We start from the raw sequence: 115,343 nt of genomic DNA on the forward strand, positions 1-115,343 counted from the left end.
AGTTACCTGCCGGCACCTACAGCCTGTATACCATACCGGGAGAAGACGAATGGACCGTGATTTTCAATAAAACAGCCAAGCAGTGGGGTACACAGTACGACGAAGGCCAGGATGCGCTACGCGTAACAACCAAGCCACGCCAGGCTGCTACTATGAATGAGCGCCTGGCTTACGATGTAACGGACCAAGGCCTTGTACTCCGTTGGGAGAACCTGGAGGTGCCTGTTACTATAACAGCTCAGAAGTAGTACACTCATATTGTTTCTTTTAATCCTGCGCTGCATGTTCATAAATTATGTGGCGCAGGATTTTTTTATGCCTGCCAGGCAGTGTCAGGTAAAGAGAGTGTCATTCATGTTATCGCTAAAAAGAGAAAGCCTCTCCGGTTTATGGTCGGAGAGGCTTTTTAGCTGTAGGGGGAGGAATCGAACCTCCACGGAGTAGTTAGGCAAATGTCTTTGTACCAGTAGATAGATCAAAAGTTGCTTTATCCCAGAACCTCCACCCCCGAGATCGGAGGGCTTGTCTGCCAGTTTCAACACCCTACATTGTTGTTGATGATTCAAATATAGAACGCCCTTTTTTAAATTGCAAATTTTTCAATAAAAATAATTTAAAAATATATAATCGTTAAGTAATAACCGCATATTTAATAAGAATGATACGCAGGTGATGTTATTTTGTTAAATCTGTGTTTGTTTCTTTTTATAGGCCTGCAACAGCTTAAGACACTGACTATCAGTTATTAGCTCTTGCTGTTGGGCCAGCGTTACCAGCCCTTGCGCTTTTTTAGCTCTGTTATATGAGCCAGGTGGTGTTCTCCGTGCCATGCGTAGAGCCCAATGTGTTCGCGAATCCGTTGCTCTCCATTTTCTGGATGAATAAACTTTCGCTCCAACTGCTCTGGCTGCAGGCTTTTGAGGAGCAGCACCCACCGTTGGTGCAAAGCAGTTAGCAATGCCAGTGAAATCTCCGGTGCCCCTTGCTGGCTGTCAGTCAGGTTTGCCCATTCTCCCTCGTTGTAGGGCCTGATAGTAGGTGCATTCTCTGTTAAAGCCAGTTTTTGGCGGGTATAGCCATTCAGGTGGCTGTCGGGGAGGTGGTGGATGACCTGCCGCACAGTCCAGCCGCCTTCACGGTATGGAGTGTCTAACTGCTCCTGCGTCATGTTTGCCACCGCTTCCTGCAGCCTGGCAGGGAGTCCGGCAATGGATAGAATATGTTGCTCTATCTGCTCGTCAGTGAGGGGCTGCGAAACATCAAACTTGCCAATAGGATAGCGCAGTTGCTCTGATTCTTCATTCGACATCATTGTTTTTCTGACTTAGATTTTGCTAACCGAGTTACAGGATTTTCTGCCGTTGTGCAACGGTTCCGGCTGGTAATATAGTGGAACGATATAAAGAGTGAAAAGAGGGTAGCAGAATGAGTATAAAAGAGAAGGCAGTATAAACCATGCTGCTGGCTGCACACGTATGCTAGAGGATGAAAAAGATAGTATTTTCTTTGTTCCTTGCTGGCTTCATGCTGTTTGGCTTGCGGGCAGATGCACAAACCAAGTCCTCTGGAAATATCCTGGAGCAGTATAAGTGGAAGAAGCGCCCTCTGCTGATTTTCGCACCTTCCGCAGAAAACCCAGCGTATGTACGCCAGAAAGAACTTATACAAGCCGACAAGGCCGCATTGAATGACCGTGACATGGTGGTGATAGAGCTGATTGGGCAGGATAAAGTATACGTGAACGGCACACGGCAGAAAGGGCAGCATGGGCAAGACTTGCGCAGCCGCTTTCAGGTGCCGCAGGAGGCTTTCTCTGTTATTTTGATTGGTAAAGACGGCACAGAAAAACAGCGGAACAATGGGACTGTTGCGCTGGAAAATATTTTTGGCCTGATAGACCAGATGCCGATGCGCCGGCAGGAAATGCGCGAAAATCGAGACTAATACTTTTCACAAGAACAAACAATGTCCATAACACAATCTAGTTTGAACAGTACTGCCCTGATAACGGGTGCCTCCGCAGGCATCGGCTATGAACTGGCAGAGCTTTTTGCGCAGCACGGCCACAACCTGGTGCTGGTAGCCCGGTCCGAAGACAAGCTTCAAAGCATGGCCTTGAAGTTTGCAATCAAATACAAGGTATACACAAAAGTAATTGCGGCAGACCTGAGCGAGCATGATGCCCCGGAAAAAGTGATGGCGCAACTAAAGCAGGAGGGTACCACTGTCGATGTGCTGGTGAATAATGCCGGATTCGGCTATTATGGCGCTTTCAAAGAATCTGATTTGCAGCGGGAGCTGGATATGATGCAGTTGAACATGGTGTCGCTCACGCATCTCTGCAAATTGTTTCTGGAGCAACTGCCAAAGGAGCGGCAGGGTAGGATTATGAATGTGTCTTCTACAGCGGCGTTTCCACCTGCAGGCCCGTTTATGGCTGTATACTATGCCAGCAAAGCTTATGTGCAGTCTTTTTCGGAGGCATTGGCTGCGGAACTGGAAGACAGCAATGTAACGGTGACAACGCTCTCCCCCGGCCCAACGGAAACAAACTTTAAAGAAGCGGCAAATTTACATGGGTCCGGCCTTTTCTCGAAGCAGTTTATAGCCGATGCACGAAGCGTGGCCAAAGCCGGTTACGAGGGTATGATGGCCGGCGAGGTAGTCGTGATTCCAGGTGTCTATAACAAGCTTACCGTCTTGTCTACCCGGTTTGTGCCGCGGAGCATCCTCCGGAATATGGTGAAAAAAATACAGGAGAAGCGCGGCGCTTAACAGGAGGCTGAGCTTAGGGCAGCGGGACTACGGCCGCTCCTTCACCTCTTTTTGGTGCTTCAGGAACCAGTCGTATATCTCAGGGTTATTGTAGGTTTCGGTCCAGGAGTCGTGCTTCAGGTGAGGATAAATCGTAAGTTTTACGTGTCCGCCTGCTGCTTCTACGGCTTTAGCCATTTTCAACGTTTCCTCTACAGGCACAATATCGTCTTTGGCTCCATGGAAAGCCCATATAGGCATTTTAGCGAGGTGGCGTGCTTTTGAGGGCTCGCCGCCACCGCATACAGGCAGGATAGCGGCAAACTTCTCCGGGCGGGCTGCCGCCCAATGCCAGGTGCCATAGCCACCCATGCTGATGCCGGTGAGGTAGATACGGGTTTTATCTGTCCGCACCTGCTCCAGCACTTCCTTCAGCCACTCACTCAAGAGCGGCATTTGCCAGTAAGACTGGCGTGGGCATTGCGGATAGGCTACCACAAACGGGAAGTCTTCTTTGCCTATCAGGTATTTTGGTAATCCCTGCAGCTTTACTTTCTCCAGGTCACTGCCCCGTTCGCCCGCACCATGCAGGAACAGGATCAGCGGCCATTCTTTCTCCTCCTGTTCATGGTAGGCTGCCGGGTAGTAAATTGTATACTTGTAACTCATAGCTCCTCCATTTCATCTCCCTTTATTTGGTACGACGGATATAGCTGATGGCGTTGAGGAAGTGGGTGAACTTTCCGCTAACAGTGCCTTCCCTGGTTTAAAGCGGAGGTATTTGTTGGTGGCAAGCCGCTACGCTGTTTGTTAAAATTGTGTTAAAGTGGCGGCTAAACGCGGAAACTACAGGCATGCTGCTTATATTGAAATATGCACAAACTGCTTTCCGTCCTTGTCCTACTTCTGCTCCTGTTCTGCTCTTTGCCTGTACTGGGCCAGCATGTGGTGCAGGGGCGAGTGGTAGACGAACGAACGGATGAGCCGCTTGAGTTCGTGTCGGTTTACGTGAACACCACCACCATCGGCACCTCCACCAACGAGGCAGGGGCTTTTACCCTGACACTGCCGGATGGCCATTATGAGCTAATTGTGTCTTACCTGGGCTATGAGCCCATCATATACCCGGTAAACACGGCCGCACTTCCAAAATCAATCCTGTTTAAGGTGCGGGCTAAAGAAAATGCACTGCAGGAGGTGGTGGTAAAAGGTACCCGCGATAGCCAGTGGTACGATAACCTGGAGGTATTTAAGCAGCGGTTTCTGGGGCAAAGTGAGTTTGGGAAGCAATGTAAACTGCTGAATCCGGAAATACTCACCATTACATTCAACGCTGAGACAGCCCTGCTGGAGGTAAAGGCAGACGAGCCGCTTCAAATTCAAAACGATGCGCTGGGATATAAAATAGAGTACCTGCTCACAGGTTTCAGGTTTTACGGGCGCGAAGGCTATGTGGTGTTTCTGGGGTATCCGAAGTATGTGTTGCTGCAGGGCGGCAAAAGAAAGCAGCGCAGGTGGGAGCGAAACAGGCAGCGGGCGTACCATGGCTCCGTGATGCATTTTGTGCGGGCGGTGCAGCAGAAGCGTCTCGAGGAAGAGGGCTTTAACCTGCGCCGCCTGTACCGGACCCCCAACCCTGACCGCCCTACCGAGGAAGAGATAGCCGCCGCACGGGCTGCGCTTAAAGCCAGGAGCGGAGCAGTCCAGGTAGGAGGCACTGATTCTATCTCTGACATATTAGCAAGGGCAAGGCTGCCGAAAACAATAGAGTCCCTGGATATTAACCCGGTGCCTTACAGCGATTACCTGCAGCAGCACGCCACAGGCGCAAAGCTGGCCTTTGATGGTTACTTTCAGGTAGTGTATACAGGCGAGAAGGAAGAGGCGGGCTATGTGTGGCAGCAGAGCATGTTCAAAAAGCGGGAGCCGTCTTACCAGACGTCTGTGCTATACCTGCAAAGTGATGAAGTGCTTTTAGAAAGCAACGGTAATATTGTGGAGCCACTGAATGTGTTCTTTGAGGGTTACTGGGGCTGGGAAAAAGTAGGAGACATGCTGCCCCTGGATTATCAGCCTGCTGAAGAGATGAATTAATCTGGTACTGCACAGGCTTATATGTAACAACTCTGATCCATCAGCCTTAAGTCTTCCACCGGAAAACCTTTCTGCCGGGCCAGCTGTACGAGGCGGTCGTACACTTCCTCATTCAATTGGGGAGTGCGGGATAAAATCCAGAGGCTTTCGCGGTCTGGGGAACCGACGAGGACATATTGATAATCCGGATCCAGTTCCAGTATCCAGTAGTCGCCTTTAAAGGGCCAGAAGAACTGTACTTTCAGTTTGCTGTTGTTGCTGCCCTCCACCGGGAAAGCTTTGCCTGTAGCGGCCTCTCCTTCACCCTCCGGGCCACCTTTTCGGCAGAAGTTGTAGACATCCACATATCCTTCAGGATTCTGCCTGTACTCGGCATACACGCAGTGGCAGCCCTTCTCGAAACGTTGTGGCAAGGCGGCAATCTCATACCAACGCCCCTCGTAGCGGTCAAGATCAACACGGGGTACTGTGGCAAGTGGGGCGTGGCTGCTGCTGCAACTGCTTACAAGAGCGGTGGCAGCCAGCAAGGCGCCAGCGCTAAGCAGCAATTTTGTTTTTTTCTTCATTCAGTCGGTTCTAAAGCTGCTTGGTCATGCGGTAGTGCTGTATGGTGCCAAACAGGATGTATGTTTCTTCCACTACCTCATACCCGTTCCGGCGGTAAAAGTTAACAGCATTCTCACGAGCCTGCAGTGTTAGCGTCATGGCTCCCAAAGCTTTGGCGCGTGCTTCCAGATATTCCATTAGCTGGTTGCCAAGCTGCTGCCCCTGCTTGTCTTTCCGGATGCCCATAAAGCGCAGTTGCCCCTCCTGCGGGGTGTTCATGTGCAGGCGGCAAATGCCCACAGCTTCCCCGTCGTCATCTACCAGCATAGCATGTATGGCTGTGGCATCGTCCTCCACGCGCTCACTGCCCTCCGGCTGGCCCCAGGGCTGGCGCAGCGTTTCGTAGCGCAGGCGGTAGTACTTCTGAAATTCTTCGGGTGTGGCAGGTTCTATAACTTCCATGAATTGATTGTTGAATGGCTGAATTGTAAAATTGTTGTTTGTTGAGTTACCGTTAATGGCTGCATACCTGGCTTGCTGAAAAGCATCCGGTAATGTAAGCCTTTATTTTTGCCGTGTTTTCAAAAGGCGGATAGGAGTGGTGTACTCGAGCAGCAATTTAACCATTTAGTAATTTAACTTTCCGACAGTTAACAATAAATGAGATCCTACGTCTTTTATCTTGCATCTGATACCTGAAAATAAAATAACTTTGTCCGCTTTATAGCGTCTAAAACTAATTTTAGAGATAAACTGAAAACAGAAAACTATGGCATCTTTTGATATCGTGAGCAAGGTAGATCCGCAGACAATGGATAACGCCGTCAATACCGCCCGCAAGGAGATTATGAACCGTTACGATTTTCGTGACACGAAGGGCAGCATCGAGTACGACAAAAAGGCGAACGAGGTACACATCGCCATGGAAAACGACATGCGTGTGCAACATGCGGAGGACGTGCTGCTTAATAAAATGGTGAAGCAGGGCATGGATGCCACCGCACTGGACTTTTCAAAGGAAGCCTACCAATCGGGGGCTATGGTGAAGAAGGACATCAAGGTAAAGGCAGGCATCGACAAAGAAACTTCCAAGAAAATTATGAAGCTGATTAAAGACAGCAAGTTAAAAGTGTCTGCTGCCATGATGGATGAGCAAATTCGCGTAACAGGCAAGAAGATAGACGACCTGCAGGATGTAATCGCCGTGATGCGTGGTAACAGCGAGGAAATAGGCATGCCGCTGCAGTACATCAACATGAAATCCTAACTTAATTGTTGATTGTTAAATGGCTGTATTGTTAACAAGGGAGTGGGGTTAATTTCTCTTATGATGGCCGCACACATTAACCGTAGTTTAGGAGAGTAAAAATCAACAATCAATTATCAACAATTAACAATTACCTATATGGAAATTTTCGCTAATCCGGATACCTGGATAAGCTTGCTGACACTAACCTTCATGGAGGTGGTGCTCGGCATAGATAATATCGTTTTTATTTCGATTATAGTGGGCAGGCTACCGAAGGAGCAACAAGGCAAAGGCCGTACCATCGGCTTGTCGCTGGCTTTGGTTTTCCGGATTATCCTGCTGATGTTCATCTCCTGGATTGTAGGAGCCAGTGCTCCTTTGTTTACCATCAACCTGCCTTTCACCGAGTCAGATTTCCCGGTCTCGTGGCGTGATATCATCCTTTTTGCGGGAGGCTTGTTCCTGCTGGCTAAAAGCACCACCGAAATCCACAACAAACTGGAGGGCGAGGAAGAGGAGGCGCATGGCGGCGCCAAGACATACGCTACTATGTCGCAGGTGCTGATACAGATCATTCTCATAGACATCGTATTCTCCTTCGACTCCATTCTAACAGCCGTAGGCCTGGCACAGGAGGTAATCGTTATGATTATTGCCGTTATCCTGGCCATGATCATTATGCTGATTTTCGCCAAGTACGTGAGCGATTTTGTGAACAAGCACCCAACCGTAAAAATGCTGGCGCTCTCGTTCCTGCTCCTGATTGGCTTTATGCTGATAGTAGAATCGCTGCACCAGCACATCCCGAAAGGCTACATTTACTTTGCCATGTTCTTCTCGCTGATGGTAGAGATGCTAAACATGAAACTTCGCAAGAAAACGGAACCTGTGCAGTTGCGCCAAAGCGAAGTGCAGGACCCGGAGAAGCATGAAGTAGTATAGCAGCAAGGGCTGAAATAAAGCAAAGGGGCACCGTCTACAGCAGGCGGTGCCCCTTTGCTTTACAGGGATACGGATGCTTCTGCCATACTTTATCGGAATTAATTTCTATATTAGGCAGCTATTATATTGTCTCTAAACCACCTTCTCATGCGGTACCGCAATAATGCCGTTGCTACCTTTCTGCTATTGGCGCTCACAGGCTTTGCTCTGCTAAGTATATACCTGCTGATGCCGCCCGAACCAAAACCAGCGGATGCTCCTGCGGAAGAGTTCTCAGCAGAAAGAGCCATGAAGTACGTGCACCAGATAGCACAGGAACCACATGCCATGGGCACGGCGGCACATGCAGACGTCAGAGAATACCTGTTAAGCGAAATGCGCCAGTTGGGCCTGAATCCGCAGGTGCAGGAAGCTACTGCGGTGAACAAAGCCGGAAAAGCTGCTTACGTAGGGCATGCCTACAACCTGATAGGCAGGTTGGAAGGCAGTAGCGCAGGTGACACAGCCATTCTTTTGGTAGCCCATTACGACTCACAGCCCAATGCGCGAGGAGCCGGCGACGATGGCGCCGGCGTGGCCGCTATACTGGAAACAATACGTGCCCTGAAGCAGGAGGGGCCCCTGGAGCATGATGTGATGGTGCTGCTGACAGACGGGGAGGAATATGGCCTATATGGTGCAAAAGCGTTCATGGAACACCCTTGGGCACAGGAAGTGGCGCTGGTGTTAAATCTCGAAGCCCGGGGTAATGCCGGCCCCAGCCTGACCTTTGAAATGAGCCCGGGAAACGGCTGGGTAGTGAAGCAGTTCATAGAGGCGGCACCTCACCCTTATGTGAGTTCGCTGGCATACGAGATTTATAGCCGCCTGCCCAACGACACTGATTTTACTGTCTTTAAGAACGCGGGCTACACCGGGTTGAACTCTGCTTTTATCGCTGGCTTTGTAAATTATCATAAGGCTACCGACTCTCCTGAAAACCTGAGCCAGCGCAGCCTGCAGCACCATGGCAGCAATCTGCTGGCGCTTACCCGGCACTTCGGCCATACTTCTCTTGCTGCTACCAAAGCCCCTGATGCTGTCTTCTTCAACTTTATTAATGGTTGGGTTATCCGGTACAATGCCAACCTGAACCTGCTATGGATTGCGCTTGCTACATTGCTGCTGGTGGTTACGCTCATGATTGGCGTGCAGAAGCGGGCCATTACAGCAGGGCAAGTAGTTGTAGACTTTTTCCTGTCCCTGCTGCTGATAGCTGCGGTGGTGTTGCTGTTCATCCCGATCAACAAGCTGGTGTTGCAGCTGATGCCGCTCTCGCATCCCTTTAACGGCCTCTATGGCGCTGATATGTTTTTTATCGCTTACCTGCTGCTGGCGCTGGGCCTGTTCATGCTGCTGAGCTGGTTGCTTTTGCTCAGGCTGCGGCTTTTTTCGCTGGTGATGGGAATGCTGGTGTTTCAGTTTGTACTAGCGGTAGTGCTTTATCTGCTGATGCCAAATGTGATGTATCTGATTCTCTTTCCGGTGCTGTTCAGCCTGGCTGGGGTGCTGGCCATTTTCCTGACAGGCCTGTATGAGGGGGAGAAAGTCAATTTCAGGTTTGCGCTGATCCTGCTGTTAGCTGCTGTGCCAGCCGTTTTTATCATGATGCCGATTGTGCAGGTGGTGTTCGCTGCGTTCTCTTTGCAACTGCCAATAGGCATGGTGGCGCTTTTCGTTTTGTTGCTGGGGCTGCTCTTGCCGCTGCTCCGTGTAATTGAGCGCAGCTTCAGCTGGCGGGGAACTCCACTTTTGCCACTGCTCCTGTTACTGGCAGGCGGCATAGAGGTGGCACGTGCCATCGATTACGAGAAGCCTGCTCCAGGACGGCCTTTACATAGTCACGTAAGCTATTTTCTGGATGCAGATGCTGAAAGGGCTTATTGGGCTTCGGCTTTCCAGGTGACAGACGAATGGAACCAACAATTTTTCCAGGATACCACCACTACCGGGCCCTTAAGAGAAATATACCCACATGCCGCAATCGAATACCTGAAGAGCAAAGCAGAGCCCTTGACGGTGCCTGCCCCCGTGGCAGAGATACTACAGGATTCGGTTACAGGAGATGAACGCCTGCTGCGCCTGCGCCTGTCCTCGCCACGCGGCGCAGCCCATCTTGAACTGGTACTGCAGCCACAAACACCTAATGCTTTGCTCAGTGCCTTACTGGCAGGAGAAGACCTCCAGCTGCAGCTTATAGATGCGGCACAGGGCCCGGTATACTTTACGCGCCTGCATGGTTTGCCCACCAGCAAAGAAGTGGAGCTGGAGTTGCGCCTAAAATCAGGTATCCCGCTCACGCTGTACCTCTACGACCAGAGCATCGGCCTGCCCCAGGAATTAGTGGCGCAGCCGAAGCCTGCTCACGTTGTGGCAGAGCAAGGCAGGGAGAGTAATCTAACAGTAGTCCGGAAGACTTACACTTTCTAGAAAGGAGCGGAGGTATAGCAGTATGGAGGGGTTTTTTGTATTTTTTAAGGAAGTTTATGCAGCCCTGAACTAAAGATATATGCTGCGTAGTATAGGTAACAGACCCTTATAGAAGATTTTAAAATATGCTTAAAACTAAGCTCTCCACCATCCTTTTTGGTGCTTTGTTTCCACTGATGATGGCCTGCGACAGGCCTTCCTCTAACCCGGAAGCAGACACGATCACCGTTAACCGCAGCATTATGTACGATCCTGCTTTTTGGGATTATGCAGCCAGTAGCAATATGCTACAGGTAGAAATAAGCCGACTGGCCGTAGAGAAAGGCACCACCGAAAAAACAAGGGCTTTAGGCCAGCGCGCAGTCGATTTTCACGGCAATGCTCTTGAACGGATGAAAAAACTAATGGCCGACAAAGAGAAAATTCAATTGCCTGATAGCCTTGGCGGTGCCGACAGGGGGCTGGTGCAGGAGTTTCAGCTGCTGGAGGGAGAGGAGTTTGATACCCGCTACCGCGACTTCATTGCCAGTTCACACCGTACACAAATAGACCGGTACGAAGAGGCGCTTCTCAGAGCCGAAAACCAGAAAATACGCGACTTGCTGATGGATATGCGGGCGCATATGCGGGATGAACTGGACAGGCTGGCAGTTCCTGACTCAGTAGTGCTGTCTGAGGAATAAATATTATATGATATAAAATAAAACAGCGAGGGAAGCCATTAGGCTTCCCTCGCTGTTTGTAATGAATTTAAGTTATTTTACTTCCGCTTGTGCGAGCTTGCAGCCTTATACTGCAGAGCGCCTAATAGTAAGAAACAAACTACTTCGCGGAAGCCTGTGCTTTCTCCTCTGCCTTCTTCTTCACGTCTTCTTTCCGCTCCGGTGCCTGCCAGTCTATACCTAGGGTGTATTTCTGTATCCACTTTATTTCCTCAATGTCACGGATGCGCTGGTGGCGCGGCTCCCTGAAACCGTGCGGCTCACGCGGAAACTGAATATAGCGCACAGTCTTGTCCATGTCCTTCAGTGCCGTAAACAGCATCATGCTTTGTGCCTCGGTGTCTGTCACATCGCTGAGGCCGTGCAGGATAAGTGTCGGGGTCTGGATGTTTTTGGCGTGTGTCAGTACAGATTTTTCACGGTAGCCTTCGGGGTTCTCCCATGGAGTGCCTTGTATATACCACAGGCGCACATCGTGGTTAAACCCAATGCCGTATTCCGAGGCCCAGTCGGATACCATAGCGCCGAGCGAAGCCGCTTTAAAACGGTTTGTTTTCGTGATGGTCATACCTCCCAGTATGCCGCCGTAGCTCCAGCCACGCACAGCCATTTTTTCTTTATCCACCATGCCATCGGCTACAAGTTTATCTACGCCGCTCATCAGGTCTTCGTAGTCGCCGCCGCCAATGTCGCCCATATTGCCACGCAGTAACGCATCAGTATAGCCGCTGCTGCCGCGCACGTTTGGCGCCAGTTGTACATAGCCTAAGTTTGCCCATACATGGTGAGCAGGGCTGAAGGTGTTGGTAAACACGCCTGCCGGGCCGCCGTGTATATGCAGCAGGAAAGGGTATTGCTTGCCTTTCTGGTAATCTGTTGGCAGGTACAATAAGCCCTCCACCTCTAAGCCATCCTTGCTCTTCCACTTCACTACTTCGGCCGTAGCCAACTGCAGCGAATCGGTTATGCGAGGATTCAGGTCAGTTAGTTTAGTAGGGTTGAACTTGTCTACTGCTGATACATACACATCGAGGGGCGTTTTATAGTCGCTAAAGCTGAGTACTGCTTTTTTGCGGTCTGGCGTAGTACTTAAAATGTGCCAGGTGCCGGTGCGGTTGCTCAGGTTCTTCACGTCGCCTTTGGCCACATTGAGGCGGTACAGGTTTGTGTTGGTGCGCTGCAGGCCTGTGAAAAGAATAGATTTGGCGTCCGGCGCCCAGAAATAGTTGCGGATATTGCCTTCGAATTTAGCAGACACCATACGGTGCTGCTTTGTGTTCGGGTCCATTACCCAGATTTTGTCGTTGCGCAGCTCCCACTCTTTGTCATCGGCGGCCGTATAAGCAAAGCTTTTGCCATCAGGTGCCCAGTTCAGGTCTCCTTCCGGGGCTTTGTTGTCTGTGAGTTGCACGGTGGCCGTATCGCCGGAAAGCTGCAGCAGGTAGATCTCAGAGAGGTTGCGTTGGTTGCGGCGGTTTTCGGTGCGGCCTGTGTATACGATGCGCTTCCCGTCAGGGGCCACATCAAAGTCCCCGATCAGCAGTTCGTTCTTTGTCAGCTTCTTTGCCTCCTTTAAGTTGAGATCAAATGCCCACAGGTGCTCCCAGGCACCCTCGGTCTGACCGTTCGGGCCTTCGTCTACAAACAGCGCGTCGTTTCCGTCTTTGTAGAGTTTCTGCTCCTCTTTACTGCGTGGTACAGAAGACACAAAAAAGAGCTTCTTACTATCACTGCTCCATACAAACTTGCCTACGCTGCTCTCGTGCTTTGTCAGTTGCACGGCCTCACCGCCGGCAGTAGGCATCAGGAACAGTTGCTGGTGGTCATCCACCTTGCGCTTCAGGGCAATAAATTTGCCGTTAGGGGAGTAGGTCAGATCCGAGCCGCCGTCTTCTCCCAGATACTGGTAGCTCTCACCTCCCTTGGATGAAACATGGTGGTGTGTTCTTTCGCGTTTGTTCTTTTCCCAGTTGAGCTCAGATTTGCTATAAATAACAGAATTCCCGTCTGGCGAGATAATGGCACCACCCAAGGCAGTGATGTTCAGACCATCGTCAGTGGTCATGGGTTGTTTCTGCGCCATTGTTGTGCCGCTAAGCAAGGCAGCCCACAGCACGAAAAGCAATCGCTTGTTCATAAAATGATGATTATAATTGATTCTGAAAAGATAAAGATAAGAAAGGTATGGCAAAGTTCATTTTGTCTTCAGTTCCTTTCGCTCTCAGCATGATTAAAAAGGAAGCGTACTTCACCTGCCGCACCGCAGAATTGTGGCATGAAGGGAGTGTGACACATGTAGGGAATGTGTCAAATGTATATGTGATAAAGAAGGGGGAATTGAGTCACGCCTTTGAAAACCTGTTCCATCAAAATGCTCTGGGCTGGAAGCTTAAAGCAAGAAATCTTTTGCGCATACTTTAAAAGCGCTTCTAAGAGCGGGAAGAGGGGGTGCTACTATGTCGGGAAAAAATTTACTTCCAGAGGTCGGCGGCTTTGCGGGCCATCCTGAAGAAAAGCTCTTTGTCCAGTCCTGCTACCTGGCGTGCCTCACTTTCGGAGTATCCGTTCTCGGCGGCATTCAGGTAGTCATAGTATAGCTGGGCCAGTTCCAGGGAATCGTCCTCAAAGCAATCCACCAGTTCTTCCGAAACAATTTTCTCAGGCTCAAACACTTTAGAAGGGTACAGCTTGTCGAGTTGGTAGATAAGGTACTTCTGCTGTGTCTTGTTTGGTTTGCCGCCAAACAGATGCTCTATGGGCAGGTCTTCATCCTCCTCATTAAAGTCCTCAAAATCATCCTCTACCGCTAAAGGCTCATATACTACAATGTCGTGGCCTGTGAGTTCGAGGTATTCATCAAACTGTTCTTTTATCGGAATGAGGGTCGGCGCATCGTACGGCTGGTTGAGCACGTTGGCCATGTGCAGGGCAATCTCTTTCCCTTTTTCGCCGGCTGCAATCAGGATCTGGTTAAACTGACAGAAATCGCAACCCAGATACGCAAATTTGTATTCATCATCGAGCACAGTGAAACACCAGAGTGTGATAAACTCTGTTTCGTCTATCACCACTGTATCGATGTACAGTTCATTTATCTGTACGTAGTGCGGCGAGTATTCCTGAGCATCCATGGGCCTTCCGTGTTTAGGGTTGAAATTGTAGGTGCCTTTAGGTTAGGTACAGTATAGGTACTGTTTAAGTTTATACGGTGTTTTATCTCGTATGGTAAACGTTCTATATATTATTTTCTATCAGGAGCTTAAGAAGCAGCCTGTTATAAGATTTAGTGCGCCTGGACAATGCAATAGCACCACATAAATTATTTGGATGCTGCTTAAGTTTGAGTGCTGTGAATTAATGAGTTATAGCAATATCGGTTTTTTATAATCTTGTTGAAATAACGTGATACATGTATAATTCTTGTGTACGCAGGAATTTTGTGAAACGCTCTTTTTTAAGGGTGAAAATGACATAAGCTTACCGGAGAGCTCTTCCTGGTTGTTCTTTATGAGGCTGCAGAAATGGTCCGGGAGGTAAGTCAGGAGCACTAAGACCAGATACGCTCTATAAATTGCTGCGCATTCCGGAAGGCCAATTTTTTGAGTTGCTCCTGCGGCACATCTTCTTTCAGGCGGTTGAGGATGTAGTTGTAGCTGGTGCCTGCCTGCTCGTGCTCTTTGTAGTAGAACGGAATGCGATTCAGGTCAGGATTGTCGGCTGTGTAAAAATAGTCGGCCCCGAAGCAAATGGCATCCTGGGCTCCTTTGCTGAGGCCGTACCGGATGTGGTGCAGGAGTGCCTCTGGTTCTTCTGTGTTCAGGAAAGCCCGCAGAAAGTTTATGCCTATGAGCCCCTTCCGATGTATGATTTCCTGGGTCACTTCGTCAGGCAGGTTGCGGTTGTGTTCCCAGACAGGTCTAAAGTTAGAATGGCTGGCTATGACAGGAATATCGAGCCGCTCCCTGTCGATATGGGTGAGGATGTCGTGGGCGAGGGCATCGCTGGTGTGGGAGAAATCCACGGCGATGCGGCGACCGTGCAGGTAGTCCAAAAGCATTTTGCCATCGCGCGTGATGCCGCTTTGTGTCATGTTGCCGCCGCCGAAGCGGTTTGCCGTGTGGTGCGTTAAACTGATATACAGTATACGGCCGCAGTCGGTGATGATCTTCTCCAGCTTTTTGAATCCGTCCTCCAGGGGCTCCACTTCCTCGCAGAAGCCGGCTGCGTTTTCGATGGCCGCTACCATGCCCACACTGCTTTCGCTCTGTATTGCCTCCTGCAGGCTCTCTACATCCGTTACAGCTTTCAGGCAGTTATTTTCCTCCTCAGCCAGTTGTTTAAACATGTCGCGTTGCAGCCCGGCATAGTGGGTGCTGCCGGGCTCTGCGGCCGAGTATATCGCCATTACCTGCAGTTTTAAGTTGCCTTCAGTTAAGGCAGGCAGCGCGCATCCTATCTCTTCCACCTTATCTGGTGCCGAGCCTGGCACATCTGTCAGGTACACCAGCAGGTCGCAGTGCAAATCTATAATGGGGAGGCGGGAGGGTATATTCATATATGTTTTCTTCTCTATTGCCTGATTACGAAAATGGACAGGGGGAGGTGCGTTTGCTTGCAAAGCAGTAGCTATCCTCGCTCTTGACTTTTGCTCAAGATAATGCCTTTTGAGAAAAACAGCCCGGGTATTTTGCCGATAGGAGCCTGGAAACCCTTAAGGCACCAATAACAACAATAGCTAAGGCGTTAGAGGAGGAAAGCATAAAAAAAGCCAGCCCTGCACATCAGGCAGGACTGGCTTTTTAGTTTTTGATTGTGGTAGCTTACTAGCGTGTAGGGAAAGTGAATCCTAACGTCAGCATAAACACTGAATTACGTGCATTTACTAAGTCACCCTGGAAATAATCGCTCGGCGCATCACTGGCAAAATCGGTGAAGCTGCCAACATAACGCACTCCAACGCTAATCCCGCTTTGCATACCAAAGCCAACACCGGCAGCATAGCCTAATTCAAACCTGGTGAGGCCTTCGGTACTGCTGCGGTTTACGGCAAGTGGTTCTGGCGATCCTGCAACGAACGTGTCAGTGTTGTTGTTCACGCTAAGCAGGTAAGCCGCCATCGGGCCGCCCTCGAAGTATAAAGGTCCCGCATCGATTCTGGCCAGAATGGGCAGCTCCAGGTAGTTGTAGTTTACACTACCTTCTCTGCGGTATGTCAGGTTATCAAAGTCAAATTCCTCCTCTTCGTTTCTGAAACCTTTGTTTGTATAGTACAACTCCGGCTGGATAGAGAAGAAACCTTCTACTATAGGCAAGTTCGCTGTTAGACCGGCGTGCCATCCGAATTTGTTGTTAAAGCGGCTGTCGTCTGTCACATCGCCTGATAAATTAGATAAGTTACCACCGGCTCTCAGGCCAAAAGAGGCCTGGGCCTCTGCCGTATACACCGTAGCCAACGCAAAAAATAATAAAAGTAGCTTCTTCATAGTTAAAAAATTTTCAGTTACACATGCTTCTTGCTGAAGGTATACGCATGTAGGACTGTTTTTTCGAAAAAAAAGAGGATAAATTTTATTTAAATTTTATAATCACTTGTTTGCCAATTATATATATTGATATGAAGAATCGGATATTTGTACCTGATTTAGCATGTCTTGATTGGTATTGCAACCGATGCAGGCTGGTAGCATAGTGCCTGAAAAAGGAGATTATGATTTAAAAGTCATCATCCATTCCGCCTCCGTTGCCTTCCTGTTCATTGCGCTGGCGTTCTTCATTATTGTCGCTGTTGATGCGGTAGGTGAAACCGATAAAGGCAATACGGGTCTGGCGTTTGTTCTGGCTTTCCAATTCAAACCCGGGGCCAAAGCTGGTAAAGTTAAACTGGCGTGTGTTAAAGATGTCTGAAATACGCAGCGATACAGTTCCTCTATTGTTTAATACCTCTTTCTTCAGGCCCAGGTCAGCACCAAACACCTGATCCATGCGCCCCTGTATGTTCACCATCGGCGACCGGTAGTTAGCAGACAGCTGGACAGCCAGGTCCTCCCATACCGTCATAGTAGAATTGAGTTTTGCATTCCAGCTGAGTTGGTTGGTGCTAAGTTCCGTGTCGCCCTGCGTGTCATTCAGTTCTATTCTGAAACCCGACACACTCGCGTTCATGCGCCACCATTTAAAAGGGTTGTGTGTTCCCACGAGCTCCACGCCATAAGAGGAGTTATCCGACAGGTTGATGAAGGTAGTATAGGTAACGCCTTGATCAAAGGTTCGGAAGCGCTGTACCTGGTCGGTGGTGTGGCGATAGAAAACCGAGGTGTTAAAAGAAGAGTTGTCCCAGTACTTCAGGTAGCCCAGTTCCAGCGAATTAATATATTCCGGAAGCAGCTCCGGGTTACCGGAGCGGATGTTGAGCGGGTCGGTATAGTCAATAAACGGGTTCAGGTTCCAGGCTCTTGGCCTGTTGATGCGGCGGCTGTAGCTGAACTGTACTTTGTTGTCGTTATTAAAGTCCTGTGTCAGGAACACACTCGGGAACAGGCTGAAATACTCGTTGTTGAACACCCTGTTCTGCGTGCGCTGGTCTGAGGTGGTATAGGTTTGCTCGGCGCGCAGCCCCAACTGGAAGCTGAAGTTGTTGAGTTTGCTGCTGAAGTTGCTGTATGCAGCGTGTATCTGCTCATCATACACAAAATGGTTGGAGGCATTGGTGTTGAGCAGCAGCTGCCCTGTTTCCTGGTCCACATCATAGAACATGTTGTTGTTGTTCATCCGCTGAAAACTGCTTCGGAAGCCTGCCTCTATGCGGCTGTTTTCATCGATGGGGTGTACGTAATCCGATTGCGCCAGCAGGCGGCTTCTTACGTTGTCGGCAGTAGTATACTGCAGGGTGGGGGCAGTGTTCGCCACGCTGCCATCCGGGTTGTAATTCTGCTGGGTAAAGTCGCTGTAATCGTCTCCGGAGCGTGTGAAGTAGGTTAAGTCGGCGGTGAGTTCCTGGCCTTCCCTGTCGAAGGTGCGGCGGTAGCCCAAGTTCAGGTTTACGATATGGTCTTTCTCAATCTCTTCGGTGGTGCGGCGGAACTGGTTTTCCAGTGTTTGGTTTATGTCCAGGTTTCGGTAGGTGATCTCGTTAAAGTTGTCTTCGTCGCTGGTGCGGTAAAAAACGGAGGCGGAGAGGGTGTTGTAGTCATTCACCGCATAATCGGCCCCCAGGCGTAAGTTATGGGAAATATCCACACCGCGCCTGTACGACGACTGATCCAAGAAAGAGGTGCTGTCGGTGCCAGGGTAATTGGTTCTGAAGGAGTTGCTCCAGCGCGGGCGGTAACTTCTCCTGAAATCATAGCCTGTGTTAAAGTCCCACTTATTGTAATGGTAGTTCAGGTTGATGGAGCTGTTGTAGTTATCGTAGGTTCCTGCGTTTACAGAGGCCACGCCACTAAAACCGGGTGCTCTGTCTTTTTTCAGGATGATGTTAATAATACCAGCCGTGCCTTCCGGGTCATATTTGGCAGATGGGTTGGTGATGAGTTCTACACTCTCGATCATGCTGGCCGGAATCTGGTCCAAGCCTACATCGGCCAATGCCGTGCGTTTGCCATCTACCAGAATGGTAACATTGGCACTTCCGCGCATGCTCACGTTTCCGTCCGTGTCTATTGTTACTGAGGGCACATTCTGCATCACATCGGCTACTGTTCCGCTTTGGGCTGCAATGTCCTGCTCTACGTTCACCACCTTCTTGTCCAGTTCATACTCTACCAGCTGGCGCTCTGCGGTTATCTCCACCTCGCTCAGCCTGGTGCTGGATTCCTCCATGGGCACATTATTCAACGCTACAGCAGGGTTGTCTGCGTCAACGGTTACATCCTGCACAAATTTAGTAGGGTACCCCACCAGCGATATCCGGAGCACATAGCGGCCATAGGGCACCCGGTCCAGCACAAATTCACCGTTGCTATCTGTTGTGGCGCCGGTCACAAGGCTGGAGTCGCGGGGAGTCAGCAGCACCACATTGGCAAAACCCACAGGGGTTTTCTGCGGTCCTTCCACCACGGTGCCGGTTACGGTGCCTTGTGCTGCTTCAGGCTGGTTCTGGGCCTGCAGCGCCAGAGGAAATAATAGAAGGAGGAATGATAGATAGAAATTAACGTGTTCGGTTTTCATAGTTTATTTGGGTCGTATGTCGTGAGACGGTAATCGTTAGCGGATAAATTTAAGCCAGGGTGCAGCATAAGCGCTGCACGTGGTGCTGAGGCTTGTGTTGTCGTACCGCTTTCTTTACCAGATAGATAAAGAAAGCGCCTCCTGTACTAAGTGTGACAATTCGGAAGGGTGAAAGTTTAAAGAGGAGGCTGCTTTTTTTACGGAGAGAATTCCGCAAAGGTAGTGCACATCATCTTTGCAGGCTGATTGAGCTGCTGTTAGAGCACCTGAAAAAGCAAAAGCACGGACCTGCACCCGTGCTTTCGCATGTACTATCTTATAAGTCTCTGGCTAAGCTTCCTGCCCCAGTGTTTTGCTCAGGAAATCCCACACCACCACGCCTGTGGCTACAGATATGTTAAGCGAGTGCTTGGTGCCAAACTGTGGTATTTCCAGCACCACATCAGAAAGGCTAACTACGTCCTGCTCTACCCCAAACACCTCGTTGCCCAGCACAAAAGCATACTTCTGCCCCGGATCCGGCTGAAAGTCATTCAGCATGGTGCTGTTCTCGGCCTGCTCCACAGCACAAATCTTATAGCCATCGGCCTGTAGCTTTTTCACCAGCTCCAGTGTATCGGGCACGTGCTCCCATTCCACAGATTCAGTGGCACCCAGCGCTGTCTTTTCTATGTCGCGGTGGGGAGGAGTGCCGGTGATGCCGCAGAGGTATACTTTCTGCGCCATAAAGGCATCGGCGGTGCGAAAAACGGAACCTACATTATTCAGGCTGCGCACATTGTCGAGCACCAAGACTAACGGTATTTTTTTCTTATTTTTGAAGTCCTCAACCGATTCGCGGTTGAGTTCGTCCATGGAGAGCTTTCGCATTTTTCAGGATGTAAGACGCAGGGTGTTTTAGATTTACTGTTATTGAAAATGTCTGTGTCAGTACAAAGGTCCGGCAGATAAGGCAGAAATCAAACTGATTGCTGTTTGTTGATTGTTTGGTGAGACAGCCAAATAGTCGCATGGCAGGTGGCTGTTTGCATTACGCTTAGCTCTTTCTAACTTTTAGCTGTTCTGGATTTCTTAATCCAGAACTAAACCTGAAGCGGATTTCCTAATCCGCATTGTGGGGAGCATGAACACGGGGATTAGGAAATTCCCATCAGCCAGCTTTCGGACTAAGAAGTCCGAAAGAACGAAATTGATTAGCTGCAAGAACGCAAAGCGACTCAGGCAGCTACTATACTTAGAAAAGTCCCCTCCTCGGAGGGGTAGGGGTGGGTTCGTTTACATGACCCCATTCCTAATTCATAATTCAGCATTCATAATTAGCTAAGTAAGGTATGAAAGGAGAAGGCAAAGGCACGGTAACCCCGCTCATGAAGCAGTACAATGCTATCAAGGTGAAGCACCCGGGGGCGCTGCTGCTGTTTAGGGTAGGGGACTTTTATGAAACCTTTGGCGAAGACGCCATCAAGGCCAGTAAGATTCTGGACATCGTGCTGACAAAGCGCGGCAACGGCTCAGCCTCCGAGACCGCGCTGGCCGGTTTCCCACACCATTCCCTGGACACGTACCTGCCAAAGCTGGTGCGGGCAGGGGAGCGCGTAGCCATCTGCGACCAGCTGGAAGACCCGAAATCGGTGAAAGGCATTGTGAAGCGGGGTGTGACGGAGCTGGTAACGCCGGGCGTTTCCTTCAACGACCAGGTGCTGGAAAGGCGCAGCAACAACTACCTGGCTGCCATCCATTTCGGAAAAACAGAAACAGGCGCCTCTTTCCTGGATGTATCCACCGGCGAATTTATCACCGCACAGGGCGACAAGAACTATATTGGCAAGCTGTTGCAAAGCCTGGCCCCGGCGGAAGTGCTGTTTTGCAAGCGCGAGAAAGACACCTTTATTGACCGCTATGGCCCCGACTTCCGGTACTATGCACTAGAGCCTTGGGTGTTTAACTATGATACGGCTTATGAGTCGCTGACCCGCCATTTCAAAACCGCTACCCTCAAAGGATTTGGTATTGAAGGGATGGCGGAGGGCATTATCTCAGCGGGAGTCATTCTGCATTATCTTTCAGAGACACAGCACAACGAAATCAGCCACATTGCCACCATCTCGCGCCTGGAAGAGGACAAGTATGTATGGCTGGACCGGTTTACGGTGCGCAACCTGGAGCTGCTGTTTACGCAGCACCAGGAAGGTGTGCCCCTGATACAGGTGCTGGACCAGACCGTAACTCCGATGGGTGCGCGCCTGCTGAAAAAGTGGGTGGTGTTGCCGCTGAAAGATGTGGCCCAGATTCGCCGCCGCCTGGATACGGTGGAGGCCCTGACAAAGCACCGCGAGCTGCTGAATGAGCTCACACAGCACCTGAAGCAAATAAATGACCTCGAGCGCCTGATTTCGAAGGTGGCCGTGCGGCGCGTAAACCCGCGCGAACTGGTGCAGCTGGCGAAGGCACTGGAAGCCATTCTGCCTATTCAGAAAGCTTTAGCCTTGAGTGATATTCCTGCCTTGCAGCGGCTGGCAGCGCAGTTGGTTCCTTGCGACGGGCTGCGGGAAGAGATCCGGAATGTGCTGAAGCCGGAGCCGCCGATGCTTACCAACCAGGGCAACATGATCAACGATGGCGTGAATGCAGAGCTGGATGAGCTGCGGCAAATTGCATTTTCGGGCAAAGACTACCTGGCGCAGTTGCAGCAGCGTGAAATTAAAAACACAGGCATCAGCTCACTCAAGATAGCCTACAATAAGGTATTCGGTTATTATTTAGAAGTAACGCACGCACATAAAGACAAAGTACCCGCCTCCTGGATACGCAAGCAGACACTGGTAAATGCTGAGCGCTATATCACGGAAGAGCTGAAGACGTACGAGGAGAAGATTCTAAACGCAGAAGACCGCATTTACACCATCGAGTTTGGGCTGTTTAATGACCTGGTGCTGCATGCTTTGGATTTTGTGGCGCAGGTACAGCAAAACGCGAAAGTCATCGGCATTATCGACTGCCTCAGCTCCTTTGCCAGCATTGCCCTGAACAGCAATTACGTGAAGCCGGACGTAAGCGACAGCCATGTGCTGGACATAAAGAAAGGCCGTCATCCGGTTATTGAGAAACAACTGCCTTTAGGAGAGGCTTACGTACCCAACGACATCTTCCTGGATAATGAGGAGCAGCAGATCATCATCATCACAGGACCAAACATGGCCGGTAAAAGTGCTTTGCTGCGCCAGACGGCCCTCATCGTGCTGATGGCGCAAATCGGATCTTTTGTGCCGGCAGAAGCAGCTACGCTAGGCATAATCGATAAGATTTTTACCCGTGTGGGCGCCTCGGATAATTTGTCCAAGGGTGAGTCTACGTTTATGGTGGAGATGACGGAGACGGCCAGTATTCTGAACAACCTCTCGGACCGCAGCCTGGTGCTGATGGATGAGATTGGCCGCGGTACCAGCACCTACGATGGTATTTCCATAGCCTGGGCCATTGTGGAGCACCTGCACAACCACCCGAAGTTTAAAGCCAAAACCCTTTTCGCTACGCACTATCACGAGCTGAACCAGCTGGCCGAGGACCTGCCGCGTGTAAAGAACTATAATGTGTCGGTAAAAGAGGCAGGAGGCAAAATCCTGTTTATGCGCAAGCTGGTAGAGGGCGGCAGCGAGCACAGCTTTGGAATACATGTGGCCCAGATGGCGGGTATGCCGAACAATGTCGTGTTGCGTGCCGATGAGATCATGCACCACCTCGAAAAGGAGAAAGTGTCGGAGCATTCTCCACAGCAGAAAATGAAGACGGCTCCTAAAAACAACTTCCAGCTCAGTATGTTCGAGCTCAACGACCCGCAGCTGGCCCGGGCAAGGGAGCTGATGGATGCCTTAGATATTAACACTATCACACCGGTAGAGGCACTCTTGAAGCTAAACGAACTGAAAGGGCTCCTGCAGGACAAAGCAGTGAAACAGTAGCAGGATGTTTCGTCCTGCTGCTGGACTTGAGGATTGGTTAAAAAGGTTAAGCTATGAAAGGAGTATATATGGCTTAAGATGCCTTGCAGGTTCTGTGTATCTTGTTTAAGGTAGGTACAGGAGTTGAAATAAACTGAAATTTTTCTCCCTGAAAATCAGCTGAAAGGGCAAAAAGAGCAGAAAATTTTTGCGGGAGCTATTGACAAGTCAGATTTTGTCTATATCTTTGCATCACTAAATCACTACGGCGGTTTAGAAATAACAAAAGCGGGAGTAGCTCAGTTGGTAGAGCGCGACCTTGCCAAGGTCGAGGCCGCGGGTTCGAATCCCGTCTCCCGCTCAGGCAAAATAAAAAGCAAAGACGTTGTAATCGAACAACGTCTTTGCTTTTTAAAGTCTACACTTCAGGAACCGCTCCTGAAGGTTGCCGGGATGGTGGAATTGGTAGACACGCAAGACTTAAAATCTTGTGGCCGCAAGGCCGTGCGGGTTCGATTCCCGCTCCTGGTACGATGGCTAATTATCTGGTTATCAGATGGTTAGCCATTTTTGTTAGTGTCGCGAGTATTTCCTTTCTATATTTCAATAATCACGCCTCTTTTCCCTCTGTTTTAACCTTTATACCACAAAAAGGCTAGCCATTGAGTACAAAAGCACAGTTTTCATCAAAAAATCGTGTGTTCTTTTTTGGTTAGCGGCTGACTGAAAATCACTATATTAGTAGTGAATGTTTGTTTGTGAGGATATTAGGGTACAATGAAACGCAGTGGAAGAATTTCTTTACAATTGGTAGTAAAAGCAATTAACCCAAAGTGAAGTTAAATCACCTATGCACATAATGCAGATAGCAGGAGTAGATACATCCTGTTAGCTAATAGTTGGCGTCAATAGATAATTATGAATAAGGCCTTACATATAGTTTTGCTTCTTCTTGTGTTTTCCTGTAATCAAACAGAAGAAAGAGCACATGTAATGGAGAAAGAGCATCTAATAAAGTCCTTTGACATTTTTACCTTCTCTATAGAGCCAGGTTTGAGCAGAGAAGCTAGCAGGGATGTAGAAATTAGTAAAGATGGCACCGTTTATCTTCGCTTGAGAGACAATAGAGAAATCAAAGAGAACTATAAAGTGGAGCTGGACTCTCAGAGCTTAAGGAAAGTATTTCTACTTGTTGACTCTATGAATATTGAAGCTTTAGATACTGTCTACCAAGACTATTTTGATGGAGCAACTTATTCATTGCTCTTGAGAAATGAAAATGATGAAATAAGGACGAAGGGAATGGATTTCCCTAGGGAAGTACAAAGAATGCTTTTTGACTTGGTTGAAATCGTGGAAAGGCAAAAAATGATTAAGACTTCAAACAGACACTTCTCAACAACTAAAGATGTCTTGCAGCCACTCCCTCCTGGTTATGTGGAGTCAAAAGCAGTCTTAGATAGCTTATAGTATAGAAGGGGTAAAACTAATAACGCCAACAAGGTATACAAGTCATACTTCGGCTTCGCCTCGTTCGCCTTTTATACGAAACGTTAATATCTAAATTCTTGAAGAATTCTGCGACAGAATCCGCGACACTAGCAACAGCAAAAGCTCGCGACACTTCGCGACACTAACAAAATATTGTCTAATTGGGCGCATTCAGCGTATTTTGGGGTATGCAGCCGATGGTTCGATTCCCGCTCCTGGTACAGCACTTCCTATATAGAGGAAACACAATCAAAAGCAAAACCCGCTCTAAACACCGTTTAAGCGGGTTTTGCTTTTATAGCTCTTTGTTGTTTTCTCTTGTCCAGCTTATATTTTCTTTCTTTGTTCAAAACAGAAATTGCCTTTTTGCGCATTTTGAACGCACGCGTAATTGACTCAAGCACATATTAGTCTGGCTAATATGTGCTTGAGTCAATTACCTTTAGCTAGAAATCAGCTTGACTCTGTTGTTAACAAATACGTGAAATACAGCAGCGAGCCTGCCAGCATGATAGAGAGCATTGTTTTTGGTGTCATAGCTTTAATGAGTTTAAGTTAGATGCAAAATATTATATAGGATATAGCAGGGAGGGCCAAATACACCTTCCGTTTCAATAACATCGTGCACGGGATAATGTTTTCAAGTGCATTGTGCGTCATCAGAAACATAACAGGTGGGGCTGCTTTTTAGTTGAACCTGCTGCAAAAACAATAAAGGATTTGCTGATATGATTGGTACTGTAGACATACCCTTATAAACAATTTGAAATGTGTAGGGTGTGGAGGAGGGACCAAGTCCGGGGTAAGATACCTTAAACTGGTTTAACACAGCAGTAGCTTTTAAGCACTGCCAAATTAGAGGCTGGAAGCGCTAAAGCAAATTTGAGCATGCAGCAGGCTGATATGGAGCAGGGCTGAAGTAGATGCTAAAAAAGGAGAATTGATATTTTAGGAAGAGGACACGCAAGCAATGTTATACCTCACGATGGGCAAGGCACAGCATTGTTAAAAGAGCGATAAGCTACTTTATCAACTCGTCTTTGTGTCGATAGGCATAACTGAAAATGAACACCACTACAGCCAGGCCCCAGGCCGAGCACACAAAGTATATCTGCTTTAAGTAGAGCTGTTCCTCACGTATACCCAAAACAAGTGAACCTATCATCAGGATAGTCATGAAGAGAACGCTGAGTAAGTGCTCCTTGTACTGGAGAAGGGTTTTAGAGAAGAGAAGAAAGTCTTTCATAATCCGTTCTTATTAAATGAAGGGTAATAAACTCAGTAAAATCCGCAAGTACCGCTTTTTCTACTTATGTAAGTATAAGAAAAACACAATAGAAACGCAAGCTATGAGCGGTAAAATACTAAACTTTTTATAAAGTTACTCGTATGGCTTTATTCAAGCTAATGCTGTGCCAATTTCAGAGGGAAAGACGACATATGTTATATGTTACTTGAATATTTTTCTGTTTTTGGCAGAAGTTAAGCTTCATTCACGCTTCAATAGAATAAGGTCTCTTCCTCAGTATGTTTTATAACAGATATCTCTGATAGGAGCTATTATCCAACCTTTATCATAATAAAGTACCTGTTAGATATATGCAGGAGACATAGTGCTCTAACGCGCCAAGTCCTGGCTGCGGTTAGCATCAATGGCGATGAGGATGAACAGCAGAATGGTGAAAGACCATAAAGAGGAGCCTCCATAGCTGAAGAAGGGCAGCGGGATGCCTACCACGGGCGCCAGTCCTATTGTCATGCCCACATTCACCAGGAAGTGAAAGAAGATGATAGAGGCCACGCAGTACCCGTAGGTGCGCCCGAACACGGACTTCTGCCGTTCGGCAATCATGACGATGCGGGTAAGCAGGAACATGAACAGGCCAATCAACACGGTGCTCCCCACCCAGCCCTGTTCTTCTCCAATCGTACAGAAGATAAAGTCGGTGCTTTGCTCCGGTACAAAGTCGAACTTAGTCTGGGTGCCTTCCAGAAAGCCCTTACCCCAGAAACCGCCGGAACCAATAGCAATTTTAGACTGAGTCACATTCCATCCGTAGCCAAGCGGGTCTGCCTCCGGGTTAATCAGGGCCTTTATGCGGTTTTGCTGGTGGGGCTGTAGGACATTGTTCACGAAGAAATCCACACTAAAAATCATGCTTACGACAACAGCCCACAAGGCGATAATAGTCTTGTAGCGTTTCAGCAGGCGGTAGTCCAGCCAGGTAGCCAGTGCTAGCAGCACGGTTACACCCATAATCAGGTATATCTTCGGGATAAGTAGCGTGAGAATGAAAATAGTGGCTGCGGAGCCCCCGATGATCAGTATCAGCGGTGAAATGCCTTCACGGAAATAAGCGAGTATAAAAGCGGCAAACACCAGTGCCGAACCCGTCTCGTTCTGCATGATAATAATAGCAGGAGGAACCAAGGTGATGGCTGCCAGTTTCATCTGGTCTTTGAAGTTTTGCTGGCGCAGGTTAATCGTACTCAGGAACTTGGATGCAGCCAGTGCTGTGGCAAATTTTGCCAACTCAGCAGGCTGCAGGCGTATGCCACCTCCTAAATCGAGCCAGGACCTGGAGCCTGCAATAGGCTTGGCTACCACCAGCGTAACCAGCAGGAGCAGAATTATACCGCCGTAGATGGGGTAAGCGAGGTGTTCATATACTTTATAATCTACCACCAGCAGCACGATAATGAGCAGTAAAGAAGCCCCAATCCACACCAGCTGCTTCCCGGAGTTGATATCAAAGCTCATAATGTTCACCACATTATCGGGGCTGTAGACAGCTGCATAGATGTTCATCCAGCCCAGACCTACTAGCAGGAAGTATATCAGGACAGTCAGCCAGTCCAAGTTCTGGAGCATACGATTCCCGGAGGTACGTCTGCCAGGGGCAGGCGACATCACCCTGCTACTTCCGAGTACTTTCTGATCTACACCCATTGCTTTACTTCACATTTAAGTACTCCCTGCTCAGCACCCATTTTTCCATGCTTTTCCTGGTAACAGAGTCTGTTAAATACTGTTCTATCATCAGGCCGGCAATAGGAGCTGCTGATTGTGCACCAAAGCCTGCGTTCTCTACATAAACCGCGATGGCTATTTTCGGATTGTCTTTAGGGGCAAACGCCACAAATACTGCGTGGTCTTTGCCCTGTGGGTTCTCCGCTGTACCTGTTTTGCCACAAACGGCAATGCCCAGCTTCGACAGGTTTGCGTTTCTTCCTGTGCCAGATTCCACCACCGCCGCCATGCCATCCACAACAGGCGTGAAATGCTTCGCGTCTACTGCAGTATAATTCTTTTTCTGGTACTCTGGTAGCGGTTTGCCTTTTTCTCCGACAGAGCGGATAATATGCGGGTTAATGTAATAGCCTCTGTTGGCAATGGTCGCCATGAAGTTGGCCATCTGCAGCGGCGTAACCCCCAATTCTCCTTGTCCGATGCTCAGCGAGTAGATGGTGGAGAATTTCCAGCGATTCTCACCATACACCCCGTCATACATATCCGTAGACGCTATGATGCCTTTTTTCTCGTTTGGCAAATCAATGCCAAGTTCGGTTCCGAAACCAAAGGTCAGGATTTGCTCCCGCCAGTCAGCCAAGCCAATGGCGGTGTCTTTATAGGTGTTTTTTGATTTTCCCTGGTTGATAAGCGCTCTGAAAACCTGGTAAAAATACGGGTTGCAGGATGTTTGAATGGCAATACTCAGGTTGCTGGGAGCCGCATGCGCGTGGGAGCACTTCACTAAACTCTGGTTACAGGGGTAGCCTGTATTGGGTGTGATGACTCCTTCCTGTAAAGCCACCAGTGCCTGCGCCAGCTTAAAGATAGAGCCAGGAGGGTTGCTGCTTGCCATTATCGGGCGATTGAACATGGTCTTGTTCGAATCGGTTAGCAAAGTCATGTAGTTCTTGCCGTAGTCCTTTCCTGTAAACAGGTTGGGGTCATAGAAAGGGGCTGACACATATGCCAGTATTTCCCCCGTACTCGGCTCAATGGCTACAATACTGCCTTTTGCACCGTTCATCAGGAACTCGCCGTAAGCTTGTAGGTCCAGGTCAATGGTGCTGATGAGGTTCTCTCCGGCTACAGAGAGGGTGTCGTAGGCGCCGTCCTTGAATGAGCCTTTCTCCACACCCCGCACGTTCACCATCTTATACTTCACGCCACGCTTGCCCATCAGGTACTGCTCGTACTCCAACTCAATGCCACTCTTGCCAATGTAGTCGCCGGGGCGGTAGCCTCTGTAGGTGGAATCATCCAGCTGTTTCGGGCTGATTTCAGCAATATAGCCCAGGGCGTGTGCCAGGCTTTGGTGTGGATAACCACGCGCTGTCCGGGCATTGATGTAAAAGCCAGGGAAGTCGATGAGGTTATCCTGTATGCGGGCAAATTCTTCTGTGCTTAGCTTCTGGTAAAAAGCAGAGGGCTGCACATAGGAGAAGGAGCGGGCCTTTTTCAGGCGCTCCCGTACATCCTCCAGGGGGAGATTTACCAATTCCACGAGGCGCAGCGTGTCCAGCGCTTTTACCTCTTTCGGTATCACCATCAGGTCATACACCGGCGTGTTCTGCACCAGCAGTTCGCCGTTGCGGTCATATATCAGGCCCCGGAAAGGATACTGGATAACAGATTTGATGGCGTTGGTTTCGGCAGCCTGCTTATAGCTGCTGTCCACCACCTGTATATAAAATAACCGGAGGGCAAAAAGGGCGCCTACCAACAGGAAGATGCCTTGAATAATATACTTGCGGGTCTCTAAGTAGTTCATCTATAATCTATCCGCTCTCGTTTAGGCGAAAAAAACAGGAGTTGGAGGATTATCATCACAATTGTAGTGAAAAGAGTGCTGGCCAGTATCTTGCCTAATGTGTACAAAGCCGTCTGAAAGTTAATTGTTTCCAGAAAGAACACTGCGGCATGATGGAACAATGTTAATGTGAAACAATAAGCCAGAAACCAGCGCCAACCCATTACGTGGATGTTAACTGAATCACTCGCATCATAACCATCGCGCGGCGTCAGAAGGTTCAATACATGCGGCCTTAAAAATGCCAGTAGCACGCTGGCTGCTGCGTGTATCCCCATGGTATCATAAAACATATCCACCGTAAAGCCTGTCAGGAAACCGAGGAAGAGCAGCCATACCCTGTTCATGTCGATGGGCAGGAACAGCAGAAAAGCAATATAGATGAAGCAGAAGCCGGTACTGAAGAGCACCAGGTTATCCATCAGCAGAATCTGTAATGCCACAAACAGTATAAACTGCAGGATATGTCTTATGCCAAAGCTACTGTTCATCGATGATAATGCCTGCCTCCAGTTCTAAGTTTTCGCGTTCTTCTTTTCTTGTATTCTCCACCACGTACACATATGAGAGCTGCGCAAAATCAACCGCCAACTGTACCTCTATCGTGTAAAAGCTCTTGTCCTGCTCTTTCTCCACAGAAGTGATGGTGCCAACCAGGACGCCCTCCGGAAAAACAGTGTTGAAGCCACTTGTCACCACTGTGTCGCCTTCAGCAGGATTCACATGCAGCGGAATGTAGTCAAGCATTGCGGTGCGGTAGTCGCCGCCTGTCCACTTAATGGTGCCAAAGGTGTCGCTGCTCTTTATTTTGGCGGAGATCAGCATCTGCGAGTGCAGCACAGAAGTAACCGTTGCATAGTCTCTTGATACTGTCTTGACGCGGCCTACCACCCCATCCGGAGATATAACGCCCATGCCTGGCCGTACGCCATCCGCAGCGCCAACAGAAAGCGTGAGATAATTGTTCATGCGGCGCACAGAATTGTTGATGACCCTGCCGGCGTGCAGGATGTAAGGTGCGGTTCGGCTTGTGTCAGTGGCGGCGTAGAAAGTGGAGTCCAGCAGGTTAGTGCTGTCAGAAACCTGTTGCGTGCGATAGCGCATCAACTCCTTCCGCAGTTCCGCATTCTCGTGCGCCAGCGAGTTGTTGACGGATGTTAACCGGAAATAGTCAGTTACTCCGCTCTGGTACTCCAGCACCTGCCCCACGTAATTGTTTGCGGAGTTGAAGAAGGCGGCACCCTGGTACGTATTATAACGCACAATCAGGTACACGCACAGTATCTCCAGCAACACAAAGATGAGGAAAGCACGGAACCGGTAAATAAAAGCAAAAAGATTCCGCATGGGAGCCCTGTTAGGTTAGCAGGACGTTCTTAAATCCTTCTATGTTCTTAATAGCAGCGCCTGTGCCACGTACCACAGCCCTTAGCGGGTCCTCGGCAATGTGAATAGGCAGCTTTGTTTTGGCAGCAAGACGCTTGTCCAGGCCACGCAGCAAGGCACCGCCACCTGTCAGGTGAATGCCGTTGTCGTAGATATCGGCTGACAGCTCTGGCGGCGCAATCTCCAGCGCCTTCAGCACAGCCTCCTCTATTTTAGAAACAGACTTGTCCAGGGCGATGGCAATTTCCTGGTACGTTACCTTGATTACCTTCGGGATACCCGTCATCAGGTCACGGCCACGGATTTCGTAGTCGGCAGGCGGATTCTCTATCTCTGTAAGAGCGGCACCTACCTCAATTTTGATTTTCTCAGCAGAACGCTCGCCAATCAGCAGGTTGTGCTGGCGGCGCATATAATCCAGGATATCCTTTGTAAACACGTCCCCGGCAATGCGGATAGACTGGTCACACACAATACCGGAAAGGGCCACTACGGCAATCTCAGTAGTACCACCCCCGATATCCACAATCATAGAACCAATCGGTTGCTCCACATCAATACCGATACCAATAGCAGCGGCCATCGGTTCCTGTATCATCCATACTTCTTTGGCGCCGGCATGCTGTGCAGAGTCACGAACAGCGCGTTTCTCTACTTCCGTAATACCGGACGGAATACAGATAACCATGCGGTGCGACGGCTGGAACAGACGGCGGCCCGTGTCAATCATCTTGATCATGCCGCGTATCATTTCCTCGGCCGCGTGAAAGTCAGCAATCACACCGTCTTTCAGGGGGCGGATGGTTTTAATGTTCTCGTGGGTCTTCTCGTGCATCTGCATCGCCTGGCGTCCGATGGCCAGTACTTTGCCGGTGGTGCGGTCTACGGCGATGATGGAAGGCTCGTCTACTACAATTTTATCGTTATGGATGATCAGCGTATTGGCAGTACCAAGGTCAATTGCTATATCACTGGTCAAAAAGTTGAATAGTCCCATTATTAAGAGTCAGGCCTGCTTGCCTAATTATATTTTGAATATAGAATATTTCTAATCAGAAACATGCCGCAAAATTAGTGAATTTCGCCGGAATTAATAATGCAGCAGCCAAAGCCGGAAGAAATATAAAAGTATTTTTATAAGATACGCCTTGTACTTTGCTACAGGAGAACTTCTATAACGACGGCAACTGCAAATAATTGAACGCTCTTTTGTTGTATAGCGTGTGCAGGGGAGGTAAGCCAGTTGGCAAAGCATAAAAAAATCCCTGCCCTTTAAGCAAAGGCAGGGATTTTTACCAGGGGTAAGTACTAATCTTAATGTTTGAAATGGCGCACGCCTGTCATAACCATCGCCATATCATGTGCATCGCAGTAGTCAATGGAATCCTGGTCTTTTATAGAACCACCTGGCTGCACAACCGCTTTGATGCCAGCCTGGTTTGCCACTTCCACGCTATCTGCGAATGGGAAGAAAGCGTCGGAGGCCATCACCGCTTTGCTTACGTCGAAGTTGAAGCTGCGGGCTTTCTCAATTGCCTGGCGCATGGCATCGATGCGGGAGGTCTGGCCAACTCCGCTGGCGTACATCATTTTGTCTGTTGCCAGCACAATGGTATTCGATTTGGTGTGCTTGCAAACTTTGGCGGCAAACACAAATGCCTTCTTCTCTTCCGCTGTCGGCTCACGTTTGGTAACGGTTTTGAAGTCAGCCTCTGTTTCGGTTGCTAAGTCTTTGTCCTGCTCAATTACGCCATTCAATAAAGTTTTGAACAGTTTTATTGGCAGCTCTACCGGCTTCTGCTTTAGCAGGATGCGGTTTTTCTTGGAACGAAGCAGTTCCAGTGCGTCGGCATCGTATTCCGGGGCAATCAGCACTTCAAAGAACAGCTTGTTCAGTTCTTCCGCAGTTCCCAGGTCTATGGTTCTGTTGGCAATGATGACGCCACCAAAGGCAGACACCGGATCAGAAGAAAGCGCAAGCAGGTATGCTTCTTTTATGGTATCGGCAGTAGCGCAGCCGCAGGCGTTCGTGTGCTTCAGGATGGCCACAGTAGGCTCCTCAAATTCAGCGCCCAGTGCCACGGCAGCATCCACATCCACCAGGTTGTTATAGGAAAGTTGTTTGCCGTTCAGCTGCTCGAAAAGGTCTTCCAATTTACCATAGAAAGTGCCTTTCTGGTGCGGGTTTTCGCCATAACGAAGTGGTGTGCTTTCACGCTGACTTTGCTTGAATACCTGCTCTTCGCCATTGGCGTTCAGGTAGTTGAAGATGTGTGTGTCGTAGTGCGAGGAAACATCGAAGGCCTTGCCAGCGAAGCGCTTGCGGTCTTCCAGGTCTGTGGCACCGTCTTTGGCTTGCAGCAGTTCTACCACGTCACCATACTGGTCTCTGGACGATACAATCAGCACATCTTTGAAGTTTTTAGCTGCTGCGCGAATCAGGGAAATGCCACCGATGTCAATCTTCTCAATCACGTCTGCCTCCGAAGCACCAGAAGCCACAGTTTCTTCAAATGGGTACAGGTCTACCACCACCAGGTCAATCGGCGGTATCTCGAATTTTTCTCTTTCAGAAAGATCGCTTTCGTTGTCGCGGCGGTGTAGGATGCCACCGAACACTTTCGGGTGAAGCGTCTTTACACGGCCCCCGAAGATAGAAGGGTAAGCGGTCAGGTCTTCTACGGCTACTACTTTAGCGCCTTGCTCCTCTAAGAACGTTTGTGTGCCGCCAGTGGAGTAAATGGTCACGTTGTGCTGCTTCAGAAGCTCTACAAGTGGCTCCAGGCGGTCTTTATAGTAAACAGAGATGAGTGCGGATTTGATTTTAACGGATTGCATGGGAATGATTGTTTGTAAGGTTAGTCTTCTTTATCAGGTTGATCTTGTTCTTTTATCAGCTGTTCTACCACCAGGGGCAGGTACTGGTGCTCCAACTGCAGTACGCGGGCAGCCAGGTCCTCGGGTGTATCGGTGGGCAGCACCGGGCAGCGCTCCTGCCGTATAAAGGCGCCTTTGTCGTACTCTTCGTTAATGTAGTGGATGGTGATGCCGGACTCCTTTTCACCGGCCTCCACAACAGCGGTGTGCACGTGCATGCCATGCATGCCTTTGCCGCCATATTGCGGTAGCAGGGCCGGATGTATGTTGATGATGCGGTTCGGGAATGCCTGGAGCAGGTTCTTTGGAACGAGCCACAGGAAGCCAGCCAGTACAATCAGGTCCGGGTTAAACTGCTGTATTTGCTGCAGTACCTTGTCGGTGTGGAGGAACTCCTCGCGTGAAAACAAAAGAGCCGGGACATGATATGTCTCGGCTCTTTTTAGGGCATACGCTTTCGGGTTGTTGGAGAACAGGGCGGCCACACGAATCTCTGGGTGGTGCTCGAAGTACTCCAGCAGGCGCTGGGCATTGCTCCCCGAACCCGAAGCAAAAATGACTATATTCTTTTTATCTGGTCGTTTCAAAAGTACAGCTTGTAATGAAGCCGCAAATATAGCGGGTTTGCCTGTAGAAGCCAGCACGTACAGCTAATATTATGTAGGGGAGTAGCGCAAGAAGGTTTTTCCTGGATGTAAGAACCCACCCCTACCCCTCCGAGGAGGGGAATATTTTGCTCTTGCAGAAATTCCCCTCTAGGGAAGCGCAGGGGTGGGTAAAAAGTGCTTTAAACAAAGAACTCTTTGCTATCACGCCTCTTCATCGAAACCTCTATAAGATGGTTGCTCTACGGAATCCACTTAATATCCTTGAAATTCGGCTTCCGCTTCTCTAAGAACGCATTGCGGCCTTCTTTGGCTTCCTCGGTCATATATGTCAGGCGGGTAGCTTCACCGGCGAATATCTGCTGGCCTACCATGCCGTCGTCGGTGGCGTTGAAGGCGAACTTGAGCATTTTGATGGAGGTAGGGGATTTCTCCAGTATTTCCTGCGCCCAGTCGTATGCAGTATCTTCCAGTTCTTCATGCGGAATCACGGCGTTCACCATGCCCATGTCGTAGGCATCCTGTGCGGAGTAGTTTCTGCCCAGGAAGAAGATTTCGCGGGCGCGCTTCTGGCCAACCATCTTCGCCAGGTAAGCAGAACCGTAGCCGCCATCAAAGCTGGTTACGTCGGCATCTGTTTGCTTGAAAATGGCATGCTCTTTACTTGCTAGCGTCAGGTCGCATACCACATGCAAACTGTGGCCGCCGCCCACAGCCCAGCCAGGTACTACGGCAATCACCACCTTGGGCATAAAGCGAATCAGGCGCTGCACTTCCAGAATGTTCAGGCGTGGCATTCCTTCTTCATCTACATAACCCTGGTGGCCGCGGGCATTCTGGTCGCCCCCACTACAGAAGGAGTAAACCCCATCTTTGGTGGAAGGGCCTTCGGCCGAAAGCAACACAACGCCAATAGAGGTGTCTTCGCGGGCATCCAGGAATGCCTCAAAAAGCTCTGCCACGGTTTTGGGACGAAAGGCATTGCGCACGTTTGGCCGGTTAAAGGCAATGCGGGCAACGCCGTCTGACTTCTGATAGGTGATATCCTGATATTCTTTTACGGTTTTCCAATTTGCTTTACTCATATTTCTTCTTTTGAGGTAAAATCACGTGAGGTAAAATTACGGCTTTTGCCCTTCACCGCATAAGGCAGCAAAGGCTCTTTTCCTTTAGAAATCGCTTTAATACTTAGCTTGTGAGCGGAAAGGTGTCTACTTCCTTTACTGCTCCTGTCGGTAAACCGTTGAGCAGAATGGCGCCAATACGCACCCTGACCAGGCGCAGGGTCGGAAAGCCAACGGCTGCAGTCATCTTTCTTACCTGCCTGTACTTGCCCTCTGTCAGTGTGATGGATACCCAACTGGTTGGGCCGTGCCTGTCGTCTCTTACTCTCCGGCTTCGCTCCGGAAAGCCTGGGTCCTGTTTCAGTATACTTGCCACACAAGGTTTGGTGACATAGTGCACTCCCTCTATACTGACTTCCACACCTTGCTGTAGCTTTGCAATGGCTTCGTCGATTATTACCCCGTCAACCTGCGCATAATACTCCTTCTCTATTTTGCTGCTGCGGACATACTCGCTCACTTTTCCGTCGGTGGTGAGCAGGAGCAGCCCTTCGCTGTCTTCATCTAAACGGCCAATCGCCATGGTGCCATCCGGGAAATCATATAACTCCGTCAGCACTCTTTTCTTTTTCTGCTTTTTAGGGTCGCTCACAAACTGGCTGAGGTAGCCATAGGGTTTATGTATGATGAAGTGCCGGTGTGTCATGAAGGGCGCGGTGCAGGGTATAAACTCGAAGGACTTTGGAGCTTTTTACTTTCGCTTTGCCTTCAGTGACCAGGTATAGCGGAATTCGGCTACCTGGTCTCCGTTTTCGTCTGTGCCTGTGCTGGTGGCTATCACTGTTACACCCTCTCCGGTGGCTTTGGTTTGCTCAATGGCTGCGTATATCTGTTCCCCATCCTGGCAGGTAAAGAAAATTTTACCCACGGATTTCTTTGTGAAATCAGCCTCCATGTGCACCACCAACATCGAAACAGCCGGGGTAGACTTATGTACATGCATCATGCACAGCACTCCTGTGGAAAGTTCGGCAGCCATGCTGAGGCAGGCGAAGTAAATAGAGTTAAAAGGGTTCTTGTTTAGGTATTTGTACGGTATGCTAACGGTGGCTGCCTCGTGGGTGAGGGAGGTAACGCGCAGGTCAGCCATATAGGCCATGGGTAGCCGGGCCAGCATAAACAAACGAAATTTAACCGGCGAAGAAACCAGTTCTCTGAAAGCGGCAGCATTGTCTGTCTGGCGGGCCATGGCAAAGTATCTTTTTCGTTAACGTATAATCAAATTACGTGTACAGGCGCTGAGTTAGCTACTGACCTCCTCACAGGTGCTGCAGATTCCCTGAGCCGAAAAGTGCAGGCTGTCCACCCGGTAACCTGAAGGTAAAGATAAGGACGGAATATTGACTTCGTTCAGGCAGAACGTCTGGCCGCAGGCAGTGCAGTTAAAATGCATATGGTTATCATGGTGCTGCTGCTGGTTACAGGCCTCCTGGCAGAGGGCGTATTTCACAGCCCCGCTTACATCATTTATACTATGCACCAGCCCTTTCTCCTCAAAAGAGTGAAGGGTTCGGTAGAGGGTAACGCGGTCATACTTATCCCCCAGTTGTTTCTCTATGTCTGAGTGCGCCAATGCGCTCTTGTTATGCAGCAGCAGGGCCAGTACCTCTAGCCGGCAACCGGTTTTGCGGAGCGCGTACTGCTGCAGCAATTCCTTTGTCTTCTCTGTTGTTTCGGTGTGGGGCTTTACCATAGACTTGCAAATATACGTTATAACACGGAATCTGTAGAGTTTGGATTCAAAACGGTGACTGCTAAGAACCTCTGCTACTGCAGTACGTATATATAGCCATAGTGATATTCTTTTTGCAGCATTCTTATGGTTGCACTGTTCGCATACACCATACGGCAGTAGCAGGAGTGGAGATGCCTTTGGGTAGAAACCGGAGAAATTGAAAAGTTAAAGCAGCAATAGAAACAGCCAGAGATGGCTGCCGCAGATGTCTTTGTTATCGTTCAGGCTTAGCCTTGATGTAGCGAATAGAACCACCTGATGATGAGATGCCGCCCTTACCCTAATCTTATACCCTATTAGTCATGCTAAGCCTGAAGCCTTCGGTTTCAGGCTTTTTTATACCCACAGCATCGATAGGATGCCCATCAGCATGATAAGTTTGTTGAGGTTGCTCAGGTAGCTGAAGTCAGCTTTACGATCTGCCCGGACGAGCTTTACCACCATCCAGATGCTGGGAGCCAGCACCAGCAGCAGCATATAAATGTCAAAAATGAGCGGCGTGGAGGGGTGCAGGATAGCAGCTATCAAAACAGCCTGAAAGATGGCGATCAGAGGGTATAATACATACTTCGCTCCCCGCATGCCCGCCACGATGGGCAGGGTGCGGCAATCGAAAGTAGCGTCTCCTTTCATATCCTCTATGTCTTTGATTATCTCCCGGATGAGCGAAATCAGGAAGGCGAACAACGCGTAACCCAGCGTGGTTTTGTTCAGCATGTCGTTGTACACGGCGACCACTAAAAGCATAGAGGCTGATAGCAGCGCAATGGCAATGTTGCCGATGAGGAGCAGCTTCTTTAGCCTGGCAGAATACCCCCACAGCAGCAATACCGCCCCGAGATTTATCAACCCGACCCGCACCATTAATAGCGTTCCGACAGCTACACCCACAAAAGACAGTATCAGGTGTGCAAACATAGCCCGTCGCCTTCGGATAATGCGGCCTACCAGCAGCCGCTCCGGCTTATTAATGGCATCTATTTTTACATCATAGTAATCGTTGATGATATAACCGGCCGCTGCAATGCATACGGTAGAGAAGGTGAGGGCGAGGAAGCCCGGCTCCAGCACTTTGGCCCAGTTTACCCCCGCTGCCAAAAGACAGGCCTGCACCAACGCCTGGCTCAGCACAACCAGCACCAGGTTCCGGGCGCGTATCAGGGTTAAAAAAGGCTTCATGTATGGGTGAGGAATAGCTGGGGTAAAGGTACGGCGGCAAGTGCAAAAGGCAATAAAAAAGCCCCTTGTGCAAGGGGCTTTTCCTGTTACGGCTGAAGTAAACAGTGTTAGATTCTTTTCACGTTTACAGCGTTAATTCCTTTTTTACCTTCCTGAGTGTCGAACTCTACAAGGTCATGCTGCTGAATGTCAACGCCATTCAGGCCGCTTGCATGCACGAAGAAATCTTCATTTGTCTCGTCTTCAGTTATAAACCCATAACCTTTTGACTCAATAAAAAACTTTACTTTACCTGTCTTCATAAAAATTAATAATTATTTGGGTAATTAAACTGCACGTAAACTAAAAAATAATTTCAATATATACAATAGACTATTAAAAGAAATCTGCTATTTAATTGAAAAAAAAGTATATATACGTACTTCTTACTACCCGATCAGCGGTATTACTTACCAGGTATCCTGCGCTTTCATGATCTTCTCGATCAGTTCCCGCACAGCACCACGGCCTCCTTTTCTAGTAGAAATAAACGTGCTGATCTCTTTGATATCGTCAGCGGCATCGGCCGGGCAGGCGCGCAGGCCACAGCGTTGCATCACCTCAAAGTCCGGCATGTCGTCGCCCATATAGGCTACGGTGGCCGGATGGATGCCCTGCATGTAAACGTAGTTCTCGTAGGTTTCTACCTTTTCCTCTACGCCCATAAAAATATCCTCAATGCTTAACTGTTCAAGTCGCTTGCGTACGCCCGGTTCGTTTTTACCTGTTATGATAGCCACGCGATATCCCTGCTGTATCGCGTGTTTAATGGCAAAGCCATCTTTAATGTTGAAGGCGCGCACCTGCTCCCCGTCTGCAAAGCAGTACAGCAGGCCGTCTGTCAGGACACCATCCACATCAAAAATAAAGGTGTTGATGCGGGTAAGATCTGTTTGAGTAATGGACATGGTTAGATAAAAGACAAAGGTTTAATAGATATTAGCATTAGCCACGGCACTACCAAAACTGTTAAAGTGGATCGTGGATGCTTTTAAAAAAGAAAAAAGGTCCTTCTATTCAGAAGAACCTTTAAAAGTATCAAAATATAATGTGTTTAGCCTATCTGGCTGTTGAAAAAGCTTAGTCCTGGTTGTCGCGCCACTCGTATACCCAGGCGGCCTGTATCTGCTCCAGGTGGCCTTCGTTAGCCTGCTCGCGCGTGCCTTCAAAGTTTGGCAAAGACAGTACCCAGTCCAGTAACTCTGTGAAGCGGATGCGGTAGATTTTTGATTCTGTGAAATCATCACCGAATTTCTCGTACAACGCCATGGCAATGTCTTCGTAATCGTTCCAGTGTATTGGTGGCTCGTAGCTCTTATTCATATCTTTTCATTTATCAATTATCAATTAACATTTATCAGCTTACTATATATGAAGAGACCTGATAAATGACCAATGTTAAACGTTTTAGTGTCCCAGGAAATCCTGTTCCGGAATGGTGATTACAACGTCTTCGTTGCCTTGTACCACGCATTGGCAGCCCAAACGGGAATTAATGCGCGGGTCCACAGCACGATCAATATAGTCTTCCTCCTTATCAGAAATCTCCGGCAGATCATCCATGCCAGCCTCTACGTACACATGGCAGGTACTGCAGCCGCACACACCGCCGCAGTTGTGTTGTAGTTTTATATCATTGTTCAAGGCTACATCCAGTACCGATTCTCCCTCCACAGCAGGATGGGTTGCATCTGGCGAACCGTCAGCAAACTTAAAGGTTATATTTACAACTTTCATTTCTTCTATCTCTGTTTTGAAGGTGCAATTTACAAAGGCCATCAGCCGAATCAAAACAGGCGGCTGATGTTGACCATGTTACTTAAACCAGAGAAAGCCCATTTTGGTTAGCCCTGATTTGCCTTGGCGTCTCCGTTAGGTGCCTGCGTCTGTATACTTCGTGAAAGCTGTTGGTACAGCAATGCATATCCTGGGTGCTGCTGCAGCAGTTGCAGGTGTGCCTGCAATACGTTTTCGTCGCCTCGTATGGCAGGGCCTGTCTGCACCGCGAAAGGGTTCTGCTGAGCAGCTTTTGCCACAGTTTCCTCTATGAGGGGCTGAAGCAACTGCTCTGGCAGGTTTGCCTCTTGCAGTATTTGTTGGCTGATGCCCAGCAGGTGATTGGTGAAGTTGCAGGCGAAGACTGCCGCCAGATGCAGCTGCTTTCTGGCCTCAGATGATACCGTATGCACCTGGCTGCTGATACTTCTTGCCAAAGCCTCTATTTGCTGCAGTGTGTCCTCATCCCAGGCCTCTACCAGCAGCGGCACCTGTGCCAAGTCAAGGGATTTGCTTTTAGAGAATGTCTGCAAGGGGTAAAACACACCTGTACGCGCTCCTTCTATGGACTGCAACAGCGTGAGCGGCTGTGAGCCGGAGGTATGCACTACCAGGGTGCCGGGAGCTACTTTTAAAGCGGCGGCTACCTCAGCAAGGGCAGCATCCGGAACAGAGATAAAGACTACATCCAGTGTGAGGTCCTTAAAATCAGGCGTGGCGATGGGCTGCGCCTGTGGCAGTTTGCTGGCTAAGGCCTCGCGGGAAGTGCGGCTGCGGCTGTAAACTGCCTTTATTTCGTGCCCGGCGGCGGCGAGTGCCTGTGCCAGGTGCCAGGCCACGTTGCCTGCGCCCACAAAAGCGATGCGCTTCTTTTGAATTAATTTCATACACCGACAAAATTAGAAGGTATTCTGCATACAACCCACGCTAAAATCAAAAAGCCTTTGCTATGGGCAAAGGCTTTTTGAATGATGACAGAGGCAGGATTAAGCTGCCTGTACTTTTCTTTTTGGTTTTGGCGTGCTGGCTGGCTTTTTGTTGCTGCCGCCTCCTTCTTTGTTGCGTCGCACAATGGCCATCACAAATCCTATACTCATGATCAGCGTACCTATCCAGAGGATGTTTACGAACGGCTTCTCCATTGCTTTCAGGATGATATAGTCTTTTTGCGTGGCGTTCACACCAATCTTGAAACGGTTGTTTTCCGTGTCAATGTTCATAAAGGTGATGCGAAGGCCAAGGTCAGCAATTTCTTCCGGCACGCGGCCCATCATCTGGTCTTTAATCATCAGGACAGGGTGCGCATGGTAATCCTTGCGCTCGCCCATAATTTTCATGTCTGCCTGCACGGCCACATCGCCTTGAGCCAATTCCACACCAGGCACCTTTTCAATACGCTCGATACCGTTAAATACTGCTACATAGTCGTTCAGGATGATGGTATCGCCGGCGGCTACGTCAAACTCCTGCAGTTCGCCCCAGTCCTTTTCTTCGTTCGGGTCCGGAACAGAGGAGACGTGTGAGTACAGGTCTTTGTCTGCGAAATGTTTGATATCCGGAGAAGCCAGTAAGCCCATATTCGGGTTCACCTGCGCACGCGGGTACAGGGTAAACTCCTTGTCGCCTTCACGCTCTTTGTACTGCACCTGATAGTAGGTGTTTTCCGGTGATTCCAACTCTAAAGTATCCCCTGTCTGGAAGTATACCTTGTCGCCTACTTTGATGACACCGCGGGCAATGGCTTTGTACTCATCTGATGTCGGGAAAAGCAATTCGCGGTCTACATATTCGGGTACGCCTTTTACCTCCTGATACTGGCCGTGGTAGCTCACCGTATACTTGTCCATCTCAACAGGAGCATTGCGCCACAATAGCACGTTATCGCGGTTAATGTCGTCCGGGAACTCACGAGAGTAAACCATACCGGATGTATTCTGCGAGATGATGTTAGAGTAGCCGGATGAGAACAGGATACCAATCAGCATCAGGGCAATACCTATGTGCGATACGGCACCACCTGAAAGTGTTACTTTGCGGTGGAGCAGGTTCAGGATAATGCTCAGGTTAGCGAACACAGCAAAAAGCGCCGCCACCAGAAGTGTAATATAAACCGGGTTATCGATTGTCTCAGACAGCATGCCCATCTTCGACAGTACGATGATAAGGCTGGCGAAAAGGAGCGTCAGCATACCTGGTAGTGTGATGGCATCCAAGAACGTTTTCTTCGTGTTTTCGCCTTTGTTCCACCACAGCAACTGGCCAATACCAGACAGAATAGCAATGCCCACACCAGCCCAGAGCTGGAATTTGGTGTAGTGCTCAATCTGGTCAGCAGGCAGGGCTGCATTCGATTCGATACCGATAAAGCCTAAGAAGGAATTGTACACCGGGATAGAAGTGGTTACCAATACCTGGAAACCAGCAAGGCAAAGCACGGCAGCTCCGATAAATACCCAGAATTCACCATTATAGGTCGATAGTTCTTTCTCTGTTGTCGGGATGCTCTTCCATCTATACACCAGCAGGGCAAGAGCCATTACAGCAAAGGCCGCCAGGTAAGCGAACAGCTGGCCAGACAAGCCAAGGTCTGTGAAGGAGTGCACAGAGGCATTTCCCAGGATACCGCTTCTTGTCAGGAAAGTAGCATACAGAATCAGGATAAAGGAAGCGATAACGAGGATGTACGATGCTTTAAGGCCTTGCTTGCCACGGCGGTAAGCCACCATGGTATGGATAGCGCCTATCAGCACCAGCCACGGGATATACACGGCATTTTCTACAGGGTCCCAGTTCCAGTAGCCACCAAAGTTCAGGGTTTCGTAAGCCCAGTAAGCACCCATCATGGTACCTATACCTAAGATAACGCCGGCAAAAAGTGCCCATGGCAGCGCAGGCTTCACCCACTCCGTAAATTTACCTTTCCAAAGACCGGCCATCGCAAACGCAAATGGCACCAGTGTCGCGGCAAAACCGAGGAACAGCGTCGGCGGGTGAATCACCATCCAGTAGTTCTGGAGCAGCGGGTTTAGGCCAGTACCATCCTGCGGCACAAAGTTAGGGTCCATGGCGAACACCGGGGCATCCGTCATAAAGTCACGCATCAGGATAAAAGGAGAGGAGCCTATCTTCAGGTCACCAATCACAATACCTAATATCATGGAAGTCAGGAAGAGCTGCACAAACGAGAACATCGCCATCACAGGAGCTTCCCATACTTTGTTTTTCTTGCCCGCGTTAATCAGCACCACGCCCAGCGCTACGTGCCAGAAGATCCAGAGCAGGAATGAGCCCTCCTGGCCTTCCCAGAAGCAGGAAATCATGTAATGCACCGGCAGGTGATTGGAAGAGTGGCTCCAGGCGTAATAGTACTCGTAGCGGTGCTCGTAAATAATGTTGAACAAGCTGAAGACAACTAACAGCACAGCTGCACCATGTACATAAAATGCACCACGGGCCAGGTTGCGCCAGCTGTTGTCTCCGGTAGCCTCTGCTTTGGAGCGCGAAGCCATAAAATATGCGTAAGAGGACACAATGGCCGCCACAAAAGCCACAATCACACTTGCATGGCCAATATCCCCAATCAGCGTATTTATCATCTTGAAAAGTTAGAAAGTTAGAGAGTTAAAAAGTTAGAGAGTTGTCAAGTAGGAGAGCCTTCACTTTTTAACTCTCTAACTTTCTAACTCTTTAACTTCGTTTACAAGCTTGCTGTATTTTGCTGTATTTCTTTTTCCACGTACTTAGACGGGCACTTGAGCAGGATCTTGTCTGCCACAAACACGTTATTTTGCATGTTTCCCGTAATCACCACCTGCTCTGAACGCTCAAAATCCTGTGGCTTTGGGTTATAGTACACCACTTGCTGCTCTACGCGGTTGGTGTCTACCAGCGTAAAGGAGAAGTAGTTGGGGTCTAGCAATGGGTCGTAATTCATGCCCACGATGTGGCCCTTTGCATCTTTTTTCAGGCGGCCCACAACGTGTACCTTTGTAGCGTTGCCTTCCTCGGCACGCTCAATAGCCTCTCCGAATGATACATAAGTACTGGCATCGCCTGCAGAAGACATGATAATGCCAATGGCAAGAGCGATGACTACAATCCCGATGATGTGTGACTTCTTCATCTGTATATGAAATAATATTTGTTCTTATTCCGATTCCTAACACGCCTCAGGTAAATATAAATCCATAGCGGCAGGCTAATTTTTACATGATTGATATCAGCTTTTCTCTGGCCTCAAGCTGTATAGCCAGTTTGCTGTTAACGGTTAACCAAGTCATCTTTCAGCTGCGCTTCCAGCTTTCCTACCTTTCGGTCTAAGGAGATAAGGTACAGTATCATGCCCACTAACACCGTGAGCAGTACGGCCACCACTACGTAAATTTTTCCGTCCTGGCGAAGAACGTCGGCCATTTCCACTTCCGGCTCAGCTACCACCGTTGTCGTGGCTTCTGCCTGGGCCTGCACTTGCTGGATGCCTGCTGTGGTGCATAGCATAAAGCACCATACTGCCAGTATTCTAAACAGTTTCATATAGTCGTTGTCTGAGTAATTCTAATCTTGATTTCACATTCACAATCCAGACGCCCAGCAGTGTCCAGCCCAGAACGGCAGGGTAAAACACCATGCGCAGGCTGCTGTCCATGTCGTATGTGTTAAAGCCCGGGTTGCCGCCGTTGCCGGGGTGCAGCGAGTCTGTCATGCGCGGCAGGATAAACAGCAGGGGGATAAGGGCCGCAAAGGCAAAGATGTTGTACACGGCACTGATGCGGGCTCTTTGCTGCTGCTCATTAAAAGAACTGCGCAGCACGAGGTATGCGAAATAAATAAGCAGGCCAATAGCCGAGGCATTCTGCTTCGGATCGCTGCTCCAGTATTCGCCCCACGTAAACCTGGCCCACTCCATACCGGTGATAATGCCCAGCACACCGAACAGGATACCTACTTTGGCTGCTTCAGCGGCAATGATATCATTTTTTATGGTGGGCTTTTTCAGATATTTGATAGAGTAGGCAAAGGAGATGAGCAGGATCAGGATCATCCCAAACCACATCGGCACGTGAAAGTACAGGTTCCGGATGGTCTCGTTCAGGATAGCCAGGCGAGGCACCTCCGATAGCATACCAGCCACTACGGTAAACACCAATAGTAACACGGCCAGTATTTTCCACCAATTCTTCTTCATTCTTCTATTTTTAACAGAGCGCACGCCGCTCTTTTTACTTGTAACATTTTTCAGCCGTTTTCGTCACCAAATGCGCCTAAAAAAATGCTTTTTTTGCTCTGGCATAAGCTAAAACCCTACGAACGCCAAAGGTACGGGAACAAAATGTAAGAAACAGTGACGACGATCATGTTTATGGCGAGCAGGGTAAGCAGTTCGTCGAGGCTGAGGCTACGGTCAAGACCGTCCAAGGCGTTTTTTGACATTTTGATGAGCATCAGCAGCATCGGCACGATAACGGGAAAGCTGAGCACAGCCATGAGCGTACTGCTGTTGGCGGCCTTGGAGGCAATACCCGAAATCATGGTAAGGGAGGTGGAGAAACCAATAGCTCCTAACAGAAGCGAGAGCAGGAACATCGGCACATCCTGCACCGGGTTGCCCAGCACCAAGGCATAAAACAGGAAACACATCAGGGCCAGCACCAGCATCAGCAGGGTGTTATATACTATTTTGGCCAGTATAACGCCCTGCGGGCTCACAATGGAGTAGAAGTAGAGCAGTCGCCCCCGGTTCTCCTGCATAAAGCTCTTGGCAATGGCGTTTACTGACGTAAACAGCAGGATAATCCACAACACTGCATTCCAGACAGGCACCACCAGCACGTTAGAGCGCAACCCGAAGCTGAGGTAGCAGACAAACACTACGCTGCCGACATACAGCAGCATGCCATTGAAAGCGTACTTTTGCCGCCACTCCAGCACTAAATCCTTCTGAATTAAGTATAAAATCTCTTTAAACAGCACTGCTTCTCAGTTTTACCGCAAAGGTAAGGCACAATTTACTCCGAAGGTAGCTTTGGGGTGGTTATTGTGTGGTAGATGGTTAAATGGCTGTAAAATGAACAAGCTGTTCAGGTCTCCATTCAAAGAAAAAGCACGAGCCATAACGGCCCGTGCTCTGCATGTTTTTTAGTACTGCTGATCCCAACAATCAACAATCTAACCATTCAACAATTAAGTTAATCCTTCTTCTTTTTCTTGTCCTGCTTGTGCTTTACCACTTTGGCTTCGCGGTAGAAGATAATTTCTTCTGCGATGTTGGTGACCTGGTCGCCTACGCGCTCTACCTTTTTGATGATAGACAGGACTGCCAGCGCCTCAGAAATCTTTTCCGGGTTATCCGCCATAAATTTTGTCACGATAGTGTCTGATTTGCGGTAGATCTTGTCTAAGGCTCTGTCCCGCTTGATCAGCGTTTTTGCCAGCACAGGATCATTTGTTTTGAAAGCGACACGGCAATCTGCAAACATGGCGATTGCCTCCTCATACATGGGCACCACCTTGGTCATCTCCAGCAGCGGTTCACTTACAGGCGCATCCAGTTTTTTTACGAAGCGTGCGATACCCTCTGCTGTGTCGCCAATACGCTCGAGGTTGGCGTTTATTTTAAGCACCGCCAGTACCATGCGCAGGTCAACGGCTACGGGTGTAAACAGAGCAAAGAAGTTCTCGCACATGCGGTCAATCTTCACATCGAATTGGTTTACTTTTCTGTCGCGCTTAATAATTTGCTTTGCCAGTTCCTGGTCGGCCTGCAGCATGGCATCGTGCCCGCTTTGCAGCTGGTACTCCACCAGGTCCCACATTTCCAGCAGCTTCGTTTTAAGTTTTTCTAATTCTACATCTATATGAGGCATCGTAATCTAAATTAGTATGGGTGAGAATATATAAGGAAACGTTATAAGGAGGCAAATAGCTTATCCGAAACGCCCGGTTATATAATTTTGTGTGCGGTTGTCCTGCGGACTCGTGAACATTGTCTTGGTTTTAGAAAACTCCACCAGTTCCCCCATATAAAAGAAAGCAGTATGATCGCTCACACGGCCCGCCTGCTGCATGTTGTGCGTTACAATAACGATAGTATACTCGCTCTTCAACTCATAGATCAACTCCTCTATTTTAGCAGTAGAAAGCGGGTCGAGGGCAGAGGCAGGTTCATCCATCAGCAGCACGGAAGGCGAAATGGCCAGTGCGCGGGCAATGCACAGCCTTTGCTGCTGCCCACCTGATAATGCCAGTGCTGATTGGTTGAGCTTGTCTTTCACCTCTTCCCAGAGTGCAGACCGTCGCAGCGACTTCTCTGCCGCTTCCTCTAAAACACTCTTGTTTTTGATGCCCTGTATTTTGAGGCCATACACCACATTCTCAAAAATGCTCTTCGGGAAAGGGTTTGGCTTCTGGAACACCATACCTACTTCTTTCCGCAACTCATCCACACGCACGTCCTTTGCATAGATGTCTCTGCCGTCCAGCAGAATATCTCCTTCTGTCCGGAAGCCGTCGATGTAGTCGTTCATGCGGTTAAAGGTGCGCAAGAACGTAGACTTGCCACAGCCGGATGGGCCAATGAAGGCAGTCACATTTTTTTCTTCCATGGCAATATTGATGCTCTTAAGGGCATGGAAGTCGCCGTAGTAGGCATTCAGCTCTTTTGCTTCAAGCTTCGTTGTTTTTTTATTCATAAATGAAGAGAATCGATAAAAGACATAAGGCACAGGCGTGCTGTTACTGTTGATCTAAAACACTGTACATTCTTTACCTCCACTGGCGTTATCTGCTATTAGTATAACGTGCTGAAGGTAGAAAAATTAGTCTTGTGTCCTGATTCTTATCCTGCTGATCCTTATTGTTACCACTTGATTTTCTTTTGCTGTCTGTTGCGTAAGTATACGGCAATTCCGTTCAGCAAAAAGGTAATTGCTAACAAAACTATAATGGCTCCTGCTGCATTCGTCAAAAATGCCTCCTGTGGTCTGGAGGTCCAGTTAAAGATCTGGATCGGGAGCACAGTAAACTCATCAAGCGGTGTGGCTGGCGTAAAAGGCACATAAGCCAGGGCACCAATAACGATAAGCGGAGCAGCCTCGCCCACAGCCCTTGAAAGTGATAGGATGATGCCTGTCAGGATGCCGCCAAAAGATGCCGGCAGCACCTGGTTCCAGACAGTTTGCCACTTGGAGGCGCCCAGGGCAAAAGAACCATCGCGCACGCTGCGGGGCACCGCTTTGATTGCCTCACGAGTGGTTACAATGATAATGGGGAGGATCAGGAGCGACAAGGTAAGCGCACCTGCCAGGAGGCTGCCGCCCAGGCGCATCTGGCGCACGAATACCTCCAGGCCCAGCAAACCATAGATAATGGAAGGCACCCCTGCTAAGTTTGCAATATTAATTTCCAGAAAGTTCGTCCACCTGTTCTTCCTGCTGTACTCTTCCAGGTAAATGCCGGCACCCACACCTAAGGGGAAGGCGATAATGGCAGTCAGCACCAGTATCCAGAGAGTGCCAGCCCAGGCCGTTAATATACCGGCGCGGCTCGCCCTGCGCGAGGGCAGGCTGGTCAGGAAGTCCCAGTCGATGCGGGAAAAGCCTTCTATGGCGATATCAAAGAGGAAAACTGCGAGTATAACCAGCCCGATGAACGTACAGAAGACACCGAAAACCTGAAATGCTTTGTCTTTGAGCCTGTTCTTTTCTGAATTAGTCATACTTTTCCTGATATTTCTTTTTTATCCAGAAGCTGATATTGTTCAGCGCAAACGTGAAAATGAAAAGGGTGATACCGGCGGCAAAGATGGTGCGGTACTCCAGGGAGCCATGGGGCACGTCGCCTAAACTCACCTGCACAATATAAGTCGTGATGGTCTCAATAGGCACCAGCGGGTTTAGCGTAAGGCGCGGCTGCTGGCCTGCGGCGATGGCCACAATCATGGTTTCGCCTACTGCCCGGGAGATGCCCAGTATAACAGATACCACAATGCCCGAAGAGGCCGCAGGCACCATCACGCCAAATGCAGTCTGCAGGCGGGTGGAGCCCATGCCATAGGCAGCTTCCCGCAGGGAGCGCGGTACGGCACTAATGGCATCTTCACTGAGCGAGGAAATCATTGGGATGATCATAATGCCCATCACAATACCTGCCGACAAGGCATTGAAACCAGCCAGACCAGGTATAAAGCCCTGTAAAAAAGGTGTGACTACTGTGAGGGCAAAGAAGCCATACACTACTGTTGGGATGGTAGCCAGCACCTCCAGCATCGGCTTTATCACCTGTTTAAACCCGGCATGTGCATACTCATTTAAGTAAACAGCGATGGTCAGGCCAAGGGGTAAGGCTACGGCAATGGCAATAAATGTGGTGAGCAGAGTGCCTGCCACCAAAGGCATGATGCCAAACTTTTTATCGGCAAACAGGGGTGTCCACTCCTTCTCGGTCAGGAACCGGACAATGGATACTTCACTGAAGAAGGCAATAGACTCCGAGAGCAATACCCAGATAATGCCTATCGTGATAAGGATTGTGATTACCGCTGATAACCACAACAAGCCCTCGATTATTTTTTCAGATACTCTCAAGGCGCTGCCTGTTTATTTGTAAGCATGCGTACAGCAAAAAGGCTTTGCCGTACGCATGCTATCCTATTGTCTGTTACTGTTGCTGGGTAGTAGCATTTGCGCCTGAGCTGAATTGCTCGAACTTCTGCTTCTGCTCCTCATATATTTCGGCTGGCATCGGGATATAACCTACCTCCTCGCCAAGCTCTGCCGCGTTGTCGAGGTAAAAGTTAACGAACTCTACTACTTCTGGTCTGCTAGCTGCTCTGGAATTAACATAGATATAGAGCGGGCGGGAAAGGGGTGCATAAGAGCCGTCTTTTACTGTTTCAAGAGAGGGCAGGATGGCACCCTGTCCGTTGCTGTCGTTCTCGTCGTTTACCGGCACGGCTTTCAGCTTGTCTTGGTTCTCATCATAGTAAGCGTACCCGAAAAAGCCAAGGGCATATGGGTCAGTAGAAACGCCCTGCACCAGTACGTTGTCGTCTTCGCTGGCCGTATAATCACCGCGGCTGGCGTGGCTTTCGCCTACAATGGCTTCTGTAAAGTAGTCGTAAGTACCAGACTCTACACCGGCACCGTACAGGTGAATCTCCTGGTCAGGCCACTCCGGACGAATCTGGTTCCATCTGGTGATAGTGCCTTGAGCGGCAGGTTCCCATATTTTCTTCAGTTCTGCTACGGTGATGTCGTTTACCCAATCGTTCTCCGGGTGCACCACTACTGTTAAGCCGTCGTAGGCTACAGGCAGCTCTACAAAAGTAATGTTGTTCTCTGCCGCAAGCTGCTTCTCAGAATCGTTCATGGTGCGCGAAGCATCCACAATGTCAATTTCGCCGCGGGAGAACTTCTTCATGCCGCCGCCTGTGCCTGATACACCCACAGTCACTCTCACGTTAGGTGCCTCTTCACGGAAATCCTCCGCTACAGCCTCTGTGATGGGGTATACGGTAGAGGAGCCGTCTATCTGGATATTACCTGAAAGGTCGCTGTTGGCACCTTCGGTTGTGCTGCCGCCACAGGCGCTGAAGAGCAGAGTGCCTCCTAAAAGAAGGGCTGCGTTTATTTTGAAATAGTTAAGCCTAAGATTCAACATACAATAAGATGTTATGGGTTGGTTGGTTTTAGATGGTCTTGAATATATCAATATTACTTTACTGCGGCTATACTATAATGTATATGAAGTAGTTGTGTGCCGTGGCAGTAGAGCCGTTCAGTCTTTGTTATCAGGCGATTTTGAGTATGCAAAGTTGTGCTACAAGCAGGCAATCTGCACCTTGTCGTGTATTAAGTAATTGTTAAGTTTTATGAACTTACAGCGAGATTTCCATCTGCATCCTGAACATGTAGGCATCCTCGCGGCGCTCCTGCTGCAGCAGTGTTACATCGCTCTGTACCTTTAGGCTGTGCCCCACAATATACTTCGATATACCTACTGTGTATTGATCCTGTGCTCTTCGGCCTAGTATAGGTGTAGGGTTATAGTTGCTGTAGCGGCCTGCAATTTCCCAGTTGGTTTTAAAGAGGTATCCTGCCTGCAGGTTCAGGCCGTTGCCTGTGGTAAAAGCTTCTTCTATGTTTCCCTCTGCGTCTCTTCGTACCACAGGGCCTGGTGTTTCCTGGTTTGTTGAGCTGCTAAAAGCTTCTTTATTGGCATATTCGCCCATAAAAGAAAAGCCTCTGTACTTAAACATAGCGTCCACAAACACAGTGCTCAGGTCCCGCTGCTCGCTTAAGAAGTCACCCAACTGGCCGCCTTCACGGGAGGCATTGTCGTTATAATCATAGGTGGCGGCTACAGACAGCTTCGGTGTTTGCTCTCTGAGCAGGTCACTGTTAAAATAGTCCCCGTTGCCTTTAAACTCACCGAAGGGCAATACCTCTACACGTGCGGTATAATCGTAGCCACCAATATTGGTTACCGTGATGTTACGGCCTTCCCCCATTGATATAGCGCCGATTTCGCGCAGCACCACCTGGCCTACCCGGTGCACATGGTGCAGCTGTAAACCTGCGTCCCGGTCAAGGGTGAAGCGTGCGTTCAGCAGGCTTCGGTCTACAAACTGCAGGTTTTGGGAGGAGATAACACGCTCCCGGTTGCCCGGCAGCTTTGTCTGGCCTGCCCACAGGTACAGGTTAGGTGCGAAATTCCATTTGGCCACGGCGTCCAGCACAATGTTATCGGCATTGTTAGACTGCAACCGCGTGTCGTGCCCAATATCCCGGTTACTGAGGGCAAGCTCTATTTTGTATACAAACGTTGGAGAGAAAGCGAAACCATCAAATTTGAGGCGGAATCTACGGGTCGTGAAGTTATCGTCCCACTCATTTGTAGAGGGGTTGGTAACACCCTGGTACAGCGTCTGAAATCTTGTGCTGAACTTCAAGCTGAAGGAAGAATCTACGGCAATCACATTGAGGCCTTTACCCCAGCTGCTTTTTATCGGGCTTTGGCTGTAGGCGTTGCTGCTCCATAGCAGGAGCATAAGGAGCACTAAAGCAGCTCCTTTGATTTTGTAATGCATTTCTATTTTGGTCTGGGTGAGAAAACTAAACCTTTATCATAAAGCCGAACTGCCGCACTTATATATAATGCTGGCAAGCTCAAAGTGGTCTAAAAGTTTAAAGCACTACAGTTAGTCAGACTGTAGCTGTGCCTTCTCCTAAATCACGCTGCAAAATAACAGCTTTACTGTTACTCGCATATTATCCCAATGTTATGCTAATGTTAAGAATATCAGAAGCTGTTCTTATGTGTTAGTTAATTCAATTTACTAAATATCAGTGAGTTACCTGTTGATTTGTAACATAATATTGGAAGTGTTACAGAAGAACCAAGCAATTTAATATTTAGGTAATGCACGGGTAAAGCAGTGTTAATATTAAAGTAAAGCTCTCTTAACATACCTCCGCCATACTTAACGGTATCGTAACCCCGCCTTAAAATTGCCTTAAAGTAGCCGTTCTACCTTTGTGACAGAAATCAGAAGGAGGAAGCCTGAGCTTAATCCTGCATCAGTGCTTAGCCTTGATTAAGGCCCTGAGTGGTTTCGGTATAAATGAAGTCACTAACAACTAAACTCAAAATAATATGAAAGTAACAAGTAAATTTTTGCTTGCGCTGTTGCTAACTGGTTCTGTGTGCACCTTTACATCATGTGATGACGATGATAATGGTGGGCCAGTAATAGTAGATCCGGTAGGAGAGGAGATTGTTATAACAGAAAGCGCTGCCGGTACAGGTACTGTCACCTGGACGGCGAACAACACTTACATCCTGGATGGCTTTGTGTTTGTAAACGATGGTCAGACACTTACTATTGAGCCAGGTACAGTTATCAAAGCCAAACCAGGTGAAGGTGAGAACGCAAGCGCGCTGATTGTAGCACGTGGCGGTAAAATTATGGCACAGGGCACTGCTGAGAAGCCAATTATCTTTACGGCACTGGAGGATGATGTAACAAGAATTGATGACATGCCGCTTGATGCTACTGGTAGATGGGGTGGCGTTATCATACTCGGAAAGGCTACTATAAACAGACCAGGTGGCGAAGGAGCTATCGAAGGTATCCCTACTGAAGAGACAAGAGGTACCTATGGCGGTACAAACGATACAGATAACTCAGGCATATTCAAATATGTGTCTATCCGGCATGCTGGTACAGTTATCGGTTCCAATAACGAAATCAACGGCCTGACAATGGGTGGTGTTGGTTCTGGTACTACTATAGAGTATGTAGAAGTTTATTCGAACCAGGATGACGGATTTGAGTGGTTCGGTGGTACTGTAAACACCAAATACCTTGTGTCTGCTTTCAACGATGACGACCAGTTTGACTATGACCAAGGCTGGAGAGGCAACAATCAGTTCTGGTTTGGTATCTACCGCGAAGGTGCTGGTGGAACAGGTGGTGAGTTTGACGGTGGTTCTAACCCGGATGATGCGGAGCCTTTCTCTATCCCTGTAATCTCTAATGCTACCATTATTGGTGGTAACTCCCTGGATGGCCAGAACGCTGTGATGCTGGTAGATAATGCCGGAGGTAAAATCTACAACAGTGTTTTCGCTGACTTTAGAGGAGGTATTGTGGTAGAAGACCTGAGTGACGAAAACGTAGGAGACAGCCGCCAGAGATTAGAGGAAGGCGACCTTATGTTCAGAAACAACATCTTTACGAACGTTGCTGATAACACATTCGAAGGAATAGCCGCAGTTACTCCTAACCAGGGCTTTCTGGTGGATTACCTCAACGCCAGCGAGAACAGCAACAGGGTAACAGCGGATCCTGTGTTGGCAAACATCAGCAGACAGAACAATGGAACACTGAACCCACTCGCAGCGTCTGGTAGCGCGGCTCTTTCCGGAGCCTCCATGCCTGAAGGCAGCTTCTTTACAAACGTGGACTACGTTGGCGCATTCGACAACGCCAATAACTGGATGAAAGGCTGGACATACATCGACCAGCTCGGTTACCTGCAATAACATAAAATCCGGTTCTGGCTACCCCGACTATAGGTAGTCAGAACCGGATTTATTTCCCTGGATTTTCTCACCAATCTTAATTTATTTACATGTTACGTAAAATTACGAGCCTAATAGGCTTATTAAGTCTTACCGTATCCTTTGCATTTGCGCAAAGCGGCGTTATCAGAGGTCAACTCACAAGTAGCGAGACTGGCGAAGAGTTGATAGGGGCTACCATCGTGATAAAAAGTACCTCCAACGGTACAGCTACTGACCTGGATGGTAAATTTAATCTGACAAACATTCAGCCTGGCACCTATGAGCTGCAGGCATCCTACATCTCCTATGAGCCTAAAACGGTAACAGGTGTTGTAGTAAAAGAAAATGAAGTAACAGTTCTCAACATTCAGCTGGGATCTGCTACCACCAAACTAAAAGAAGTTGTGATTGAGGGTAGAGCCATCAGAAGCTCTGAAAATACCCTGCGCAACACGCAGCGGAAAGCCGCCGTGGTAATGGACGGTGTGTCGGCGGAGCAGTTCTCCAGAAGCGGAGACAGCGATGCAGCTTCAGCCCTTACACGTGTAACGGGCATTTCCCTGGAAGGCAGCAAGTACGTGTATGTGCGTGGCCTGGGCGACCGCTATGTTAAAACCGCCCTTAACGGCGCTGAAATTCCTGGCCTTGACCCAAACAGGAACACCGTGCAGATGGACCTCTTCCCGTCTAACCTGCTGGACAACCTGATGGTGTCCAAAACATTCACGCCTGATATGCCGGGCAGCTTCTCCGGTGGTTTTGTAAACATCACCACAAAAGATTTCCCGGACAGATACACACTGCAGTTTTCAACATCTGTTGGCTATAACGATCAGGCTACTTTCAACAGCAGGTTCCTGAACTCCAACAAAGGTGAAACAGACTGGCTTGGTTTTGACGATGGTACCAGAGCTGTGCCGGATGTGATAGATTATCCAATCCCGTACGAGAGTTATTCTAACAGGCAGCATGCTGAGCAAATAGACGAAGCAACGAATGCTTTTAACACAGAGATGAGTCCCAAAAGAATGACAGCTCCTGTCAACCATGCCCACTCTTTCTCTTTAGGCAACCAGACAGAGGTGTTCGGCCGCCAGTTTGGCTATGTGATGGGGCTTTCTTACCAAAGAAACTACTCATACTACGATAACGGCACCTTCGGCCTGTGGGAACTGAACAGCATTGGTGCTAATAGCTTAAACAACAACAGCCTGTACAAAGATGAGAGGGGTGTTGAAGAGGTATCGCTTGGTTTCTTATCTAACTTCGCTTACAAACTCAACAGCAACAATAAATTATCCCTGAACCTGATTAGAAACCAGAGCGGTAGCAACTCCAGCAGATACCTGTTTGGTACATACCCAGGCACCTCGGGAGTGAGCGACGACAGAGCTATTTTTGAGTCCAGAGCACTACAATATACACAACGTGCCTTATCCAGCGCCCAGCTAAAAGGAGATCATGTGCTGCCTGGTCTGAAAAACAGCAAAGTTGACTGGTTAACCTCTTTCACGCTATCGCAGCAGGATGAGCCGGATCTACGCTTCTTTGCCAACGACTACTTTGTGAACGGCACAGACACTACTTACAGAATACAGCCTGCTGCCTATACGTTGCCGTCACGTTTCTTCAGAGATCTGGATGAGACAAACCTGGATGTGAAAGTGAACATTGAAACTCCGTTCACCATCTGGAATGGCCTGGAGGCAAAAACAAAATTTGGAGCTGCAGCGCTTCGTAAAGACAGAAAGTTCAGGGAGAACATCTACCGTTACAGATTTAACGAAGGTTATGGCTACAACGGTAACATCAACGACTTCTTCGCTCCTGGAAACCTTGGTATTGTGGCCCGCCCGCAAGACCCTGAAAGCGGTGGCTTGTATCGCTATGGTGTTTATCTGCAGGATGGCTCACAACGCACGAACAACTACGACGGCCAGGAATCAATTTACGCAGGATATGGAATGATTGATCTTCCGCTTACAGAGAAGCTAAGGTTAGTAACTGGTGCACGTGTGGAGGCAACGGATATATATGTTGAAAGCTTTAACAAATCGCTTGAACCAGGTGTACTGAAGCAGGTAGATGTGCTGCCGTCTGTTAATGCTACTTATAGCCTGACAGAAAAGATGAACCTGAGAGGAGGCTACTCCAGAACACTGGCAAGACCAAACTTCAGAGAGATTGCACCTTATACTTCATTTGACTTTGTAGGAGAGCCTGCCTTTACGGGTAACGCGAACCTGGAGAGAACCACCATCGACAACTTCGACACGAGATGGGAGTGGTATCCTAATCTTGGTGAGTATGTAAGTGTGAGTGCATTCTACAAGAACTTCCAGAACCCGATAGAGCGCACCATCAACACACTGGCGCAGAACAATGAGATCTTTATCCAGAATGTGGACAATGCGAAAGTATACGGGTTAGAATTTGAGGCAAACAAGCGCCTGTCGTTTATCTCTTCCAGTCTCAATAATTTTATCGTGAGCTCCAACCTGTCCCTGATAAAGTCAGAGGTAAGCATCAAACCACAGGAACTCGCATTTATTCGTGCTGTGAGGCCGGATGCAGGTGACACAAGACCCCTGTTTGGCCAATCGCCTTTTGTAGCCAACGCCAGCCTGACGTACCATAACGATTCGCTGGGACTAATCGCGACAGCAAACTATAACGTATTTGGCGACAGAATTTCCGCTATCTCACTTGGTGGTACGCCAAATATCTACGAGCGCTCAAGACCAGTGGCGAGCATCGTGATTTCTAAAAGCCTGGGTGACTCATTTACAGCAAAAGTATCCGCTGATAATATCTTCAACCCTGATTTTGTGAACAGCCACGAGTATAACGGTGACGAGTATATCTACTCATCATACAAGCAAGGCAGAACCTTCTCTGTTGGAGTGACCTACCGGATAGATTAATCAAAAAATTGGTTGTACATGTATGGGTGAGAAACATCGTTACAATCATGAGTAGAGCGGCTTAGTCTCCCGCTCTGCGAAAAGCCCGCCAGTACGGCGGGCTTTTTTAGTTTACACTCAGCAAGTGATGGCATATTATAGCGCCCGGGGCAAATGCGTGGCAGCTCCAGTGCAGAAGTTAAATAGCAACAGGATTGTGTATGAACCACTGTTCTTTTGACCATCATCTGACAGGATGCTTACTGGAAACCTCTGCTTCACTGTTTCACTCAGGGCTCAGTTTACCGCCTTTCTGTCCACCAGTTCCAGGGTGGTGGCAGACAAAGCCGGGACTCCTCTGGCCTGATATAGGTGAAGTTCGATGCTCCATTTCTGTACCGGCATCTCTGCATAGAAGTCCCTTTCAGGGTAAATTTTCCCTTTAAAAAATAACGCTGGCCAAAGGCAGGGCCTTTCTTATTCTTTCCTGCTCTGCTTCCGGAATGTTGTTCCCGACTAGTAACAAAGTACGCAGGCGCTTCATCTTTCCGAGCGCTGCCGGCAGGTGGGTAAGCTGGTTATAACTCAGGTCGAGCAGCTCCAGGTTATCCAGTTGCGTCAGTTCCTCCGGCACAGCCTTCAGTTGATTGTGCCCCAGCAAAAGACTTTGCAGGGATGTTGCCTTGCCTATCTGCTTGGGCAGTGATGTGAGCTGGTTGAAATCTAAGGCCAGACTTTTGAGCGCCTTCAGTTGAAAGAGCGCCTGAGGCACCTCCCGCAGTTGGTTCTGCGACAGTGACAGATCGCTTAACTTCCTGGTTTTTCCTATTTCAGATGGTAGCATCTCTAAATGGTTATAACTTAAGTTGAGTGTGTGGAGCGCACGCATGCGTCGAATCTGGGGTGAAATGGTCCTTATCTTATTCCCGTTGAGGTGCAGGACCTGTAGCTGCTGTAAGTTTCCGAAGCCGGCATGCAGTTCGGTAAAATGATTGTGGCTGAAATCTGCCTCCTGTAGTGCCTCCAGGGTATAAAAGGAAGCCGGCAACTCCCGGAGTTCGTTCTCGCTGAAAATGACTTCCTGTAGATGCTGCAGTCTGCTGATTTCAGGAGAAATGTCAGTAATCTTGTTTTTCATGGCATTGATGAACTGCAGGTTTACCAGTTCACACAGTTCTGAGGGAAAGCTATAGTAGGTTTGCTGCCGGATGTTCAGGCGGTATACATCCTCTTTTTGCTGCAATGCCTCGGGTACATTATCATATACTTTGGCAGATGCCAGTTCCTGCTGCGCTAACGGCCTTGCCTGGGCACTGACTTTAAGGGGTTGCCAGATGGCCATCATCATAAACCCGGTAATGATTATTCTTTTCATTTAATGATAGTTCTGTTTTGCTACGCTGTATTTTTTAATATATATGGGAGTCCCTGTATTTCTGAATCTTACTCTCGCTTCTAACCGCTTTTGCTAAAGTACCCGAGAGTTAAACCGGAGTAAAAAGGAAAAGGCTATGGGCACAAAACCCATAGCCTTGGTATAATATCTGTTCAATTGGTTACTCATTCACCTGGATAATCCGTGTGGTTGACTTATGGTTGTTCACCTGCATACGCACCAGGTATATCGTGCTGCCAGATGATGGAGAAGGGCTGAAATCATACGTGTATTCTCCTGCTTTGAGGTTGCCGTTATACAAGGTTGCCACCTTCTGGCCTTGCATATCCAGTACTTCGACACTTACCAGACCCTGTTCAGGCACCTCTACCCTTACTTTGGTAACTGCCTGGAACGGGTTAGGGTAAACCTCTACCATGTTCGCTGGCACCAGAGCAGTTGCATTGCGGTTCTCCTTACCTAGAAACTGTTTGCGGGCAAAAACAAAGGTAATGTCCCTGTTAAACTGTACCTCAGTACCTGCAGCATCTGTAAAGGTGGCCAGGTTAGACTGCCTCGGGTGCTGAATAGAAACAAAGCCATACTTAAAATCAGGGGAGAAGGTAAGGCCGGTAGACTCTGATCCGAAAGGAGTTGTCAGGAACAGCTCTAACTTCGGGTTCTCAGGCGTATGGTCCGGGCGGACTACCCAAAGGTTGTTGCGGCCGCCATCCTGCAGCGCCCACAGGTTGCCATCCCCATCAAAGGTAAGGTTGTCAATACCGGTTCCCCAGTTTTCAGTCTGGGTACCGCCGTTGTACTTCACTTCAAACAGCTGCGGCGTTACCCATGCCTCAATCTCTGATACGGTCATACCATCGTCCTTAAAGCGCCAGATAGTGCCTGTTCCTTTGGATGTGAAGTACATCTTGCCATCCGGGCCAAACTCAATGTCTTCCGGGTTTCTCCAGTTGGTGCCACCTACAGCAGGAGCCAGGCTTCTCGTGCTATTACGGTCTGCCTTTGTAGCGTTCGGAACCACCACCCAACTGCCGGTAGCTGCCGCCTCGCTGTCGCGCTTCAATACATATAGTGTTCCTTCAGACAAGTTACCCGGTGTGTTGGCAACAAACTTAAATACACCGCTCGAGCCGCCGTCTTCAGCCTGGTAAACAGTTACCCTGTCGGCACCTATAGCAATATTCTCATGGTTCATGCGGCCCATTGCCCAAAGCTTGTCAGGTTTGCCGTCGCCGTCATAGTCAACAATCTTGCCTGTTTCCGGGTCTATTTCTACCTGCCAGCCCACGTCCTGGTAACCATCGCCATTGGCATCACCTGTATTGTAGGTTTCTTCTGATGTGATTAACGTGCCCCAGGGTGTAATACCGCCGGAGCAATTGCGTACAGTCTGTACCAAAGGAGAAAAATCTACTTTTCTTACTCCTTCAACTTCCCAAAGATTGGTTGCTTCATTCAGACGCATATCCAGAATAGAAATTCCGCCAGGGCTATTTTCATGGTTGATGGTTAAGTACCCTTTCTTGCTGCTGCCTTCAATGGGAATAAAAGCAGTGAAATCGTTATTGCCCGGTATCGTTCCTGTGCTACCATCGGTATAGCTGGTGAACCCCGTCTTTGCCAGCTGCTGGATGGCATGTGTTTCTGTAGGGAACGTAATGGTCTCAGACTGACCGATAGGCTGTACAGAGGTAAAGCTGCCTATCTTGTTTTTGTTTGGGGAGCCACTGCCTGCGGAAGTTACCGATTGCGCGGCTGTTTCCTGAAAAGTAACAGCTGCACCAGAGATAATAGCTGCCATAAGAAGCCTTTTGTAGAACTTGTCCATAGTTGTTGTAATGGTTTATGAGTTAAATTTCCAATGCCCAAAACAACTGTATTAAGTTTACTCTATGGTTAGTTAAAGTTTATCGAATCATCATGAAAACAATGTTCCTGTTAAGGTGATGTTATGGAGGTTGATTTATGAGTCAAGTATCAAATATCTGTCATGTTTGATACTTAAGATTCTACTGTTTGTTAACTATAGGATAACCTATACATAAAGCATTGATAATAGTTGGTTGATTACTTTGTAGTAATGTTCAAATAGAATTTCTATTCATGATCTGCAAAAACAATATCATCCATAAGAGAAATCTGATGTCAGTGTTGCTACTGATGAGCGTGTGCCTGTTCTCAGGTGTTGTACTGACTTCATTCAAGGCCGAAACTGCCACTACTAACAGAGTAGCCGGCACCGTCCAGGAAAGCTTGATACAGGATATGGCTGTATTGAAGCAGCAGTCGCAGTACCTGACAGAAACGCTGGAGTCATCAGATCAGGAGCAGGTTGCTGTTGAGCAGCTGCAGGGCGCTTTCTATGAGGTAAAGCAGGCGTATAAGAAAGTGGAATACCTGGTAGAGTACCTGGACCCGGAACTGGCAAAGAAAATCAATGGGGCTCCACTGCCAAAGGTTCTAATTGAGGAGGCAAATTACCAAACGCTTCAATTTCAGAAACCCAGTGTCAGAACCTTTCTGCCGGAGGGGTTGCAGGTACTGGAGGAACTGCTCTTTTCAGAGGAGGTTAATCAGGACATGAGGAAAGACGCTATTGTGCTGTCTTACTCCCTTCAGGAAGCAATATCGCTGGTGGCAAACAGTTTGCACCATCAGCCACTAACAGATAAGCAAATCCTTGAAAGCCTGCGCGAAGAACTGATACGAGTTACGACCCTGGGCATTACCGGCTTTGATGCACCTGCTGGCGGACGAGAAATAGAGTACGCCACAATAGCACTACAGCCAGTGCTAAATGCTTCGCAACAGTACGCAAGAACTACAAGCGGCAAGGCAAAAGCCCATAGCAGCAAAGCCGTACATCAACTGCAGCAGGCTGTTCTATACCTGCAGCAGCATTCGGATTTTGAGACCTTCGACAGGTTATACTATATAAGAGAGCTGGCAGACCCGGCTTACGCGGCACTTACAGCATTGCAGCAGGAGTTGCTGCCAACAGTTGCTTCCGTCTCCAAGCCGGTAAACGACCATGCCAACAGCCTTTTTAGTGCTGATTTTCTACAGGCGGCTTATTTTGCCAAACAAGACCGAAAGGAGCAGAAGCCTGAGCTAATAGAGCTGGGCAAGGTTCTTTTCTTTGATCCGGTGCTGTCGGCTAACAGCGAGCGTTCCTGTGCCAGTTGCCATGTTCCTTCCAAAGCCTTTACCGATGGCCAGGTCCGCAGCGTAGCTTTCGATTTTAATGGAACTGTACAGCGTAACTCGCCAACCCTGCTGAACGCTGTTTTCAGCAATGCTTACTTCTGGGACAGCCGCGCAGTATACCTGCAGGACCAGGTGCCGGATGTACTGGTAAAGTCAGATGAGCTGCACGGCAACTACGAAGAAGTTGTGCAAAAACTACAGCAAAGCACTGCCTACAGGAAGCATTTTAAGCGGGCGTTTGCAGATGAGCCGGACAATAGCTTAAATACAAATACGATTAATCGGGCCATTGCTGCCTATGTGCAAAGCCTGGTGGCGCTCAACTCTCCTTTCGACCGCTACATGCGCCGCGAAACAGAACAGCTAAATGCTTCTGCAAAGCGCGGCTTTAATCTATTTATGGGAAAAGCGGCCTGCGGGACCTGCCATTTTGCCCCCACTTTCAACGGTACGGTGCCACCGCGCTACCTGGAAAGCGAGACGGAAGTGCTGGGGGTGACAGTTTCTGCTGATTTTGCACACGCCAAACTCGACGAGGACCCTGGTCGTGCAGGTGTGGTTCCGGCGGATGCCTGGCAACATTCGTTTAAAACACCTACTGTACGGAATGCGGGGCTCACAGCACCCTATATGCATAACGGTGCCTTTGCAACACTGGCAGAAGTGGTAGAATTCTATGATGCAGGTGGGGGAGCCGGTCTGGGGCTTGATGTGCCAAACCAGACCTTGCCCGACAGCCCCCTTAACCTGACAGCACAGGAAAAGGAAGATCTTATTTCTTTTATGGAGTCTTTAACGGATACTGCTTCTGTTTTTTTAGCTCCGGAACGGCTTCCGCAGTTTCCAAAAAACACAGGCCTGCATGATCGGCCTATCGGTGGGCGGTACTAATCAGATAATTTACTTACCACGCCTTTGCAATATGATGCCTTGTGCCATAGATAAAGGTTTATGATTCAGGAGCGTAAAGAACCATATTCTCTTCTCTATCAAAGCCTGTAATTTAATCTGTGGCAGTTCCACAGCCGCCTTTACTTTCCTTTTTTTTAAGTTTATCCCTCAGAAGCAGTATAGTCAGTAGTAGTAGTGGTGTTTTTCGCGGCAAGTGTTCTTACAAACCGCCAGTCAGCTTGAGCTTCACTGTTTGAGAAAGTGGCCATTACGTATCCTCTGTCTGATGCATTCAGATAATGGAGGTCATCAATAAGCGTGGTAAAGGCCTGCTCCACACCGTCCAGCACTTCAGCGTTGTTGCCAAAAATAAGCTCAATGCCAGGAGATGACACAGAAGAGGCCGCAAACTCTGCCCCTACCTTGTTGCCTGATGCAGCTGACAAGTCTGAATACCAGGCATTGTGCGTGTCTCCAGCCAGGGAAATAAGCTTTTTCCCTGCTGCTACGGCGTATATCATTTCCCGCTCCACAGGGTAACCGTCCCAGGCATCTAAGTTATATGGAAGTACAGTTTCCACTCTGGCCCTTTCTGCATCGCTAACGGTGGTGTCTCCCTGACGTATTCTGACCTTGATGCTGACTAACTGTGTTATCAGGGCAGTTAGCTGAGCGAATAGCTCCGGACTTGCATTACCTGCAGCAATCTGCGATACAACGAGGAGCAATTCAGCAGGAAGAAACATCTTGCCCATCAACACCTGGTTCCCTAATACCTGCCATGTGGCTGAACTGGTTCTTAACGTAGACATGAGCCAGGAGCGTTGTTCTGAGCCAAGAATAGTTCGGTTGGGGGTTTGCCAGTCTGTTAGAAATGCTGCAGCGTCTAATCCGTTTGGTGTTAAGTAGTCATTGTAATTCAGTTGCCTGTCTCTTCCAACAATTCGGGTGTCCAGCATCATTAAATTTACAATTCCGGCAATTTCAAAGTTTCTGTAAATCTTCGCATTGTCCTCAACGCGGGCAGGCAAGTACTCATGCCATGCCTGTATAGCGTTTAGTTTCCGGGTCTCAAAGTCGCCTTCACCTGGTTGATGGTTTTGAGCCCCGTTTTCGTAAGCATTGTTTGCAATTTCATGATCGTCCCAAACACATATAAATGGTTTTAGCTGATGGGCTTTCTGCAATTGCTCATCTCTTCTGTACTGCCGGTACCTGGCCCGGTAATCGTCGATTGTTATGATTTCATCCTTTGGGTGATGTATTCTATCAAGTGCAACGGTCAATGTGTTTGTACCATAACCACCCAGGCCGTATTCATAGATATAATCACCCAAATGCACCACCACATCGGCATCCGATTCAGCCACAGCGCCATACACATTAAACAAACCCGACTGATAGTTTGCACAGGATACCACCGCCATCTTCACTTCAGTGGCTTCTCCGGCAGCTGGCAGCGTTCTGGTTTCCCCAACAATGGAGATGGCTCCGTTGCTTTCGTTTCTAAACCGATAGTAATATTTCGTGTTAGAGGTGAGGTTACTCACATCCACATTTACAGTATTATCGCTAATGGTATCAACCTCCACAGACTGACTCACCAACACCTCATTGAAAGCCTGATCCGTCGCTACATCAAGCAATATCTCAGGTTTACCACTTTCATGAGGCGCAGGAGTGTAGCGGGTCCATAAAACGACCCTTTCCTGCGTTGGGTCAAAACTGGCTACTCCCTCAAAGAATCCAAAATCTTTACTGGGAATGTAGTCTTCATCAACATTACAACTGGTTAGTACAGATGGTAACAGGGTTACACCAGTAGCTGCAATAACGGAGTTACGAATGAAATTCCTGCGGCTTAGCTTTTTTAGAATCTGCTGCTTATCCATAGGTGCTGATTTGGTTGATTTTAGAAATAGTATAAAATATCAGTGAGTGGTAACCTGTGTTTATAACGGTTTATATATTCTTTTAACTTAAGCTATTTTGGGAAACGTATTTAATTTAGAGCGGAGGGCACAAAAGGAGCAGTAGCTTTATGTTCTTACTCTTTTATATTAACTCTTTTATATTAAATTCTATCCTGAAAGACAAAAGGTATTATACCTGTTTCTGATGCAGAATGCAAAAGGTATAGCGGGAGAAAGGAAGTCCGAGAGATTAGGCTGAGATAGTAGACGATGCTATAGCAACAAAGGAAAGTGGCAGCAACTTTCGACAAGAAAAATAAATGGAAAAGTAAGAATATCTAATCTACAGACATATCTCTTGGTAAAAAAGGGGCTGGAGCCTTGACTGATAAAGCATATAGGAGAAACATCTTTATCGCTATGAGTAGAGCGGCTCAGAATTATGCTCTGCGAGAAGCACGCCAGAGAGGCGGGCTTCTTCTAAAAATAATCATTCAGATAAGCAGAGAGTTTGGAGCTATAGGTTAGAGGACGATTCTCGTTTTAAAAAGAGCCAAAAAGGAAGTATGCGATTACGAGTATGATAATTAAACCAACGCATCCTATACCGGCACAACCACCCCGGCCTCTTCCGCCGCCGCCGCCACCCATCAGCTTACGAAACAGATACAATTTAAACAAACCTCTAAGCATATCCTTGAATTTAAGTAAAACAACATAAAGCGCTCCCACACCGGGGCAAACAGCCATATGGTACAGGAGAATTAGGTTTGTTACGCAGGTGTTAGGAAGAGTGTTTGAAAATCAGCGGAAAGAGTACAAATAAGTGCCGTCGTAAAGCAGAGCCCTGAGTTGGTTGCATGCGCTTAGCTGATAGGCACTTTTCGCAGAATGGCTTCTATGAAATCTTTTGTTTTGATGCCGTCAGCCTCGGCTTCGTAATTTAGTATAATGCGGTGATTCATGACATCATGCGCCACCTCTTTAATGTCCTCCGGTAGCACATAATCCCGCTCATCAAAATAAGCCACTGCCTTTGCCGCACGATTCAGGGCTATACTGGCCCTCGGCGACACACCAAACTGGATGTATGGGGCAAAGTCGTTCAGGTCATACTCGGCAGGGCGGCGTGTGGCAAATACCAACTCAATGATATACTTCTCCAGCGTTTCCGAAATCTGTACCTGGTTTATCTCATTCCGGATGGAAAAGATATCCTCCTTCGATAGCACTTTGGACACAGTGTCTGAATAGCTCATGTTGGCCATACGGCGCATAATCTCCAGTTCATCTTCTTTCTTCGGGTAGTCGATGTACACTTTCATCATAAAGCGGTCTACCTGTGCCTCGGGCAGGGGATAAGTACCTTCGTGCTCTACCGGGTTCTGCGTGGCCAGCACCAGAAAGGGCAGGTCCAGCATATACGTAGACTCTCCAATGGTTACCTGTTTCTCCTGCATCGCCTCCAGCAGTGCTGACTGTACTTTGGCCGGTGAACGGTTTACCTCATCAGCCAGTATCAGGTTGGCAAAAATAGGCCCCTTCTTCACCTCAAAAGCAGATGCATTCTGGTTGTAGATCATCGTGCCGATCAGGTCAGAAGGCAGCAGGTCGGGCGTGAACTGGATACGCTGGAAATCAAGATGGAGTGCTTTGGATAAGGAGTTAATGGTTAATGTTTTTGCCAGGCCAGGCACCCCCTCCAACAGAATATGTCCGCCAGTAAACAGGCCGATCAGGAGGCGGTTCACCATGTAGGTCTGGCCTACCACCACTTTACTAACTTCGTTGAAAACCTGCTTTATCTTTTGCTGGTGTGCCTTCAATCTGTCCGGGAATATCAATTCTTCTACTGGCATGCTGCATTAATCTGTAAAACGCATAAATATAGTAATAATACGAGATTAATGGTAAGATATTGTGCGAACAAAAAGACCTTAGCACCATGCAGCAGCTGTGGGGTGGCTGCATGGTGCTAAGGTCTTTTTTAATACTTTGTTATAAAAGCCTGTTTAAAGCTTATGGTATGAACAGCAGGTGTGCACTTCTAAAGATATGAAGGCAGCTGTCCCGATAGAATCAGTCACGCAATAACGGTATTATGCTGTTATGAGAATCCTTGCCCGAACCTGAAACCACTTATCTTCGCTTTGAAAACAGGATACAGACATGTTCTTATAGGCTTAGGCCGCAGCCGCAACAGGAGTTTTTTTTCTTAACCGCTCAATGCGGTCCTGCTGCGCCACACGCACTGTGTCAATCAGCACATTTACGCCGCTTTCATTCACCACGTTCAGGGGCAGCACCATCACATTGTCGTGCGTTTTGATATGTATTTTGCGGTAGCGCGTCATCAGGTAAAGGATCAGGAAAAATCCGCTGAACAGCGCAAAAGAATCATTAAAATAGGTAGTAAGTGCCAGCATAATGCTCAGGCCCAGGTACAGGTTATTGCCTGTCTGCTTAATTTCCCATGTAATAATATCCTCCAGCATAACGGAATCCTTCCTTGGAAGTACCCAGGAGAAACTGATTTTCATGAGGCGATGGGTGGTGAGTACAATTTTCTTGTCCACTGTCTGGATAAGGCATTGTTCTCCTTCGAATAGCTTGTTAGCAGCCATAAGTACTGGAATATTAAGTTTGTGTAATCAGTATGTGTTTCAGCGCAGTGTTCAGTAGCACAGCTTATAAAAATCTTTCTACGTAGTAGATTCCAAAAGCCGACAAAGGGTTGCAAGCATTAGAAAAAATCTAAAATTATTTTTTCAAGCCTTAAAGTAAGAGTAAAAACAAACTCCAAGCAACAATTCTAGTAGCTAACGTTGCGGTTCATAGAAAATTACACTATAATGCCGGAATTGTATCCGTAAAAAGCATAAAAGCCCATCCTGCGGCTGCAGGATGGGCTTTTGGCAGATAGATTTAATTGTTACTCCGACAGGTACAGGTCTCCTTCAAAACCATGCGCGCGCTGGTTTTTAAAGCGGGTGATGTCTGACTGCATGTTGTCGTATATTTCCTGCACCTCTTCATACTCCTGCGCCAAAGGCTTGATGTGTTCACTCAGCAGTTTGGCGGCTAATGGGTAGAACTTAGCGTCATCGGTGTTCTTAACATTCACTTTGAAGGAGCTAACAGCGCTTTCCAGTTTCTTCATGGCTGCAGGGTACTTGCCTTTGAACTGCTGAATGGTGTCACGAAGTTTCTCCCGTATCATCAGGTACAAGTCTTCCTCAAAGGTCATTCCAAAGTCATCATCCTCTTCCTCGTCATCAAAATCGTTGCTGGCGAAGTCATCGTCGTAGTCAAAATCTTCTCTCATGGCTGATAATAAGGTTCTGTTTTATTTAGGTTACGGGTTAAATTTCTCTTTGTGTCAACTAACGGTGATTTTTCTGAAAAACAGGGAAGGGCGTTTTTTTGATGCCCAGGCACAGGCTAAACCCATCACAGCTGCATAATTAGCGTTTCGCTTTCTATTTTGCAACAGCCTGCTGCTCTCTTTTAAGCTGACTCCTTATTTTTAAGGAAGCGGCTTGTTTTATTCTATCAATGTATGGAATATGATGTTGAAAGTGCCTGATAACAAGAGAGGCCATTGCTGCAGCAATGGCCTCTCTTGTTATATATTTAACCTGAGTTACGCAAACTTACGGTCTATCAGGCGCAGTAGCTTGTTTACGTGCTCCTGCTTTTTGCTCCAGTCATACTTGCTAGCAAGGTCTTGTGTTACATGGCGCTTTGCTGCCTCCGGGTCATTGTATTCATCCAGCGCCTTAATGGTATGGTAGTAGGTCATGTTGTCACCGTTAAAGAGCTCGTTAATAAAACTGAAGCGCTGGTTAATAGAAATAGAGTTCTTCAGCGACTCAATTTTCTGGTTACTGTGCGAGTCGGCCAGCGAGGCAGCAGGCGCTTTCCGGAAGTTGTCGTTCAGGGTGGGGCGTGCGTTCTTTGGCGCCTCCTCTTCCGTATCCTCGTCTTCCTGCGGGCGGTAGGCAGGGCGTGCTGCCGGAGCTATAGGAGCCGACGCCTCACGCTGTGCCGTGTGGATAGGCGACACAATTTCCCGTTCACGTGTTGGAGCGGGCGGAGTAGGTTTTGGTATCGGAGTAGCCGCCACAACCGGGGCAGGCTGCCCTGTTACTTCCTGCTCTGAAATAGGCAACAGGCTGCTGAACTGCTGTACCAGTTCACTCAGGGGCGTGCGCTTACCTTGGTTTGCTTTCACGTACAGCTGAAAACGGCTCAGGATATACTCCCGGTCACGGCTGCTGGATGAAAGTGTATCAACAAAGCCTGCAAAAAGTGGCTTGTCAATAGCAATGTATTTCAGGTTCTCCTGCAGCTTGGGCAGTGTAATCTCCTCCTGTATGCGCAGGAACTTCTCCTCAAAAGTTGTTACCGGGGCCAGCACGACCAGAAACGTATCGTAGATAGCTTTCTGTAGCAGCGGCTCTAAGGCATTGCGCTTCATCAGGATCTTGCGCGAGAGCACGTTCATAAAGTTCAGCAGCGCCTCTTTTACGTCCTCATGCTCATAGTCGAAGTAGGGGCTGCGCAGGTTGGCCATCTCCTGGTGCCACTTCAGCAGCAGTTCTTTTATTACAAACAGGTTTACCTGCTTTATCGGCGTAAAACCAAGAAGCTGAGGGCCATTCAGGGTATCGTAGGTGGCGAAGTGACGGTCGCAAAGCAGATTTGCCAGCTGTTTGCTGTAACGCTCTATGTGTAATTGATTATATTTGTCTTCCATGGGGTATGCTTTCTTCTGTAAAGTTATAAAATTATGCCGAAGTTGACGGTGCAAAACCTCGCGCAGCTTGAAGTAAAAGTTGCGCCGGGGCAAACGCTGCTCAAGGCCCTGCAGGCCCAGGGCAACGACTGGATGCACGCCTGCGGAGGCAAAGGCCGCTGTACTACCTGTCGCATCATTGTGCTGCAGGGGCTGGAGCATTTCGGGCCATTAACTGAAGCCGAGAACCGCTACCGCAGCAGGGGGCGCCTGCAGGATAACGAACGGCTGACCTGCCAGTGTACATTAGTAAGTGGCGATGCCACCGGAAAAGTGCCCGAACAGACAAAGTTGCCACACCTTAAATACAGTTAGAAAGTTTAGGAGTTAGAAAGTTAGAGAGTTGAAAAACAACAATTCAACTATTCAACAATAAATTACCGTGTCAGCACGGAAAGCCATCAGCACATTGCCACATTAGAGAATTAGCACATTACATAATTACCACATTACCAGACAATGTTTATTGAACCACGCGTAGGCAACGGTAACCACGCTACCAGGAGAGGATGGGTTGAAGTGATCTGCGGATCGATGTTCTCAGGAAAGACAGAAGAGCTTATCAGAAGGCTGAACCGGGCAAAAATTGCGAAGCAGAAGATTGAAATTTTTAAGCCCAGGATAGACAAACGCTACCATGAGGAGGACGTGGTGTCGCATAACGCCAACTCCATCCGCTCCACACCTATTGACTTTGCACAGGACATGCTGCTGCTGGGTGGTAGCTGCGACGTGGTAGGCGTAGACGAAGCCCAGTTTTTTGACGAAGGTCTGGCCGAAGTATGTGTGAAGTTGGCTAACAGCGGTGTACGCGTTATCGCTGCCGGCCTGGACATGGACTACTTGGGAAAGCCATTCGGACCAATGCCTGCGCTGATGGCGGTGGCGGAGTATGTAACCAAAGTGCATGCGGTATGTGTGCATTGTGGCGATATTGCCACGTACTCCTTCCGAAGTGTGCCCTCCGAGCAGCAGGTGCTTTTGGGCGAAACAGATTCTTACGAAGCACGTTGCCGCCACTGCTTTGTAAAAGGCATGAAAGGGCGGAGTTGATTGTTCCTTCATAAAGCCTGCAGACGGTATTGTATAGCCAGCTGAATGTAATGGAACAATGCCAGACAAAATAAGCCGTTTGTACATTTATGAACCTTAGCCGCAACAAACCCCGACAGACGCAGCGCATGCACTGGCTGTGCTTTCTGACAGTGCTGGGGCTATTGCTGCTCGGCCTGGAGGGGTATGGGCAGAGTAGAATGGCGCTGGGTGCCTGGCAGGTGCATGTTCCCTACCAACAGGGCAAAGCAGTGGCTGACGCCAGGGACAAAGTATATGTAGCTGCCGACAACGGACTTTTCTATTATGATAAGGAGTTTAACACTACTGAAACCATTACAAAAGTAGATGGCCTTCGGGAGCAGCAAATCAGCACCATTGGCTATGATGTGGAAACCAGTACCCTGGTAATAGCCTATGCCAACACACAGGTCGATCTGCTGCGCGACAACATCATCTACAACATCAGCGATATTTTCCGGAAGCCTACTGCCGGAGAAAAAGAAATCAACCACATCTTCATTCACAATAAGCTGGCCTACCTTTCCGGCTCTTTCGGGGTGGTGGCGCTGGATCTGCAAAAGCGGGAGATAAAAGATACTTACAGCAACCTTGGTCCGGGTGGCGAGGCCGTACAGGTGCAAGCCTCCGCCATACTGCGCGACAGCATATACCTGGTTACTAACCTCGGCTTGCTTGCAGCACAGCATACAGGAACTAACCTTCAGGACTTCCATAACTGGTCGGGCCTTAACAATGGCTTACCCACTCCTGAAACTGTTACCAGTCTGGCTGCTTTTAACAACAGGCTTTATGCCGGCACAGCCGCCAGCGGCGTTTACAGCCTGACTGCTGGAAGCTGGCAACCAGCCGCAGTGGCTCCAAACACAGCCATAAACACCATTACCGCATCCAACAACTATCTGACAGTGGCAACAGCAGCAGGTGTGTACCTGCTCGACCAGCAAAACAACATCTCTCACCTAACGCACCAGCTGCTAGAGCAGCCACAGCAGGCTATTGCAGGAGCAGATGGTTTGGTATGGGCAGCTGACAGAACAAACGGGTTTGTGCGGCTAACCATAGATGGGAACGCTGCCGCTGCTTTTGCCCCTGATGGGCCCTACTCCGGCAACAGCTTTCGGGTGTATACGCATGCCGGCAAAGCCTATGTACTAAGCGGTGGCTTTAACGAAGGCTATTCAGAAGCCGGAATACAGGACGGCTTTTTTGTGCATGAAAACGGCGAGTGGACAAGCTATAACCAGTTTCTGTACCCAAACCCGCAGGAGTACGTTCCGGCCCGGGACCTTGTAGCTGCCACCTATAACCCTGTAACAGATAAAATGTACTTCGGGAGCTATGGTGATGGCTTAGTAGAGTGGGGTGGACCAGGCAATACATTGCGCTATAATAACAGCAACAGTACCTTGGTCAGTAACTCCCCTGATGCGGCTGCCAACGCTGTACGGGTTACAGACATGGACGTGGATGCAGCGGGTAACGTGTGGGTGGTAAACAGGCACCAACTTTCTGGCGCACCGGGGCTGCATGTGCTGCAACCAGACGGCACCTGGAAATCTTTTTTGCTGCCGGGGGTAGCGGATGGTAGTAACCTGGACCTGATTCAGGTGGACGACTACAACCAGAAATGGCTCTCTGTTTCGCGCAGGGGAAACACCAGCAGCGGGCTTGTGGTGTTTGATGAGACACAGAACCGGGTGCGCCAGCTACGAGCCGGGGAGGGGAATGGCGGCTTGCCGGACGGTGCTGTCTATAGTATGGCCAAAGACCTGAACGGCGACATCTGGGTAGGTACAGCCAGTGGAGTAGGTGTATATTATAATCCCGGCTTTGTATTTGAAACACAGCCATATGATGCTCACATCCCGGTTATTGACAGGAGGCCGCTGCTGAACGGTCAGATAGTGCGCTCCATTTCAGTAGATGGTGCCAACCGGAAATGGATGGGAACCGACCACGGCCTCTGGCTCTTCAGCCCTGACGGCGATGCAGTGATACATCATTTTACTACCCAGAACAGCCCGCTGCCCTCAGACAAAGTGCTATCAGTAGCAGTGGAGCATAAAACAGGGGAAGTGTTCATAGCCACAGAGGCAGGCGTTGCCTCTTACAGGGCAGGTGCCACCATCACAGAAGGTGAGCCTGAGTGCGCCACTGTTTTCCCGAACCCCGTGCGCCGCGACTATACCGGACTGGTGGGTGTTTCGGGTTTGCCAAACAATGCCGATGTCCGCATCACCGACATTTCCGGAACACTGGTGTACAAGACAAAAGCGCTGGGAGGCACACTGAACTGGGACGCCCGCGATTACAACGGCAAACGCGTGAAAGCCGGGGTATACCTGGTGATGAGTTCAGGTGCGGAAGGTGGGCAAACCTGTATCAGTAAAATAGCCGTACTGGAATAGAAGCTGAATAGCCTCATTGCTTTCTAAGCGTATTTTAATCCATTGCAAATAGTAGACGACACTGCATATGGATTCTTTTTACCTGCCCCTCCGAGGAGGGGATTTTCTGCAAGAGTAAAATATTCCCCTCCTCGGAGGGGCAGGAGTGGGTTTTTACTGTTTTCACATGAGAGCCTATGTTCACTTGAAGGCTCCTGTATGAGAATATGCTTTATATCTTTTATCCTGATACTTGTACCCAACCTTTATGCTAGTTAAAACACGGGGCATTGTACTGAACCATATCAAGTACCGCGAAACTTCCGTTATTGCCAGAGTGTACACGGAGGCACTGGGGGTGCAGTCGTACATCATAAACGGGGTGCGGAAGAAAGGGCCAGGTTCACGCGTTGCCCTGTTTCAGCCGTTCACGCTGCTGGAGATGGTCGTGTATACCTCGCCCAGAGGCGGCCTTACGCGCATATCGGAGTTCAAAATCGCTCATCCTTTTTCCTCTATTCCTTTTGATATCCGGAAGAGCAGTATCCTGCTGTTTCTGTCAGAGATGGTGTCGCGCACTATAAAGGAGGAGGAGGAGAATCCGGTGCTGTTTCACTTCCTTTACAATGCCATCATCTTCTTTGATGCGCAGGAGCAGGGCTTTGAGAACTTTCACCTCGTGTTTTTGCTACAGCTCAGTTACCATCTGGGCTTCGGTCCGGGCTCCGGGGCAGAGATTGTGGAGCAGGTAGCCTTCTCGGCCAATGCCCAGTCTGCTACCTCGGCACCACCTGTGCTGGCGCTGCAGGCGCACGAGCGTTTCTTTGACCTGTTGCTGAAAGATTCGTCACCAGGCATCATTCCTAATGGGCGTGTCCGGCGCGAACTGCTGGACATCCTAATCCGCTACTACCAGTTGCATGTAGACCGGTTGGGTGAGATAAAGTCATTAGCTATACTATCGGAGGTGTTGGCGGAGTAGGAGCAGGGTTAACCGATAGGCATAAAAAAGCCGGAGCTTGTTATATTTAACATGCTCCGGCTTTTTGAGTTTATCAGAAACTTACTGTATGCTTATTACTTCTATATCAAAAATAAGCACTGCATTTGGGGGTATGGCGCCCTGTGAACCGTAGCGGCCATAGCCTAAGTGCGATGGGATATATAGGCGGGCTCTTTCACCTACCTTCATCAGCTTCAGGCCTTCATCCCAGCCCGGAATAACTCTGCCTGCACCAACAGGTTCAACCACAAAGGTTTTGTTCCTGTCTACACTGGAATCAAACTTGGTGCCGTCGAGTAACGTGCCGGTATAGTGCACTTCCACATCATCCCCGGACTCCACCTTTGCGCCTGTGCCTTCCTCCAGCTTTTGGTAATATAACCCAGAGTTTGTACGGGTAACCTCAGCCATATCCACATTGTTAGTACTTAGATACTCCTTAATGAGCTTGTCATCCGTCTCCCGCTGTGCTACCGGGTCAAAATAGTAGGGTGACTGCTCATCCTGAGAGCAGGAAACAAGAGTTCCAATGGTGAAGAAGAAGAGAAACGCCTGTAGCAGGCGGCTTCTCTTTCCTGAATATGACTTAATGTTCTGCATAAGAATAATTTTAGTAGGTACTACTGCTTCTCTACATCCACCAGTTCCACGTCGAAACGCAGGATGGAGTTGGCTGGCATATCAGGGCCGCGGTCCTGCTCACCGTAAGCCAGAGTAGAAGGAACAAGTAAAGTGGCATCGCTGCCTTCCTGCAGCTTCTGAATTGCCTCATCCCATCCCTTTATTACCTGGCCCTCGCCGAGCGTGAATTTGAATGGCTCGCCATTCGCCGCAGGGTTGTTGCGTGAACTCTCTAATTCTTTACCATCCAGGTGCGTCAGCTTGTAATGTACCGAAACCTGGTCGCCTGCACTGGCCTGTGGGCCTTTGCCTGGCTCATTTACTACATAATAAACGCCTGATTCTGTTTTCTGTACATTCTGCAGGTTGTTTTGCTGGATGTACTCCTGAATTCTCTGATCATCCACTTTTTGCTGCTCCACAGCACGCGCCTGCGCTTCCTGCATCTGCTGCTCAAACATCTGCTGCTGGTCTGCCATCGCCTGCTCTCTTGACTGTACTTTCTCTGCTTTGATGAAGAAAGTCAACTGTGAACCTGGCTTGATGAATGGAGGCATCGGCTGGGCGAATGTTTTCGCGAAAAGAGAGTCAGCGCTTACTTTAAACACGCCGCTGTCACCCGGAGACAGCATCATCAGGGCCTGCTCTAAGCTACCCTTAAACGTTGGCTCCATTACCGGGATCATAACCGGCTGGTCCTGGGTGCGGGAATCAAACAGGACAGAGTCTTCAGCGTTTTGGTAAGACATCTGCATCGTCACTACTTCTCCTATTTTGGCGCCAGTAGTGTCCTCAGGAGAAACCTGACCTTTGTTCTCGTACGCACCATCCTCGGTTCTTTCGTAAATTTTATAGGTCAGGCCATCAGCCGTTGTATAAAATTCATCACTGTTATTGTTGCAGCCTTGCAACAGAAAAGCGCCAGCTATCACTGGCAACAAAAATTTGGTTTTAGATAGCATTGATATAAGTTGATATAAATTGTTACTTGGTTAGGGCCTGCTGCAATTGGTCTTTATAAAGCGGCAACAGGCTTTCGAATTTTTGTATGGTGGCCTCCAGTGTGTCCATGGAAATACCGCCAGCTGCGTTTTTGTGGCCTCCGCCGCTAAAATGCGACCGTGCAAACTCATTTGCAGAGAAATCACCTACCGACCGGAACGACATTTTCACAGCCTGGGTGCGATCGATGATGAGCGCTGCAAATACTATGCCTTCAATGGAAAGCGCATAATTTACAAGGCCCTCTGTATCACCTGTTTTAGAGTTGTAGGCTTTCAATTCATCCGCTGTAATGGAGATGTAGGCCGTTTTATACTCCTGTAGCACCACCAGCTTGTCTTTCAGCACATAACCCAAAAATCGCAGGCGCAGTTCCGTAGAGCTGTCGTAAATAAGGCGGTGGATGTTAGAGGTTTTCACGCCAATCTGCAGCAAATCAGCAATAATCAGGTGTACATTCTGAGAGGTGCTTGGGTGCCGGAAAGATCCTGTGTCGGTCATAATGCCCGCATAGAGGCATTCCCCGATGCCCGTGTCTATCAGGTCGGCGTCGCCCATTGCCTTTATCAGGTCATAGACAATTTCGGCTGTGGCGGCCGCGCTGGTATTGGCGTAGTCCAGGTCAGCGAAATCCTCCGGCTCCAGGTGGTGGTCTATCAGCACCTTCGCACCTTGGGCCTGCCGGATATACTCGCCCATCTCGCTGATGCGGGAAAGCGTGTTGAAGTCAAGGCAGAAAATCACCTGCGACTCTGCTATGATACGCTGTACCAGGGCATCGTTCTTTTCAGAGTACACGATTACGTCGTCGTTGCCCTCCATCCAGTTCAGGAATTCAGGGTAATCAGAAGGCGTAATAACCGTAACACGGTGGCCTTTCTTTTTAAGGTAACCTGCCAAACCCAGTGAAGAACCCAACGCATCCGCGTCCGGTTTATGGTGTGTGGTGATCATCACCTCTTTAGGCTCCTGCAAAAGCTCTTGCAGCGCATTGATATTGTGCATACTATAGGTTTAAATCCTCTGATTAATAAGGATATAAGGCGCAAATTTGAGAATAAAATACTTCTAAAGCAATTAATTAGCGCTTTAGGCAGCATCAGTCGTGGTAGAATAACCCTGCGTGCAATATAGGAGTTAACTAAAGTATAATAGAAAGTATGCTGTTTTTATCTGAAATGCCCTACTTTTGCAGTCCGAAACTAAAGTATAACTTATATAGATTAAAGAAACATGGCTGGAAACAAGACATTCACTATGATTAAGCCTGATGCGGTGGCAGATAACCACATTGGCGGTATTACACAAATGATTGAGCAAGGCGGCTTCCGTATTGTGGCAATGAAAAAAACAAAGCTATCTGAGGAGCGTGCCGGTAAATTTTACGAAGTGCACAAAGAGCGTCCTTTCTATGGCGACCTTGTAAACTATATGTCTTCCGGCCCTATCGTGGCAATGATTCTGGAGAAAGACAATGCGGTGGAAGACTTCCGTAAGCTGATTGGCGCTACCAACCCGGCGCAGGCTGAGGAAGGTACTATCCGTAAGAAGTATGCAAAGTCTATCGAGGCGAACGCCGTGCACGGCTCTGACTCTGATGAGAACGCGCAGATTGAAGGCGATTTCTTCTTCTCTGCTGACGAGCGCTTCTAAGCACTAAAAATTACTTATTGATTGAAAGCCGCATAGCCGTAATGGTTGTGCGGTTTTTTTATGTGTAGTATATAGGATATATATTATATTTGGGTCCGAATTAGCCTGAGCAGCTCTAACATGAAACAGACTTTACTTCTCATTGCCTTAGTGCTTTGCCCTCTCCTCACCTTCGCGCAGCAGGAGGATGAATACAGACCCGTCGTGATACATTACAACGCCCAGTGGCAGGTAACCAAACCGGAAGCTGCTGTAGTAAAACGATTGGCCTATTTGCCGGCAAATATCAAACATATAAAAGACCTGAATGCTCCTGAATTTATACATGGCATCAAGGATTACTATGCAAATGACACAATGCTGGCAAGAGGGCATTATAATGAGAGGGGCGAGAAATGGGCCACCTGGTCTTTTTATTACCCCAACGGGCAACTCGACTGCCAAGGCAAGTTCGATAGGTGGAAACTGGTTGGAGAATGGCGGTTCTGGTGGCCCGATGGCAAACCCATGATGGAGGTGTACTACGGGCAGGATTATGACTTAATCATGCGAAACTGCTGGAATCAGCAGGGCGATCAAACCGTGAGGGACGGCAATGGCAGCTATGCCGCTGTTGTACCGGATGAGAATGGTGTGGATATGCTGCTCAAAGGTTCTTACCAGAACGGCTACCAGGCTGGCGAATGGACTTATGGTCCTGAAGGAGGTAATCCGATTGTGCGCCAGAAGTTTGGCGAAAAAGGCAAGGTGCTCGAGGGGGTGATGTATGCCAAAGGCAAAGTAAAGAAAAAGTACACATCCCCGAACAGGCTGCGTGTGGAGCCGGAACCAGAAAATGCAGGAGAGGCCGAAAGGTGGATACCGGACCCTGCCTTTTATGAGAAGGGTTACCCAGTGGTGGCGGATGTGCTCAGCCTGGAGGTTCAGAAGGTGGAGGTTGACAAGAAGCTAAAGTCTGTTACAAATCATTATTACAACATCATTCAGCGGTTTGAAGGCGGGGCAGACACTACAGTTTTTGGTGCGCCTGTTGTATTGCCTGTTTTCAAAAGAAATGTGCAATCCTTTATCAGCACGCATTATAAGTTTCCCGAGCATTTGCGGAACCAGCACATACAGGGAATCATGGTGGCCACCTTTCTGGTGGATAAGGAAGGGGTAATAAAGGACCCCATCATCATAAAGAGTTTGGACCCTGCGCTGGACGAAGCATACCTAAAAATGATAAACAAAATGCCTGCCTGGCAGCCGGGTACTGTTAACGGGAAACCAGCTGAGATGCTCATGACTTTGCCGCTTCGAATCAAAGGGAGCTACATTGTGGCGGAGCATGAAGGGTTTGGAGGTAGGAGAGGGAGGGGTAGGAACTTTTAAAAGCCTCTGGCTATCAGGTTGTGAAAAACAGCAGCGGCCAGCATAAAATGCTGGCCGCTGCTGTTATAAGTGAGTTGATTTAGTCTCTCGGAATCACGAGGCGCTGGCCTGGCCGGATCAGGTCCGGATTAGGGCCTACTGTGTCTTTGTTTGCTTCGTAAATGCGCTTCCAGGCATTGGCATCGCCATAGTGCTTCTTGGCAATTTTAGAAAGAGAGTCCCCGCTCTGCACAGAATAAATATCCTGCGTAGGAGTGGTAGGCTTTATCTGACTCTTGTCATTTTCATTGTAAAATGCTTGGTTCGGGTTTCCCGGAGTTGTGGTTACTTTTTCTGTTCCTTTCGGGTTTGTAGCCGGCTTTGCTGCTGGTTTTGCAGGCGCTTTTTCCCCCTTCTTAAAAAAATCCATTAATCCCATATCGGTATAAATTTTAAGTCAACGTTAAATAATTAGGCGGCTACGATGCTTAGCAAAAGCCGCTTAACATAAAATACGCCTGCAAAGGGAGTTAGTTGTGCCGCTGCATTGCAACGGCATGATATAGAAGACCGTAAGAAGCAAGCATACGAGGCTATGGCAGTGGCTCAAGCCTTCAGACGCATAAAAAATAAACTATGAACGGTATGATGAAAAATAAAATAAATTATAAGCATAAACTGAACACGCTGTTGGCTATGTTATTTGCAGTAGTGCTGGTAAGCTGTGGCGGAAGTGATGAAGTTGGTTCCGAAAATATGATCTCTGGAACAAACAGTAAAACCTGGGTGGCTGATGAGGAAATGAATTCAGCCGGTCAGGAAGTAGACCAGGTAGATAGCGATGAGCAGGGAGGAATGCAGTTTTATGCTGATGGCCGCTTTGCGATGGGCGAAAGTGGTATGTTAAGGACAGGTACATGGTCCTTTGATCAGGCTGCCAATCGCCTGACACTTCAGTTTGAGGATGAGGACGTAAGCCAGAACTTTGAAGTGACGAAGCTGACGGAAGATGAAATGAACTTAAGAGTGCCGGATGGCTCGGAAATGAAGCTGAAAGCAAAATAAGGACGCAACTCTTTCCGTAATCTATAGTATATAAAAGAGAAGTTTCGATTTTTTAAGCGGCAGTCTGCGTAACAGCAGGCTGCCGTTTTTGCTTTCGAAGCAGCGGGCGCAGTGAAAGCAGGCCAACTAAAGGCCCGACAGCGAGTAAAACGAAAGACAGGTGTGGCGGTATAACAGTAAGCAGGTAACCCGTAACTTGTATGCTTCCGATGGTGATGGCAAACCCAATAGAGGTGACAACGGTAAGGGCTGTGCCCACAAGCTGAGGAGGTGCCGTTTTAGCAGTGAGCGCAGAAAGCTGCGGCGAGTCACCTACCACCACTATTCCCCAGAACAGCAGAAAAGGCAGCAACAAGGCAGGCTCCTGCAGCACCCATACCGACAGGATGCAGCAAACACCTGACAGCAGCAACTGCACAAATGCCACCCAACTGCTGCCCCAGCGCTGCGATAGATATCCTCCCCCGATACACCCGATAGCCCCGGCCGCTATTACACTGAAGCTATAAATTGAGAGTTGATCCGGTGACAGTTGCGGAAGTCCGTAGGCTAATATAAAAGGTACAAAAGCCCATAGGGTATATAACTCCCACATATGCCCGAAGTAGCCAAAGGCCGCAGCACGAAATTCTTTTTCCCTGAACACCTTCAGCATATTGCCCATATCAAACCGTGTGCCCTTGCTGTGGTAAGGACCATCAGGCACCAACAGGTACATCAGCACACCTCCCAGAGCTGCCAATGCACTAACGGCTAACAGCATTGTTTGCCAGGGAAGATTTGTCCCGAGTCCCCGCAGCAGGTGCGGGAAAGCAGTGCCCAGCACCAGCGCCCCCACCAGGTAACCGATGGCCTTGCCTAACCTGCCACTGTACCAGCTAGCCGCTATCTTCATGCCCACCGGGTAAATGCCCGCCAGCAGAAAACCTGTCACCGCACGCAACAGCAGCACTCCTCCCACGCTTGTAGCAGAAAACAGCACCAGGGCATTGGCTATGGCACCCAATAAGGCACAAATCAAAAACAATAGCCTTGGTGACATGCGGTCAGCCAGCGAGAAAAAAGCAAAGCAGAGTGTGCCGAGTATGAAGCCAAACTGCACAGCAGATGTGAGCAGGGGCAGCGCGCCTTCTTGCAGTTGCAGCGACGCCTGCAACTCCGGCAGCACCGCGTTGCCGGCAAACCAAAGCGAGGTGCCTGCAAACTGAGAAAACACAATAGTCGGCAGAATACGGGCAGGTGCTGAAGGTGGCGTGGCTGTTTGGGACATTCTGAGTTAGAAAGTTAAAGGGTTAGAAAGTTAGAGAGTTAAAAAGTTTAAAAATTGGGTTGTTTAACTAAGATATTAATAGAATAGACAGGAGATAACCTGATGATACAAAATGAGCTTTGCCGTGACTGGGAGTCATCTAATATAATGCCAGCGGGGCGGCATCAAACTATAACTTTCTAATCCTCTAACTTTTTAACTTTCTAACTCGGAAGGCTCTCTACCTCAAAAGGTTGTTTCGGCAAATTTCTCCAGTGTCTTGCGGGTTTCGTAGGTGCGTTCGAACATGCCCATGTGCCCGGTTTTGGCGATAAAGTAGACCATGCTATTATCGGGCAGGTGGCATTGTTCCAATGCTTTCTCCATCGGTACGGCACCATCATCTTTTCCGAAAATAAACAGCACGGGGTATTTTGCCTTCTTCAGCACCTCTGATCTGTCAGAGCGGTCGCGCATGGCGGCGAGCGCACCCAGTACCGTTTCTTTAGGTGTCTGGCGGCCGATTTCCTTCATCATCTCGATCTCTTCTTTCAGCCGTGCCCGGTTTTCGCTGTAAAAGAGCGGCTCTACAAAAGGGTTGATGAAGTTTACCACTCCATGACGCTCTACATAATCGATCGTTTTGTTACGGTTTTCTTTCTTCTCATCTGTGTCGGGTAGGGCAGAGGAGTGGAAGAGGCAGAGACCATTTAGCATGTGGCTATACTTTTCTGCGAAGGCCATGCTAACGTAGCCCCCCATGGAATGCCCGATCAGGAGGCACTTCTTTACGCCCAGTTCATCTAACCGGCGCTTCACATCCTCGGCCATGTCTTCCATGCTGTAGCTGCTGATACCTTCCGTATTATCGCCGTGGCCGGGGAGGTCCAAAGCGATGGTTCTGAACTGCTGCTGCAGCGGCTTCATAAAATCTGCCCAAACCTGCTTACTCTCACAGAAGCCATGCAGGAAAACTAATGCATCAACGGAACCCGCATCTATATAAGTGTTTGCCATATTGTCTGAATCAGGATTTACAGGATGTTGAGGATACACAAGATTGAATTTACAAATTTATTTCATTTGAGTCTTTCATACTTGGTTATGAACTGAAGGATACATTCAGAGTATATTATATTACAGTGAATTATGATGCATCAGTAATCCAGTTCATCCTTAACATCCTGTAAATCCTGATTCAGACAAACAAAAAGCCTCACAGGGCTTAACACACTGTGAGGCTTTATATACAATTATTGTATTTTTAATCTAAACCCGCGCCTTCACCGAAACGCCCATCATTTCACGAACGGTGCGCTCAATAGCTGCAGGGTCCATGCCTGCTTCTTTGTGTAGTTCTAACTGTGAGCCATGCTCGAAAATCTGATCAGGTATACCCAAACGTTTTACCTGTGAGGTATAGCCATTGTCGACCATAAACTCCAGTACAGCGCTACCGAAGCCACCCTGCAGGCAGCCGTCTTCCACGGTAATCACTTTCTCATACTTGCTAAAGATATGGTGCAGCAACTCCTCATCCAGCGGTTTGGCAAAGCGCATATCGTAGTGGCCAGGGGTAATACCGTCGTACTTCAGCTTTTTGCACACATCAACCGCATAATTGCCAATATGGCCGAAGGTAAGGATGGCTACTTCTTCACCTTCCTGTACGGTGCGGCCTTTGCCGATTTCGATTAGCTCCAGCTTTGTGCGCCACTTCGGCATCACACCTTCACCGCGCGGGTAACGGATGGTAAACGGACCGGCACCGTCTTGTGTAGCAGTATACATCAGGTTGCGCAGTTCCTTCTCGTTCATAGGAGCAGATACCACCATATTCGGGATGCAGCGCATATAGGCAATGTCATAGGCACCATGATGGGTAGGACCGTCGGCACCGGCAAAACCAGCTCTGTCGAGGCAGAAAACCACCGGCAAGTTCTGCAGGCATACATCGTGCACCACCTGGTCGTAGCCGCGCTGCATAAACGTGCTGTAAATGTTGCAGAACGGAATCAGACCTTGCGTGGCTAAACCAGCAGAGAAAGTAACCGCATGCTGCTCGGCAATGCCCACGTCAAAGGCACGATCCGGCATGGCCTTCATCATAATGTTGAGAGAGCAACCGGAAGGCATGGCAGGCGTAACGCCCATTACTTTAGGGTTCTGCTCCGCCAGTTCTACAATGGTATGGCCAAACACATCCTGGTACTTTGGAGGCTGCGGCGTGTCGTGGTGCTTTTTATAGATCTCGCCCGTAATTTTATCGAACAGGCCTGGCGCGTGCCATTTGGTCTGATCTTTCTCGGCCAGGGCAAAGCCTTTGCCTTTAGTGGTGAGGCAATGCAGGATTTTCGGACCCGGGATATGTTTCAGGTCTTCCATCACTGACACGAGATGGTCTATATCATGTCCGTCAATCGGGCCGAAGTAGCGGAAGTTGAGGCCTTCGAACAGGTTGCTCTGCTTCAGGATAGCCGCTTTCACGCCGCTCTCAATCTTTGAGACAACCGTGCGGGCATCCGGGCCGAACTTGCTGATTTTGCCCAGTATTTTCCACACCTCGTCACGCATCTTATTATAGGTGCGGGAGGTGGTTATATCGGTGAGGTATTCTTTCAGCGCACCTACATTCGGGTCAATGCTCATGCAGTTGTCGTTGAGCACTACCAGCAGGTTGGCGTTCGCCACGCCGCCATGGTTCAGCGCTTCAAAGGCCATACCGCCCGTCATGGCACCGTCGCCGATCACGGCAATGTGCTGGCGCTGGTCTTCGCCTTTGTATTTAGAGGCAACGGCCATACCCAGTGCCGCCGAGATGGAGGTGCTGGAGTGGCCTACGCCAAACGTATCGTACTCGCTTTCTTTTCTTTTCGGGAACCCGGAAATGCCGCCATACTTGCGGTTGGTGTGGAAAATATCGCGGCGACCCGTCAATATTTTGTGCCCGTAAGCCTGGTGCCCCACGTCCCAGACCAGTTGGTCGTAGGGAGTGTTGAACACATAGTGCAAGGCTGTTGTAAGCTCCACTACGCCGAGACTGGCACCAAAATGGCCGCCATGTATCGAAACGACATCAATGATATACTGCCTGAGTTCCTGGCATACCTGCAACAGTTGCGCTTCCTTCAGCTTCCTCAGGTCGGCAGGTGTGTCGATGGAGGCCAGCAGCTCTCCGGGTTTAATAATCATAGGGTTGTCTTTATAGACCCAACAAAAAAATGTAGCGAAAGTTTACTAATGGCAACAATTACGCTAACAGCCAACGGGTAAAGTTAATAAAATTAGATAAAAGCATACTCTTTAGCCGCCTTGTTTCATACGGAAGCGAAGAAAAAAAGGCTTATATTATATAGTGAAAGCTATATTTATATTGAAATAAGTTGCTTAGGCTGCTTTTTAGAAGGCAAAGTTATGGCGGCAAGGGCAAATATTTTTTCTGATACACGCTGATTTGAGGCAGAAGTTCTGAACCATGCCTGTCCGGCTTTTGGTTGTAGAGGAGGCTTTTATGGTAGCTGTCTGCCGAAAATCCTTATTTTTGTGAACTGCGCTGTGCCAAGCGCCTAAACCATAGCTTATAACAGGTGAGTTTCGAGATTAAATTACCATTGTTCAAAGGGCCCTTTGATTTGCTGCTCTTCTTTATTGAGCGCGACGAACTGGACATCCACGATATTCCGATCTTTCAGATTACGAATGAATTCATGGGATACCTGCAGCAGTTAGAGCAGCTTAACATAGAGGTAGCCAGCGATTTTATTCTAACGGCTGCAACGCTCATGCGCATAAAGGCTAAAATGCTGCTGCCGCGCGCTGACAAAGACGAGGAAGGCAATGAAATAGACCCGCGTGAGGAGCTGGTACAACACCTGCTGGAGTACAAAAAGTATAAAAGCGCTATTCCGGATCTGACCGCCATGGAAGAGCAGCGTATGGCACAGGAGAACAGAGGCAACATACACGAGGAACTGCAGCAGATAGCTCTTGCTAACCATTTTGAGTACGAACTGCAGGACCTGAGCCTGTACAAGCTGATGCGGGTGTTCGAGAAGGTGATGGTGCGCTACGATGAGGAGCAAAGCCGACCTAAACACACCGTTATCACGTATCCGTATACCATTGAAGAACAGCGTGACCTTATCATGCGGATGGTGACGGAGCGCAATCAGCTGGCTTTCTCGCAGCTCATTGCAGAGTTTCCGGACAAGATCGGGATGATCTTCAACTTCCTGGCTATTCTGGACATGCTGCAGCTCAACCTGATAGGTGTGGAAGTGGGCGAGGGTTTCAATGATTTCATTATAACCGTGGCCGAAGGGCAGGCAGCGCAGGTAATGCAACTGTTGATAGAAGAGTAGCAGGAAATACAAAACAAAATTACTGTTCAGGCTAACCGTTTGGCATACGATTAGTTATAAGCTTTATGCCTCTGCCACCGCTGGCACTCTGCCGCAGAACGGGCAGGCTTAAGCCATTACACTTACATGGACCAGAACGAGAAGACAATACTTAAGAACTTTAGCCCCGTCAAAATTCTGATACCGGTATTTTTGGGTTTGGCGGCTACCGTCTGGCTTTTTATACGAGACGACAAGGTAAGTGAACTGAAGGGTTTAGCCCAGGCCAACGTATGGTGGCTGGTGGCGGCGCTGTTGGTGCTGGTGGTGCGCGATGCTGGCTATATGTACCGTATCCGCAGCCTTACAGATAAATTCCTGACCTGGCGCAACAGCCTCGACGTGATCATGCTCTGGGAGTTTGCCTCTGCCATTACACCTTCTGTAGTGGGAGGTACTACTATTGCCACCATTATCCTGAACAAAGAAGGTATTCCGCTTGGTAAGTCGCTGGCGTATGTCATGCTCACGGCTGTGCTGGATAACATGTTCTTTATTGTGGCGGCCCCCATTGCGCTGCTGCTGACGCAGGGGCAGGTTTTCCCCACATTCAACCTAGATCCATCCGATGTCACAAAGCTGCAGTCGGCCTTTTATGTCAGCTATAGCCTGATTGCAGTATATACCTTCGCCATGATTTATGCCCTTTTTGTAAAACCAAGGGCATTTAAGTGGTTGCTGCTAAAGGTTACTTCTATCCGCTTCCTGCGTAAGTGGCGCGTGAATGCGTTCCAGCACGGCAACGAAATTGTATGGGCATCGGAGCAACTCAAAGGCAAGGGATTTAATTACTGGTCCAGAGCTGTTATTTCGACCATTTTTGTGTGGAGCGCCCGTTACTTCCTGCTCAACTGCCTTATTGCCGCTTTTACCGATGTTACGCTCAGCGAGCACATGCTGATTATTTCCCGCAACCTGATCTTCTGGATTGTGATGCTGATTGCCATTACACCAGGTGGTGCCGGTATTGTGGAGATGGCGTTCCCAAGCTTCTTCGGCATATTCCTGGGCGGTTTCAGTAGCATCGTAGTTGTACTCTACCGCCTGATTACGTACTACCCATACCTCATACTAGGTTCTATTTTCCTGCCAAGGTGGATTGCGAAAGTCTTTGGGCACTATCCGAAGCAAAGTGAAGTACGGGCCTGACGCAAAGGAAATTTGATAAAGATGAATGAACAGAAAAAGCAGCATGAAGTTATACTTATGCTGCTTTTTTGTGACAGAAGCGGTGCTTAACAGATAAATACCAGGTGCAGAAGTCTTATTGTCACATAATAAATGCTACAACAGCCAATGTTTGTCAAGCACTAGTTCCAGCGGGACGACCTGTTAATAGAAATTATCTTGGCTTCCTCCCTAGCTCCAGCGGAGCGACCTGTTTCTATGATGTATAAACAGGCCGCTCCGCTGGAGCTAGAAAAACTTATGAAATACGAAGCTAACAACAGGTCGTCCCGCTGGGACTCTGGCATGAAGAATGTAAACCCAGGGAAATGAAAGTTATCATTATAGGAGGTGGAATAGGCGGTTTGTGTGCGGCTATTGCGCTTCAGAAGGCAGGCATCGAGGCGGTGGTGTATGAAGCCGCACCTGAACTAAAGCCTGTGGGAGCCGGAGTAGGTTTGGCTGCCAACGCTATGCAGGGCCTGGAACGCTTAGGCGTTTCAGAGGCAGTGGTGGCACGTGGGAAACAGCTGACAGCGCTGGTGATGTTTGATGAAAACGGAAAAATTATCAGCAACCTCGATACCCAACCGCTGAGCAGGAAGTACGGCATCAGCAACTTTGTGATACACAGAGCCGACCTGCACGAAGTGCTGCAGCATCACCTGCAGCCAGGCTCGCTGCTGTTAGACAAGCGCTGCGCCAGTATCAACCAGCAGGCAGAGCAGGTGCAGGTAAGCTTTACCGATGGCACTCAAGCCACAGCCGATTTGCTTATTGCCGCCGATGGCATTAACTCCGTGGTGCGCCGCCAACTACTGCCGCAGCGCCAGCCGCGCTACGCCGGCTATACCTGTTGGCGTGCTGTAATACAGAACCCGGGAGTGGAGATCAATACTATGATTTCAGCGGAGACATGGGCACCACAGGGCCGCGTGGGTATTGCGCCACTGCAGGACGACAGCATCTACTGGTATGCCTGCATCAATGCGCCGGAGCGTGATGCGCGCATGCGACAGATGGCTCCTGAAGATTTAGCAGCGCACTTTGAAGGAGTAAATCCTCCCATAGCGGCTGTGCTGGCTGGTACAAAACCGGAGCAGATCATCTGGAACGACATTGCTGACATAGAGCCTTTAAAAAAGTTTGTGTTTGCGCGGGTCGTGCTGTTAGGAGATGCTGCGCATGCAACTACGCCGAACATGGGCCAGGGGGCCTGTCAGGCCATTGAAGATGCGGTGGTGCTGGGGCAGTGCCTGGAGCAGCAAACCGCTATAGCGGCGGCGCTGGCACTATACGAAAAACGGAGAGTGGCCCGTACAGCTAAAGTTATTCGCCTCTCCAGGTTGCTGGGGCAGGTGGCGCAATGGCAGCAACCGCTGCTAGGCAGCATCCGCAACAGCCTTTTCCGGGCAATGCCTAAAAATATTACACAAAACCAGATGGAGTGGCTGTACAAGGTAGACTTTTAAGTAAAAATTATTACTTTCAGCGTAATCTGTCCTTTCTTTAATTTGTACATCCTTATTTATAAAACTTAGTACGGTGTTTGTTCCCGTATACCTGCACTATAAAAAGCATATCATGATAAGAAAACTATTGCTGTTACTGACAATCACTACATTTTTAAGCTGCTCCGACAGCAATACCGACTTGCTGGACGAACTGCAGGCTGCTGTTGATGAAGAGGAGATGGGGGAAAACGGGTATAATGTAGTAGAACTGGAAAGCCTGACAGATTTTGAATGGGATACGCTGTACTTCTTTCAGGCGGGAGAAGACAAGCGTGCTATCAGCGACGCGATTGGGTTTAGGTGGGAAGGCGAAACTGTGCCGCAACTTAATAGAAGGCTTCTGTTTACAAAAGATGGACAGGTCGTCTCTTACACCGACTATAACTACATGGAGTTCCCTTTGATGGTGTACGGCTGTAATGAAGACAGATGGGTGTATCCACGCAGTAGGTCCAGGTTTGCTACTTTTAAGTACTGTAGTGATGGCACTACCATTTATCCTTTTATTCCTGTGGAATGTGCTGGTAACCTAAGCGAAATGATAGAAACCGGTTGCCCGGAGGGAGAGGGAGAAGAGCCCGCAGTATGAGAAGGCGCTAGATTTAGCTAGATTAGAAAGAGCCGGGCTAACTAGCCCGGCTCTTTCTAATTGGGGTCAGGTCAGATGGTTGGAGCAACTAACTTGTGCTGGTTAGGTTTTATAACGCTCCAGTGTATCATTTCATCATCTCTGTTGGTTTTCTGCAGCCCCAGTTTCTCTAATATTCTGGCGGAAGCTGTATTGCTTATCAGACATTTTGCGGTCACTGCTCTTACTTCAGGCTGTTGAAAGGCCCAGTCTGTCAGGGCTTTGGCTGCCTCCATGCCATAGCCTTTCTTGTGCTCCTGCTCAATAATGGCATAGCCAATGTCAACCTCCCCCTCCGCATTCGGTCTTCCTTTAAAACCTGCATCGCCAATTACGGTCTTCTTGCTCTTCAGCACAATCATCCACGACTCAAACCCGGTTGGTTCCTGCACCAGTTCCAGGTTTCTTAGGATTTTTGGCAGCGTTTCAATGGCCTCCTGATCAGGCCAATTAGCAGTTATTTGTAGGCCGATCTCATTTAAAATGCTCGTATCCCCCGCTAAAAGGAAGCGGGTAGTTGCAAGTGTGAAGGGTATAAGTATGAGTCTATCAGTATAAATGGTTGCGGCGCTCATGCCAGTTCCTGATGTTAAAAAGCTGTTGATCAAGTGCCTTTAATTTGAGGGTCTCTTAGTGGTATGCCGTAGGCCTGGCACTAAGAGACCCTCAAACAAGTATAAATATTTTGTTTCCAGGAAAGCCGTGGTTTTGAACTTAAAGGTTCGTTAACGGCTGATGAAGAGAACGTATTTTCCGCCAGGAGTATGTACTACCATTGCTGCGGGAGAGGTTAGCCGGGCCTTCGTTACTACTAGTTCAGCGCTGCCCCTACCGGAACAGAGCAGTCGTGGCCTAGCTCGCCGTGGGGCGGATTTACGCCAGATGCTACTGCTCCTTTTATAACTGGCGTAGGAGGCGTAACTGTAGGTTGCATATTCAAATTAGGCTGTGCAGGAGCGCTCAAAGGTGTTCCAACCGGAATATCGCAACGGTGGTTTGGCTGGCCATGCGCTGGGTTTAGGGCTGCTGTTGCGCCCTGTGCTGCAGTACCTGTAGCTTGTGCTGAAGTTGTTGTGTTCAGAGGCGCTGTAGTAGTGGCCTCTTGCTCTTTCTCAGAAGAGCAGGCAACAAAACCTAAAACAGCAGCAGACAACAAAATACGTGATATTATTTTCATATGATAAAAGGAGTTGAAGTGAGGAAGATACACAAAAAATGAATTTATAGTTCTCTTTTGTTTAAGAGATTGATTTCAAAGTCAGGATGCATTTAGCTTATTTCAGCAGCAATTGTCTTTTGGGATGATATAAAACATACATGACGGCTTCCTCCTGCGTCTTGCACCCTGAGATTTTTAGCTAAGTATGATACAGGTTTATCATCAGCATAAATAAAAGATGGGGACTAAGGAGCCCCCATCTTTTTGCTCCGGATAAGTAAACCCGGGAACTGTCTGTTTTTTCGTGCTACGAGATGCGTGTATCGAAAAACAGAACCTACACCAACTCGTGCTTCATCAGGTACTCCGCAATTTGTACCGCGTTGGTGGCGGCGCCTTTGCGCAGGTTATCAGCTACAATCCACATATTTACAGTGCGCGGCTGTGTTTCGTCTAAACGGACACGCCCTACCAGCACCTCGTCTTTGCCGTGTGCATCTTTCGGCATTGGGTACTTCAGGTTTTTTACGTCGTCTACTACCAGCACACCTTCTGTTTCGTTCAGGATGCGGTAGATGTCGTCTAAAGAAAAGTCTTTCTCAAACTCTACATTTACAGACTCAGAGTGGCCGCCCATTACCGGTATACGCACGGCTGTAGCCGTTACCCGGATAGAGTCGTCGCCCATGATCTTCTTTGTCTCGAGGATCATTTTCATTTCCTCTTTGGTATATCCGTTGTCCTGGAACACATCAATGTGCGGCAACACGTTCAGATCAATCTGGTATGGGTACGCTTTCTCGCCTTCTTTGCCGGCACGCTCGTTCATCAGCTGGTCTACAGCCGCTTTGCCCGTACCTGTTACCGACTGGTAAGTACTTACCACAATACGCTTCGCCTTCAGCTCTTCGTGCAGCTTGTTCAGCGCCACCACCATTTGTATAGTAGAGCAGTTCGGGTTCGCGATGATTTTGTCTTCCTGCGTCAGCTCGTCTGCGTTTATTTCAGGCACTACCAGTTTCTTGGTAGGGTCCATGCGCCAGGCCGAAGAGTTGTCTACCACCGTGATACCAGCTGCTGCAAACTTAGGAGCCCACTCTGTAGAGGTGCCGCCACCGGCAGAGAAAATGGCAATTTGTGGGGCAGCCGCAATCGCGTCCTGCATCCCGATAACTTTTATCTGTTTACCCTTAAACTCCATCTGTTTTCCAACAGACCTTTCTGAAGCAACCAACAACAATTCATCTACCGGAAAATTACGTTCTTCCAGTACTTTCAAAATTTCACCGCCAACCAATCCTGTGGCGCCTACAACTGCTACTTTCATTGTTTTTAAGGTATAGATAAATAATTAATGTCTAATTTTTTATGGAGCTAAAGTGCCTTTAAACACCATCAGCACAAGTTAAACCGCTTTGTGCAGCCAGTAATAAGTTGCTATATATCCTTTTTGCAGTTTTATCCCGTAAAGGTGCAAAATTAGGTTTTGCTGCTGCCTGTAAGGTTCTGCAGCATCTGCAAGAAGCGCTTATATATTTTATGCTATTCGCAAAGTAAGTAAGTTTTATTCAGAAAAATGCAAATGAAACAAACTTTACTCGCTATACTTCTGCTACTTCCGCTCTTATCACAAGCGCAGCTCCAGGAAAGTTTCGCTGATGGTGACTTTACCCATAGCCCTCCCTGGACTGGTGACGAAAGTAGTTTTATAGTAAACCAGCAGGGGCAACTGCAAAGTAGCGGCCCGTCTGTAACCGGCACCGTGCTACAATTGGCTACACCCTCCCAAGCCGTTGCAGGTACTACCTGGGAATTCTGGGCGAATTTAAAGCTGGCTACCTCTGCCGGTAACTATGCCGATATTTTCCTCATCTCTGATTCCGAAGATCTGCAAAGCAACAGCATCAGCGGCTACTTTGTGCGCATCGGCGGCACACCGGATGAAGTTAGTCTTTTCCGGAAAGACGCAGGCAGAACAGCTGTCAACCTCATCAACGGCGAAGACCAGACCATTGGCAGCAGCACGAATAATGTGGTGCGGGTGCGCGTAACCAGAAGTGTTTCGTATGAATGGGAGTTGGCGATAGATATCTCCGGCTCCGGCCAGAACTATGTGAGCCAGGGCACGGCCACGGATGCCACTTATAAACGCTCCAACTGGTTTGGTTTGCTGCTACGCTACTCCTCTGCCAATAACCAGAAGTTCTTTTTCGATGACTTCGCCATTACCGATACGCAGCCACCTGTACTGGCGGAACTAGAAACAGTGAACACGCAGGAGCTAACGCTGCAGTTTAATGAGCCGCTACAGCCAGAGCCGGCACAGGAGGAAGCGAACTATACCCTGAACGGGAGCATAAAACCTGTCATAGCGGAGCTAACAGGAGCTGGTACAGTCCGGCTTGTCTTTAGCCAGAACTTTAGTGGTGGCACCAACCAATTGAGAGTAGCCGGTCTTTCAGACATATATGGCAACAGGTTCTCAGTTCCCGCGGAAGTAAGCTTCAGCTTTGTGCCACCTGCTGTGCTGCCGGGTTACAACGAACTGCTCATCACAGAGATTATGGCGGATGAATCGCCTGCCGTGGGGCTGCCGCCACAAGAGTATATCGAGCTACATAATCCTACAAATAAAGTGCTTAACCTGCAAGGTATTCGCTACTCCGATGCCACTTCTACAGCTACTTTCCCAAATGCGCAGTTGCTACCGGGGGAGTATGCGGTGGTGGTGCCGAATGCGCAGGTGGCGAACTTCGCGGCATACGGCAATGTCATCGGCATCAGTAACTTTCCGGGGCTGAACAACAGTGGAGAGTTGCTGCAGCTGCGCCAACCCAACGGCCGCCTCATTTATGCTGTTAACTACTCAGATGCCTGGTACAAAGTCAACAGCAAGCGTGAAGGTGGCTGGAGTCTCGAAATGGTTGATGTTGCCAATCCCTGCGGCAGTGTTGAAAACTGGACGGCCTCTGTAGATCCCCGTGGCGGTACGCCTGCGCAGGCAAATACTGTGGCTGCTTCAAATCCTGATAACACGCCGCCTGCGCTGACAACTGTTACAGCCGTTGCTCCTGACCAGTTACTGCTGCGCTTCAGTGAACGGCTCGACAGTGCACAGGCGGCGATGGCAGTCAACTACAGCCTCAGTTCAGGTATACCAATTGCCAATGTGCAGGTACAGGGGCCACTTTTTGTGGAAGTTATAGTTGAGCTAGCTGCCCCTCTACAGGAGAGCCAGCAGTATAATCTAACCGCCACCCAAATAAGTGACTGTTCCGGCAACCTCAGCCCCCAGCCCATTATCTATAACTTTGCCTTGCCATCTGCTCCGGAACCCGGTGATGTGGTCATCAACGAAATCCTGTTTAACCCGAGGTCAGGCGGCGTAGACTTTGTGGAACTGGTGAACCGAAGCAGCAAGTATATTGACCTGCAGCACTGGCAGCTTGCCAACACCAGTAGCGATAGTGTTGCTGGTAACCGTACTGTAACAGCCTCTAACTATGTGCTGGCACCGGGACAGTACGTGGTGCTCACTTCTAACCCCGGCAACATCAAGACGAATTATCCAGCTGCTCAGGACGAGGCTTTTCTACGGATGAGCGCGTTGCCCCCTTACCCTGATGAAGCAGGAACTGTTGTGGTGATACAACCGGATGGACAAACAGCCGATCGATTCTCTTATCATAATAACATGCATTTTGATTTGATAGACGACCTGAATGGTGTTTCGCTGGAGCGGATTCGGCTGGAGGGGCCAACCGCGGCGAGCAACTTCCACTCTGCGGCCAGCACTGCAGGTTACGCCACGCCCGGCTACCGCAATTCACAATCGCAGGAGAATGCAGCAGCGCAGCAGTTGTTTCAGGTGGAGCCCCCGGTTTTCTCTCCGGACGGGGATGGATATGAGGATTTTACAACCATCAATTTCACTACAAATCAAACTGGCTTTGTCGCTAACATCACTGTTTTCGACACACAGGGCCGTGAAATACGGAAGCTGGCCCGCAATGAACTGCTGGCTGCAAACGGCTTCTTTCGTTGGGATGGCTTGCGGGAAGACGGCACCAAAGCAGCCATCGGTTATTACCTGTTCTACATTGAGCTATTCGACCTGAACGGGCAAAAGCGGGAGTATAAAGAGAAGGTTGTGGTGGGAGGGAGGTTGTAAAAGTGAAGTGCTTGCTACATGCTTTCTCATTGATGTTTAAGCTGATTTATTGAGTCTATCATTGGCTGTGCGATTCTTAACAGGATAAACCATAAGTATAAAAAAGCAGCTGTTCCTAAGCAACAGCTGCTTTTTTATACTTATGGTTTATAATCTGCAGTTAATTCGTTACAGTAAAGTTGTTGTTGCTGATTACAGTCTGGCCATTTTGCTCCATTATTATCTTTACAGAGCCAGTAATGCCGGAGGGTATCTCTGCACGAATGGTGGTTTCAGTGACACTTAAAATGGTGGCTTCGGCAGTGCCAAACTTCATAGCTATATAAGGGGTGTCTGGTCTAAATCCTGTACCGGAAATAGTTACAACCGAGCCTGCCGTACCAGTGTTAGGTGAAAAGGAAGTGATGGTTGGGGCCAATACTGTGAATTCATCTTCTGATTCAGCTAACCAGTTTCCATACTTCACCTTTACACTCACTTTGCCTGCATTAATTCCCATTGGCACCTGAACACGGAGTGAATTAGACGTGCTAATGGCAGCTGTAGATGCATTACCAAACTCTACCGTATGAAGTCGATCAGGCAGGAAAGTTCCGTTAATAACAACCTCCTGCCCTATATGTCCAGAAGCGGGAGAAAAGCTGGTAATAGAAGGATGGAACACCCTGTATTTCTGTGGCGCTTCTACAGCATGCAGCTTTGATTTAACAACTACACTGTGATCACCCTCTGGAAAGCCAGACGGAACGTGAACAGTCAGCTCAGTAGCAGAAACAAGTTCAAGAGGAACTGGCATATTACCAACTTCTACACTGATGTTTTCATTATAATAAGTAGGTCTTATAATGAAATTGCTCCCGAATATTTTGAAATTGTCTCCAGGTAAACCAGAAGCAGGCGAGATAGAGGTAATAGTGTGTGGCGTTACAGTAAAATGTCCTGGTAACTGTGTTCTGGTACCGTTCATCTGCACATATATACTAACCACATCAGCAGGTAAGTTCTCAGGCACTTCCAGTTGGTAACCAGGTACGCTAAAATCTGCTTTTAGTACCCTCACCTCTACGCCACCCATATAAACTTTCAAACTTTCAGAAGAAGTGAAGCTACTGTTACTAAGAGGTAGGTTATCTCCGGTAATAGTGAGGATTGTTCCTATAGCACCCGACTTAGGGAAAAAATCCTTTAAAACCGGAATAGCCTCAAAACTATTGGTTGCCAGAAAACTCTGGCCTGATAACCGGAGAACTATGGGTATCTGTAAAGGACCACTGGTGATGCCTGAAGGTACTTCTACCACTATCTTTGTGGGAGCAACCTCTACTACCTTTGCAGTAATGTTAGCAAAACTTGCCTCCACTTGGTTTATGTCGCTCGTGTGAAACTTTCCGGTTATTGTTATTCTATCACCGGGTTTCCCTTTGTAAGGTGTAACCGACTGCACGTGATACGATGGAAGCGAAACAGTTAGCAGTTCCCCAAAGAAGGATTCGTTGTCATTTTTGATAAATGTCCTTACATAGAGTACACGTTTATAGTCAAAACTTGTAGGCTCGCCCAAGCCTGTTAATCCACTGGTAAACGGCCCGACCTTCGCGTCTTCTCCCAACGAGATTTTGTAGCCGCTTTTATCGTTCACATCTGGTGTAAAACCACAGACAAAACCGTAATCCCGAATCGGTATCCTGCCCAGGTTCACAATATTGCCCTTCAGTATAACCGTTGTTGGTGATAGCATGGTGATTTCAACTGTTTGAACCTCCGGGCTTAGTTTTTCTTCCTCTTTTTCGCAGCTCTGAAGCAGAAAGAGGGAGAACAGCATGAGCAGGAAAGGAAATTGAAAAGAACGACGTTTCATAGAGGCCCCCTTACAAGTGCTTTCGAGAGGGGACTTGTCTGGGGCATTAATTGGCAGTGCCAGCTTACGGGCTTTCATAAAAAGAAAGTAAGGTTGCTTTGTGCTGCGAAGATAGAAGATTAGTTCTTAATATTAGATTAGATAAATATATAAGTTTGAAGGCTTTTAGGCTTCTTCTACAGAATAAAGCAATCAGCACCAGCCCTGCAACAAATAGCTCTGGAGGATAAAAAAATAAAGGGGGTGAGGAGATGGCAGGCTGTATGAAGGACGAAGAGAGGCTTTAATTAGCTAAACTTAACTTCTTAGCCTTAAAAAAACAGCCCCGCCGGTATAACCAGTGAGGCTGTTTAAATTATTTTTCAAAATAACAAACTTAGAACAACTGTATCCAGGGCACCAGGTTTTGTAGCATCGGTACAAAGGAGCTGCCGTGGGTGCCGCCCTTTATCGGAATAAATTCCGTTTGTGTGGCTCCTCCGGCTTTAAAGCGGTCGTAGGTGGTTTGCGAGTTCTCGAAAGGCACAATGTTATCTGCTGTGCCATGGTATAGGCGGGTAGGGCTTTGCGGTACCCAATCCAGGAAACTATTTGCCTGCAGCGCCTGCTTCAGTGCTGTTTCTCTATCTGCCTCCTGCAGTCCTGCAAAAAACGCAGGCGCAAAAAGTTTCTTCGGATCAGTGGTCAGGCTGCGGTTGATGGTGCCACCGCTGTTTCTGCCGTTGAAAAGCGAAGGCAGCTTACCCGCATAAGGCTCCTGGAAGAACTCCGTCAGCGGGCGGTTCCAGTTATTGGTGTAGATGTAAGACTGCAGCACATACGCAAGGTAAGACGGGTAAGTGTAAGGCTCGCCTGAAGCTACACCGGCTAGCATAGCAGTTAAGTCATAGCCACCGGCACCTGCGGCAGAAGCTGTCACTTTCAGGCCATGTGCAGGGTTAGTTTCTATCTCTTTCTGCGCTGCCAGGGTTACGTATCCGCCTTCAGAATAACCCGCTAAGAACAGCTTGTCACTTAATTGAATGTCCTGCTCTTCAGCAAAAGCTTTTGTAGCTTTTATCATGTCCACCACAGCCATCGCCGAGTGCTTCTGGTCATAGTAAGGGTGGAAAACGTCTTTCGACTCGCCAAAACCGATATAGTCGGGAATGAGCGTAACATAGCCGGCAGCGGCAAAAAGCTCAAATCCGGAAAGCCCTGTAAAGTTAGTAGGAGCTTCATTTTGCGTGAAAATAGTGCCATGCTGTGCGCTCAGAATCGGTGCAGGGGTGGAGATGCCCTGTGGTATACAGATCAAACCAGACGCCTTTATATCTTGGCCTTGATAGGTGGTGCTGTAGATAACCTTGTAAACCGATACGCCATACTTGATCTGGTTTCCATACGTGGCGTAACCTTGCGAAGAGGCAACAGATTGCAGCATACTTTTAGGTACGATTGTCAGCAGCTCCGAAGAAAGGTAATATTCCTTCTCCTTTTCCGGCTCTGCCGTTACTCCTTCAGGAGATGCTAAAGCTTCCTTCTCACAGCCTGTATTAAAGAGGAGGGAGCTTAAAAATAACGTGTAGGCAAGAATTTTCTTTATCACGGGTTGTTTATTTAAGCTTCAGGAAAATAGATAAAAGCAGAAGATGTTTGAACATCTTCTGTAGGGGTATCAGTTCAAGAATTGTACCATCTGCTTTAACAGATATTTGCGCTTTTTTGTGCCGTTGCGTTGCACTAGGTGGGGTAGGAAACAGTATTCTTACTGCTGATAAAGGAGCTTCAAGACGGATTCTGTGGCTTCAAAAGTGGTTTTGCTACGCTTGCTGCCCTGTGCGTAATGGCATCAGCGAAAGCATCATTTTTATACTTGATTGACTGCGCCTATACAGGAATGTTTAGCCAATGTTGTAATGCAGTAGCCCTGGCGGGATGGGCTGTTAATTGAAATCAATGCTGCAATTTTTAGCTCCAGCGGAGCGACCTGTTGGGGCTGTGTTTACAGGTCGCTCCGCTGGAGCTCAGGAAATCCATTGCATATCAGGCTATCAACAGGTCATCCCGCCGGGACTTAAAGCGGAGCAAACGCGGTGTTCGTAACACCACTCCGTTATTCCCATTGCCTAATACTCGAACCATTTATTAATCCACCGAAATCTCACCCGCAGACCAATATAATGTTGTTTTGGCTTTGGCGTACTTTGCACGGAGAGCATAGAGCTTCAGTTGTGCTTCCATCAGTTTCACTTCGCGGGCGTTCACCAGGAACAAAGAGCTTTCCCCGTTTTGGAAGCGGATAGTCTCTCCGTTCCGCAGTGTCTCTGCATTCTCCACCATTCGCTCCTGCAGCCTGATCTGCTCTTCCAGCGCCTGCCACTCGTTAAAGGCAGCTAACACGTTGTTTTCCACCTCGCGGACAGCTTGCACCAACTGTAGGCTGTTTGCCTGCTGCTTGGCCTTTGTGAGCTGCAGCTTTCCCCGTTCCTCCCGAAGGAACAATGGCATGCTAAAGCTTACGCCCAGTTTGTAGTTAGCCCCCATATGCTGGCGCTCGAGCACATCAGAATTCAGGTAAAAGTCACTTTGCAGCACATTGTACTCGGCGTTTAATTTGGGCAGTAGCTTATTGGCGGCAAAACGCTGCTCTACCTCCAGCTGCTGCCCTTTCAGGGAGAGCTTGCGGAGGTCAGGGTGGTTTGCCTTCGCTATTACCAGCAGCTGCTGCACCGAGTCCTGGGGCAGCGAGGTCAGTTCGCTGCCGGTTAAGGCAGGTACTGTGCTTTCCTGCAGCTCCAGCGGTACCTGATCGGGGCCCCAGAGGTGCGTGGCCACCATCAGCCTGGTGTTGTTGTAGGCCAGCTGGGCCTGCTGCAGCATTACCTGACGGTCCTGCACGGCGGTCAGCGCCTCTACGGTATCAATGGCGGCAAGGTCTCCTTCCTGTACCCGTATCCGAACTCCTCTAAGCCTGAATTCTGCCAGCTCCAGCGACTCCTGGTACAGCTGTACCTCCCGGAAAAACAAAAGCCAGTCCCAGTAATCTTTGGTGGCTTGCAGCAGCAGCTTGTTGATGAGTTTTACACGGTCTGCTTCTGCTATACCCTGCATCAGGTCTGCCTGTCTGATAATAGCACGCCGTTCGTCAATGAACAGACCCTGGCCCAGTGGCACAGATATTCCGGCATAGCTCAGGCCTCTCTCTGGTGTGCTGGCTTCCGGGTTCAGGTACTGCCCTTGTGTTTGATCATAGCCGGCTATTAACTCCGGGCCAAACCAGGTGGGTACGCGCAGCGTGTTGCTCCAGAGGTTGTAGTACTCCTTGCCGTTGTACTCTTTGCGGTATACTTTACTGCTGATAACCGGATCCAGGGTGCCGCGCGCCATTCGCAACTCCTGCCGCGCCTGCTCCGTGAGCAGGGCAGCCTGTGAGGCAACTGGGTGGTGTTGCAGGATGAGGCGGTGGAAGTCCCGGAGCGTAAGGGCCCGAATGGAATCCTGTGCCTGCTGCGGGCGCTGCACCTGTGCCTGTGCTATAGGCATACCAGATACAAGCAGCAGAAGCGCCAGCAGCAGCATTATATATTTATTCTTCAATGTCATGCGTCAACTTATTACTCGTAGCTCGCCTGAGCTTTATTTGTGTTCTGTGTTGTTCCTTTCGTACCGTCGCCTGTATAATCAGCCGGGAAGTTGTTCAACTGGCGCCATATCTCGTACCAGATAGGCACGGTGTTCAGCATGGCCCAGCCTTGCACGCCGGAGCCGACACGCAACGCATCAGGCCAATCCTCCTGCGCCGGGTCCGGCACTACCAGCAGACGGTACTGGCCGTTTGTGCCTGTGTTGTCGATTACAGCCACCTCGCCGCCAAAAGTACCAAAGCTGGCACCTGGCCAACCGGAGAATACCAGGGCAGGCCAACCCTCAAACTGCAGGCGCATATCATCTCCCGGCTTTATGAGTGGGAGGTCCAGGGCATCTACATACAGCTCTGCTGCCAATTGCGGATTATTCGGCATAATGGTTGCCAGGGCCTCGCCCTCTTTTATCGTTTCGCCGAGACCCGCTTTCAGTGTTCTGACCAGGTAGCCGGTTTGGGGCGCCAGGATGTGGTAGTACTGGCTTCTGACCTGCGTGCTGGTGTACTCGCTCTGTAGCTTTGCCACGTCTGCCTGTGTGCTAAAAATGGAAGACCGGGTAGAACTCAGTTCTGCCTCTGCCTTCGCAATTTTATCGGCGTAATCCGCCTGCAGGGAGTTAAGCTCTGTGCCGGCGTTCTGCAGCTCCGCGCGGGAAGCATCGAACTTGTTTATCAGGGATAAAAGCTTTGCCTGCGCTTCCTGCAGCTTCAGGCGGCGCTGCTCCAGTTCTGTCAGCGACTTCAGACCTTGCTCATACAGGTTCTCCTGCCGCTCAAACTGTGATTCGGCAATAGCCAGTTCCGTGCGCTGCGCGACCACATCCATGCTGTCGCTCTGTAATTTCAGGCGGTTTTGCTCTACCTTGTTCCGGGCCTTCTGCAGGCTGAACACCAGGCCCTCTCGCAGCGCCTGTATCTGCTCCTGCATGGCCTCGGCTTTTGCTCCTGTTGCCACGGCAGAACCCTGTTTCGCTTCCACCTGCTGTCCCAGGTTAGCCAGCAGGTTCGGGTCCATGTACTTTTCTTTTATCTCTGATATGGTTGCAATGGTATCACCTTTGTTCACAAAGGTGCCTTCCATTAGGTACCATTTCTCAATACGGCCTGCTATAACAGACTCTATTGTCTGCGGTCTGTCCTGTGGTGTGAGCGCCGTTAGCGTGCCCTGCGAACTGATGTTCTGGGTCCAGGGTAAAAAGAGGCACAGCACAACCACCAGAAAGATACCTGCGATCCAGTAGGTGAGGATGCGGCCCTGGCGAGGCGTCTGCACCTGCTGCATGGCCTCCAGTTCCATGTAGTTCCTTTGGTCTTTATCTTTTACTGTCTTTGCCATAGCTTTTAAGCTGTTACTTCCGTTAGTTCTTTCAATAGTTCGTGCTGGCTTATCTGCTCATAATTGCCGGAGGCTACCAGTTTTCCGTCCTGCAACAGGAGTGTGCGGTCGCAGAGTTGCATTACATCCAGGTCGTTGGACACAATGATCATCGTCCAGTTAAACTGCTCACTGGTGAGTGTGCGCATTAATCTCATCTTCTCATTTTTGCTCATGCCCACCCAGAAGTCATCGATAATGAGCAGCTTAGGGCGGCGCACCAGGCTGCGCGCCATCACTATTTTGCGGGCAATGCTGCCCGGCAGGCGCTGACTGCCGCCTACGAGGTAGGACTGGAGTCCTTCTGGCAGTTGGTGCACGAAATCACTCAGGCCTACCAGTTCTATTGCCCAAAGCACATCCTGCAGCGGCAGGTCAGTTCCCAGTGTAATGTTCTCCAGCAGGGTGCCGTCGAATACCTGCTCCTTCGACATGTTATCGCCGATGAGGCTGCGCAGGTTGCCAATGTGCAGGTCGCGGAGTGACACACCGCTGTAGATGATGCTTCCGTCGTAAGAAGGATACAGGCCCAGCAGCAGGCTGATGAGCGTGCTCTTGCCTGAATTGTCGTAGCCCGCCAGGCAAACGCGCTCCGATGGCTTTATGTTAAAGTTGATGTCCTCCAGGATTGCTCTGTGAAGGTCTGGGTAGCGGTAGCGCAAGTGCTGCACCTGTATGCCAAGCCCGCCATTAAGCGGAAGGTCTTCCAGGTTTATGCCTTTCACCTCTTCGATTGGTAAGTCTGTTACATGCCCTATTTTGTCCAGGCTTGTCAGCACATCATACACCGTATCCAGCTTCACAATAATTTTCTCTACCGCTGTCATAATCAAGATGATAATGATCTCGGAGGCGACAAACTGCCCGATGTTGATCTCCCGCTGCACTACCAGAATACAGCCCAGCACCAGCAGGCCACCTGTAATAAAGGTCTTGAAGCCCACAAAACTAAGGTACTGCGTCATGAGTACTTTAAAATGCTCTTTTCGTACTTCCAGGTAGCTGCTCACATAGCCATCAGTGCGTTGCATTGGCAGGTCGGTGTGCCCCACCAGTTTAAACGTGCTCAGGGAGCGGGCCATTTCCTCCAGCCAGGCAACCAGTTTGTATTTGTACTTCGACTCCCTGATACTTGTCTCCACGCCCTTGTCTCCGGTTCTCCAGATAATGAAGACCAGAACGACAACCAGTATAACTCCTAAGAAAATAAAATAAGGGTGGTAAAGCGAGAGCAGAATCAGGCCGAATATGATCTGGATGACAGCATAAGAGAAGTCCAGCAATATTTTCGCCAGTCCCTTTTGCAGCGACACCACATCAAAAAAGCGGTTCATCAGCTCCGGTGGGTAGTATTTGTTCAGGGCCTCTGCCTGCAGGCGTGGTATGCGGTAAGCAAAGTCGAAGGCATTTCTGGCAAAAATGCGCTGCTGCAGGTACTCCACCAGCCATAGTTGCATCACCTGCAAACCGCCTACGATGAGCAGAGCCAGCACGATAAGCCCGATAAGTACTATTACCGAAACCGATATCTGCCCGCTGGACACAAAGCCAATAATGCTCTGTATACCCAGGGGCAGCGCCAAACTGATAAGTCCTGCCGCTACTGCATAAACATAGAGGTATATAATTTCCCGTTTCTCTATCGAAAGCAGGTTCAGGAAACGCTGCATGGGTGTTGCATGCTTTTGTTTGCTAGGGTTAGCCATGGTTACTTTACTTGCTTTTATATTGTATACTATCAATTGCTGAAAAGAGCAGGTGCTTCAGGAAATCTTTTGTTTCTTCTTCCGGATGCTGCGTGTCTTTTATCTCCGTTAACGATGGCAGGTGCTTGGCAAAATACAACTGCTGGTGTGCCGCCTCCATCGCCGTGCTGATGAGCGCATGCGGGTAAGGGTAAGCTGGATTTACGGCCAGCACCATCTCCGCCAGGCGGTGGCAGAGGCGCTTTATCTCCAGAAAATAGCCTTCCTTGTTTTCGGCATCCACCTCCTTGGTGTGGTATACTTTAGACGACTCCGCCACTACAATGCGGTACAGGATGCGCTCATCTATATAAGCCACACTCGGATCATCATCCTGTCCGGCCTTTGTCAGCACCTCCAGTGCCCTGCACAGGCGCTCGCGTGGGTCTGCTATATTGTGTGTTTGGAACGTTACTGTATAGTCTACCCAGGCCCAATACCACGACACGAGGTATACCAGCAGCTTATGCTTGTTCTCGAAGTAGCGGTAAATAGAGGCCTCTGTAGAACCAATCTCTGCTCCAAGTTTCTTAAAGGTAAAATGCTCAAAGCCCAGCGCATCAATTAGCCTGATGCTCTCCGAAATAATCCTTTTACCCAATTCAGTGCTCTCCGGCTCGCGCAGGTAACATTTGTGATCTAGGCTGATGTGTATGCTTGTGGCCATTTTTGCTGTTTATGCCTTTTGTGTTCTTCTGTTCCTGATAGTTTATCTTCAATTCCCCCGGCCATATATATGAGCCGGGTATGTTCTTGTGCTCTGTAACCTTTAAGGTGCTGCAAAGTTACAAAACTTTCATTTATAATAGTAATACTATCAAAAAAGTTTCTAAAACTATCATTTTTTATTTGATGCAGTGCAAATGCCAGGCGGTGGGCTTGGGCGGGAGTAGCGGGTTCAGGCATTGTATGCTGGTGGCAGTCAACAATGAACGATCAATGACATTATTCTCTACCTTTGTAACCTGCTTTTGCCGTATTTATAGGCAGTAGCCATTAAATCACATTCCTATGAAGTTCGAAGACTACCGCATCTCTGATGAAATAAAGAAAAGCTTAAGCAAACTTAATTTCACAAAGCCCACCGATATTCAGTACAAAGCTATTCCGCCCATCATGAAAGGGGAGGACGTGCTGGCCATTGCCCAGACCGGAACGGGAAAGACGGCGGCCTTCGCTATCCCGGTGCTCGACAGGTTGCAGTTCAGTAAGAACAGGAAGCGTGGCGACGGCATTAAGTGTATCGTAATGGTGCCTACACGGGAACTGGCTATTCAAATCACCGAGGTGTTTAACGAAATTGGCCGAGGCACCCGTGTGAATATTTTCAGCGTGTTCGGTGGTGTGGAGCAGGGCCCGCAGATTGCGAAACTGGAGGCAGGAATTGATGTACTGGTGGCCACACCAGGCCGCTTGTTCGACCTCGTAAGCCAGGGGTATATACAGTTGCACCGTGTGGAAATTCTTATTCTCGATGAGGCCGACCATATGCTGGACCTGGGTTTTATACACGACATCCGGCAGTTAATTACTAAACTGCCGCGCCAGCGCCAGACGCTGTTTTTCTCGGCTACTATCAATGAGAAAATAAAAGAGCTGGCTTATTCGCTGGTGAACAAGCCGGTGCGCATCCAGGTATCACCAAAAGACCCGGTAGCAAAGAACGTGGACCACTCGGTGATGTACGTGGACATGGACGACAAGCGCTTTTTTCTGGAGCGCGTGGTGAAGGAAAACCCGGATAAGAAAATACTGGTGTTTGTGCGCACCAAAGTGCGTGCCGAGCGGGTGATGAAAGCCATGGAGCGCGTGGAAATTGAGAGCATGACCATTCATGGTGATAAAGATCAGAAAGACCGCCTCGACGCCATGAAGAAGTTCCGCAAGGGCGACACCAAACTGCTTATTGCAACTGATGTGAGCGCACGCGGCATCGATATTCCGAATGTAGACTATGTGGTGAATTATGATCTGCCGGAGCAGCCGGAGAATTACGTGCACCGGGTGGGGCGCACTGGCCGTGGCACGGCCAAAGGCATTGCTGTCACGTTCTGCAGCCCCGAGGAGAAGCCGATTCTGGATGAGATTCAAAACTACCTGACGAAAGACATCAAGGTGCTGGAAGTAGATAAAGAGGACTACGAAGCCACCATCGACTTCAGCGCCGAAGCTAAATACGACTGGAAAGCGCTGTTAAAGGAGGCGGAGGAAACCGATGAAAAAGTGAAAGCCGCCAAAGCCAAAAAAGCGAAAGCCAAGGCAAAGAAAAAGAAGTAAGTTGTTTTATAACTCTATTTAAAAGGCCGGTACAGATTCCATATCTGCACCGGCCTTTTCTTTTAAAATGCTTGTTGAAGGGCCTGCTGATTCCCTTCTTATATAACTCGTTCCGAGACTCATCATTTCTACATTTCCTGCGACAGTTTACTCTCGTTTGCTGCACCACTTAATACAATAATTTACGTATAAAATAATATAAATCATTGAATTAACTTGTGTCTGAAAATTTCTGGCACCTAATGAAAGAAAGGAGTGTGTGTGATGAGAAGACCTAGAAGAAATAGTAGTCCGGGATGGATTTCCGATACCTGGAACTACAGCCAAAGAACAGTGGATGATAGCTTTGGCTTCACCAGAGGCTTTACTGATGCTATCAATCAGGAGATGCTGGATGAAGAGAGGATTGAAATGAAACATAAAAGGGAGGAGCAGCTATATCCAAGTTGCAGCCTTGCTGATAAACCTGATACTGTATAATGTTTTCCCTCAAGCCGAAGCTTGATTATCATTTGATGTTTTACCCGAAAAGTTGAAGAGAAGCAATCGTGTTTCTCCTGTAAACAGCGGCCACTTTCATAATAAATGAAGTGGCCGCTGTTGCTATAATACGGAAGTCATTATCCCTGTCTGCACAGGGTGTACTCCCAAGAAGCGCTATATATCTTAATTGCCCTCCATTTGTGAAGCCCCTGAAAATCTAATCTTTCTTTATAAAAAAGACGTTATTGTGCTTTAACCTGATGCTATGCCTGCTTATGACAGAATCATTTTCATTCCCACAAAACACAACTGCCGAACTGGTGCTGGACGCCAAAGCCAGGTTAGGCGAGGGGGCCATCTGGCACCCTACTGAAAAGAGGCTATACTGGGTGGACATAGAAGCAGCGGAACTGCATATCTATGATCCCGCTACCAACAAAGACATACAGTTTCCGGCAGGCGGGAAGGCAGGTACGGTTGTGCCTATCGAAGGAGGCGGCGTTCTATTGGCTGTTGAAAACAGCATCCATAGAATGGATACAAAAACAGGAGAACTTACCTTAGTTACAAAGCCATTGGATGATTCGCTTGTGCGCTTCAACGACGGGAAAGCGGATCCGTCCGGCAGATTCTGGGTTGGCACCATGGCTTACGATGTAAAGGAAGGAGCCGCAGCCTTGTACCGGATGGACAAAGACAAAAGCTTCCATCGGGTAGTGGATAATGTCACTATATCCAACGGCATTGTATGGTCAGCAGATAAAAGAACGATGTATTACATAGACACCCCAACCATGACGGTGCAGGCTTTTGACTATGATGACAAATCCGGGGAAATCAGCAAGGGCAGGACTGTAATTCACATTCCTGCGTCTGGCTCACCTGACGGTATGACTATAGACGCTGAAGACAAACTCTGGATTGCCCTCTGGGGAGGTAGCGCAGTCATACGCTGCGATCCTGCCACTGGCGAAGTGATGCAGCGCGTGGAAGTGCCTGCTCTGCACACAACCTCTGTCGCCTTTGGCGGAGAGAACCTTGACATCCTCTATATTACAACTGTAAGGGAATGGCTAACGCCGGAGCAATTAGAGAAATATCCCGGAAGCGGAGGATTGTTCGCTGTAAAACCTGGCGTACGGGGCGTGCCGGCGGCGTTTTACGAGGGGAAATCATAATAGTTGAAACTCAAGCCCCTTTTGTTTCTGTGACTTCTAATATATAAAAATACTTATATTGCCGGTTCTGGGGAAGATGCTGCCTGTCTGTAAGTTTCGAAAAGAAACGAAATAAGTGATTATATAACCTTTCTAATATTATTAACATGAAATTAGGATGCTATATATGAAGCCATTTATATTGGCGTCATGAAAATAAAATCAGCAGGAAAGGTAGTAGCAGGGGTGTTTTTCATTCTATGCTGTGGGTTTAGAGCACACGCTCAGTCTTCTCAACAGGCAGGAGTAGAATTTGATAATTCGAATGTGAAATTGTTTGGTCAGGGCAGCGGGTTAGGCGATGAGGATGCAGGAAAAAAGAACAGGCAGAAGCTCTTTAAGTTGCATCGTGCCTATGCGTATAAGGTGATGTTTCTTGATGGGGTTGAGAGAGAAGTCACAGGGCGGATTAAATATGAAAAGCAAAGCGCCAGCTATACACTAGCCTCCAAAGACGAAGAGATAAAAGCGTCAGACACGCAATACATTTACAGGGTTGATAAAGCCTCTGGAGACACCATAGCCGGAACCTCTTACAATAACCAGTGGCTTTTCCCGGTAATAAGCGGTAAAATTAATGGCTACAGCACCTACGCTGAGAATAGTGCAGGCTATGTTACCCACATCAGCCAGACGGTAAGCAGCTGCAGTCTCTTGAATCTGGTAATAAGCAGGCTCGTGCGCAAACAGTAGACATGCTGACGGGGATAATCACAGGGAATGAGGCGGCGGAGGAGCTTATGCGGGAGCATCAGCATAAGGCAAGAAGAAAAGCGCTTATCAGGAATATTGCTTTAGGCGGTGTTGGTTTTTCCGTGCTTGGTATTGCCGCGGCTCCGTTTGCTACTGCATTTGTAGTGGGGGTACCTGTTAGTGTTGGTGCTGGCCTGGCAACAGTGTCAGTGAATACGGTCGATTTACTTGAAGTGATTCAGGTTTATAACAATACAAACGCAATTGCCTTTTTCTAAATAATTAGCTTGGGCCTGGCATAAATATACTTATATCAGGCTTAAGTTCTTATAGTTGACGTTGACGGTCAGGCTTTACCTTGTCCTGCAAACTCTCTATCCAGAAAATCAGGAACAGCGCCAGCAGGTTTATGCCAATAAATTTTTGCCCGGTGTCGGTGCCAAGGGCAAACTGGAAGGAGGAAAGGGCCAGGCGGAATTTAAAGGTCCAGGAGCCAACCATATCAAAGCCCAAGCCAATGCGTAGGCCTGCCACATACTGAAAGCTATAGGCACCAAATGCAAAGTATACCACCTGCAGCACCTGGTTCACCAGCGAAAGCCTAAGGCCACGCTGTGGGTTGCGGAGCAATATGGATCCGCAGATAACAGAAAAAATAAACAGCGCCGCTGCAAGAATGGAAGCACGCAGCACTTGCTGCGTGAGAATTGTATCGCCCTGCAGCATAACCACAACAGTGAAGGCGATGCCCAAACTGCCCCCAATAATCTGGTAGATGGCCAGCCCCCTGAGTTGATTCCTGATTTTATCCGTCAAAGTATAGAATGCCTAATGTCAGCACTTGTTGTCAGGACAAGTGTGCGGCAAAGGTAATAAAAAACTGAAGCAGGCTCAGGCAACCGCTGAAAAGCATTTATTTCCCCAGCCTCACCTGCACAAATCCATTGTCGTAGCTTTTGCTGCTGCGCACTTTTAGCTTCTTTTCCTGTGCTCCGGGTGCAAAAAGCGGTATGCCTTCGCCTAACACCCTTGGAACATAAGTGAGGATGATTTCATCGATGAGGTTGTGGTTGAGCAGGAGCGTGTTCAGTTGTCCGCCGCCTATAAGCCAGATGTCCTTGCCCGGCTTTTGCTTCAGCTTCTGTACGAATTCTACTGCATCAGTGCTTATAAACTGTACATACTCCGTGTCTGTGTGTCCGGAAGAGCGGCTGAAGACATAGTTCTCTTTGTCAGGGTAGGGGAACGGCATGTCGAAGCCGAGAACAACCTTGTAGGTGCTGTGCCCCATGAGCGTGGTGTCAAAGGTCTGCAGAAATTCGCTGTAGCCGAAATCCTCTCCTTTTATTGTATATGTCTCGTCGTGCAGCCATGCTGTGCTGCCGTTGGAGCGGGCTATATAACCGTCCAAGCTGGCGGCTATATAGAGTACAATCTTTCTCATACAGATAGCTTTTGCAATTCTCTATTGCCTTTATCCCTCATTTAGATATACGTTGCTCGCTGTGAATTACTCTTCTTCTTTTGCTTTGCGGAGTGCTTTCAGATAGGCTACCATATCATCCAGTTCCTCATCAGGAATCACTTCTTCTTTAAACGCCGGCATCACCCCCAAACCATTACGCACCTGAAGCTTAATCATAAAACCAGGCAGGGGTTTGTCATTGATGGCAGGACCTAAGCCGGCCTCACCACCAGGATGGCACTTGTGGCAGTAGTTCATATATACTACCTCGCCTCTGGCTATTTCCTGGTCTGCTAATGGAACAGGGGCAAAAACGGGTTCACCTCTCCTTGCCGTGCCGCAATAGCATAAGAGTAGCATCAACAGGAAAATCGTACAATATTGTATAAGTCGTTTCATAAGGCTAATTGCTGTTTTTGGTGATCTTCCAGATAACGCCGGTGTTTTGTTGCGGCACCTGCTCCTTTCCTTCCACATTCAGCACGCCGAAGTCCACGATGTACAGGCTTTGCCCATCCGGAGAGAACTTTACAGAAATAGGCCTTTCCAGGCCGCCTGACTTCTGTTTTGAAGCAGGGGCCACTTTTTTGCCTTTGTTTGCGGCAAAGTCTTTTACCGTGCCATTTGCCACATCAACCCGCACCACTTTATACCCGACCGGAGCCAGCACCTTGCCCACGTCTGGTGCCAGGTCGCCGAACTGCGCGATAAATGCCTGCCCCTGATGGCCGAAGGCGCTGCTGCGGGAGAAGTCGAGGCCGTTGGAGGAGGAGTGTACTCCCAGTGTGGCAGCAGGCTGGGGAGGTTCGTTCGGGTGCTGTGCCAGCAGAGGCTGAGGGGCGTCTTCGCCAGGCGGGTCAAACCGGTCGCCGTTAAAGGCGAGGCCGCCGGAGTAGTCGGGCCAGCCGTACCACTGCCCTGGCTGCACCTGCCACAGGTAATCGCCGTTGCCCCATACCGGGCGGCTACCGCGCACATCATAGCCGTTGTCGCTTACATACAAGGTGCCGTTGGGAGAGAAGGCCAAACCAAAGGGATTCCGGAAGCCCCATGCCACTAACTCCATCTGCCCGCTCTCCGGCGATATCCGGATAACAGATCCGGAGCAAGGGAGGCTCCCCTCTATTACCTGCCCCTCCGTTGTAGGTGTGCCGTAAGGTACATAAGCCCCCGTTGTTTGCTTTCCGCTTTTAGACGGGAGCGGCACTTCGCTGGTATAGTTCCGGCCAGCCAGTATAACGTCTTTGCAGGGTATGTCGTGGAAATTGGGGTGGCGCTCGAGCCAGCCATAGTTGTAGTTGTCCTGGCCTACTACGCCAGAGTTAGTGGCAGTGCCCAGGCCGAAGTATAAATTGCCGTCCGGTCCTACTGCGGGGCCGTTCGTGTGGTGGTCGCCCATCGTAGGGAGGTTCTCTACCAAGCTGGTGATGTTGCCTTCAGGGGATATGCGCAGTACTTTGCCTCCTTCCAGTACGCCGCCCTCTGCCACATAAAAATTGCCGTTGTGGAAGGTGATGCCCGACCAGGGACCATTTTTCTGCCCTGTTGCCACCGTCGTGAGGCTGCCGCCGGGCTCCACGCGCAGCAGCCGGGGCTCCAGAAACACTTCGCCATAAGAATAACCTGCCTCTATCACGTGCAGCCGCCCCTGCTCATCAAATGCCACTGCCGTCGGGAAGGTAAGGCCGGTGGCCACTGCCTCAGCAGAATATCCCGCGGGCAGCGCAATATCATCAGGATTAATTGGCCGGGCTTCGGTGCGGATGCTGCCCTGGGCGCCTCCTTTAGACGGCAAGATGCGGTAGCAGCCACACAGGCAGAAGGCCAAGAACAGTGGCAGCAGGCGAAGGGATGTTTTCATAGTTTTTGATTCTCAGAATATTGTTCTAAATTAAGACGCTATCATTCCGTACGTTGCGCTATATTATGAAGTTGAAACCAGGCCTTCATCAAAAGCATTACCTGACAGCACTCAAACAGAAAAACAGCCTGTTCGAGGTATTGTTTTGGGTGCTGGGTATTGGTGCGCTGGCGCTGATGGAGCCTGCCGGGGAGCATTTGTTTAGCTTTTGCCCTTTTAGCTGGGTATGGGGGAGCGGGTGTTGGGGTTGTGGCCTGGGGCATGGCATTGCCTACTTGTTCCGGGGGGAATGGCAGGCTTCGTGGGAGGCGCATCCGCTGGCGTTGCCCGCAGTCTTAATTTTACTATGGCGTTGCGGGCAACTGCTGCTGTGGACGTATTATCGAACTGAAAATAAAAACCTAACATAAAACTATGGCTAATATTCTAAACCTGATGCCGGAGCTGGACCCGGAGGAAATGAACTACATTCAGACGCTGGTAAAGGACATGTCGGACCAGGAAGCGCAGCGGTTTGTACACATTTACCGTTCCCGCCGCAAAGATTCACAAATTGTCCTCATTACAGCCCTAATCGGGTTAGTGGGCGTAGCTGGCGTGCACCGGTTCCTGCTCGGTCAGATTGGAATGGGCCTGCTTTACTTTTTTACCGGCGGTCTTTGCGCCGTTGGTACCATCATCGACGCCATCAACTATAAACGCCTGGCCTTTGAGTATAATGTAAAGGAAGCGCAGCGGGTAATTTACATGATGCAGTACTGAAGCGATACATGCCTATCTTCCACCCACTTTAATAAAGCGGGCGCGATAGTGCTGCCTGTTGTTGCTCAGCTGTAATATGTAGTACCCGGCGGACAAATCAGAAACATCCATAGTTACCCGCATTGTCTCTTTTAAAGGAAGGCGTTTTACTATCTGCCCCGCTGTGTTATAGATGATGGCAGCGGTAGGTCCAAAGGAGAGGTTGTCAATCTGTATGGAGGAAGGTGTTGGGTTGGGGTAAAGCACGACCTCTTCTAATGCTGGCACTTCTAAAGCAGGGTTTTGTTGTGCAGGCAGCGCAGTGTTGAGCACCCAGTTCTGAGGATCTACTTCGACAGCTGTTATAGTGCCTTCCACCTCTAGCAGGTGCTGCTCCAGTGGCTCGTCCTGTGTCACGCGAACGGTGGTGGTTCCTGTGGCGGTTCTGATAAGGTACTGCAGATCTGTTCTGAAGAATGGAGTTGATGTGCTGCTGGTGGTCTGGCGGTTTACTATCAGCAGCCTGTTCCCTTCCTGGTTCCACTCGACGTTAAAGATGGGATAACCTTCGCCATTGTACCACTGGTCAAAGAAGTAATTGAGATCCATGTTGGTTGTTTCCTCAAAAACACGCTGCAGGTCAGCGGTATAGGCTGTGCCTCCACCGTATTGGCGCATGTAGTTGCGCAGCGCCTCAAAAAACAGCGCATCATTATCTACCTCAAAGCGCAGCATGTGCACCACAGCTGCGGCCTTTTTGTAGGTCAGGCGGTAATCAAAAATGCGGCTGACACTGGTGGTATCCCTGACGCGAAGGCTCCCGCTGGGGCGTTGTAAGGCGAAGGCATGCGCCTGCTGCATCCAGGTGCCGGCGTCGGTTGGGCTATAGCGCTGCAGGGCCAGGTATTCAGCGTAGGAGGCAAAGCCCTCATTCAACCAGATATCCTGCCAGGTGGCGCAGGTAACATGGTCGCCGAACCATTGGTGTGCCAGTTCATGGGCCGTGAGGGTGAAGGTAAAGGTGCTTTGCGTGGTCATCGTCTGGTGCTCCATGCCGCCGCCCATTGGGGCCATGCTATGGCCGTATTTCTCTTCATGGAAAGGGTAGAGCGTAAACAGCTCTGAGAAGTACTCCAGGAAGGGCGCCGTCCGGTCTATCTCTTCTCTGTAAAAGTCAAGCGCTCCCCCGCTGTACACATAGTTTAATATAGGCACAGATGCTGCGGCGCCTTCCGGATTGGCGCTAATCAGGTATTCGGCATAGTCAGAAACAGCTACTGACACCAGGTAGTATGCTATCGGGTAGTGGGACTTCCATTCGAAGCGCCTCCTGTTGTTGGGTACATCTGCCACACGCGTCAGCAGCCCATTGGAGCCTACTTTGTTTTCTGCGCTGGTTGTTACGAATACATGCACCGAGTCGGCTTTATCAGTGAGTACCTGTTTGGTTGGCCACCACTCGTAGGCGGCATAGGGCTGGCTGAGGCTCCAGGTAACGGAGTTGCCCCAGTTAGGATCCGTGGCGGTGCTGAATCCGTTGCCAATAGCAGCGCCGGCCCCGGTGGGAGCAGTGCCCTTGTAGTAAATGATGGCGCTAACGGGCGCACCTGTATTTACAGAAGAGGATAGCTCTACCGCTACATCGCCAGCATTGCGACTGATAACAGTTTCCCTGGTGCCATTTACCAGCACCGAATCGATTTGAAAATTGGGGTGAAGCTCGAAAGCGAAAACGGTAAGGGGAGAGTCTCTTACTTCAGCCGCTAAAGTCACGTTGCCGGCAATGTAGGTGCTGTTGCGTTCCAGTTGCAGGTCAAGTTTGTAGAAGGTCATGTTGTACTGGTTCATCAGGCGCTGGTGTTCGGGCGTGGCCGCAGCCTGCCGTTGCACAGCGCGCATATGGCTTTCAGCGCAGCTGCCGGTGCTTTGTGCCGATGCCTTCTGATAGCAGAGGCAGGCAAAGAGTAAGAAAAGCAGGTTCCTGATGTGCATGGTTCAGCTGTTTTATGCGGGAAGAAGAGAGCTATTGCAAATAATATTACGGTTTCTGTTGTGTAGATGTGTTAGAAACAGAAGAGATTATCTTGATAAAAGCAAAGCAAAATTTAAATTTGCGCTCCGCCACACTTCTTTGCGCTGTGTCCGGACCACATTCATTCCCAAATCCAATGACTGACCTGTATCTATCCGAAATTTATATTTACCCAATCAAATCTTTAGGAGGCATCAGTGTTCCCGCAGCGGAACTGGAAGACCGTGGCCTGCGCTACGACCGCCGCTGGATGCTGGTGGATGACAAAGGAAAATTCCTGACACAGCGGCAGCATGCCCAGATAGCTCTGTTACAGGTGTCGCTGTTAGAGAAAGGATTATCAGTGAGCCACAAGCAAGAAGCACTGGAGCCGCTGTACATACCTTTTGAAGTGAAAGATGCCGCAGTGCCGCAATTACAGGTAACTGTCTGGGACGATACGGTGACTGCGCAGGAGGTGGACTCAGCGATAAGTGCCTGGTTCACGGAAGCGCTGGGTATGCCGGCGCGCTTAGTGCGTATGCCCGAGCAGGCCCGGCGCCTCGTGGATACCGACTATGCTCAAAATGGAGAGGTGGTAAGCTTTGCTGACGGATACCCCTTCCTGCTCATTGGGCAGGCTTCCCTTGATGACCTCAACAGCAGGCTAAAGCAGCCCGTGCCTATGAACCAGTTCAGACCCAACTTCGTGTTCCGGGGAGGAGCGCCCTTTGAGGAGGATAGCTGGAACAACTTTACTATAGGAGAAGTGTCTTTTCAGGCTGTAAAGCCCTGTGCCCGCTGCGTGGTGACGACCATCAACCAGGAAACAGCTGAGAAAAGTGCGGAGCCGCTCCGGACGCTGGCAACTTACCGGCAACTCCGCCACAAAACAGTCTTCGGGCAAAACCTGTTATCCAGCAGTACAGCAGGTACAGTACAGGTCGGCGACAAACTGGAGGTGGTTTTTCTGAAGTAGCGGCTGTCATTTGCAACGAACAACAAATGCAGGAAATAGGGCAGTAGTGGTATAGTCGCCTGTGCAGCTTGCAATGTTTTGTGCTTAAAGTATAAAAGTTTAGTGATAGTAGATAAGCAGATGGGTTAACTTGAACCTAATGAATAAGATATATAACAAAATTGATATAAATCCTTATAAGGTATACAAGCAGTGTATCCACAATTTATTGTCATAACATTAGTTGTAAGTGATGGCTGGTAGTGGCAGAGGTGAGGAGTTACCGATGTTACTTTAGCTTTTATCTCTTTTTAATTATCTTTTATAGCGAGGTGGAGTTCTTTAAAAAATAATTAGTGTATAGACATGTTTTGCGCTTTTCATAATTTTTAAGCTTTAAATTCCTTCTTTTATAACACAAGGTGTAATTAAACTGAATTAATGATAAAATTATAGCCGTACAAGAAGTAGGATTGCAATTTATTCGCAGGCTTTTTGCTTCTTCTTCAGGTATGACAACCTTTCGTGATGGTGCACAAAACGGAGAGAGCATCAGCAGATAAGAGCGTATTGTGCTCATTAATAAGACTATGTGGTTAATCGCTTACTGCTGTTAATAGCCTAAAAGCTATTAATTATAGGATTGTTTTAAGATGTTTTCTTATTTTTTTCTTATGCATGTAGAATTGTTTTTGCATTAGAATATTTTGGGTTACCTTGGGAGCTACAAACAATATCTAACAAACAATTTTTTAACAAACCATTTTTATGAAGAAACATGTACTGCTTAGCATGTTGCTTATGTTTGCCATTGTGGTGCAATCATGGGGACAGCTAAACCGTTCGATCAGGGGTCAAGTAACCTCGGAGGGCGGAGATCCACTTCCTGGAGTGAGTGTGATTGTGAAAGGCACAACTGTCGGGGCTAGCACTGACGTAGAAGGCCGGTTCTCTATCAACAATATTCCAGCAGACGCAAATACGCTTGTATTCCGTTATCTTGGTTTTGCTGATCAAGAGGTACGGATTGGCGAGCGTAACATTATTGATGTAACACTTACGGCATCCTCCAGAAGTATAGAGGAAGTTGTAGTAGTAGGTTACGGAACCCAGACAAGAGAAGAACTAACAGGGTCGATTGCATCTGTAACCGCAGAGGCGCTGGAGGACATTCCGGTAGTTTCGGTTGACCAAGCCTTACAGGGACGCGCAGCAGGTGTACAGGTAACGCAAAACTCAGGTACTCCTGGTAGCGGCATCGCTGTACGTGTGCGTGGTGCGGCTTCTATTGGTGCCGGCAACGAGCCGCTTTATGTAGTAGATGGTGTGCCAATCAACACAGGTAACTATTCTGCTATCGGTACTGGTGGGCAGCAGACAAATGCACTGGCTGACCTTAACCCGAATGATATTGCTTCTATGGAAATTCTAAAAGATGCTGCTTCTGCCGCTATCTATGGTTCCAGAGCATCTAATGGTGTTGTTTTGATCACTACAAAGC

At 48.9% G+C, this 115,343-nt stretch carries 103 protein-coding genes and 2 tRNA genes (2 of these 105 cut by a window edge); 37 read left to right on the plus strand and 68 right to left on the minus strand.

What is annotated here, in order from left to right; all coding sequences use genetic code 11:
• A protein-coding gene (locus DXT99_RS08645) for a DUF2911 domain-containing protein (protein ID WP_115565145.1) crosses the window boundary here: on the plus strand, positions 1-248 show its final stretch. The gene continues 277 nt to the left of window position 1, outside the view; 248 of the gene's 525 nt are visible here — the last part of the coding sequence; its start codon lies beyond the left edge, outside the window; the stop codon is at positions 246-248.
• A gap of 521 nt (positions 249-769) precedes the next feature.
• Here the strand turns inward: DXT99_RS08645 and DXT99_RS08655 are convergent.
• Positions 770-1,312: a YfiT family bacillithiol transferase gene (locus DXT99_RS08655; RefSeq protein WP_317048134.1), complete on the minus strand. Its 543-nt coding sequence runs from the start codon at positions 1,310-1,312 to the stop codon at positions 770-772.
• Between the two features lie 173 nt (positions 1,313-1,485).
• Here DXT99_RS08655 and DXT99_RS08660 point away from each other — a divergent pair, with 173 nt between their 5' ends.
• Together DXT99_RS08660 and DXT99_RS08665 are read left to right on the plus strand one after the other, a co-directional pair.
• The gene (locus DXT99_RS08660; RefSeq protein ID WP_115565147.1) at positions 1,486-1,944 is read left to right on the plus strand and encodes a DUF4174 domain-containing protein; all 459 of its coding nucleotides are present in this window, start codon (positions 1,486-1,488) and stop codon (positions 1,942-1,944) included.
• 42 nt (positions 1,945-1,986) lie between these two features.
• Complete coding sequence (locus DXT99_RS08665; RefSeq protein ID WP_220273366.1) at positions 1,987-2,775, plus strand: SDR family NAD(P)-dependent oxidoreductase; 789 nt, start codon at positions 1,987-1,989, stop codon at positions 2,773-2,775.
• Positions 2,776-2,802: 27 nt separating this feature from the next.
• Here DXT99_RS08665 and DXT99_RS08670 read toward each other — a convergent pair whose 3' ends face one another.
• Positions 2,803-3,423 carry a carboxylesterase family protein gene (locus tag DXT99_RS08670; protein ID WP_115565149.1) on the minus strand — a complete coding sequence of 207 codons (621 nt, stop codon included), beginning with the start codon at positions 3,421-3,423 and terminating at the stop codon, positions 2,803-2,805.
• Positions 3,424-3,627: 204 nt separating this feature from the next.
• Between DXT99_RS08670 and DXT99_RS08675 the strand changes: the two genes are divergently transcribed.
• Positions 3,628-4,848 carry a carboxypeptidase-like regulatory domain-containing protein gene (locus DXT99_RS08675; protein WP_115565150.1) on the plus strand — a complete coding sequence of 407 codons (1,221 nt, stop codon included), beginning with the start codon at positions 3,628-3,630 and terminating at the stop codon, positions 4,846-4,848.
• A gap of 17 nt (positions 4,849-4,865) precedes the next feature.
• On the opposite strand, the gene DXT99_RS08680 is transcribed toward DXT99_RS08675, so the two are convergent.
• Together DXT99_RS08680 and DXT99_RS08685 are read right to left on the minus strand one after the other, a co-directional pair.
• Positions 4,866-5,414, minus strand: a complete 549-nt coding sequence (locus tag DXT99_RS08680; RefSeq protein WP_115565151.1) for a lipocalin family protein — start codon at positions 5,412-5,414, stop codon at positions 4,866-4,868.
• Between the two features lie 10 nt (positions 5,415-5,424).
• On the minus strand, positions 5,425-5,856 hold the full coding sequence (locus tag DXT99_RS08685; protein ID WP_115565152.1) for a GNAT family N-acetyltransferase: 432 nt from the start codon (positions 5,854-5,856) through the stop codon (positions 5,425-5,427).
• Positions 5,857-6,163: 307 nt separating this feature from the next.
• Here DXT99_RS08685 and DXT99_RS08690 point away from each other — a divergent pair, with 307 nt between their 5' ends.
• From DXT99_RS08690 to DXT99_RS08705, 4 genes are all read left to right on the plus strand, one after another.
• Positions 6,164-6,661: a YajQ family cyclic di-GMP-binding protein gene (locus DXT99_RS08690; protein ID WP_115565153.1), complete on the plus strand. Its 498-nt coding sequence runs from the start codon at positions 6,164-6,166 to the stop codon at positions 6,659-6,661.
• 138 nt (positions 6,662-6,799) lie between these two features.
• Positions 6,800-7,585 (plus strand): TerC family protein, encoded by a 786-nt coding sequence (locus DXT99_RS08695; protein WP_115565154.1) that lies wholly within the window; start codon positions 6,800-6,802, stop codon positions 7,583-7,585.
• 147 nt (positions 7,586-7,732) lie between these two features.
• Positions 7,733-10,054, plus strand: a complete 2,322-nt coding sequence (locus DXT99_RS08700) for a M20/M25/M40 family metallo-hydrolase (protein WP_115565155.1) — start codon at positions 7,733-7,735, stop codon at positions 10,052-10,054.
• Positions 10,055-10,179: 125 nt separating this feature from the next.
• The gene (locus DXT99_RS08705; protein WP_115565156.1) at positions 10,180-10,737 is read left to right on the plus strand and encodes a DUF4142 domain-containing protein; all 558 of its coding nucleotides are present in this window, start codon (positions 10,180-10,182) and stop codon (positions 10,735-10,737) included.
• Between the two features lie 139 nt (positions 10,738-10,876).
• Here the strand turns inward: DXT99_RS08705 and DXT99_RS08710 are convergent, their stop codons facing one another.
• Positions 10,877-12,913, minus strand: a complete 2,037-nt coding sequence (locus DXT99_RS08710) for a S9 family peptidase (protein ID WP_115565157.1) — start codon at positions 12,911-12,913, stop codon at positions 10,877-10,879.
• A 47-nt stretch (positions 12,914-12,960) separates the two neighbouring features.
• Between DXT99_RS08710 and DXT99_RS08715 the strand changes: the two genes are divergently transcribed.
• Positions 12,961-13,197, plus strand: a complete 237-nt coding sequence (locus DXT99_RS08715) for a hypothetical protein (protein WP_115565158.1) — start codon at positions 12,961-12,963, stop codon at positions 13,195-13,197.
• A 50-nt stretch (positions 13,198-13,247) separates the two neighbouring features.
• On the opposite strand, the gene DXT99_RS08720 is transcribed toward DXT99_RS08715, so the two are convergent.
• From DXT99_RS08720 to DXT99_RS08740, 5 genes are all read right to left on the minus strand, one after another.
• On the minus strand, positions 13,248-13,907 hold the full coding sequence (locus tag DXT99_RS08720) for a hypothetical protein (protein WP_115565159.1): 660 nt from the start codon (positions 13,905-13,907) through the stop codon (positions 13,248-13,250).
• Positions 13,908-14,323: 416 nt separating this feature from the next.
• Positions 14,324-15,331 (minus strand): dipeptidase, encoded by a 1,008-nt coding sequence (locus DXT99_RS08725; protein ID WP_115565160.1) that lies wholly within the window; start codon positions 15,329-15,331, stop codon positions 14,324-14,326.
• A gap of 268 nt (positions 15,332-15,599) precedes the next feature.
• Positions 15,600-16,259 carry a porin family protein gene (locus DXT99_RS08730; RefSeq protein WP_115565161.1) on the minus strand — a complete coding sequence of 220 codons (660 nt, stop codon included), beginning with the start codon at positions 16,257-16,259 and terminating at the stop codon, positions 15,600-15,602.
• A 229-nt stretch (positions 16,260-16,488) separates the two neighbouring features.
• Positions 16,489-18,942: an outer membrane beta-barrel family protein gene (locus DXT99_RS08735; protein ID WP_115565162.1), complete on the minus strand. Its 2,454-nt coding sequence runs from the start codon at positions 18,940-18,942 to the stop codon at positions 16,489-16,491.
• A 330-nt stretch (positions 18,943-19,272) separates the two neighbouring features.
• Complete coding sequence (locus DXT99_RS08740) at positions 19,273-19,812, minus strand: RNA methyltransferase (RefSeq protein ID WP_115565163.1); 540 nt, start codon at positions 19,810-19,812, stop codon at positions 19,273-19,275.
• Positions 19,813-20,273: 461 nt separating this feature from the next.
• On the opposite strand from DXT99_RS08740, the gene mutS reads away from it, so the two are divergent.
• The 4 genes from mutS to DXT99_RS08760 all read left to right on the plus strand — a co-directional run bounded on the left by mutS (position 20,274) and on the right by DXT99_RS08760 (position 24,350).
• Positions 20,274-22,901, plus strand: a complete 2,628-nt coding sequence (mutS, locus tag DXT99_RS08745; protein ID WP_115565164.1) for a DNA mismatch repair protein MutS — start codon at positions 20,274-20,276, stop codon at positions 22,899-22,901.
• 267 nt (positions 22,902-23,168) lie between these two features.
• Positions 23,169-23,241: transfer RNA gene (locus DXT99_RS08750), tRNA-Gly, on the plus strand.
• Positions 23,242-23,327: 86 nt separating this feature from the next.
• Positions 23,328-23,411: transfer RNA gene (locus DXT99_RS08755), tRNA-Leu, on the plus strand.
• Positions 23,412-23,873: 462 nt separating this feature from the next.
• Positions 23,874-24,350 carry a hypothetical protein gene (locus DXT99_RS08760; RefSeq protein WP_181885071.1) on the plus strand — a complete coding sequence of 159 codons (477 nt, stop codon included), beginning with the start codon at positions 23,874-23,876 and terminating at the stop codon, positions 24,348-24,350.
• Positions 24,351-25,392: 1,042 nt separating this feature from the next.
• On the opposite strand, the gene DXT99_RS08765 is transcribed toward DXT99_RS08760, so the two are convergent.
• The 29 genes from DXT99_RS08765 to DXT99_RS08905 all read right to left on the minus strand — a co-directional run bounded on the left by DXT99_RS08765 (position 25,393) and on the right by DXT99_RS08905 (position 51,997).
• Positions 25,393-25,617, minus strand: a complete 225-nt coding sequence (locus tag DXT99_RS08765) for a hypothetical protein (RefSeq protein WP_115565166.1) — start codon at positions 25,615-25,617, stop codon at positions 25,393-25,395.
• 372 nt (positions 25,618-25,989) lie between these two features.
• On the minus strand, positions 25,990-27,321 hold the full coding sequence (gene rodA, locus DXT99_RS08770; RefSeq protein WP_115565167.1) for a rod shape-determining protein RodA: 1,332 nt from the start codon (positions 27,319-27,321) through the stop codon (positions 25,990-25,992).
• 4 nt (positions 27,322-27,325) lie between these two features.
• Positions 27,326-29,152 (minus strand): penicillin-binding protein 2, encoded by a 1,827-nt coding sequence (mrdA, locus tag DXT99_RS08775; protein WP_115565168.1) that lies wholly within the window; start codon positions 29,150-29,152, stop codon positions 27,326-27,328.
• The gene (locus tag DXT99_RS08780) at positions 29,149-29,682 is read right to left on the minus strand and encodes a hypothetical protein (RefSeq protein ID WP_115565169.1); all 534 of its coding nucleotides are present in this window, start codon (positions 29,680-29,682) and stop codon (positions 29,149-29,151) included. The genes mrdA and DXT99_RS08780 overlap by 4 nt, the downstream gene beginning before the upstream one ends.
• Positions 29,672-30,538, minus strand: coding sequence for a rod shape-determining protein MreC (gene mreC / locus DXT99_RS08785; RefSeq protein WP_115565170.1), 867 nt, complete (start codon positions 30,536-30,538; stop codon positions 29,672-29,674). The genes DXT99_RS08780 and mreC overlap by 11 nt, the downstream gene beginning before the upstream one ends.
• A gap of 10 nt (positions 30,539-30,548) precedes the next feature.
• Entirely contained in the window at positions 30,549-31,574 is a 1,026-nt protein-coding gene (locus tag DXT99_RS08790; RefSeq protein ID WP_115565171.1) for a rod shape-determining protein, read from the minus strand.
• 317 nt (positions 31,575-31,891) lie between these two features.
• On the minus strand, positions 31,892-33,415 hold the full coding sequence (purH, locus tag DXT99_RS08795; RefSeq protein ID WP_115565172.1) for a bifunctional phosphoribosylaminoimidazolecarboxamide formyltransferase/IMP cyclohydrolase: 1,524 nt from the start codon (positions 33,413-33,415) through the stop codon (positions 31,892-31,894).
• Between the two features lie 20 nt (positions 33,416-33,435).
• Entirely contained in the window at positions 33,436-34,041 is a 606-nt protein-coding gene (purN, locus tag DXT99_RS08800; RefSeq protein WP_246000590.1) for a phosphoribosylglycinamide formyltransferase, read from the minus strand.
• A 260-nt stretch (positions 34,042-34,301) separates the two neighbouring features.
• On the minus strand, positions 34,302-35,144 hold the full coding sequence (locus DXT99_RS08805; protein ID WP_115565174.1) for a 1,4-dihydroxy-2-naphthoyl-CoA synthase: 843 nt from the start codon (positions 35,142-35,144) through the stop codon (positions 34,302-34,304).
• A 103-nt stretch (positions 35,145-35,247) separates the two neighbouring features.
• Complete coding sequence (locus tag DXT99_RS08810) at positions 35,248-35,829, minus strand: pseudouridine synthase (RefSeq protein WP_115565175.1); 582 nt, start codon at positions 35,827-35,829, stop codon at positions 35,248-35,250.
• A 45-nt stretch (positions 35,830-35,874) separates the two neighbouring features.
• Positions 35,875-36,372, minus strand: coding sequence for a PaaI family thioesterase (locus DXT99_RS08815; RefSeq protein WP_246000591.1), 498 nt, complete (start codon positions 36,370-36,372; stop codon positions 35,875-35,877).
• Between the two features lie 54 nt (positions 36,373-36,426).
• Positions 36,427-36,876: a Fur family transcriptional regulator gene (locus tag DXT99_RS08820; RefSeq protein WP_115565176.1), complete on the minus strand. Its 450-nt coding sequence runs from the start codon at positions 36,874-36,876 to the stop codon at positions 36,427-36,429.
• Between the two features lie 378 nt (positions 36,877-37,254).
• Positions 37,255-38,097 carry a geranylgeranylglycerol-phosphate geranylgeranyltransferase gene (locus tag DXT99_RS08825; RefSeq protein WP_115565177.1) on the minus strand — a complete coding sequence of 281 codons (843 nt, stop codon included), beginning with the start codon at positions 38,095-38,097 and terminating at the stop codon, positions 37,255-37,257.
• 107 nt (positions 38,098-38,204) lie between these two features.
• A complete protein-coding gene (locus DXT99_RS08830) occupies positions 38,205-38,399 on the minus strand; it encodes a cold-shock protein (protein ID WP_115565178.1) in 195 nt (64 codons plus the stop codon).
• Between the two features lie 147 nt (positions 38,400-38,546).
• On the minus strand, positions 38,547-39,044 hold the full coding sequence (locus tag DXT99_RS08835) for a KdsC family phosphatase (RefSeq protein WP_115565179.1): 498 nt from the start codon (positions 39,042-39,044) through the stop codon (positions 38,547-38,549).
• Between the two features lie 172 nt (positions 39,045-39,216).
• Positions 39,217-39,459 (minus strand): Fe-S cluster assembly protein IscX, encoded by a 243-nt coding sequence (iscX, locus tag DXT99_RS08840; RefSeq protein WP_115565180.1) that lies wholly within the window; start codon positions 39,457-39,459, stop codon positions 39,217-39,219.
• Between the two features lie 84 nt (positions 39,460-39,543).
• Positions 39,544-39,873, minus strand: coding sequence for a 2Fe-2S iron-sulfur cluster-binding protein (locus DXT99_RS08845; RefSeq protein WP_115565285.1), 330 nt, complete (start codon positions 39,871-39,873; stop codon positions 39,544-39,546).
• Positions 39,874-39,980: 107 nt separating this feature from the next.
• Complete coding sequence (locus tag DXT99_RS08850) at positions 39,981-40,799, minus strand: Rossmann-like and DUF2520 domain-containing protein (RefSeq protein ID WP_115565181.1); 819 nt, start codon at positions 40,797-40,799, stop codon at positions 39,981-39,983.
• Between the two features lie 99 nt (positions 40,800-40,898).
• Positions 40,899-43,508 carry a cytochrome c biogenesis protein CcsA gene (gene ccsA / locus DXT99_RS08855; protein ID WP_115565182.1) on the minus strand — a complete coding sequence of 870 codons (2,610 nt, stop codon included), beginning with the start codon at positions 43,506-43,508 and terminating at the stop codon, positions 40,899-40,901.
• Between the two features lie 101 nt (positions 43,509-43,609).
• Positions 43,610-44,035, minus strand: coding sequence for a cytochrome c maturation protein CcmE domain-containing protein (locus DXT99_RS08860; RefSeq protein WP_115565183.1), 426 nt, complete (start codon positions 44,033-44,035; stop codon positions 43,610-43,612).
• Between the two features lie 137 nt (positions 44,036-44,172).
• Complete coding sequence (locus tag DXT99_RS08865) at positions 44,173-44,445, minus strand: CcmD family protein (RefSeq protein WP_246000593.1); 273 nt, start codon at positions 44,443-44,445, stop codon at positions 44,173-44,175.
• Positions 44,432-45,097: a cytochrome c biogenesis protein CcsA gene (ccsA, locus tag DXT99_RS08870; protein WP_115565184.1), complete on the minus strand. Its 666-nt coding sequence runs from the start codon at positions 45,095-45,097 to the stop codon at positions 44,432-44,434. The genes DXT99_RS08865 and ccsA (DXT99_RS08870) overlap by 14 nt, the downstream gene beginning before the upstream one ends.
• Positions 45,098-45,213: 116 nt before the next feature.
• Positions 45,214-45,855 (minus strand): heme exporter protein CcmB, encoded by a 642-nt coding sequence (locus DXT99_RS08875; protein ID WP_115565287.1) that lies wholly within the window; start codon positions 45,853-45,855, stop codon positions 45,214-45,216.
• 242 nt (positions 45,856-46,097) lie between these two features.
• On the minus strand, positions 46,098-46,775 hold the full coding sequence (phoU, locus tag DXT99_RS08880; RefSeq protein ID WP_115565185.1) for a phosphate signaling complex protein PhoU: 678 nt from the start codon (positions 46,773-46,775) through the stop codon (positions 46,098-46,100).
• Between the two features lie 60 nt (positions 46,776-46,835).
• The gene (gene pstB / locus DXT99_RS08885) at positions 46,836-47,600 is read right to left on the minus strand and encodes a phosphate ABC transporter ATP-binding protein PstB (protein WP_115565186.1); all 765 of its coding nucleotides are present in this window, start codon (positions 47,598-47,600) and stop codon (positions 46,836-46,838) included.
• 167 nt (positions 47,601-47,767) lie between these two features.
• Complete coding sequence (gene pstA / locus DXT99_RS08890) at positions 47,768-48,625, minus strand: phosphate ABC transporter permease PstA (protein WP_115565187.1); 858 nt, start codon at positions 48,623-48,625, stop codon at positions 47,768-47,770.
• Complete coding sequence (pstC, locus tag DXT99_RS08895; RefSeq protein WP_115565188.1) at positions 48,618-49,493, minus strand: phosphate ABC transporter permease subunit PstC; 876 nt, start codon at positions 49,491-49,493, stop codon at positions 48,618-48,620. The genes pstA and pstC overlap by 8 nt, the downstream gene beginning before the upstream one ends.
• A gap of 73 nt (positions 49,494-49,566) precedes the next feature.
• Positions 49,567-50,568, minus strand: coding sequence for a PstS family phosphate ABC transporter substrate-binding protein (locus DXT99_RS08900; RefSeq protein ID WP_115565189.1), 1,002 nt, complete (start codon positions 50,566-50,568; stop codon positions 49,567-49,569).
• A 217-nt stretch (positions 50,569-50,785) separates the two neighbouring features.
• On the minus strand, positions 50,786-51,997 hold the full coding sequence (locus DXT99_RS08905) for a porin (RefSeq protein WP_115565190.1): 1,212 nt from the start codon (positions 51,995-51,997) through the stop codon (positions 50,786-50,788).
• A 566-nt stretch (positions 51,998-52,563) separates the two neighbouring features.
• On the opposite strand from DXT99_RS08905, the gene DXT99_RS08910 reads away from it, so the two are divergent.
• Together DXT99_RS08910 and DXT99_RS08915 are read left to right on the plus strand one after the other, a co-directional pair.
• A complete protein-coding gene (locus tag DXT99_RS08910; protein ID WP_115565191.1) occupies positions 52,564-53,955 on the plus strand; it encodes a hypothetical protein in 1,392 nt (463 codons plus the stop codon).
• Between the two features lie 89 nt (positions 53,956-54,044).
• The gene (locus tag DXT99_RS08915) at positions 54,045-56,900 is read left to right on the plus strand and encodes a TonB-dependent receptor (RefSeq protein WP_115565192.1); all 2,856 of its coding nucleotides are present in this window, start codon (positions 54,045-54,047) and stop codon (positions 56,898-56,900) included.
• Between the two features lie 421 nt (positions 56,901-57,321).
• Here the strand turns inward: DXT99_RS08915 and DXT99_RS08920 are convergent, their stop codons facing one another.
• On the minus strand, positions 57,322-58,254 hold the full coding sequence (locus DXT99_RS08920; RefSeq protein WP_115565193.1) for a leucine-rich repeat domain-containing protein: 933 nt from the start codon (positions 58,252-58,254) through the stop codon (positions 57,322-57,324).
• A 181-nt stretch (positions 58,255-58,435) separates the two neighbouring features.
• Positions 58,436-60,103 (minus strand): alkaline phosphatase PhoX, encoded by a 1,668-nt coding sequence (locus tag DXT99_RS08925; protein WP_115565194.1) that lies wholly within the window; start codon positions 60,101-60,103, stop codon positions 58,436-58,438.
• A gap of 314 nt (positions 60,104-60,417) precedes the next feature.
• Between DXT99_RS08925 and DXT99_RS08930 the strand changes: the two genes are divergently transcribed.
• On the plus strand, positions 60,418-62,373 hold the full coding sequence (locus DXT99_RS08930; RefSeq protein ID WP_181885072.1) for a cytochrome-c peroxidase: 1,956 nt from the start codon (positions 60,418-60,420) through the stop codon (positions 62,371-62,373).
• A 161-nt stretch (positions 62,374-62,534) separates the two neighbouring features.
• Here DXT99_RS08930 and DXT99_RS08935 read toward each other — a convergent pair whose 3' ends face one another.
• The 5 genes from DXT99_RS08935 to DXT99_RS08960 all read right to left on the minus strand — a co-directional run bounded on the left by DXT99_RS08935 (position 62,535) and on the right by DXT99_RS08960 (position 69,045).
• Positions 62,535-64,265, minus strand: coding sequence for an alkaline phosphatase D family protein (locus DXT99_RS08935; protein WP_115565196.1), 1,731 nt, complete (start codon positions 64,263-64,265; stop codon positions 62,535-62,537).
• 887 nt (positions 64,266-65,152) lie between these two features.
• Positions 65,153-66,145 carry an AAA family ATPase gene (locus DXT99_RS08945; RefSeq protein WP_115565198.1) on the minus strand — a complete coding sequence of 331 codons (993 nt, stop codon included), beginning with the start codon at positions 66,143-66,145 and terminating at the stop codon, positions 65,153-65,155.
• 324 nt (positions 66,146-66,469) lie between these two features.
• Positions 66,470-66,910, minus strand: coding sequence for a hypothetical protein (locus DXT99_RS08950; protein ID WP_115565199.1), 441 nt, complete (start codon positions 66,908-66,910; stop codon positions 66,470-66,472).
• 308 nt (positions 66,911-67,218) lie between these two features.
• Entirely contained in the window at positions 67,219-67,611 is a 393-nt protein-coding gene (locus tag DXT99_RS08955; protein WP_115565200.1) for a hypothetical protein, read from the minus strand.
• A 318-nt stretch (positions 67,612-67,929) separates the two neighbouring features.
• Positions 67,930-69,045, minus strand: coding sequence for a hypothetical protein (locus DXT99_RS08960; RefSeq protein WP_115565201.1), 1,116 nt, complete (start codon positions 69,043-69,045; stop codon positions 67,930-67,932).
• Between the two features lie 33 nt (positions 69,046-69,078).
• On the opposite strand from DXT99_RS08960, the gene DXT99_RS08965 reads away from it, so the two are divergent.
• The 4 genes from DXT99_RS08965 to recO all read left to right on the plus strand — a co-directional run bounded on the left by DXT99_RS08965 (position 69,079) and on the right by recO (position 73,530).
• Positions 69,079-69,399 (plus strand): 2Fe-2S iron-sulfur cluster-binding protein, encoded by a 321-nt coding sequence (locus DXT99_RS08965; protein ID WP_115565202.1) that lies wholly within the window; start codon positions 69,079-69,081, stop codon positions 69,397-69,399.
• A 144-nt stretch (positions 69,400-69,543) separates the two neighbouring features.
• Entirely contained in the window at positions 69,544-70,137 is a 594-nt protein-coding gene (locus DXT99_RS08970) for a thymidine kinase (protein ID WP_115565203.1), read from the plus strand.
• Positions 70,138-70,226: 89 nt separating this feature from the next.
• Positions 70,227-72,569: a type IX secretion system anionic LPS delivery protein PorZ gene (gene porZ, locus DXT99_RS08975; protein ID WP_115565204.1), complete on the plus strand. Its 2,343-nt coding sequence runs from the start codon at positions 70,227-70,229 to the stop codon at positions 72,567-72,569.
• Positions 72,570-72,816: 247 nt separating this feature from the next.
• Positions 72,817-73,530, plus strand: coding sequence for a DNA repair protein RecO (gene recO, locus DXT99_RS08980; RefSeq protein ID WP_115565205.1), 714 nt, complete (start codon positions 72,817-72,819; stop codon positions 73,528-73,530).
• Positions 73,531-73,611: 81 nt separating this feature from the next.
• Here recO and DXT99_RS08985 read toward each other — a convergent pair whose 3' ends face one another.
• Genes DXT99_RS08985 through DXT99_RS08995 form a run of 3 tightly spaced genes read right to left on the minus strand, consistent with a single transcriptional unit; the run spans position 73,612 to position 76,179 of the window.
• Positions 73,612-74,151, minus strand: coding sequence for an FKBP-type peptidyl-prolyl cis-trans isomerase (locus DXT99_RS08985; protein WP_181885073.1), 540 nt, complete (start codon positions 74,149-74,151; stop codon positions 73,612-73,614).
• A gap of 20 nt (positions 74,152-74,171) precedes the next feature.
• Positions 74,172-75,134: an FKBP-type peptidyl-prolyl cis-trans isomerase gene (locus tag DXT99_RS08990; protein ID WP_115565206.1), complete on the minus strand. Its 963-nt coding sequence runs from the start codon at positions 75,132-75,134 to the stop codon at positions 74,172-74,174.
• Positions 75,135-75,156: 22 nt separating this feature from the next.
• Positions 75,157-76,179: a DHH family phosphoesterase gene (locus tag DXT99_RS08995; protein WP_115565207.1), complete on the minus strand. Its 1,023-nt coding sequence runs from the start codon at positions 76,177-76,179 to the stop codon at positions 75,157-75,159.
• A gap of 228 nt (positions 76,180-76,407) precedes the next feature.
• Between DXT99_RS08995 and DXT99_RS09000 the strand changes: the two genes are divergently transcribed.
• Positions 76,408-76,827, plus strand: coding sequence for a nucleoside-diphosphate kinase (locus DXT99_RS09000; RefSeq protein WP_115565208.1), 420 nt, complete (start codon positions 76,408-76,410; stop codon positions 76,825-76,827).
• Positions 76,828-76,947: 120 nt separating this feature from the next.
• The gene (locus DXT99_RS09005) at positions 76,948-78,201 is read left to right on the plus strand and encodes an energy transducer TonB (protein WP_115565209.1); all 1,254 of its coding nucleotides are present in this window, start codon (positions 76,948-76,950) and stop codon (positions 78,199-78,201) included.
• Between the two features lie 79 nt (positions 78,202-78,280).
• Here DXT99_RS09005 and DXT99_RS09010 read toward each other — a convergent pair whose 3' ends face one another.
• A complete protein-coding gene (locus DXT99_RS09010) occupies positions 78,281-78,610 on the minus strand; it encodes a LysM peptidoglycan-binding domain-containing protein (RefSeq protein ID WP_246000595.1) in 330 nt (109 codons plus the stop codon).
• A 215-nt stretch (positions 78,611-78,825) separates the two neighbouring features.
• Here DXT99_RS09010 and DXT99_RS09015 point away from each other — a divergent pair, with 215 nt between their 5' ends.
• Positions 78,826-79,245 carry a hypothetical protein gene (locus DXT99_RS09015; protein ID WP_246000598.1) on the plus strand — a complete coding sequence of 140 codons (420 nt, stop codon included), beginning with the start codon at positions 78,826-78,828 and terminating at the stop codon, positions 79,243-79,245.
• A 52-nt stretch (positions 79,246-79,297) separates the two neighbouring features.
• Here DXT99_RS09015 and DXT99_RS09020 read toward each other — a convergent pair whose 3' ends face one another.
• The 3 genes from DXT99_RS09020 to dxs all read right to left on the minus strand — a co-directional run bounded on the left by DXT99_RS09020 (position 79,298) and on the right by dxs (position 83,686).
• The gene (locus DXT99_RS09020) at positions 79,298-80,515 is read right to left on the minus strand and encodes an MFS transporter (protein WP_115565212.1); all 1,218 of its coding nucleotides are present in this window, start codon (positions 80,513-80,515) and stop codon (positions 79,298-79,300) included.
• Between the two features lie 225 nt (positions 80,516-80,740).
• Positions 80,741-81,511: an alpha/beta fold hydrolase gene (locus DXT99_RS09025; protein ID WP_115565213.1), complete on the minus strand. Its 771-nt coding sequence runs from the start codon at positions 81,509-81,511 to the stop codon at positions 80,741-80,743.
• A gap of 252 nt (positions 81,512-81,763) precedes the next feature.
• The gene (gene dxs, locus DXT99_RS09030) at positions 81,764-83,686 is read right to left on the minus strand and encodes a 1-deoxy-D-xylulose-5-phosphate synthase (RefSeq protein WP_115565214.1); all 1,923 of its coding nucleotides are present in this window, start codon (positions 83,684-83,686) and stop codon (positions 81,764-81,766) included.
• Positions 83,687-84,081: 395 nt separating this feature from the next.
• Between dxs and DXT99_RS09035 the strand changes: the two genes are divergently transcribed.
• From DXT99_RS09035 to DXT99_RS09050, 4 genes are all read left to right on the plus strand, one after another.
• Complete coding sequence (locus tag DXT99_RS09035; protein WP_181885074.1) at positions 84,082-84,855, plus strand: segregation and condensation protein A; 774 nt, start codon at positions 84,082-84,084, stop codon at positions 84,853-84,855.
• 126 nt (positions 84,856-84,981) lie between these two features.
• Positions 84,982-86,043, plus strand: coding sequence for a lysylphosphatidylglycerol synthase transmembrane domain-containing protein (locus tag DXT99_RS09040; RefSeq protein ID WP_115565216.1), 1,062 nt, complete (start codon positions 84,982-84,984; stop codon positions 86,041-86,043).
• Positions 86,044-86,390: 347 nt separating this feature from the next.
• Positions 86,391-87,533, plus strand: a complete 1,143-nt coding sequence (locus tag DXT99_RS09045) for an FAD-dependent monooxygenase (RefSeq protein WP_115565217.1) — start codon at positions 86,391-86,393, stop codon at positions 87,531-87,533.
• Positions 87,534-87,645: 112 nt separating this feature from the next.
• Positions 87,646-88,164 carry a hypothetical protein gene (locus DXT99_RS09050; RefSeq protein WP_147294190.1) on the plus strand — a complete coding sequence of 173 codons (519 nt, stop codon included), beginning with the start codon at positions 87,646-87,648 and terminating at the stop codon, positions 88,162-88,164.
• Positions 88,165-88,235: 71 nt separating this feature from the next.
• On the opposite strand, the gene DXT99_RS09055 is transcribed toward DXT99_RS09050, so the two are convergent.
• The 3 genes from DXT99_RS09055 to DXT99_RS09065 form a co-directional block, all read right to left on the minus strand.
• Complete coding sequence (locus tag DXT99_RS09055; protein WP_115565219.1) at positions 88,236-88,778, minus strand: GNAT family N-acetyltransferase; 543 nt, start codon at positions 88,776-88,778, stop codon at positions 88,236-88,238.
• Positions 88,779-89,014: 236 nt separating this feature from the next.
• Positions 89,015-89,380 carry a hypothetical protein gene (locus DXT99_RS09060; RefSeq protein ID WP_115565220.1) on the minus strand — a complete coding sequence of 122 codons (366 nt, stop codon included), beginning with the start codon at positions 89,378-89,380 and terminating at the stop codon, positions 89,015-89,017.
• Positions 89,381-89,699: 319 nt separating this feature from the next.
• A complete protein-coding gene (locus tag DXT99_RS09065) occupies positions 89,700-90,689 on the minus strand; it encodes an aspartate-semialdehyde dehydrogenase (protein ID WP_115565221.1) in 990 nt (329 codons plus the stop codon).
• A 255-nt stretch (positions 90,690-90,944) separates the two neighbouring features.
• Here DXT99_RS09065 and DXT99_RS09070 point away from each other — a divergent pair, with 255 nt between their 5' ends.
• On the plus strand, positions 90,945-93,533 hold the full coding sequence (locus DXT99_RS09070; RefSeq protein ID WP_246000600.1) for a lamin tail domain-containing protein: 2,589 nt from the start codon (positions 90,945-90,947) through the stop codon (positions 93,531-93,533).
• Between the two features lie 160 nt (positions 93,534-93,693).
• Here DXT99_RS09070 and DXT99_RS09075 read toward each other — a convergent pair whose 3' ends face one another.
• From DXT99_RS09075 to DXT99_RS26830, 7 genes are all read right to left on the minus strand, one after another.
• Positions 93,694-95,391: an IPT/TIG domain-containing protein gene (locus tag DXT99_RS09075; protein ID WP_181885075.1), complete on the minus strand. Its 1,698-nt coding sequence runs from the start codon at positions 95,389-95,391 to the stop codon at positions 93,694-93,696.
• 376 nt (positions 95,392-95,767) lie between these two features.
• Positions 95,768-96,979: an alpha/beta hydrolase family protein gene (locus tag DXT99_RS09080; protein ID WP_246000602.1), complete on the minus strand. Its 1,212-nt coding sequence runs from the start codon at positions 96,977-96,979 to the stop codon at positions 95,768-95,770.
• Positions 96,980-97,518: 539 nt separating this feature from the next.
• The gene (locus DXT99_RS09085; protein ID WP_115565224.1) at positions 97,519-98,976 is read right to left on the minus strand and encodes a TolC family protein; all 1,458 of its coding nucleotides are present in this window, start codon (positions 98,974-98,976) and stop codon (positions 97,519-97,521) included.
• Between the two features lie 11 nt (positions 98,977-98,987).
• The gene (locus DXT99_RS09090; protein ID WP_115565225.1) at positions 98,988-100,352 is read right to left on the minus strand and encodes an HlyD family secretion protein; all 1,365 of its coding nucleotides are present in this window, start codon (positions 100,350-100,352) and stop codon (positions 98,988-98,990) included.
• Between the two features lie 5 nt (positions 100,353-100,357).
• Positions 100,358-102,097 (minus strand): peptidase domain-containing ABC transporter, encoded by a 1,740-nt coding sequence (locus tag DXT99_RS09095; protein ID WP_246000603.1) that lies wholly within the window; start codon positions 102,095-102,097, stop codon positions 100,358-100,360.
• Positions 102,098-102,104: 7 nt separating this feature from the next.
• Positions 102,105-102,803 carry a TetR/AcrR family transcriptional regulator gene (locus DXT99_RS09100; RefSeq protein WP_115565226.1) on the minus strand — a complete coding sequence of 233 codons (699 nt, stop codon included), beginning with the start codon at positions 102,801-102,803 and terminating at the stop codon, positions 102,105-102,107.
• Positions 102,776-103,042 (minus strand): hypothetical protein, encoded by a 267-nt coding sequence (locus tag DXT99_RS26830; protein ID WP_147294191.1) that lies wholly within the window; start codon positions 103,040-103,042, stop codon positions 102,776-102,778. The genes DXT99_RS09100 and DXT99_RS26830 overlap by 28 nt, the downstream gene beginning before the upstream one ends.
• Before the next feature lie 105 nt (positions 103,043-103,147).
• Between DXT99_RS26830 and DXT99_RS09105 the strand changes: the two genes are divergently transcribed.
• From DXT99_RS09105 to DXT99_RS09120, 5 genes are all read left to right on the plus strand, one after another.
• Entirely contained in the window at positions 103,148-104,413 is a 1,266-nt protein-coding gene (locus DXT99_RS09105) for a DEAD/DEAH box helicase (protein WP_115565227.1), read from the plus strand.
• A gap of 264 nt (positions 104,414-104,677) precedes the next feature.
• On the plus strand, positions 104,678-104,893 hold the full coding sequence (locus DXT99_RS26835) for a hypothetical protein (protein WP_147294192.1): 216 nt from the start codon (positions 104,678-104,680) through the stop codon (positions 104,891-104,893).
• A 278-nt stretch (positions 104,894-105,171) separates the two neighbouring features.
• The gene (locus tag DXT99_RS09110) at positions 105,172-106,074 is read left to right on the plus strand and encodes an SMP-30/gluconolactonase/LRE family protein (protein ID WP_115565228.1); all 903 of its coding nucleotides are present in this window, start codon (positions 105,172-105,174) and stop codon (positions 106,072-106,074) included.
• Positions 106,075-106,263: 189 nt separating this feature from the next.
• The gene (locus DXT99_RS09115) at positions 106,264-106,806 is read left to right on the plus strand and encodes a hypothetical protein (protein WP_115565229.1); all 543 of its coding nucleotides are present in this window, start codon (positions 106,264-106,266) and stop codon (positions 106,804-106,806) included.
• Between the two features lie 2 nt (positions 106,807-106,808).
• Positions 106,809-107,084, plus strand: a complete 276-nt coding sequence (locus tag DXT99_RS09120; RefSeq protein ID WP_115565230.1) for a hypothetical protein — start codon at positions 106,809-106,811, stop codon at positions 107,082-107,084.
• Positions 107,085-107,133: 49 nt separating this feature from the next.
• On the opposite strand, the gene DXT99_RS09125 is transcribed toward DXT99_RS09120, so the two are convergent.
• The 4 genes from DXT99_RS09125 to DXT99_RS09140 all read right to left on the minus strand — a co-directional run bounded on the left by DXT99_RS09125 (position 107,134) and on the right by DXT99_RS09140 (position 110,132).
• Positions 107,134-107,622, minus strand: coding sequence for a hypothetical protein (locus DXT99_RS09125; RefSeq protein ID WP_115565231.1), 489 nt, complete (start codon positions 107,620-107,622; stop codon positions 107,134-107,136).
• A gap of 97 nt (positions 107,623-107,719) precedes the next feature.
• Positions 107,720-108,250 (minus strand): dihydrofolate reductase family protein, encoded by a 531-nt coding sequence (locus DXT99_RS09130; protein ID WP_115565232.1) that lies wholly within the window; start codon positions 108,248-108,250, stop codon positions 107,720-107,722.
• A gap of 66 nt (positions 108,251-108,316) precedes the next feature.
• Complete coding sequence (locus tag DXT99_RS09135) at positions 108,317-108,670, minus strand: c-type cytochrome (protein WP_246000606.1); 354 nt, start codon at positions 108,668-108,670, stop codon at positions 108,317-108,319.
• Positions 108,671-108,674: 4 nt separating this feature from the next.
• Entirely contained in the window at positions 108,675-110,132 is a 1,458-nt protein-coding gene (locus DXT99_RS09140; RefSeq protein ID WP_115565234.1) for a PQQ-dependent sugar dehydrogenase, read from the minus strand.
• Between the two features lie 65 nt (positions 110,133-110,197).
• Here DXT99_RS09140 and DXT99_RS09145 point away from each other — a divergent pair, with 65 nt between their 5' ends.
• Together DXT99_RS09145 and DXT99_RS09150 are read left to right on the plus strand one after the other, a co-directional pair.
• Positions 110,198-110,542, plus strand: coding sequence for a DUF2752 domain-containing protein (locus DXT99_RS09145; protein WP_115565235.1), 345 nt, complete (start codon positions 110,198-110,200; stop codon positions 110,540-110,542).
• Positions 110,543-110,546: 4 nt separating this feature from the next.
• Positions 110,547-110,894 carry a TM2 domain-containing protein gene (locus tag DXT99_RS09150; protein WP_115565236.1) on the plus strand — a complete coding sequence of 116 codons (348 nt, stop codon included), beginning with the start codon at positions 110,547-110,549 and terminating at the stop codon, positions 110,892-110,894.
• Positions 110,895-110,906: 12 nt separating this feature from the next.
• On the opposite strand, the gene DXT99_RS09155 is transcribed toward DXT99_RS09150, so the two are convergent.
• A complete protein-coding gene (locus tag DXT99_RS09155; RefSeq protein WP_115565237.1) occupies positions 110,907-112,865 on the minus strand; it encodes a M1 family aminopeptidase in 1,959 nt (652 codons plus the stop codon).
• Positions 112,866-113,041: 176 nt separating this feature from the next.
• Here DXT99_RS09155 and DXT99_RS09160 point away from each other — a divergent pair, with 176 nt between their 5' ends.
• Positions 113,042-113,863, plus strand: a complete 822-nt coding sequence (locus tag DXT99_RS09160) for an MOSC domain-containing protein (RefSeq protein ID WP_317048135.1) — start codon at positions 113,042-113,044, stop codon at positions 113,861-113,863.
• A gap of 747 nt (positions 113,864-114,610) precedes the next feature.
• A protein-coding gene (locus tag DXT99_RS09165; RefSeq protein WP_115565238.1) for a SusC/RagA family TonB-linked outer membrane protein crosses the window boundary here: on the plus strand, positions 114,611-115,343 show its 5' end (the start). It continues 2,456 nt past the right edge of the window; only the first 733 of its 3,189 coding nucleotides appear in the window; the start codon lies at positions 114,611-114,613; the stop codon falls past the right edge of the window.

The organism is Pontibacter diazotrophicus, assembly GCF_003367245.1.
GTDB lineage: Bacteria > Bacteroidota > Bacteroidia > Cytophagales > Hymenobacteraceae > Pontibacter > Pontibacter diazotrophicus.

What these genes read in the sequence shown, in the direction of transcription:
- DXT99_RS08935 (WP_115565196.1), bottom strand. Translation starts at nt 64,265, where the DNA reads ATGGATAAGCAGCAGATTCTAAAAAAGCTAAGCCGCAGGAATTTCATT.
- DXT99_RS08780 (WP_115565169.1), bottom strand. Translation starts at nt 29,682, where the DNA reads ATGAACAGTAGCTTTGGCATAAGACATATCCTGCAGTTTATACTGTTT.
- DXT99_RS09075 (WP_181885075.1), bottom strand. Translation starts at nt 95,391, where the DNA reads ATGAAACGTCGTTCTTTTCAATTTCCTTTCCTGCTCATGCTGTTCTCC.
- DXT99_RS08790 (WP_115565171.1), bottom strand. Translation starts at nt 31,574, where the DNA reads ATGGGACTATTCAACTTTTTGACCAGTGATATAGCAATTGACCTTGGT.
- DXT99_RS09040 (WP_115565216.1), top strand. Translation starts at nt 84,982, where the DNA reads ATGGACCAGAACGAGAAGACAATACTTAAGAACTTTAGCCCCGTCAAA.
- DXT99_RS08765 (WP_115565166.1), bottom strand. Translation starts at nt 25,617, where the DNA reads ATGAAAGACTTTCTTCTCTTCTCTAAAACCCTTCTCCAGTACAAGGAG.
- DXT99_RS08865 (WP_246000593.1), bottom strand. Translation starts at nt 44,445, where the DNA reads ATGAAACTGTTTAGAATACTGGCAGTATGGTGCTTTATGCTATGCACC.
- DXT99_RS08815 (WP_246000591.1), bottom strand. Translation starts at nt 36,372, where the DNA reads ATGGCCCGCCAGACAGACAATGCTGCCGCTTTCAGAGAACTGGTTTCT.
- DXT99_RS08700 (WP_115565155.1), top strand. Translation starts at nt 7,733, where the DNA reads ATGCGGTACCGCAATAATGCCGTTGCTACCTTTCTGCTATTGGCGCTC.
- DXT99_RS08805 (WP_115565174.1), bottom strand. Translation starts at nt 35,144, where the DNA reads ATGAGTAAAGCAAATTGGAAAACCGTAAAAGAATATCAGGATATCACC.
- DXT99_RS09135 (WP_246000606.1), bottom strand. Translation starts at nt 108,670, where the DNA reads ATGAAACGACTTATACAATATTGTACGATTTTCCTGTTGATGCTACTC.
- DXT99_RS08825 (WP_115565177.1), bottom strand. Translation starts at nt 38,097, where the DNA reads ATGAAGCCTTTTTTAACCCTGATACGCGCCCGGAACCTGGTGCTGGTT.
- DXT99_RS08845 (WP_115565285.1), bottom strand. Translation starts at nt 39,873, where the DNA reads ATGAAAGTTGTAAATATAACCTTTAAGTTTGCTGACGGTTCGCCAGAT.
- DXT99_RS08670 (WP_115565149.1), bottom strand. Translation starts at nt 3,423, where the DNA reads ATGAGTTACAAGTATACAATTTACTACCCGGCAGCCTACCATGAACAG.
- DXT99_RS09150 (WP_115565236.1), top strand. Translation starts at nt 110,547, where the DNA reads ATGGCTAATATTCTAAACCTGATGCCGGAGCTGGACCCGGAGGAAATG.
- rodA (WP_115565167.1), bottom strand. Translation starts at nt 27,321, where the DNA reads ATGGGTGTAGATCAGAAAGTACTCGGAAGTAGCAGGGTGATGTCGCCT.
- DXT99_RS08730 (WP_115565161.1), bottom strand. Translation starts at nt 16,259, where the DNA reads ATGAAGAAGCTACTTTTATTATTTTTTGCGTTGGCTACGGTGTATACG.
- ccsA (WP_115565182.1), bottom strand. Translation starts at nt 43,508, where the DNA reads ATGATAAATACGCTGATTGGGGATATTGGCCATGCAAGTGTGATTGTG.
- DXT99_RS08930 (WP_181885072.1), top strand. Translation starts at nt 60,418, where the DNA reads ATGTCAGTGTTGCTACTGATGAGCGTGTGCCTGTTCTCAGGTGTTGTA.
- DXT99_RS08820 (WP_115565176.1), bottom strand. Translation starts at nt 36,876, where the DNA reads ATGGTAAAGCCCCACACCGAAACAACAGAGAAGACAAAGGAATTGCTG.
- DXT99_RS08965 (WP_115565202.1), top strand. Translation starts at nt 69,079, where the DNA reads ATGCCGAAGTTGACGGTGCAAAACCTCGCGCAGCTTGAAGTAAAAGTT.
- DXT99_RS26835 (WP_147294192.1), top strand. Translation starts at nt 104,678, where the DNA reads ATGAGAAGACCTAGAAGAAATAGTAGTCCGGGATGGATTTCCGATACC.
- DXT99_RS08995 (WP_115565207.1), bottom strand. Translation starts at nt 76,179, where the DNA reads ATGCACAATATCAATGCGCTGCAAGAGCTTTTGCAGGAGCCTAAAGAG.
- DXT99_RS08960 (WP_115565201.1), bottom strand. Translation starts at nt 69,045, where the DNA reads ATGGAAGACAAATATAATCAATTACACATAGAGCGTTACAGCAAACAG.
- DXT99_RS09045 (WP_115565217.1), top strand. Translation starts at nt 86,391, where the DNA reads ATGAAAGTTATCATTATAGGAGGTGGAATAGGCGGTTTGTGTGCGGCT.
- DXT99_RS08715 (WP_115565158.1), top strand. Translation starts at nt 12,961, where the DNA reads ATGGCAAAGTTCATTTTGTCTTCAGTTCCTTTCGCTCTCAGCATGATT.
- DXT99_RS08660 (WP_115565147.1), top strand. Translation starts at nt 1,486, where the DNA reads ATGAAAAAGATAGTATTTTCTTTGTTCCTTGCTGGCTTCATGCTGTTT.
- DXT99_RS09120 (WP_115565230.1), top strand. Translation starts at nt 106,809, where the DNA reads ATGCTGACGGGGATAATCACAGGGAATGAGGCGGCGGAGGAGCTTATG.
- mrdA (WP_115565168.1), bottom strand. Translation starts at nt 29,152, where the DNA reads ATGAACTACTTAGAGACCCGCAAGTATATTATTCAAGGCATCTTCCTG.
- DXT99_RS08915 (WP_115565192.1), top strand. Translation starts at nt 54,045, where the DNA reads ATGTTACGTAAAATTACGAGCCTAATAGGCTTATTAAGTCTTACCGTA.
- DXT99_RS08675 (WP_115565150.1), top strand. Translation starts at nt 3,628, where the DNA reads ATGCACAAACTGCTTTCCGTCCTTGTCCTACTTCTGCTCCTGTTCTGC.
- pstA (WP_115565187.1), bottom strand. Translation starts at nt 48,625, where the DNA reads ATGACTAATTCAGAAAAGAACAGGCTCAAAGACAAAGCATTTCAGGTT.
- DXT99_RS08705 (WP_115565156.1), top strand. Translation starts at nt 10,180, where the DNA reads ATGCTTAAAACTAAGCTCTCCACCATCCTTTTTGGTGCTTTGTTTCCA.
- DXT99_RS09155 (WP_115565237.1), bottom strand. Translation starts at nt 112,865, where the DNA reads ATGCACATCAGGAACCTGCTTTTCTTACTCTTTGCCTGCCTCTGCTAT.
- DXT99_RS09090 (WP_115565225.1), bottom strand. Translation starts at nt 100,352, where the DNA reads ATGGCAAAGACAGTAAAAGATAAAGACCAAAGGAACTACATGGAACTG.
- DXT99_RS08690 (WP_115565153.1), top strand. Translation starts at nt 6,164, where the DNA reads ATGGCATCTTTTGATATCGTGAGCAAGGTAGATCCGCAGACAATGGAT.
- DXT99_RS08920 (WP_115565193.1), bottom strand. Translation starts at nt 58,254, where the DNA reads ATGAAAAGAATAATCATTACCGGGTTTATGATGATGGCCATCTGGCAA.
- DXT99_RS08695 (WP_115565154.1), top strand. Translation starts at nt 6,800, where the DNA reads ATGGAAATTTTCGCTAATCCGGATACCTGGATAAGCTTGCTGACACTA.
- DXT99_RS08720 (WP_115565159.1), bottom strand. Translation starts at nt 13,907, where the DNA reads ATGGATGCTCAGGAATACTCGCCGCACTACGTACAGATAAATGAACTG.
- DXT99_RS09115 (WP_115565229.1), top strand. Translation starts at nt 106,264, where the DNA reads ATGAAAATAAAATCAGCAGGAAAGGTAGTAGCAGGGGTGTTTTTCATT.
- DXT99_RS08985 (WP_181885073.1), bottom strand. Translation starts at nt 74,151, where the DNA reads ATGCAGAACATTAAGTCATATTCAGGAAAGAGAAGCCGCCTGCTACAG.
- DXT99_RS08850 (WP_115565181.1), bottom strand. Translation starts at nt 40,799, where the DNA reads ATGAAATTAATTCAAAAGAAGCGCATCGCTTTTGTGGGCGCAGGCAAC.
- phoU (WP_115565185.1), bottom strand. Translation starts at nt 46,775, where the DNA reads ATGCCTCATATAGATGTAGAATTAGAAAAACTTAAAACGAAGCTGCTG.
- DXT99_RS08970 (WP_115565203.1), top strand. Translation starts at nt 69,544, where the DNA reads ATGTTTATTGAACCACGCGTAGGCAACGGTAACCACGCTACCAGGAGA.
- iscX (WP_115565180.1), bottom strand. Translation starts at nt 39,459, where the DNA reads ATGAATAAGAGCTACGAGCCACCAATACACTGGAACGATTACGAAGAC.
- DXT99_RS08760 (WP_181885071.1), top strand. Translation starts at nt 23,874, where the DNA reads ATGGAGAAAGAGCATCTAATAAAGTCCTTTGACATTTTTACCTTCTCT.
- DXT99_RS09085 (WP_115565224.1), bottom strand. Translation starts at nt 98,976, where the DNA reads ATGACATTGAAGAATAAATATATAATGCTGCTGCTGGCGCTTCTGCTG.
- DXT99_RS08810 (WP_115565175.1), bottom strand. Translation starts at nt 35,829, where the DNA reads ATGACACACCGGCACTTCATCATACATAAACCCTATGGCTACCTCAGC.
- DXT99_RS09010 (WP_246000595.1), bottom strand. Translation starts at nt 78,610, where the DNA reads ATGGATTTTTTTAAGAAGGGGGAAAAAGCGCCTGCAAAACCAGCAGCA.
- recO (WP_115565205.1), top strand. Translation starts at nt 72,817, where the DNA reads ATGCTAGTTAAAACACGGGGCATTGTACTGAACCATATCAAGTACCGC.
- DXT99_RS08900 (WP_115565189.1), bottom strand. Translation starts at nt 50,568, where the DNA reads ATGTTGAATCTTAGGCTTAACTATTTCAAAATAAACGCAGCCCTTCTT.
- DXT99_RS08735 (WP_115565162.1), bottom strand. Translation starts at nt 18,942, where the DNA reads ATGAAAACCGAACACGTTAATTTCTATCTATCATTCCTCCTTCTATTA.
- porZ (WP_115565204.1), top strand. Translation starts at nt 70,227, where the DNA reads ATGAACCTTAGCCGCAACAAACCCCGACAGACGCAGCGCATGCACTGG.
- DXT99_RS09095 (WP_246000603.1), bottom strand. Translation starts at nt 102,097, where the DNA reads ATGGCTAACCCTAGCAAACAAAAGCATGCAACACCCATGCAGCGTTTC.
- DXT99_RS09145 (WP_115565235.1), top strand. Translation starts at nt 110,198, where the DNA reads ATGAAGTTGAAACCAGGCCTTCATCAAAAGCATTACCTGACAGCACTC.
- DXT99_RS09025 (WP_115565213.1), bottom strand. Translation starts at nt 81,511, where the DNA reads ATGGCAAACACTTATATAGATGCGGGTTCCGTTGATGCATTAGTTTTC.
- mreC (WP_115565170.1), bottom strand. Translation starts at nt 30,538, where the DNA reads ATGCGGAATCTTTTTGCTTTTATTTACCGGTTCCGTGCTTTCCTCATC.
- DXT99_RS08910 (WP_115565191.1), top strand. Translation starts at nt 52,564, where the DNA reads ATGAAAGTAACAAGTAAATTTTTGCTTGCGCTGTTGCTAACTGGTTCT.
- DXT99_RS09140 (WP_115565234.1), bottom strand. Translation starts at nt 110,132, where the DNA reads ATGAAAACATCCCTTCGCCTGCTGCCACTGTTCTTGGCCTTCTGCCTG.
- pstB (WP_115565186.1), bottom strand. Translation starts at nt 47,600, where the DNA reads ATGAATAAAAAAACAACGAAGCTTGAAGCAAAAGAGCTGAATGCCTAC.
- DXT99_RS09110 (WP_115565228.1), top strand. Translation starts at nt 105,172, where the DNA reads ATGACAGAATCATTTTCATTCCCACAAAACACAACTGCCGAACTGGTG.
- DXT99_RS08925 (WP_115565194.1), bottom strand. Translation starts at nt 60,103, where the DNA reads ATGGACAAGTTCTACAAAAGGCTTCTTATGGCAGCTATTATCTCTGGT.
- DXT99_RS08680 (WP_115565151.1), bottom strand. Translation starts at nt 5,414, where the DNA reads ATGAAGAAAAAAACAAAATTGCTGCTTAGCGCTGGCGCCTTGCTGGCT.
- DXT99_RS09060 (WP_115565220.1), bottom strand. Translation starts at nt 89,380, where the DNA reads ATGAAAATAATATCACGTATTTTGTTGTCTGCTGCTGTTTTAGGTTTT.
- DXT99_RS08685 (WP_115565152.1), bottom strand. Translation starts at nt 5,856, where the DNA reads ATGGAAGTTATAGAACCTGCCACACCCGAAGAATTTCAGAAGTACTAC.
- DXT99_RS08990 (WP_115565206.1), bottom strand. Translation starts at nt 75,134, where the DNA reads ATGCTATCTAAAACCAAATTTTTGTTGCCAGTGATAGCTGGCGCTTTT.
- DXT99_RS09160 (WP_317048135.1), top strand. Translation starts at nt 113,042, where the DNA reads ATGACTGACCTGTATCTATCCGAAATTTATATTTACCCAATCAAATCT.
- DXT99_RS09050 (WP_147294190.1), top strand. Translation starts at nt 87,646, where the DNA reads ATGATAAGAAAACTATTGCTGTTACTGACAATCACTACATTTTTAAGC.
- DXT99_RS09000 (WP_115565208.1), top strand. Translation starts at nt 76,408, where the DNA reads ATGGCTGGAAACAAGACATTCACTATGATTAAGCCTGATGCGGTGGCA.
- DXT99_RS08945 (WP_115565198.1), bottom strand. Translation starts at nt 66,145, where the DNA reads ATGCCAGTAGAAGAATTGATATTCCCGGACAGATTGAAGGCACACCAG.
- DXT99_RS09130 (WP_115565232.1), bottom strand. Translation starts at nt 108,250, where the DNA reads ATGAGAAAGATTGTACTCTATATAGCCGCCAGCTTGGACGGTTATATA.
- DXT99_RS09070 (WP_246000600.1), top strand. Translation starts at nt 90,945, where the DNA reads ATGAAACAAACTTTACTCGCTATACTTCTGCTACTTCCGCTCTTATCA.
- DXT99_RS09100 (WP_115565226.1), bottom strand. Translation starts at nt 102,803, where the DNA reads ATGGCCACAAGCATACACATCAGCCTAGATCACAAATGTTACCTGCGC.
- DXT99_RS09105 (WP_115565227.1), top strand. Translation starts at nt 103,148, where the DNA reads ATGAAGTTCGAAGACTACCGCATCTCTGATGAAATAAAGAAAAGCTTA.
- DXT99_RS08655 (WP_317048134.1), bottom strand. Translation starts at nt 1,312, where the DNA reads ATGATGTCGAATGAAGAATCAGAGCAACTGCGCTATCCTATTGGCAAG.
- DXT99_RS08955 (WP_115565200.1), bottom strand. Translation starts at nt 67,611, where the DNA reads ATGAGAGAAGATTTTGACTACGACGATGACTTCGCCAGCAACGATTTT.
- DXT99_RS08725 (WP_115565160.1), bottom strand. Translation starts at nt 15,331, where the DNA reads ATGAATATACCCTCCCGCCTCCCCATTATAGATTTGCACTGCGACCTG.
- ccsA (WP_115565184.1), bottom strand. Translation starts at nt 45,097, where the DNA reads ATGAAGAAGAATTGGTGGAAAATACTGGCCGTGTTACTATTGGTGTTT.
- dxs (WP_115565214.1), bottom strand. Translation starts at nt 83,686, where the DNA reads ATGATTATTAAACCCGGAGAGCTGCTGGCCTCCATCGACACACCTGCC.
- DXT99_RS09055 (WP_115565219.1), bottom strand. Translation starts at nt 88,778, where the DNA reads ATGAGCGCCGCAACCATTTATACTGATAGACTCATACTTATACCCTTC.
- DXT99_RS08905 (WP_115565190.1), bottom strand. Translation starts at nt 51,997, where the DNA reads ATGCATTACAAAATCAAAGGAGCTGCTTTAGTGCTCCTTATGCTCCTG.
- DXT99_RS08835 (WP_115565179.1), bottom strand. Translation starts at nt 39,044, where the DNA reads ATGTCCATTACTCAAACAGATCTTACCCGCATCAACACCTTTATTTTT.
- DXT99_RS08710 (WP_115565157.1), bottom strand. Translation starts at nt 12,913, where the DNA reads ATGAACAAGCGATTGCTTTTCGTGCTGTGGGCTGCCTTGCTTAGCGGC.
- mutS (WP_115565164.1), top strand. Translation starts at nt 20,274, where the DNA reads ATGAAAGGAGAAGGCAAAGGCACGGTAACCCCGCTCATGAAGCAGTAC.
- purH (WP_115565172.1), bottom strand. Translation starts at nt 33,415, where the DNA reads ATGCAATCCGTTAAAATCAAATCCGCACTCATCTCTGTTTACTATAAA.
- DXT99_RS09015 (WP_246000598.1), top strand. Translation starts at nt 78,826, where the DNA reads ATGATGAAAAATAAAATAAATTATAAGCATAAACTGAACACGCTGTTG.
- DXT99_RS26830 (WP_147294191.1), bottom strand. Translation starts at nt 103,042, where the DNA reads ATGCCTGAACCCGCTACTCCCGCCCAAGCCCACCGCCTGGCATTTGCA.
- DXT99_RS09065 (WP_115565221.1), bottom strand. Translation starts at nt 90,689, where the DNA reads ATGAAAGTAGCAGTTGTAGGCGCCACAGGATTGGTTGGCGGTGAAATT.
- DXT99_RS08950 (WP_115565199.1), bottom strand. Translation starts at nt 66,910, where the DNA reads ATGGCTGCTAACAAGCTATTCGAAGGAGAACAATGCCTTATCCAGACA.
- DXT99_RS09020 (WP_115565212.1), bottom strand. Translation starts at nt 80,515, where the DNA reads ATGTCCCAAACAGCCACGCCACCTTCAGCACCTGCCCGTATTCTGCCG.
- DXT99_RS08740 (WP_115565163.1), bottom strand. Translation starts at nt 19,812, where the DNA reads ATGCGAAAGCTCTCCATGGACGAACTCAACCGCGAATCGGTTGAGGAC.
- DXT99_RS08860 (WP_115565183.1), bottom strand. Translation starts at nt 44,035, where the DNA reads ATGAAGAAGTCACACATCATCGGGATTGTAGTCATCGCTCTTGCCATT.
- DXT99_RS09005 (WP_115565209.1), top strand. Translation starts at nt 76,948, where the DNA reads ATGAAACAGACTTTACTTCTCATTGCCTTAGTGCTTTGCCCTCTCCTC.
- DXT99_RS08830 (WP_115565178.1), bottom strand. Translation starts at nt 38,399, where the DNA reads ATGAAGACAGGTAAAGTAAAGTTTTTTATTGAGTCAAAAGGTTATGGG.